The organism is Herbaspirillum sp. CAH-3 (genome assembly GCF_009668275.1).
GTDB classification, from domain to species: Bacteria; Pseudomonadota; Gammaproteobacteria; order Burkholderiales; family Burkholderiaceae_D; genus Herbaspirillum; species Herbaspirillum aquaticum.
Map to the genome: position 1 here is coordinate 169,342 of NZ_VSWE01000009.1, position 102,369 is coordinate 271,710.

General features: G+C 63.7%; 92 protein-coding genes (1 of these 92 only partly in view). 44 read left to right on the forward strand and 48 right to left on the reverse strand.

Annotation, left to right across the window (positions count from 1 at the left end):
* Window positions 1–114, forward strand: partial view of an MFS transporter gene (locus FYB76_RS13350; protein WP_154133938.1) — the 3' end only. It extends 1,089 nt beyond the left edge of the window; the window shows 114 of its 1,203 coding nt (coding positions 1,090–1,203); the start codon falls outside the window, past its left edge; the stop codon is at window positions 112–114.
* A gap of 76 nt (window positions 115–190) precedes the next feature.
* On the opposite strand, the gene FYB76_RS13355 is transcribed toward FYB76_RS13350, so the two are convergent.
* Entirely contained in the window at window positions 191–1,282 is a 1,092-nt protein-coding gene (locus tag FYB76_RS13355; RefSeq protein WP_154133939.1) for a tartrate dehydrogenase, read from the reverse strand.
* 175 nt (window positions 1,283–1,457) lie between these two features.
* Here FYB76_RS13355 and FYB76_RS13360 point away from each other — a divergent pair, with 175 nt between their 5' ends.
* On the forward strand, window positions 1,458–2,438 hold the full coding sequence (locus tag FYB76_RS13360; protein ID WP_154133940.1) for a LysR family transcriptional regulator: 981 nt from the start codon (window positions 1,458–1,460) through the stop codon (window positions 2,436–2,438).
* Between the two features lie 77 nt (window positions 2,439–2,515).
* Here the strand turns inward: FYB76_RS13360 and FYB76_RS13365 are convergent, their stop codons facing one another.
* Window positions 2,516–2,806 carry a nucleotidyltransferase family protein gene (locus FYB76_RS13365; protein ID WP_121045125.1) on the reverse strand — a complete coding sequence of 97 codons (291 nt, stop codon included), beginning with the start codon at window positions 2,804–2,806 and terminating at the stop codon, window positions 2,516–2,518.
* 197 nt (window positions 2,807–3,003) lie between these two features.
* Between FYB76_RS13365 and FYB76_RS13370 the strand changes: the two genes are divergently transcribed.
* The 3 genes from FYB76_RS13370 (at window position 3,004) to FYB76_RS13380 (ending at window position 7,206) form a co-directional block, all read left to right on the forward strand.
* On the forward strand, window positions 3,004–3,786 hold the full coding sequence (locus FYB76_RS13370; protein ID WP_154133941.1) for a GntR family transcriptional regulator: 783 nt from the start codon (window positions 3,004–3,006) through the stop codon (window positions 3,784–3,786).
* Between the two features lie 224 nt (window positions 3,787–4,010).
* Window positions 4,011–5,285, forward strand: coding sequence for an oxalate/formate MFS antiporter (oxlT, locus tag FYB76_RS13375; protein ID WP_154133942.1), 1,275 nt, complete (start codon window positions 4,011–4,013; stop codon window positions 5,283–5,285).
* Window positions 5,286–5,523: 238 nt separating this feature from the next.
* Entirely contained in the window at window positions 5,524–7,206 is a 1,683-nt protein-coding gene (locus tag FYB76_RS13380) for a Na+/H+ antiporter (RefSeq protein ID WP_088754911.1), read from the forward strand.
* A 177-nt stretch (window positions 7,207–7,383) separates the two neighbouring features.
* Here FYB76_RS13380 and FYB76_RS13385 read toward each other — a convergent pair whose 3' ends face one another.
* The 6 genes from FYB76_RS13385 to FYB76_RS13410 all read right to left on the reverse strand — a co-directional run bounded on the left by FYB76_RS13385 (window position 7,384) and on the right by FYB76_RS13410 (window position 12,474).
* Window positions 7,384–7,653 (reverse strand): hypothetical protein, encoded by a 270-nt coding sequence (locus FYB76_RS13385; RefSeq protein ID WP_088754910.1) that lies wholly within the window; start codon window positions 7,651–7,653, stop codon window positions 7,384–7,386.
* 234 nt (window positions 7,654–7,887) lie between these two features.
* Window positions 7,888–8,679 carry a transporter substrate-binding domain-containing protein gene (locus FYB76_RS13390; RefSeq protein WP_154133943.1) on the reverse strand — a complete coding sequence of 264 codons (792 nt, stop codon included), beginning with the start codon at window positions 8,677–8,679 and terminating at the stop codon, window positions 7,888–7,890.
* Between the two features lie 13 nt (window positions 8,680–8,692).
* Complete coding sequence (locus tag FYB76_RS13395; protein ID WP_088754909.1) at window positions 8,693–9,466, reverse strand: ABC transporter permease; 774 nt, start codon at window positions 9,464–9,466, stop codon at window positions 8,693–8,695.
* A gap of 130 nt (window positions 9,467–9,596) precedes the next feature.
* A complete protein-coding gene (locus FYB76_RS13400; protein WP_088754908.1) occupies window positions 9,597–10,598 on the reverse strand; it encodes an ABC transporter substrate-binding protein in 1,002 nt (333 codons plus the stop codon).
* On the reverse strand, window positions 10,595–11,368 hold the full coding sequence (locus tag FYB76_RS13405; protein ID WP_088754907.1) for an ABC transporter ATP-binding protein: 774 nt from the start codon (window positions 11,366–11,368) through the stop codon (window positions 10,595–10,597). Before FYB76_RS13405 ends, FYB76_RS13400 begins: the two co-directional genes overlap by 4 nt.
* Before the next feature lie 215 nt (window positions 11,369–11,583).
* Complete coding sequence (locus FYB76_RS13410) at window positions 11,584–12,474, reverse strand: NAD-dependent epimerase/dehydratase family protein (protein ID WP_370516348.1); 891 nt, start codon at window positions 12,472–12,474, stop codon at window positions 11,584–11,586.
* Window positions 12,475–12,510: 36 nt separating this feature from the next.
* On the opposite strand from FYB76_RS13410, the gene FYB76_RS13415 reads away from it, so the two are divergent.
* From FYB76_RS13415 to FYB76_RS13425, 3 genes are all read left to right on the forward strand, one after another.
* A complete protein-coding gene (locus FYB76_RS13415) occupies window positions 12,511–13,560 on the forward strand; it encodes a CDP-6-deoxy-delta-3,4-glucoseen reductase (RefSeq protein ID WP_154133945.1) in 1,050 nt (349 codons plus the stop codon).
* A gap of 420 nt (window positions 13,561–13,980) precedes the next feature.
* A complete protein-coding gene (locus FYB76_RS13420; protein ID WP_154133946.1) occupies window positions 13,981–15,183 on the forward strand; it encodes an acetylornithine transaminase in 1,203 nt (400 codons plus the stop codon).
* 21 nt (window positions 15,184–15,204) lie between these two features.
* Entirely contained in the window at window positions 15,205–15,744 is a 540-nt protein-coding gene (locus tag FYB76_RS13425; RefSeq protein WP_167386291.1) for a C40 family peptidase, read from the forward strand.
* Here the strand turns inward: FYB76_RS13425 and FYB76_RS13430 are convergent.
* The 5 genes from FYB76_RS13430 to FYB76_RS13450 form a co-directional block, all read right to left on the reverse strand.
* On the reverse strand, window positions 15,732–16,505 hold the full coding sequence (locus tag FYB76_RS13430; protein ID WP_088754903.1) for a FadR/GntR family transcriptional regulator: 774 nt from the start codon (window positions 16,503–16,505) through the stop codon (window positions 15,732–15,734). The two genes, FYB76_RS13425 and FYB76_RS13430, sit on opposite strands and share 13 nt — an antisense overlap.
* 8 nt (window positions 16,506–16,513) lie before the next feature.
* Entirely contained in the window at window positions 16,514–17,575 is a 1,062-nt protein-coding gene (locus FYB76_RS13435) for an Ldh family oxidoreductase (protein WP_154133947.1), read from the reverse strand.
* A 46-nt stretch (window positions 17,576–17,621) separates the two neighbouring features.
* Window positions 17,622–19,118, reverse strand: coding sequence for a tripartite tricarboxylate transporter permease (locus tag FYB76_RS13440; protein WP_154133948.1), 1,497 nt, complete (start codon window positions 19,116–19,118; stop codon window positions 17,622–17,624).
* A gap of 9 nt (window positions 19,119–19,127) precedes the next feature.
* Window positions 19,128–19,661 carry a tripartite tricarboxylate transporter TctB family protein gene (locus FYB76_RS13445; protein ID WP_088754900.1) on the reverse strand — a complete coding sequence of 178 codons (534 nt, stop codon included), beginning with the start codon at window positions 19,659–19,661 and terminating at the stop codon, window positions 19,128–19,130.
* Between the two features lie 128 nt (window positions 19,662–19,789).
* Window positions 19,790–20,773, reverse strand: coding sequence for a tripartite tricarboxylate transporter substrate binding protein (locus FYB76_RS13450; RefSeq protein ID WP_154133949.1), 984 nt, complete (start codon window positions 20,771–20,773; stop codon window positions 19,790–19,792).
* Between the two features lie 701 nt (window positions 20,774–21,474).
* On the opposite strand from FYB76_RS13450, the gene FYB76_RS13455 reads away from it, so the two are divergent.
* From FYB76_RS13455 to FYB76_RS13485, 7 genes are all read left to right on the forward strand, one after another.
* A complete protein-coding gene (locus FYB76_RS13455) occupies window positions 21,475–21,666 on the forward strand; it encodes a hypothetical protein (protein WP_154133950.1) in 192 nt (63 codons plus the stop codon).
* A 142-nt stretch (window positions 21,667–21,808) separates the two neighbouring features.
* Window positions 21,809–23,548: an IlvD/Edd family dehydratase gene (locus FYB76_RS13460; RefSeq protein WP_088754996.1), complete on the forward strand. Its 1,740-nt coding sequence runs from the start codon at window positions 21,809–21,811 to the stop codon at window positions 23,546–23,548.
* Window positions 23,549–23,827: 279 nt separating this feature from the next.
* On the forward strand, window positions 23,828–24,787 hold the full coding sequence (locus FYB76_RS13465) for a C-terminal binding protein (protein WP_088754898.1): 960 nt from the start codon (window positions 23,828–23,830) through the stop codon (window positions 24,785–24,787).
* A gap of 214 nt (window positions 24,788–25,001) precedes the next feature.
* A complete protein-coding gene (locus FYB76_RS13470; RefSeq protein ID WP_088754897.1) occupies window positions 25,002–26,093 on the forward strand; it encodes an ABC transporter ATP-binding protein in 1,092 nt (363 codons plus the stop codon).
* 129 nt (window positions 26,094–26,222) lie between these two features.
* Complete coding sequence (locus FYB76_RS13475) at window positions 26,223–27,554, forward strand: ABC transporter substrate-binding protein (RefSeq protein WP_088754896.1); 1,332 nt, start codon at window positions 26,223–26,225, stop codon at window positions 27,552–27,554.
* A 170-nt stretch (window positions 27,555–27,724) separates the two neighbouring features.
* Entirely contained in the window at window positions 27,725–28,624 is a 900-nt protein-coding gene (locus FYB76_RS13480) for a carbohydrate ABC transporter permease (protein ID WP_039784562.1), read from the forward strand.
* Window positions 28,624–29,505, forward strand: a complete 882-nt coding sequence (locus tag FYB76_RS13485; RefSeq protein ID WP_088754895.1) for a carbohydrate ABC transporter permease — start codon at window positions 28,624–28,626, stop codon at window positions 29,503–29,505. Before FYB76_RS13480 ends, FYB76_RS13485 begins: the two co-directional genes overlap by 1 nt.
* Before the next feature lie 95 nt (window positions 29,506–29,600).
* Here the strand turns inward: FYB76_RS13485 and FYB76_RS13490 are convergent, their stop codons facing one another.
* From FYB76_RS13490 to FYB76_RS13505, 4 genes are all read right to left on the reverse strand, one after another.
* Entirely contained in the window at window positions 29,601–30,926 is a 1,326-nt protein-coding gene (locus FYB76_RS13490) for a cytochrome c (protein ID WP_195724639.1), read from the reverse strand.
* A 14-nt stretch (window positions 30,927–30,940) separates the two neighbouring features.
* Window positions 30,941–32,722 (reverse strand): GMC family oxidoreductase, encoded by a 1,782-nt coding sequence (locus FYB76_RS13495; protein ID WP_088754893.1) that lies wholly within the window; start codon window positions 32,720–32,722, stop codon window positions 30,941–30,943.
* Between the two features lie 2 nt (window positions 32,723–32,724).
* Window positions 32,725–33,447: a gluconate 2-dehydrogenase subunit 3 family protein gene (locus FYB76_RS13500; RefSeq protein WP_034330411.1), complete on the reverse strand. Its 723-nt coding sequence runs from the start codon at window positions 33,445–33,447 to the stop codon at window positions 32,725–32,727.
* Between the two features lie 207 nt (window positions 33,448–33,654).
* On the reverse strand, window positions 33,655–34,422 hold the full coding sequence (locus FYB76_RS13505) for a dienelactone hydrolase family protein (RefSeq protein WP_154133952.1): 768 nt from the start codon (window positions 34,420–34,422) through the stop codon (window positions 33,655–33,657).
* A 359-nt stretch (window positions 34,423–34,781) separates the two neighbouring features.
* Here FYB76_RS13505 and FYB76_RS13510 point away from each other — a divergent pair, with 359 nt between their 5' ends.
* Window positions 34,782–35,903, forward strand: a complete 1,122-nt coding sequence (locus FYB76_RS13510) for a YjgN family protein (RefSeq protein ID WP_154133953.1) — start codon at window positions 34,782–34,784, stop codon at window positions 35,901–35,903.
* Between the two features lie 3 nt (window positions 35,904–35,906).
* Complete coding sequence (locus FYB76_RS13515; protein ID WP_154133954.1) at window positions 35,907–36,902, forward strand: M48 family metallopeptidase; 996 nt, start codon at window positions 35,907–35,909, stop codon at window positions 36,900–36,902.
* A 72-nt stretch (window positions 36,903–36,974) separates the two neighbouring features.
* On the opposite strand, the gene FYB76_RS13520 is transcribed toward FYB76_RS13515, so the two are convergent.
* From FYB76_RS13520 to FYB76_RS13525, 3 genes are all read right to left on the reverse strand, one after another.
* Window positions 36,975–38,216, reverse strand: a complete 1,242-nt coding sequence (locus FYB76_RS13520) for an HD-GYP domain-containing protein (protein ID WP_088754889.1) — start codon at window positions 38,214–38,216, stop codon at window positions 36,975–36,977.
* A 322-nt stretch (window positions 38,217–38,538) separates the two neighbouring features.
* On the reverse strand, window positions 38,539–38,688 hold the full coding sequence (locus tag FYB76_RS26645) for a hypothetical protein (protein ID WP_008330992.1): 150 nt from the start codon (window positions 38,686–38,688) through the stop codon (window positions 38,539–38,541).
* Window positions 38,689–38,895: 207 nt separating this feature from the next.
* Entirely contained in the window at window positions 38,896–39,759 is an 864-nt protein-coding gene (locus tag FYB76_RS13525) for a LysR family transcriptional regulator (RefSeq protein ID WP_088754888.1), read from the reverse strand.
* Between the two features lie 114 nt (window positions 39,760–39,873).
* Between FYB76_RS13525 and bla the strand changes: the two genes are divergently transcribed.
* Complete coding sequence (gene bla, locus FYB76_RS13530) at window positions 39,874–40,773, forward strand: class A beta-lactamase (RefSeq protein ID WP_088754887.1); 900 nt, start codon at window positions 39,874–39,876, stop codon at window positions 40,771–40,773.
* Between the two features lie 14 nt (window positions 40,774–40,787).
* Here the strand turns inward: bla and FYB76_RS13535 are convergent, their stop codons facing one another.
* Window positions 40,788–41,531 (reverse strand): 2-keto-4-pentenoate hydratase, encoded by a 744-nt coding sequence (locus tag FYB76_RS13535; protein ID WP_088754886.1) that lies wholly within the window; start codon window positions 41,529–41,531, stop codon window positions 40,788–40,790.
* Between the two features lie 175 nt (window positions 41,532–41,706).
* Between FYB76_RS13535 and FYB76_RS13540 the strand changes: the two genes are divergently transcribed.
* Both FYB76_RS13540 and FYB76_RS13545 read left to right on the forward strand, forming a co-directional pair.
* Window positions 41,707–42,153 (forward strand): MerR family transcriptional regulator, encoded by a 447-nt coding sequence (locus FYB76_RS13540; protein WP_088754885.1) that lies wholly within the window; start codon window positions 41,707–41,709, stop codon window positions 42,151–42,153.
* Entirely contained in the window at window positions 42,150–43,181 is a 1,032-nt protein-coding gene (locus FYB76_RS13545; RefSeq protein ID WP_154133956.1) for an aldo/keto reductase, read from the forward strand. The genes FYB76_RS13540 and FYB76_RS13545 overlap by 4 nt, the downstream gene beginning before the upstream one ends.
* A gap of 213 nt (window positions 43,182–43,394) precedes the next feature.
* Here the strand turns inward: FYB76_RS13545 and FYB76_RS13550 are convergent, their stop codons facing one another.
* Window positions 43,395–44,579, reverse strand: a complete 1,185-nt coding sequence (locus FYB76_RS13550) for an acetyl-CoA C-acyltransferase (RefSeq protein WP_088754883.1) — start codon at window positions 44,577–44,579, stop codon at window positions 43,395–43,397.
* A 367-nt stretch (window positions 44,580–44,946) separates the two neighbouring features.
* The gene (locus FYB76_RS13555) at window positions 44,947–45,585 is read right to left on the reverse strand and encodes a carbonic anhydrase (protein ID WP_088754882.1); all 639 of its coding nucleotides are present in this window, start codon (window positions 45,583–45,585) and stop codon (window positions 44,947–44,949) included.
* A gap of 299 nt (window positions 45,586–45,884) precedes the next feature.
* On the opposite strand from FYB76_RS13555, the gene FYB76_RS13560 reads away from it, so the two are divergent.
* The 3 genes from FYB76_RS13560 to FYB76_RS13570 are packed head-to-tail and all read left to right on the forward strand — an operon-like array spanning window position 45,885 to window position 47,609.
* Entirely contained in the window at window positions 45,885–46,553 is a 669-nt protein-coding gene (locus FYB76_RS13560; RefSeq protein ID WP_154133957.1) for a CsgG/HfaB family protein, read from the forward strand.
* Between the two features lie 25 nt (window positions 46,554–46,578).
* Window positions 46,579–46,950 carry a DUF4810 domain-containing protein gene (locus FYB76_RS13565; protein ID WP_034338340.1) on the forward strand — a complete coding sequence of 124 codons (372 nt, stop codon included), beginning with the start codon at window positions 46,579–46,581 and terminating at the stop codon, window positions 46,948–46,950.
* Window positions 46,950–47,609, forward strand: coding sequence for a DUF799 domain-containing protein (locus tag FYB76_RS13570; protein ID WP_220407319.1), 660 nt, complete (start codon window positions 46,950–46,952; stop codon window positions 47,607–47,609). Before FYB76_RS13565 ends, FYB76_RS13570 begins: the two co-directional genes overlap by 1 nt.
* Window positions 47,610–47,749: 140 nt before the next feature.
* On the opposite strand, the gene FYB76_RS13575 is transcribed toward FYB76_RS13570, so the two are convergent.
* From FYB76_RS13575 to FYB76_RS13590, 4 genes are all read right to left on the reverse strand, one after another.
* The gene (locus FYB76_RS13575) at window positions 47,750–49,081 is read right to left on the reverse strand and encodes a sigma-54 dependent transcriptional regulator (protein WP_154133959.1); all 1,332 of its coding nucleotides are present in this window, start codon (window positions 49,079–49,081) and stop codon (window positions 47,750–47,752) included.
* Window positions 49,074–50,894 carry an ATP-binding protein gene (locus FYB76_RS13580; protein ID WP_154133960.1) on the reverse strand — a complete coding sequence of 607 codons (1,821 nt, stop codon included), beginning with the start codon at window positions 50,892–50,894 and terminating at the stop codon, window positions 49,074–49,076. The genes FYB76_RS13575 and FYB76_RS13580 overlap by 8 nt, the downstream gene beginning before the upstream one ends.
* Before the next feature lie 108 nt (window positions 50,895–51,002).
* Window positions 51,003–52,394 (reverse strand): MFS family transporter, encoded by a 1,392-nt coding sequence (locus FYB76_RS13585; protein WP_154133961.1) that lies wholly within the window; start codon window positions 52,392–52,394, stop codon window positions 51,003–51,005.
* 423 nt (window positions 52,395–52,817) lie between these two features.
* On the reverse strand, window positions 52,818–55,130 hold the full coding sequence (locus tag FYB76_RS13590; protein WP_088754877.1) for an NADP-dependent malic enzyme: 2,313 nt from the start codon (window positions 55,128–55,130) through the stop codon (window positions 52,818–52,820).
* 402 nt (window positions 55,131–55,532) lie between these two features.
* On the opposite strand from FYB76_RS13590, the gene thiL reads away from it, so the two are divergent.
* From thiL to FYB76_RS13605, 3 genes are all read left to right on the forward strand, one after another.
* Window positions 55,533–56,498, forward strand: a complete 966-nt coding sequence (thiL, locus tag FYB76_RS13595) for a thiamine-phosphate kinase (protein WP_154133962.1) — start codon at window positions 55,533–55,535, stop codon at window positions 56,496–56,498.
* Window positions 56,495–57,040 carry a phosphatidylglycerophosphatase A gene (locus tag FYB76_RS13600; protein ID WP_088754875.1) on the forward strand — a complete coding sequence of 182 codons (546 nt, stop codon included), beginning with the start codon at window positions 56,495–56,497 and terminating at the stop codon, window positions 57,038–57,040. Before thiL ends, FYB76_RS13600 begins: the two co-directional genes overlap by 4 nt.
* Before the next feature lie 139 nt (window positions 57,041–57,179).
* Entirely contained in the window at window positions 57,180–57,662 is a 483-nt protein-coding gene (locus FYB76_RS13605) for a CinA family protein (protein ID WP_088754874.1), read from the forward strand.
* Between the two features lie 73 nt (window positions 57,663–57,735).
* Here FYB76_RS13605 and pyrF read toward each other — a convergent pair whose 3' ends face one another.
* The gene (pyrF, locus tag FYB76_RS13610; protein ID WP_088754873.1) at window positions 57,736–58,554 is read right to left on the reverse strand and encodes an orotidine-5'-phosphate decarboxylase; all 819 of its coding nucleotides are present in this window, start codon (window positions 58,552–58,554) and stop codon (window positions 57,736–57,738) included.
* Window positions 58,555–58,719: 165 nt separating this feature from the next.
* Between pyrF and FYB76_RS13615 the strand changes: the two genes are divergently transcribed.
* The 3 genes from FYB76_RS13615 to FYB76_RS13625 are packed head-to-tail and all read left to right on the forward strand — an operon-like array spanning window position 58,720 to window position 60,727.
* Window positions 58,720–59,313 (forward strand): LemA family protein, encoded by a 594-nt coding sequence (locus FYB76_RS13615; protein ID WP_017453905.1) that lies wholly within the window; start codon window positions 58,720–58,722, stop codon window positions 59,311–59,313.
* 18 nt (window positions 59,314–59,331) lie between these two features.
* Window positions 59,332–60,192 (forward strand): YgcG family protein, encoded by an 861-nt coding sequence (locus FYB76_RS13620; RefSeq protein ID WP_187697652.1) that lies wholly within the window; start codon window positions 59,332–59,334, stop codon window positions 60,190–60,192.
* A 1-nt stretch (window position 60,193) separates the two neighbouring features.
* Window positions 60,194–60,727, forward strand: coding sequence for a TPM domain-containing protein (locus tag FYB76_RS13625; RefSeq protein WP_088754870.1), 534 nt, complete (start codon window positions 60,194–60,196; stop codon window positions 60,725–60,727).
* Window positions 60,728–60,789: 62 nt separating this feature from the next.
* Here the strand turns inward: FYB76_RS13625 and dacB are convergent, their stop codons facing one another.
* Window positions 60,790–62,229 (reverse strand): D-alanyl-D-alanine carboxypeptidase/D-alanyl-D-alanine-endopeptidase, encoded by a 1,440-nt coding sequence (gene dacB / locus FYB76_RS13630; RefSeq protein ID WP_154133963.1) that lies wholly within the window; start codon window positions 62,227–62,229, stop codon window positions 60,790–60,792.
* 392 nt (window positions 62,230–62,621) lie between these two features.
* Here dacB and FYB76_RS13635 point away from each other — a divergent pair, with 392 nt between their 5' ends.
* Window positions 62,622–63,869 (forward strand): diguanylate cyclase, encoded by a 1,248-nt coding sequence (locus FYB76_RS13635; RefSeq protein ID WP_229296964.1) that lies wholly within the window; start codon window positions 62,622–62,624, stop codon window positions 63,867–63,869.
* Between the two features lie 212 nt (window positions 63,870–64,081).
* On the opposite strand, the gene FYB76_RS13640 is transcribed toward FYB76_RS13635, so the two are convergent.
* Window positions 64,082–64,264: a hypothetical protein gene (locus FYB76_RS13640; protein ID WP_006462830.1), complete on the reverse strand. Its 183-nt coding sequence runs from the start codon at window positions 64,262–64,264 to the stop codon at window positions 64,082–64,084.
* A gap of 889 nt (window positions 64,265–65,153) precedes the next feature.
* On the opposite strand from FYB76_RS13640, the gene mgtA reads away from it, so the two are divergent.
* The gene (gene mgtA, locus FYB76_RS13645) at window positions 65,154–67,916 is read left to right on the forward strand and encodes a magnesium-translocating P-type ATPase (protein ID WP_154133964.1); all 2,763 of its coding nucleotides are present in this window, start codon (window positions 65,154–65,156) and stop codon (window positions 67,914–67,916) included.
* 277 nt (window positions 67,917–68,193) lie between these two features.
* A complete protein-coding gene (locus tag FYB76_RS13650) occupies window positions 68,194–68,583 on the forward strand; it encodes a DUF4148 domain-containing protein (protein WP_154133966.1) in 390 nt (129 codons plus the stop codon).
* Between the two features lie 200 nt (window positions 68,584–68,783).
* Here FYB76_RS13650 and FYB76_RS13655 read toward each other — a convergent pair whose 3' ends face one another.
* Window positions 68,784–69,689, reverse strand: coding sequence for a LysR family transcriptional regulator (locus tag FYB76_RS13655; protein ID WP_154133968.1), 906 nt, complete (start codon window positions 69,687–69,689; stop codon window positions 68,784–68,786).
* Window positions 69,690–69,788: 99 nt separating this feature from the next.
* Here FYB76_RS13655 and FYB76_RS13660 point away from each other — a divergent pair, with 99 nt between their 5' ends.
* A complete protein-coding gene (locus FYB76_RS13660) occupies window positions 69,789–70,739 on the forward strand; it encodes an SDR family oxidoreductase (protein ID WP_154133969.1) in 951 nt (316 codons plus the stop codon).
* A gap of 229 nt (window positions 70,740–70,968) precedes the next feature.
* Here the strand turns inward: FYB76_RS13660 and FYB76_RS13665 are convergent, their stop codons facing one another.
* From FYB76_RS13665 to FYB76_RS13720, 12 genes are all read right to left on the reverse strand, one after another.
* On the reverse strand, window positions 70,969–71,955 hold the full coding sequence (locus FYB76_RS13665) for a malate dehydrogenase (RefSeq protein WP_162292101.1): 987 nt from the start codon (window positions 71,953–71,955) through the stop codon (window positions 70,969–70,971).
* Window positions 71,956–72,327: 372 nt separating this feature from the next.
* Complete coding sequence (locus FYB76_RS13670; protein WP_154133970.1) at window positions 72,328–72,828, reverse strand: cupin domain-containing protein; 501 nt, start codon at window positions 72,826–72,828, stop codon at window positions 72,328–72,330.
* Between the two features lie 38 nt (window positions 72,829–72,866).
* Window positions 72,867–73,424, reverse strand: a complete 558-nt coding sequence (locus FYB76_RS13675; RefSeq protein ID WP_154133972.1) for a TetR/AcrR family transcriptional regulator — start codon at window positions 73,422–73,424, stop codon at window positions 72,867–72,869.
* A 9-nt stretch (window positions 73,425–73,433) separates the two neighbouring features.
* Window positions 73,434–73,904: a nuclear transport factor 2 family protein gene (locus tag FYB76_RS13680; RefSeq protein ID WP_008331044.1), complete on the reverse strand. Its 471-nt coding sequence runs from the start codon at window positions 73,902–73,904 to the stop codon at window positions 73,434–73,436.
* Window positions 73,905–74,155: 251 nt separating this feature from the next.
* Entirely contained in the window at window positions 74,156–75,271 is a 1,116-nt protein-coding gene (locus FYB76_RS13685) for a response regulator (RefSeq protein ID WP_370516346.1), read from the reverse strand.
* Window positions 75,268–75,903 (reverse strand): chemotaxis protein CheB, encoded by a 636-nt coding sequence (locus FYB76_RS13690; protein ID WP_088754862.1) that lies wholly within the window; start codon window positions 75,901–75,903, stop codon window positions 75,268–75,270. Before FYB76_RS13690 ends, FYB76_RS13685 begins: the two co-directional genes overlap by 4 nt.
* Window positions 75,900–76,751, reverse strand: coding sequence for a protein-glutamate O-methyltransferase CheR (locus FYB76_RS13695; RefSeq protein WP_088754861.1), 852 nt, complete (start codon window positions 76,749–76,751; stop codon window positions 75,900–75,902). The genes FYB76_RS13690 and FYB76_RS13695 overlap by 4 nt, the downstream gene beginning before the upstream one ends.
* Window positions 76,736–80,224 (reverse strand): response regulator, encoded by a 3,489-nt coding sequence (locus tag FYB76_RS13700; RefSeq protein WP_154134000.1) that lies wholly within the window; start codon window positions 80,222–80,224, stop codon window positions 76,736–76,738. Before FYB76_RS13700 ends, FYB76_RS13695 begins: the two co-directional genes overlap by 16 nt.
* A 276-nt stretch (window positions 80,225–80,500) precedes the next feature.
* Entirely contained in the window at window positions 80,501–81,160 is a 660-nt protein-coding gene (locus FYB76_RS13705; RefSeq protein WP_154133973.1) for a DUF1345 domain-containing protein, read from the reverse strand.
* A gap of 107 nt (window positions 81,161–81,267) precedes the next feature.
* Complete coding sequence (locus FYB76_RS13710; RefSeq protein WP_088754858.1) at window positions 81,268–81,486, reverse strand: hypothetical protein; 219 nt, start codon at window positions 81,484–81,486, stop codon at window positions 81,268–81,270.
* Window positions 81,487–81,592: 106 nt separating this feature from the next.
* A complete protein-coding gene (locus FYB76_RS13715; RefSeq protein WP_154133974.1) occupies window positions 81,593–83,032 on the reverse strand; it encodes a sensor histidine kinase in 1,440 nt (479 codons plus the stop codon).
* A 16-nt stretch (window positions 83,033–83,048) separates the two neighbouring features.
* Window positions 83,049–83,711, reverse strand: coding sequence for a response regulator transcription factor (locus tag FYB76_RS13720; RefSeq protein ID WP_154133976.1), 663 nt, complete (start codon window positions 83,709–83,711; stop codon window positions 83,049–83,051).
* Window positions 83,712–84,076: 365 nt separating this feature from the next.
* On the opposite strand from FYB76_RS13720, the gene FYB76_RS13725 reads away from it, so the two are divergent.
* Window positions 84,077–86,299, forward strand: coding sequence for a TonB-dependent siderophore receptor (locus FYB76_RS13725; RefSeq protein ID WP_154133977.1), 2,223 nt, complete (start codon window positions 84,077–84,079; stop codon window positions 86,297–86,299).
* A gap of 17 nt (window positions 86,300–86,316) precedes the next feature.
* Window positions 86,317–87,003 (forward strand): Fe2+-dependent dioxygenase, encoded by a 687-nt coding sequence (locus tag FYB76_RS13730; RefSeq protein WP_154133978.1) that lies wholly within the window; start codon window positions 86,317–86,319, stop codon window positions 87,001–87,003.
* Between the two features lie 7 nt (window positions 87,004–87,010).
* Here the strand turns inward: FYB76_RS13730 and mdtD are convergent, their stop codons facing one another.
* The 5 genes from mdtD to FYB76_RS13755 form a co-directional block, all read right to left on the reverse strand.
* Window positions 87,011–88,432, reverse strand: coding sequence for a multidrug transporter subunit MdtD (gene mdtD / locus FYB76_RS13735; RefSeq protein WP_154133979.1), 1,422 nt, complete (start codon window positions 88,430–88,432; stop codon window positions 87,011–87,013).
* Between the two features lie 100 nt (window positions 88,433–88,532).
* Entirely contained in the window at window positions 88,533–89,387 is an 855-nt protein-coding gene (locus FYB76_RS13740) for an ABC transporter permease (protein ID WP_121045247.1), read from the reverse strand.
* A gap of 56 nt (window positions 89,388–89,443) precedes the next feature.
* The gene (locus FYB76_RS13745; protein WP_154133980.1) at window positions 89,444–90,271 is read right to left on the reverse strand and encodes an ABC transporter ATP-binding protein; all 828 of its coding nucleotides are present in this window, start codon (window positions 90,269–90,271) and stop codon (window positions 89,444–89,446) included.
* Window positions 90,272–90,396: 125 nt separating this feature from the next.
* Entirely contained in the window at window positions 90,397–91,410 is a 1,014-nt protein-coding gene (locus FYB76_RS13750) for an ABC transporter substrate-binding protein (protein WP_370516347.1), read from the reverse strand.
* 66 nt (window positions 91,411–91,476) lie between these two features.
* Entirely contained in the window at window positions 91,477–92,532 is a 1,056-nt protein-coding gene (locus FYB76_RS13755) for an ABC transporter substrate-binding protein (RefSeq protein ID WP_154133981.1), read from the reverse strand.
* A 158-nt stretch (window positions 92,533–92,690) separates the two neighbouring features.
* Here FYB76_RS13755 and FYB76_RS13760 point away from each other — a divergent pair, with 158 nt between their 5' ends.
* From FYB76_RS13760 to xylB, 9 genes are all read left to right on the forward strand, one after another.
* The gene (locus FYB76_RS13760; RefSeq protein WP_154133983.1) at window positions 92,691–93,362 is read left to right on the forward strand and encodes a response regulator; all 672 of its coding nucleotides are present in this window, start codon (window positions 92,691–92,693) and stop codon (window positions 93,360–93,362) included.
* Window positions 93,355–94,734: a sensor histidine kinase gene (locus FYB76_RS13765; protein ID WP_154133984.1), complete on the forward strand. Its 1,380-nt coding sequence runs from the start codon at window positions 93,355–93,357 to the stop codon at window positions 94,732–94,734. The genes FYB76_RS13760 and FYB76_RS13765 overlap by 8 nt, the downstream gene beginning before the upstream one ends.
* A 208-nt stretch (window positions 94,735–94,942) precedes the next feature.
* Complete coding sequence (locus FYB76_RS13770) at window positions 94,943–96,214, forward strand: sugar ABC transporter substrate-binding protein (protein ID WP_220407287.1); 1,272 nt, start codon at window positions 94,943–94,945, stop codon at window positions 96,212–96,214.
* Window positions 96,215–96,291: 77 nt separating this feature from the next.
* On the forward strand, window positions 96,292–97,170 hold the full coding sequence (locus FYB76_RS13775; protein ID WP_088754845.1) for a carbohydrate ABC transporter permease: 879 nt from the start codon (window positions 96,292–96,294) through the stop codon (window positions 97,168–97,170).
* Window positions 97,158–97,970 carry a carbohydrate ABC transporter permease gene (locus FYB76_RS13780; protein WP_154133986.1) on the forward strand — a complete coding sequence of 271 codons (813 nt, stop codon included), beginning with the start codon at window positions 97,158–97,160 and terminating at the stop codon, window positions 97,968–97,970. Before FYB76_RS13775 ends, FYB76_RS13780 begins: the two co-directional genes overlap by 13 nt.
* A gap of 9 nt (window positions 97,971–97,979) precedes the next feature.
* Window positions 97,980–99,017: an NAD(P)-dependent alcohol dehydrogenase gene (locus tag FYB76_RS13785; protein WP_154133988.1), complete on the forward strand. Its 1,038-nt coding sequence runs from the start codon at window positions 97,980–97,982 to the stop codon at window positions 99,015–99,017.
* Between the two features lie 2 nt (window positions 99,018–99,019).
* A complete protein-coding gene (locus FYB76_RS13790; RefSeq protein ID WP_154133989.1) occupies window positions 99,020–100,240 on the forward strand; it encodes an ABC transporter ATP-binding protein in 1,221 nt (406 codons plus the stop codon).
* Window positions 100,176–101,057 carry an AraC family transcriptional regulator gene (locus tag FYB76_RS13795; RefSeq protein ID WP_088754841.1) on the forward strand — a complete coding sequence of 294 codons (882 nt, stop codon included), beginning with the start codon at window positions 100,176–100,178 and terminating at the stop codon, window positions 101,055–101,057. The genes FYB76_RS13790 and FYB76_RS13795 overlap by 65 nt, the downstream gene beginning before the upstream one ends.
* Before the next feature lie 32 nt (window positions 101,058–101,089).
* Window positions 101,090–102,369: xylulokinase (xylB, locus tag FYB76_RS13800; RefSeq protein ID WP_154133990.1), on the forward strand; the 1,280-nt coding region annotated here is incomplete at its 3' end.

Here is a 102,369-nt window from a genome sequence, read left to right on the forward strand (position 1 = left end):
GGTGGTGCGGCGCTGTCGTCATGGGGCGCGGGTCAGGTGGGCTATCTCGCGGCGGGGATCGCGCTGCTGGCAGTGCTGATGGCTGCCATGGTGGCGAAACTCTCCCCGCGCTGACAGCGCGCCGCTGCGCTCAGCGCCTCAATGAGAAAGGCCGGCATCACGCCGGCCTTTCTCATGCAAGACACATCGCTCAAGCCTCTTGATGCACCCGTGCCGCCTTGGCAACGAAACCGCACACCGCCTCAGTCACCTGCACCGTAGTCGCCTTGCCGCCCAGGTCCCCGGTATGCAGCGCCGGATCGGCCGTGACCGCTTCAATGGCCTGCATCACCTGCGCCGCCGCATCGTGCTCGCCCAGGTGTTCCAGCAGCATCACCACCGACCAGAAAGTGCCGACCGGATTGGCCAGGCCCTTGCCCATGATGTCGAAGGCCGAGCCGTGGATGGGTTCGAACATGGACGGGTAGCGGCGCTCCGGATCGATGTTGCCGGTGGGCGCAATGCCCAGGCTGCCCGCCAGCGCAGCGGCCAGGTCGGAGAGGATGTCGGCATGCAGGTTGGTGGCCACGATGGTGTCCAGCGTGGCGGGACGGTTGACCATGCGCGCCGTGGCGGCGTCGACCAGTTCCTTGTCCCACTTCACGTCCGGGAATTCCCTGGCAACCTGCACCGCGATCTCGTCCCACATCACCATCGCGTGGCGCTGGGCATTGCTCTTGGTGACCACTGTCAACAACTTGCGCGGACGCGACTGCGCCAGCTCGAACGCGAAGCGCATGATGCGCTCGACCCCGGCGCGGGTCATCATCGAGACATCGGTGGCCGCTTCGATGGGATGGCCCTGGTGCACGCGGCCGCCGACACCGGCGTATTCGCCTTCGGAGTTCTCGCGCACGATGACCCAGTTCAGGTCTTCGGCACGGCAGCGTTTGAGCGGCGCATCGATGCCAGGCAGGATGCGCGTGGGCCGCACGTTGGCGTACTGGTCGAAGCCCTGGCAGATCTTCAGGCGCAGGCCCCACAGGGTCACGTGGTCCGGAATGTGCGGATCCCCGGCCGAGCCGAACAGGATGGCGTCCTTGTCGCGCAGGGCATCGAGGCCATCGGCGGGCATCATCACGCCGTGCTGGCGGTAGTAGTCGCCACCCCAGCCGAAGTCTTCGAAGTCGAAGGCCAGGTCGGCACGGGCGGCGGCCAGGGCTTGCAACAACTGGCGGCCCGCAGGAATGACTTCCTTGCCGATGCCGTCGCCGGGGATGGTGGCGATGCGATAGGTTTTCATGTCTCCAGCCTTTCTTGATGAGATGCGGTGTGGGGTCTCGCAAAATGACGGCATGCGCCGCGTCTTTGCATGCAGACTACTTTACCCATACTGAAAGAACAGGAACCGGTGCTAGACTTAAAGCATTCTTAACCTGAATTCAACAATCATTTTTTTGTTTTCCTGGCGAGGTTTCATGCAGGACACCGTTCTTCCCGCCGACCTGCGTTTCTTTTCCGTGCTGGCCATGGCCGGCAGTCTCTCTGCGGCCGGGCGCGAGCTGGGGCTGACCACGGCGGCGGTCAGCAAGCACCTCACGCAGATGGAAGCGCGTGCCGGCGTGCCGCTGGTGAACCGCACCACGCGCCGCATGATGTTGACGCCCGAGGGCGAGCTCTATCTGGAACACGCGCGCCGCATCCTCGACCAGATCGATGAATTGTCCGAACTGCTGGGCAGCTCCAAGCGCCGCCCGGAAGGCCTGCTGCGGGTCAATGCCACGCTGGGGTTCGGGCGCAGCCATGTGGCGCCGGTGATTTCCAAATTCGTCACGCGCCATCCGCAGGTGTCGGTGCAGTTGCAGTTGTCGGTGATGCCGCCGCCGCTGACCGAGGACAGTTTCGATGTCTGCATCCGCTTCGGCGAGCCGCCCGATACCCGGGTGGTAGCGCGGCGGCTGGCGTCCAATGCGCGGCTGCTGTGCGCCTCGCCGGACTATCTCAAGCGCAGGGGCATGCCGCAGACGCCGCATGATCTCTCCAAACACAATTGCGTGGGCATCCGCCAGGGCGATGAGGCTTATGGGGTGTGGAAGCTGTCCTCGGGCAGCGGTGCTTCGCGCAAGACGGAGACGGTCAAGATCCGCGGCAACCTCACCACCAATGATGGCGAGATCGCGGTGAAGTGGGCGCTGGATGGGCACGGCATCCTCATGCGCGCCGAGTGGGATATCCGTAGCTACCTGGAACAGGGGCGGCTGGTGCAGGTGCTGCCGGGATGGCAGACGCCCAATGCGGATATCTTTGCGGTGTATTCGCAGCGCCAGCAGCTGTCGACGCGGGTGCGCAGCTTTGTGGATTTCATTGCGCGTGAGTTGGCCGAACCTTCGCCCAAGCAGCGTATTACTGTACTTGGTGCACGCAGCACCGGCACGTCAAAGCAAAGAGGAAAAACCTGACGTAAGCGCGCCGAAGAAGGAATCAAGCAGCAGAGCCAGCTGCATATGGCCCAGGTAGTCAGTCAAGCGGTTCACGCTCATACAGGTCTGGCCTCCGCGAGCACCTGCGCCCGAAACTTCGGCGGCAGATCGCCCGGGGTCAACAGATCGACATGCAAGCCCAGCAAGGCTTCCAGCTCATCCTGCAGGCCGCCCAGGTCGAACAGCGTCGCCCCCGGCAGCGCATCGACCAGCAGATCGATGTCGCTGCCCTCGCGGTCGGTGCCGTGCAGTACCGAACCGAAGACGCGTGGATTGGCCGTGCGGAAGCGGCTTACCGCTTCGCGCACCGCGCTTCGCTTCATGTCAAGCACAACAGAGGGCCGCATCGGGGATCCTTTCTTTTCAGAACTCGTTGAGATGATATGCAAGGAAGAATAGTGCCTCAAGCACTATTTCTGCATACATCATGCCCTGCCCTGAAGGCGGCCGCTGTTGCGCTGGCAGGATCGTCCGTCTTCCATCCGCCCCCATGCCCGCGTTAAGATAGCCGCCAACCCCGTCCACCCGCCCAGCCACTTCCTTCATGACGCCCAGCCAAGCGCCCGCCGATCTCGCCACCCGCCGTGCCGGCAAGCTCACCGACACGGTCTATGCCAGCCTGCGCGATGACATCTACGCCTTCCGCCTGCTGCCCGGCGACCGCTTTGCCGAGAACGATGTGGCCGAGCGGCTGCAGGTCTCGCGCACGCCGGTGCGCGAGGCGCTCATGCGCCTGCAGAGCGAAGGCCTGGTGCGCGGCCACTTCCGCAATGGCTGGGAAGTGGTGCCGATCGACCTGGCACGCTTTGCCTCCCTCTACGAATTGCGCGAGATGCTGGAGCTGCACGCCGTGCGCAAGCTGTGCTCCCCGCGCATCGCCCCGGCCGTGCGCCAGCAGCTGGTGGCCGAACAAGGCGCGATCTGGCAGTGCGCCCCCAGCGACCGCCTGCCCGACGGGTTGGCCGTGGCGGCCCTGGACGAAGCCTTCCACTGCGCGCTGGTGCAGGCGGCCGGCAACCCCGAGGCCGATACCGTTTACCGCCAGCTGGCCAACCAGCTGCGCATCATGCGGCGCCTGGACTTCGCCTATGGCGACTGCATCGATGACACCTACGCCGAACACCGCGCCATCCTCGACGCCATCGCCCGCAGCGATGCCGCTCTGGCCGGTGAGCTCATCGCACGTCATATCGAAGACAGCCACACCGTGGTCGAACGCCTCACCATCGCCCGCCTCGAACAGGTGCGCGCCGAGTCGGTGCAGCTTGCACCGGTGCCGGGCAACGCACCGGCAGCGACACCCACCCGGCGCAAGCGTTTTGGCTGACGAAGTGAAAGTTTGCGCTTCAATGGCGGGTCGCAGGCCGGTTTTTACCCTCCCCTGGAAGAATTGAACCGATTTTCCTGTGCCGGATTTGCCCCCGGGCAAATGGCACGAAAGCTGCTTTTGTGGCTGGCAGGATTTATGCATACATAAATTCAGTCCAGCGGCATCCTGCCGATCCGGCAAGGCTGGCCGTCCCACTCTGGCTTTCTGTACAGGAGAAACGCATGACCACCCTCACCCAAACCGCCCCCGCGAGCGCGCAGGGCTTGCTGCGCAACCGCTGGTTCCAGCTGTTGATCGGCCTGATCTGCATGATGGCCATCTCCAGTCCGCAATACGTGTGGACCTTGTTCACCAAGCCGCTCACGGCCAAGCTGGGCGTGCCGCTGTCGGAACTGCAGATCACCTTCTCGATGCTGATCGTGCTGCAGACCTTCTTCTCGCCCTTCCAGGGCAGCTTGATCGAGCGCTTCGGCGCGCGCCGCCTGATCGCCATCGGCACCTTCATGTCAGGCCTGTCGTGGGTGCTGGCGGCACAAGCCTCCACCATCGGCATGTTCTACCTGGCCTATGGCCTGGTGGGCGGGCTCGGTACCGGCATCGTCTATGTCGGCGTGGTCGGCCAGATGGTGCGCTGGTTCCCGGACCGCCGCGGCTTTGCGGTGGGCATGGTGGCGGCCGGTTACGGCATGGGCGCGATCCTGACCACCTTCCCGATTTCGGCCTCGCTGGCCAGCGCCGGGCTGGAAACCACGCTCTGGCAATTCGGCCTGGTATTTGCCGTGATCGGCGTGCTGGCCGCGCAGGCCCTGCGCTCGCCTGACGCCAGCCATGCAGCCGCCATGCCGGCGCCGGCCATTGCCGCCAGCAAGCTCGACCTGGCGCCGCGCCAGATGCTGCGTACGCCCCTGTTGTGGCTCATGTTCGTGATGATGACCATGATGTCGACCTCGGGCCTGATGGTGACCTCGCAGATGGCCACCTTCGCGCGTGACTTCGGCGTGGCCAACGTGATGGTGTTCGGACTGGCGGCGCTGCCGCTGGCGCTGACCATCGACCGCCTCACCAATGGCCTGACGCGCCCCTTCTTCGGCTGGATCTCGGACCGCTACGGCCGCGAGAACACCATGTTCTTCGCCTTCGCCCTGGAAGGCGTGGCCATGGCCCTGTGGCTGGCCACGCGCGAGAATGCGGTGCTGTTCGTGCTGCTGTCGGGCATCGTCTTCTTCGGCTGGGGTGAGATCTTCTCGCTCTTCCCCTCCACCTTGACCGATACTTTCGGCACCCGCAACGCCACCGCCAACTATGGCTGGCTCTACATCTCGCAAGGCATCGGCTCGATCTTCGGCGGCCCGCTGGCGGCCATGATGCATGAGAAGACCGGTAGCTGGCATCCGGTCTTCGGGACTGCCATTACGCTGGACATCCTCACCGCCTGCCTGGCGCTGATGGTCTTGAAACCCTGGCGCGCACGCTATCTGGCCAAGGCCGGCAAGTAAGCACCGCCTGCCCTCTCCGCGTTCCCCGATGCCGGCCTTGTGCCGGCATCGTCGTTTTTGCCCGCGCATTCTCCTGATGCAGTGGCACAGGACTGCCACACCGGTGCCGAGCTTGTGCCGCGCAGGTACCGTATACTTGCAAGCTTGTTGCAAGTCATTGCAACGCGCCTGCAACTCCTTGCAGCCCTGCCGGTCTGACCGACCCGCGCCTCATCACAAGAACATCACCTGCTGCCTCATGGAAATCGTCTTCACCGTCCTGATCCTGCTGCTGGCCGTCGCCGTCTCCGGTGTGGTCGCCCGGCTGGCTCCTTTCAAGCTGCCGCTGCCGCTGTTCCAGATCGCCTTGGGTGCGGTGCTGGCCATGCCCATGTTCGGCCTGCGCATCAGCTTCGATCCGGAACTGTTCCTGCTGCTGTTCATCCCGCCGCTGCTCTTCACCGATGGCTGGCGCATGCCCAAGCGCGAGTTCTTCCGCCTGGCGCGCCCTATCCTGGCGCTGGCCCTGGGCCTGGTGATGTTCACGGTGGTGGGCGTGGGTTACTTCATCCACTGGATGATCCCGGTGATCTCGCTGCCCTCGGCCTTCGCGCTGGCGGCGGTGCTCTCGCCCACCGATGCGGTGGCGGTCTCGTCCATTGTCGGCAAGGGCCGGCTGCCGGCCTCGATGCAGCACGTGCTGGAGGGCGAGGCGCTGATGAATGATGCGTCCGGCCTGGTGGCCTTCAAGTTCGCGATCGCAGCCGTCATCACCGGCACCTTCTCGCTGCTGGACGCCAGCATTTCCTTCGTGCTGATCGCCGCCGGCGGCATTGCCGTGGGGCTGATCGTGGCCTGGGGCTTCGGCCTGATCCGCCGCAAGATCATCGAGTGGGCCGGTGACGAGCCGGGCATCCAGGTCGTGCTGCTGTTGCTGATCCCCTTCACGGCCTACATCTTTGCCGAACACTTTGGTTTGTCCGGCATTCTGGCGGCGGTGGCGGCGGGCATGCTGATGCCCTACCTGGAGACGGCCGGTGGCGAATCGGCGGCCACGCGGCTGCAGGGACGCAGCATCATGACCATGCTGGAATTCGTCTTCAACGGCATGTCCTTCCTGCTGCTGGGCCTGCAATTGCCGGGCATCGTCAGCCTGGCCCACGTGGATGCGCAGATGGCAGGCAATGTGCCGGTGTGGCACCTGTTCGTCTACATCCTGGCCATCACGGTGGCGCTGATCGTGCTGCGTTTCGTGTGGGTCTGGATCAACCTGCGCATGCGCCGCTTTGCCTCGGCCCTGCGCGGCCAGAGCGGGCGCAACCGCAAGTTCGACCTGCGGCTCATCAGCATCACGGCGCTTTCCGGGGTGCGCGGAGCCATCACGCTGGCCGGTGTGATGTCGATCCCGCTGCTGCTGAAGGAACATACGCCCTTCCCGGCGCGCGACCTGCTGATCTTCCTGGCCACCGGCGTGATCCTGTGCTCGCTGCTGTTCGGCAGCTTCCTGCTGCCGTGGATGCTCAAGGACCTGCAGCTGGACGCCGAGGTCAAGCGCCGCCGCGCCGAGGAAATGATGGCGCGCCTGCGCCTGTCGGAGGCGGCCGTGCGCACCATCGAGGAGGCGCAGGAACGCATCGGCGTCAATCTCGATGAATCGGATCTGGCGCTGTTGATGGAAGTCAGCGGCAGCCTGCTGGCGACCTATCGCATGCGCATGAATGCCGAGAGTGATTCGGAAGAAACCCAGCGCGCCGCCAACCGCTTCAAGCAGTTCGAGCGTGAACTGCGGCTGGAGGCGATCCGCGCCGAGCGGCTGGAAGTGCACTACCTGCGCGCTGAACAGCGCATCAATGACGAGACTTTCCTGATGCTCATCAACCAGATCGACATGGCAGAGACCTGGTTGCTGGGCTCATTGAATGGGCCGGGGCAGAATCACTGATCCGGGGCGCCTGCCGCCACAGCGACAAAGCCCGCAACGCCCTTGTACCGGGCGTTGCGGGCTTTGTTGAATCCAGGTTAAGAATCCGGAATTGGCCACTCATTGGCCACTCATTGGCCATTCATTGACCATTCATTGACCAATGCGCGGCCGGTTCACCTGGCCGGCAAAACAGAATCAGGCGACCGAATTGACCGTGGTACCGATGATCTCGCCGGTCGCATTGCGCGAAGCCTGCTCGCGGCGATTGCGTTCCTGGCGGGCATTTTCGGCGCGGGTTTCATCGGCCTGGATTTCTTCCAGGCGGCGCTGCTCCGCCTTCAGGGCGGCGGCGGCTTCTTCAGCACGGCGCACGGCCACCGGATCGTTGGCCTTGCCAGTGGTCGGTGCGTTGTTGTTGGGGTCGGAGACGACGCCGTTGACGGCAGAGGAAATGTCCATGGCCATGATGGGCTCCCTTTGAAACGAAGGCTGAGTAATGACAACCGGCGGCAACAGGATGTGCCTGCCAGTGGAATGAATGCCGTCTATGTTACGCCCATTGCCGCGCTCTGCCACAAGGAAAATCCTGAAATGGCGGGATTTTTGTGCGCTCGGAACGAAGCGGCTTGCGCGCCCGTCAAGAAATCGCGCCGGATCGATATCGCCGAGGCAACTTCCTTGCCACGCTGGCAAGAGGCCTCAGTGGCAATCCGGCACGTTCTGGTCGAGATAGACCTCGAAGGCCACGTTGTTGACCCACTTCTTGATGGCCTTGTCCCAGAACGCATCGTTCCATCGCGCGGCCAGTTGCCGTGCGGCGGCCAGGTCGGCCGGATCGTTGCCGCGCACCTGCAGCGCCAGCGCCTGGCGGCTCACCGGCGGCAGCTGGGCGGAGAACTTCTTCCATTCGGGCAGTTTCAGCAGCGCCTTCATGAGCGTGTCGTCATGCACGGCCGCATCGCACTGCCCGATGCGCACGGCCAGCAGGGAATCGGCCGGGGCCGGCATCACTTTCTCGATGGCGGCATAGCGCGCGCTGAGGGTGCCGACATAGGGCGACCCGGCGGAGACGCAGACGGTGCGGCCTTTCATGTCTTCCCATTTGCGGATGGTGGTATCGGTGCGCATGATGGCCATGCCGCCGGCGCTGTAGCCAGTGGGGACCGCAATCACATCGGCCGCGCCCGCCTGGGCCGCATCGATACGCGTGAGCACCACATCAGGACGCACGCCCTTCAGTGCAGCGCGGTCTTGCGTAGTGGGCTGGAGATCGGCCTTGAGCTTCCATTGCGCGGCCAAGTCCTCGGCCGGCACGATGGCGATGTTTTCCGGGGTACGGAATTTCATGCCGCCCTTGTAGACGGGCGGCACGTGGTCCAGCCCGATGCGCACGATGTCACTGCGGCGTGCGTCATCGAGTACGCCGGCCTGCGCAGCCCCCAGGAACAGGCAGGCCGATGCCAGCAAGGTGAAGCGAACGAGGGGGCGCATGGAAGGCATCAGGTCAGACGTACTGGTACTTGAGCAGGCGGTGCTTGAGGTTTTCCAGGATCACCTGGTCGATCAGCGCAGCCAGGATGGCGATGGTGAGGATGTTGGCCATCACGCCGATCATGTCGGCCGTCTCGCCCGAGTAGGCCAGCGTGCGGCCCAGGCCCTTGCCGAAACCGACCAGCATTTCAGCGGAGATCAGCGCGCGCCAGGCATTGCCGAACGCCAGCTGGGCACCGGTGATGAGTTCCGGCATCACCGCCGGCAGGTACACCCGGCGCAGCATGGACAGGCGCGAGGCCCCCATCACGCGGGCCGCCGAGACATGCACCTGCTGCACGCTCTCGGTGGCATTCATGACCGAGAGTGCGGCCGGGAAGAAAGCGGCAATGGCCACCACCACCACGATGGGCAGGTTGCCGAAGCCCATCAGGATCAGGAACAGCGGCACCCAGGCAATCGAGGGAATCGATTGCAGGATCACGATGGCCGACTTCAGCACTTCACGGAAGAAGAACAGCACCGCCCCGATCAGGCCGAAACCGATGCCCAGCACCAGCGCCGAGCCATAGCCCAGGCCCAGGCGATAGAGACTGCCGAAGAGGGCCGTGCGGAAACTGCCGGACTGCACTTCCTCCACCAGCCGCGCGGCCACCTCGGGCACGCCCGGCATCAGGAAGGACGGCAGCGACCAGGCCGCGATCTGCCACATCAAAAGGATGAAGACGATGGCCAGCAGCATGGCCAGTTTCTTGCGGAGTCCGGTAACGCGACGCTGTGAGCTCATAAGGACAGGAAAGACAATGGCCGGACAGGGTCCGGCCAGATTAAAAAACAGGAGGACTACGTTGGCATGACATCCCAAACCGTTCGGGCTGAGTAGGCCCGAACGGGCCGTATCGAAGACGCTCCGGCAGTTACAGCTTGCGGGCGTTCTGCCACGACAGGTCGGTGATGGAATTCACATCGAAGGGCTTGCCGTCGCGGGTCTTGAGCGAACCTTGCGATTGCAGGATATCGGCGATCTCCTGCATGCGGTCCTGGTCTTTCTTGCTGATCTTGGGCGTGAAGGTCTGGCTCTTGATGGCATCGCGGATCACGTCCTCGCGCAGCATCTCGCCATGCTTCAGGGTCTTCAGGGTCGGTTCGGCGATGAAGTAGCCGGCGATCAGCTTGGAGGCTTCGGCAGGCTTCTTCTGCAGCAGGGTGATGGCGTCGCGTTGCGCATCCAGCGACTTCCAGACGGCATCGCGCTTCTTCTTCAGGGTCTCGCCGGAAGTGATGACGACCATGCAGGGGAAGGGCCAGACTTCACCGATTTCATAGACCTGCTTGACCGGCGCGATCAGTTGCGCGATGCGCGCCTGCGGCTCGAACAGGAAGGCCGCATCGACGCGCTTGCCCACCAACGACTGCACCGCCACCTGGGGCGAGACGCCCATGACGTTGACGTCATCGGGCTTCACGCCCGCATCGCGCAGCACCACGCCCTTGAGCACGGTGTCGGCGGTGCTGCCTTCGGCTTGCGAGGCCAGGGTCTTGCCCTTCAGGTCAGCCACCTTGTTGATGCCGGAATCCTCGCGCGCCACCAGGGCGTGATAGCCCAGCTGCGCGCCGCCGACCACCTTCAGGTCCGCCCCCTTGGAGGCCCAGGCCACGGCATTGGAGAAGCCGAACACGCCGCTGTCGAGCTGGCCGCCGACGATGGCCTTGACCAAGTCGGTGCCGGACTTGAATTCGATCAGTTCCACATCCAGGCCGTATTTCTTGTAGAGGCCCGCTTCATAGGCGGCCATGGCCTGGGCATCGTCCATGACGCGCAGGTAGCCGATCTTGAATTTTTCCAGGGCAAAGGCGTTGCCGGAGAAAGCCAGGGCAGCGGCGGTGATGGCCGGTGCCAGGATGCGTGCGAGTTTCATACTCCTACCCCTTCCAGGTTTTTTGCAAATTCGTCCTGCTCGGCGTGGATGCCCAGCAGGCAAAGGATTTCACGGCGGGTGGCCGCGAATTCGGACAGGTCGTGCGTCTTTTCGTGATGCACGAGATTGAATTCCTTCAAGACCTTGGCCGGACGCGGGCTGAACACGAAGATGCGGTCGGCCAGGAACAGCGCCTCATCGACATCGTGCGTCACCAGCACCACGGTCGGGCCCTGCTGGCGGATCAGGTCGCGCAGGGCATCCTGCAGGGTCATGCGGGTGAGCGCGTCGAGCGCACCGAAGGGTTCGTCCAGCAGCAGCGCCTTGGGTTGCGAGATGAAGGCACGCGCCAGGGCCGCGCGCTGGCGCATGCCGCCGGAGACCTGGTGCGGATAATAGTTTTCGAAACCCTTGAGCTTGACGTTCTCCAGCCAGACGCGGGCCTGGTCGGCGGCTTTCTTCTTGTCGACATTCTGGAATTCCAGTGCCAGCGCCACGTTCTGCTGCAGCGTCAGCCATGGGTAGAGCGCGTTTTCCTGGAACATCAGGGTGCGCTCGGGATGCGGTCCGCGGATGGCCTGGCCGTCGGCGGACACGGTGCCGCTGCTGGGCTTTTCCAGGCCGGCGGCCATGTGCAGCAGCGTGGACTTGCCGCAACCGGACGGGCCGACCAGCGCAACCAGCTCACCGGAGGCGATCTCGCGGGTAAATTCCTCGATCACGTGCAGGTCGCCGAAACGCTTGGCGACGGTGTTGAAAGATAGCTTCATGTGGTCCGCGGACGGGCCGCGCGCAAGGGATAGTGGAAGGGGGCCCGATGCAGATCGGTTCATCTGGGCCTCAATCCGCCCAGAACCGGCCGTGCAGCCTCCCCCTTTTAGTCAGGCATGCACTGTACTGAGGCCGGCTATGCAAAACAACTACTTAAAAATCGTATGCTTATTCGTATTTCGAATAAGAAAGGTGGGCAAAACGCATAAAGGCGTCAGCCCTTCGTCAGCCTTTGCTCCCGCCACTGGGCCAACAGGCTCTGCACCTCGGGATAACGCAGCCGCACGCCCAGCTCTTCCTTGATGCGGACATTGTGGAGGCGGCGCGATTCCGACATGAAGGACAGCATCATCGGCGAGACGCTGCGTTCCAGCTCGCTGCGCGGCAGGCGCGGCGGACGCGGCAGGTCGGCAGCATCGGCCACGGCGTCGAAGTAGTCGCCCATCTTGAGGTCGGTATCGTCCACCGCGTGATAGACGCGATTGGGCGCGCCTGCGCGCATCGCGGCCAGACAGATGCGGGCCAGGTCGTCCGCGTGGATGTGATTGGTATGCACGTCCTCCTGCGCCGCCAGGGCCGGCAGGCCCTTGTGCAGGCGCTCCAGCGGCAGGCGGTCGGCGGCGTAGATGCCCGGCACGCGCAGGATGGAGAGCTTGCCGTGGCGGCGCCGGGCCCAGGCGCGCAGGACCGTTTCGGCGTCCACCCGGCGCACCGCGCGGGCGTTCTGCGGACGCACGCGCCGGGTCTCATCGAAACTTGCGCCAGCGCAATCTCCGTAGACACCGGTGGTGCTGACATAAACCAGGCGCGCGCCCTCGGGTAAAATGGCGGCCAAATTGCGAGTGCGGCGGTCGATGCGGCCCTCGGACTGCGGCGGCGCCAGATGCACGATGGTCGGTGCCAGGCGCGCCAGGCAGCCCAGGGTCAAGGGCGCGTCCAGGTCGGCCACGATGGGAATGGCCCCGGCGGCGCGCAGTTCGGCGCGGCGCTCGGGGTTGCTGGTCACGGCCAGTACGCGGTAGCGCGGCAGCAGCAGCGGCACCAGCCGCAGGCCAACATCGCCGCAGCCCAGGATCAGTACGCGGGGCAGGCCCAGTTTTTTCACGGTGTTCAATCCAAATTTATCCAGAAGCAGAATTGTATGAGTTTCCAAGTCACAGTCCAGCCCAGCGGTCGCCAATTCTCCTGCGACGCCAGCGAATCCATCCTCACCGCCGCCATCCGCGCCGGTGTCGGCCTGCCCTACGGCTGCAAGAACGGCGCCTGCGGCTCCTGCAAGGGCAAGCTGGTGTCGGGCCAGGTCGAGCACGGCCCGCACCAGGTGCGCGCCCTCTCGGAGCACGAACAGCAACTGGGCCATGCCCTGTTCTGCGTGGCCAAGCCGCACAGCGACGTCACCATCGAGGCGCGCGAAGTGGCCGGCGTGGGCGAGATCCCGGTGCGCAAGCTGCCGGTGCGGGTGGCCAAGCTGGACAAGGTGGCCGACGACGTCATCATCCTCTCGCTGCAATTGCCGGCCAATGACCGCCTGCAGTACAAGGCCGGCCAGTACGTGGAATTCCTGCTGCGCGACGGCAAGCGCCGCAGCTACAGCATGGCCACCGCCCCGCACAAGGATGAGCACATGAGCCTGCACATCCGCCATCTGCCGGGCGGTCTCTTCACCGACCAGGTCTTCACTACCCTGAAGGAACGCGACATCCTGCGCATCGAAGGCCCGCTGGGCACCTTCTTCCTGCGCGAGGACTCCGACAAGCCCATCATCCTCCTGGCCTCGGGCACCGGCTTTGCGCCCATCAAGGCCATCGTCGAGCAACTGGAACATGCCGGCTCCAAGCGTCCGGTCACCCTGTACTGGGGCGGCCGCCGCCCGCAGGACCTGTACATGAACGCCCTGTGCCAGCAGTGGGAACAGGACCTGCCCAACTTCAAGTACGTGCCGGTGGTCTCCAACGCCCAGGCCGAGGACAACTGGAGCGGCCGCACCGGCTTCGTCCACCGCGCCGTGATGGAAGACTTCCCCGACCTCTCGGGCCACCAGGTCTATGCCTGTGGCGCACCGGTCGTGGTGGAATCGGCACAGCGCGATTTCAGCGCCCAGTGCGGCCTGCCGGAAGACGAGTTCTATGCGGATTCCTTCACTTCCGAAGCCGACCTGGCCAAGGCCGTGTCGGACAGCCCGGCCGCCTGACGGGCCCCCTGCGGGCGCCGGTGCTGTCATGCCGGCGTCACGCAGATTTGCGAAGATGCCGCGCAAGCCTGATGCCGCGCGGCCCGGCGAGATGCGATGAAATTGCAACGGTGGCCCGCCCGATGCGCCTGCCAGCGGCTGCGGCGGGAAATTTCTTTTTGACGCTCTGCGCAAAACGTCCTAAACTTCACCGCATGATCGCCAACGCCACATTCTTACGACGCCGCAGCCAACCTGAGAAAGGTTTGCTGCTGCGCGCGTGAAGTGAAACGAATCGCGAAGCCACAGGCAAACCCTGTGGCTTTTTTTTATTCGCCATTTTGGGTCTGTCGTGCGCCTGCCGCCTAGCGCTTAGTGCTCATGTGTCAGCAACGGTCTGCACCACCCTCCCAACCACCCTATTCTTGCAGGAGCCTCTCGATGCAATTGAACCAGTCCGACACCAACAAGCTGATGTATGTCACCAACCGCCCCGAGCTGGTCTTCACGGAAGGCCACGGCATGTGGCTGACCGACCATAACGGCAAGCGCTATCTCGACTACCTGCAAGGCTGGGCGGTGAACACCCTGGGCCATTCGCCGCAATGTATCGCCGACGCGCTCAACGCCCAGAGCAAGAAGCTGATCAACCCGTCGCCGGCCTTCTACAACGCGCCCTCGATGGAACTGGCCGAGCTGCTGACGGCCAACTCGGTGTTCGACCGCGTGTTCTTCGCCAACAGCGGTGCCGAAGCCAACGAAGGCGCCATCAAGCTGGCCCGCAAGTGGGGCAAGAAGAACCCGGCCGCCGATGGCTCCTCGCGCTTCGAGATCATCACCTTCAAGCACAGCTTCCACGGCCGTACCCTGGCCACCATGTCGGCCAGCGGCAAGGATGGCTGGGACACCATGTTCGCCCCGCAGGTACCGGGCTTCCCCAAGGCCATCCTGAACGACCTGGCCAGCGTCGAAGCGCTGATCGGCAGCCACACCGTGGCCGTGATGCTGGAGCCGGTACAGGGCGAAGGCGGCGTCATCCCGGCGACCAAGGAATTCATGCAAGGCCTGCGCCGCCTGACCAAGGAAAAGAACCTGCTGCTGATCGTCGATGAAGTCCAGGCCGGCATGGGCCGCACCGGCCAGCTGTTCGCCTACCAGCACTCCGGCATCGAACCGGACATCATGACCCTGGCCAAGGGCATCGGCGGCGGCGTGCCGCTGGCCGCCCTGCTGGCGCGTGAAGAAATCGCCTGCTTCGAAGCCGGCGAACAGGGCGGCACCTACAACGGCAACCCGCTGATGACCGCCGTGGGCGTGGCCGTGATCAAGGAACTGTTGAAGCCCGGCTTCATGGAATCGGTGCGCGAGCGCGGCCAGTACCTGCGCCAGCGTTCCCTGGAAATCTCCGAGAAGTATGGCTTTGAAGGCGAGCGTGGCGAAGGCCTGCTGCGCGCCCTGCAACTGGGCAGCGACATCGGCCCGCAGATCGTCGAAGCCGCACGCAACCTGGAACCGGTGGGCCTGCTGCTGAACTCGCCGCGCCCCAACCTGCTGCGTTTCATGCCGGCCCTGAACGTGACCAAGGAAGAGATCGACCAGATGTTCTCCATGCTGGAAGACGTCCTGGCCAAGATCGGGAAGTAAGCGATGACGGGGCGCGCAAGGATGGCATTGACGCACGGGGCCGCTGTGCCCTCTTCCCGCTCGGCGCTGGCCGCAGTGTGTGCGGCACTGGTACTGGCCGCCTGCGGCACGACGCCGACCGCGCCCCCCATCGCCCGGCTGCCCGGTGCCCCGCAATCGCAGGCACCGGCGCTGCCGGCCACCGACAATGGCAATGAAGTGGCGCTCTATGCGCTCTCGCTGATCGATACCGGCTACCGCTTCGGCGGCAAGAATCCGTCGGCCGGTCTCGATTGCAGCGGCATGGTCAGCTACATCTTCGGCCAGGCCGCCAATTACCGCATCGCTGGCAGTGCCGCCGATATCGCCCGCCAGGGCCGCCAGATCGATCCTTCCCAATTGCGCGCGGGCGACCTGGTGTTCTTCAATACCCAGAACCGTCCCTTCTCGCACGTGGGCATCTATCTCGGCGATGGCCGCTTCGTGCATGCGCCCTCCACCAATGGCAAGGTGCACATCACGCGCATGGACAATCCCTATTTCTCGCGCCGCTTCGAAATGGCGCGCACCTACTTCAACTGAAGCGACGTCTTGCGGGCGGGCCGTTTGCGCGGCGCGCTCTCCTGTTGCTGGCGGTTGCCGTATTCCCGGATCAGGTTGGCGCTGTAGCGCGTGAAGGCGATATCCATGTGTCGCCGCATGGCTGCACGCGCCTGCTCGGGATTGCGTTCGCGCAGCGCCTGCATGATGAGGCCGTGTTCCTCGATGGCTTCCTGCCACACGCGAGTGCCGTCAAAGTGGCTGTGCAGGCGCTCGAACAGCGGCCCCAGGCGGGCATCGAAGAGCTGCGTGACCAATCCGACCAGCACGCTGTTGCCGGTGGCTTCGGCCAGGCGGATGTGGAAGAGGCGGTCGGCTTCCAGCGGATCGATGCCCGCCTCCGTATGCGCGATCATGAGGGCATAGGCTTCCTCCACGGCGGCAATCTGCTGCTTGCTGCCATGCTGGACGGCGGCATAGGCCACTTCGCCTTCGATCATTTCGCGCGCACGCAGCAGTTCCAGTGGTCCTTCCTCGCCCGACAGGTCGTGCCGCAGTTCACGCTGCATGGGCGGCGCGCAGACATAGATGCCCGAGCCCATGCGTACTTCGATATAGCCCTCCACCTCCAGCGCGATGAGCGCTTCGCGCAGCGAAGGCCGGCTCACGCCCAGCTGCACCGACAGTTCACGCTCGGACGGCAGGCGTGAGCCGACGGCGAACTCTCCTTCCACGATCAGCTTGCGCAACTGGTCGCTGATCTGCCGGTACAAGCGCTGCGGTTCGATCGCTTCGATGGGCATGGTGGTCCTCAGCCGAGGGTCGCGGGAAACTCCAGATCGTAGGCGGCACCGGCCTCGCGCAGCATGGGCGCAATGGTCGGGTGCAAGGCCACGCCTTGCGCCAGCTGCTCGGCGCGGCGCTGCATGCCACGGTCGCCGGGCATGCGCACCTGGCCCACGCCGGGGCGCGGAGGATTGCTGCGGCAGGCCTGGGCGATGTGATCCATCTGGCGCTTGAAGTCCTGCTCGCCGCCGAAGGCCGAGGGATCATAGAGCGACATGAACACCGTCGCCCCCCAGCCCGCTGCCGGATCGGCACGCCCGAAACCGGACAGGCCTCCGGTCAGCGCCTCGATCAGCACCGCCAGGCCGAAGCCCTTGTGCCCTGCCGAGAGCCCGCCCAACGGCAGGATGGTGCCCGGTGGCGTGGCCGCGAGCACGGCCGGGTCGCGGCTGGGATGGCCGGCGCCATCGATGAGCCATTCTTCCTCGAACTGCTTGCCGGCCTTGTGCAGCCGGTTGCTCATGCCGTTGGTGGTGATGGAGGCCGAGATGTCGACCAGGAAGGGCGTGCCGGAAGTGGGAATGCCGGCCGCAATCGGATTGGGCGTAAACACCGCCTGCGTCCCACCAAAGGGCGCCACGCTCTGCACTGCCGGGTCCGAGCTGGCCAGGATCATCATGAAGCCCTCTTGCGTGGCACGCAGCAGATAGGCGGCCAGGCAGGCGATGTGATGGCTGTGGTGAATGGTCAGTGAAGCGGTGCCATAGTCGCGCGCCTTGGGGATCAAGGCATCGATGCCCTGGTGCACCAGCCACGGGCCGGGCAGGCGGCGGCCATCCCAGGCCAGCGCGGCGGCACGCTCCGAGAGCACCTCGGGCTGGCCGCTCTTGGCCATGCTGCCCTTTTCCAGTTCCTTGACGTAGGGGGCCAGCAGGGCCAGGCCGTGCGTGTCGTGGCCCAGCAGGTCGCCGTCGACCAGGGTGGCGGCGACGCTGTCGGCCTTGGCGGCCTCGAGGCCTGCGCGCTGCAACAGGGTGGAGCCGAACTGACGCAGGGCGTCAGCGGAGAAACGTTCGGGCATTGCCATGGAAGCACCTTTCCTTGCTTGAATCATCGATTGAATTCTTTTCACCTCAGGCCAGGGCCAGCGGCTTCCTGCGCACCAGCTTGAGCACCAGCGGCAGCAACCACAGCAGCAGCGTGATCACGCCCAGCGTCCCGGCGATGGGGCGCTCGAAGAAGGCCAGGAACTGGCCGTCGGACTTGATCATCGAGGTCACGAAATGTTCTTCCAGCATCCCGCCCAGGACCACGCCCAATACCGCCGGCGCCACCGGGAAACCGTTCTCTTCCATCACGTAGGCCAGCAGGCCGAACACCAGCATGATGCCCACGTCGGTGACGCTGTTGTTGGTCGCATAGGAGCCGACCACGCAGAACAGCAGGATCAGGGGCATCAAGATGCCGCGCGGGATGGAGAGGATGCGCTTGGCCATCTTGATGCACCAGAAGCCCAGCGGCAGCATCAGCAGGTTGGCGAGGATGAAGACCAGGAAGATGGCATACATCGACACCGGGTTGTCGACGAAGATCATCGGCCCCGGATTGAGGTTCTTCATGTAGAGCACGCCGATGACGATGGCGGTGATCGAATCCCCCGGGATGCCGAACACCAGCGCCGGAATCCAGGCCCCGGCCAGCGCCGAATTGTTGGCCGCACCCGATTCGACGATGCCTTCCGGATGGCCGGTGCCGAATTTCTCGGGCTCCTTGGACATCTTCTTGCTCATCGCATAGGACATCCAGGCCGCGATGTCAGCGCCCGCGCCGGGCAGCGCACCGACCAGGGTCCCGAGGACGCTGCCGCGCAAGACCGATTTCGGATACTTGACCATCAGCCCCCACATGCCCTTGAAGACGTTGCCGACGCGGCTTTCCGCGACCTTCATGGTGAAGTCGCGCGAGACCGCGAAGCGCAGCACTTCGGACATGGCGAACATGCCGACCATCAGCGGCACCAGCGATACCCCGCCCAGCAGGTCGGGCTGGTCGAAGGTGAAGCGGGGCGCACCGGCCGGGTTGCCCATGCCGATGGAGGCGATGAACATGCCCAGGAACAGCGAGACGAAGCCCTTCAAGGGATTGTCGGAGGCGATGAAGATGGCGCAGGTCAGGCCCAGCAGCACCAGCCAGAAATATTCGAAGGAGGAGAATTTCAGCGCCAGCTCGGCCAGCGCCGGTGCCGAGAAAATCAGGACCAAGGTACCGAACAAGCCGCCGATGACCGAGAACACCAGGCTGGCACCGAGCGCAATCTCGCCCTGCCCTTTCATGGTCATGGCATAGGCTTCGTCGGTATAGGCAGCCGATGAGGGCGTGCCGGGAATGCGCAGCAGGCAGCCGGGAATGTCGCCCGAGAAGATCGCCATGGCCGTAGCCGAGACCATGGCCGCGATGGCCGGTACCGGCGGCATGAAGAAGGTCACCGGCACCAGCAGTGCTACCGCCATGGTCGCGGACAGGCCGGGCACCGCCCCCATGAAGAGGCCGAAGATGGAGGAACCGAGGATCACCGCCAGCACGTAGGGATCAAACACCATCGCCAGTGCGGCATAGAGGTTAGCAAGCATGTCGTCTCCTTACCAGGCCAGGGGCGTGAGGATGCCCCAGGGCAGGGGCACCTTGAGCAGTTTGTAGAAGATGGTGTGGATCAGCAGCGCACTGGCCAGGGCCACCGGCAGTGCCACCATCACGCGGGTGCGGAAAGTCAGGAACAGCACCAGCAGCAGCACGAAGGCCGTCGGCAGGAATCCCAGGGGTTCCGAAACCCGGATGTAGAACACCAGTGACAGCGGAATCAGCAGGAAGGCCAACACCGCACGGCCGCTGCGGAACCAGTCAGGCAGCGTGAACCAGCGCGCATCCTGGTCATCGGCGCCGATGGTGGCAATGCGCGAGCCGGGCGCACTGCGCGCAGCCCGCGCCTGCTGCAAACCGCGCAGGCCACGCAACACCAGCAGCACGGCGCAGATCATCAATCCGCCGGCCAGCGCCTGCGGAAACACATTGGGCCCGATATCCTGCCCCATCGCAGGCAGGCGGGAAGAAGCGATCCAGAGCACCACCGCAAGGACAGCGATCAGCAGCCCGGACAAGGCATCATTGATTTTCATGGAACGGTCCCGAAACGAAGAGCACGGTGAAGGGAGCAAGGCAGGCGCATCGACATGCCGTCAATGCGCCCGCTCCAGGGCAGTTGGCAGCCAGTTAGCCGCCCTGTCGGCAGCCTGCTTCCGGCTGCTTACCGGGCCATGCCCAGGGTCTTGAGGATGGCGCCCATGTCCTCGTCGCTCTTGTCCATGAACTTGCCGAACTCGGCGGCATCGGCATACTGGGTACCGAAGCCGCGTCCGCTCATGAAGTCCTTGTATTCCTTGCTGTCGTAGATCTTCTTGAGGCTGGCCGAGAGCTTGCCCTGCACATCGGCCGGCAAGCCCTTGGGCCCGACGATGCCGCGCCAGGCGCCATTGGTCCAGCTGCTGCCGGTCAGGCTCTTGAGCGTGGGCACCTTGGGATAGAGCGCCGCCGGCTCATTGGCCATGATCACCAATGGCGTGGCCTTGCCGGCGTCGATCAGCGAACGCGCTTCCGGCAGCGAGGCTGCGACGATGTCCACCCCACCCGCAGCCAGGTCCACCATGGCCGGCGCAGCGCCGTTGGAGGGCACGAAGCGCACCGCATTGGGCGCCACCTTGAGGTCGTTCAACATGCCGGCCAGGCCCAGGTGCCAGATGCCGCCCTGCCCGGTGCCGGACGCCTTGAGCTTGCCGGGATTGGCCTTGATGGCCTTGAGCAGGTCGTCGAAGTTCTTGTAGGGCGAATCGTTGCTCACGGTCAGCGCGGCCGGGTCGAAGTTCATCAGCGCCAGAGGCGTGAGGTCACGCGGGGTCAGCTTGGTCAGGCCCTGGTGGTGCATCATCGAAATCTCCACCGTGGCGATGCCGATGGTGTAGCCATCCGGCGTGGCACTGGCGATGGCCTGGTGGCCCACCGCACCATTGCCGCCGGTGCGATTGACCACGTTGACCGGCTGGCCCAGGTCCTTCTCCAGCAAGGCGCCGATGATGCGGGCGGTGGCATCGGTACCGCCGCCGGCGCCCCAGGGCACGATCAGCGTGACCGGACGTTCGGGCCAGGCGGCAAAGGCCGCCGGGGCGGCCAGGACGGTGCAGGCCGCGCTGGCGGCCAGGATGGTCTTGAACAAGGTTCTGCGGGTCAACTGCATGGTCTCCTCCGTTGTCGTCTGCGGCTTATTGCGCGCAATGGGGTGCGGCTAACGTTTTGGCAAAGGACTTTCGTTACCGCTTCTCTGACCTGCGGGGAGCGCCGGAGTGATTGGCCATGCGGAAGGGATCCCCCCCGCTGGTCTCCTGTGTTGTCTCTGTTGCGCAGGTCTCATGCCTTGCTGCTTGTTCTTGTAATCCGGACCGGGCCGGTGACGCTGCATCATGCTGCTGGCCGCGCCCCCGCTTTGGGATGAGTCGCGCAGAGGTCATGTGGTCTGACCAGCGGAGGCTAGAATTTCACATCACCCAAGCAGTGTCAAGGATGAATCGAATGGATCAAAAAAATTCATCCTTGGTGCCATGCAACATTAATAGCCCGTCGCAAACCCTTGCCGGCTCTGGCTTTCAGGCTGGCAGTGTGTTTTACTGCATGTTGCAGCGGCGACGTAAAAAGCCAGCCGCACCATGCTGACAAAAAGCTTTCTCGCGATCTGGTATTACCACTTGACCAAACAAATCCGGCTGCAATAGACTCGCAGCCAATTACACAAGTCACGTCGCTTCTACGTGCCATGCCACCGTCGGGGACGGGGCAGGCCGCAGGGCAGAACGGACGGCACAGACCCAGCCGCCATGGCACCTGCCGGCGGCTCCAGGCAACGGAGACATCCCATTGGCACATCCAGGCACAGCATCGCATGTGAACCGCAGGACGCCGGCCGGCTGGGCGCAGGCGCGCTGCGCCGCCACCGCCTCCAGCGTGCGTGCGCGCCGTGCCCTGCATCGCTGCTCTGCGTTCGGGTCCCTGCTGGCCTTCCTGCTGATTGATTTTTCCCGCTATTTCTTTGACCAGGGCGACAGTCATCCCGTCGCCGCGCGCGCTTTCGCCTGAGTTTGACAAAGTCCAGGTGCGCGCAGGCAGCAAGCATTGAACGGCACTGCTGGCCACATCCGGCCGGCAGCCCATGGATCGCATGAAGCAGGGCAAGGAATGCAGTGCGCGCTTGCGCACGCACCTTGCCAGGGAAACGACAATGACTGACGACACCAAGAAAAAATCCACCCGCCGCAGCCAGGCCTGGTTTGGCCGCCAGGACCGCGATGGGTTCATCTACCGCTCCTGGGTGAAGAACCGCGGCATCCCGCACGACCAGTTCGATGGCCGTCCGGTGATCGGCATCTGCAATACCTATTCCGAACTGACCCCCTGCAATTCGCACTTCCGCGCCCTGGCCGAACAGGTCAAGATCGGCATCTGGGAAGCCGGCGGTTTCCCGCTGGAGTTCCCGGTGATGTCGCTGGGCGAAACCCTGCTGCGCCCGACCGCCATGCTCTACCGCAACCTGGCCAGCATGGATGTGGAAGAGTCGATCCGCGCCAATCCGCTCGATGGCGTGGTGCTGCTCATGGGCTGCGACAAGACCACGCCGGCGCTGCTGATGGGCGCGGCTTCCGTCGATGTGCCGACCATCGGCGTGTCGGGCGGCCCGATGCTCTCGGGCAAATACCGTGGCCGTGAACTGGGTTCCGGTACGGGCGTGTGGCAGATGTCGGAAGACGTGCGCGCCGGCAAGATGACGCAGGAAGAATTCTTTGAAGCCGAGAGCTGCATGCACCGCTCGCACGGCCACTGCATGACCATGGGCACGGCCTCCACCATGGCCAGCATGGTCGAGGCGCTGGGCGTGGGCCTGCCGCACAACGCCGCCATTCCGGCCGTCGATGCGCGCCGCAACGTGCTGGCACGCAACGCCGGCCGCCGCATCGTGCAGATGGTGGACGAAGACCTGGTGCTCTCCAAGATCCTCACCCGCCAGGCCTTCGAGAACGCCATTCGCGTCAACGCCGCCATCGGCGGCTCCACCAATGCGGTGATCCACCTGCTGGCCATTGCCGGCCGCATCGGCATCAAGCTCGACCTGAAGGATTGGGACGACATCGGCCAGCAACTGCCCTGCCTGCTGGACCTGCAGCCCTCGGGCAAATTCCTGATGGAAGATTTCTACTATGCCGGTGGCCTGCCGGCGGTGATCCGCCAGCTGGAAAGCGTGATCGACAAGACCGCCCTGACCGCCAACGGCAAGACCCTGTGGGAGAACTGCCAGGATGCACCGAACTGGAATCCGGAAGTCATCCGCAGCTTCGACCAGCCCTTCAAGGAAGCGGCCGGCATCGCCATCCTCAAGGGCAACCTGGCCCCGGACGGTGCCGTGATCAAGCCGTCGGCTGCCACCCCTGCCCTGCTCAAGCATCGCGGCCGTGCCGTGGTCTTCGAAAACAGCGACGACCTGCACAAGCGCATCGATGACGAGAACCTGGATGTCGATGAAACCTGCGTGCTGGTGCTCAAGAACTGCGGTCCCAAGGGTTACCCCGGCATGGCCGAAGCGGGCAACATGCCGCTGCCGCCAAAGGTTCTGCGCAAAGGCATCACGGACATGGTGCGTGTCTCGGATGCGCGCATGAGCGGCACTGCCTACGGTACCGTGGTGCTGCACGTCTCGCCGGAAGCGGCCGCCGGCGGTCCGCTGGCGCTGGTGCAGAACGGCGACTTCATCGAACTCGATGTGGAGGCGCGCAAGCTGCACCTGGATGTGTCGGACGAAGAACTGGCGCGCCGCCGTGCGCAGTGGAGCAAGCCCGAATTGCCGCCGCAGATGCAGCGCGGCTGGGTCAAGCTCTACGTCGATCACGTGCAGCAGGCCAACCAGGGCGCGGACCTCGATTTCCTGGTCGGCAAGAGCGGACCTTACGTGCCCAAGGACAATCACTGAACCGGCCTGCCCTTGCCTCCTGCAACGGCGGCAAGGGCAGCAAACATGTTTAAAGCCAAGCGGCCAGACCGAATTCCACCTGCAGCAACGTTTCAAGCATCACAGGCTTCAAAAAAGCAGCATTAAGTAAAAGTTAAGGGTCATTGAAACAGCATTAAATTCATCTTAATACCAGCATCCGTCGTACCCCGGGACCACGGTACAGCCACACAAGCGGCGGCCGTGTTCCAGGAAGTAGTTGCATCAGGTGGACCAAGACAACCATCACGGAGACGAGCAATGAAAGTACTGATTACGGACTACGATTTCCCCGACGTCGACCTGGAGCTTGCGCTCTACAAGGAAGCCGGTGTGGAAGTCGTGACCGCGCAATGCCGCACGGAAGAGGAGGTGATCGCCGCCTCCGCAGGATGCCAGGGCCTCTTGGTGCAATACGCACCGGTGAACGCCAAGGTCTTCGCAGCCCGCCCTGAGATCCGCATCGCCAGCCGCTATGGTGCCGGCTTCGATACCATCAACACGGCCGACGCCGCAGCACACGGCGTGTGGGTCGCCAACTCGCCCGACTATGGCGTGGGCGAAGTGGCCACCCATGCGCTGGCCATGGCACTGGACCTGATCCGCAACATCACCGTCTATGACCGTGCGGTCAAGGCCGGTGAATGGCACTACACCACGGCCGGCATCATTCCGCGCGCCTCCGAGCTGACCATCGGCATCATCGGACTGGGCCGCATCGGCAAGCGCATGGCGCATATCTCGCGCAATCTCTTCAAGCGCGTCATTGCCTATGATCCCTACATCATCGATGGCGACTTCCCTGCTTATGTGGAGCGCGTGAGCCGAGAGGAACTGTTCCGTCAAGCGCATGTGGTGTCGCTGCATACGCCCCTGAACGACGAGACGCGCAACATGATCGATGCCTCGCTGCTCAACCTGCTGCAGCCGCAGAGCTATCTGGTGAACTCCGCTCGCGGCGGCCTCATCCAGATCGACGACCTGCTGGCCGCGCTGGAAAACGGCAAGCTCAAGGGCGCGGCGCTGGATGTGCTGCCGGTGGAGCCGCCGCAGACGGCCTCGGCTATCGTGCAGCATCCACGTGTGCTATTGTCGCCGCACGCGGCCTTCTTCTCGGATGTCGCAGCGCGCGAACTGCGGCGCAAGGCGGCCCAGAACCTGATCGACTGGGACCGCAACGGACGGCCTTCCTATGTCGTCGTCCAAGGCAAGAACCAATAAGTCAAAACAATCCCCCCGACAACGGGGCGCCAACGCAGCACCGCGCCGGCCGCCAGCCGGCGCAGCATCAGTGTAGACAACGAAAAAAAGGAAGACCGGCAGGATCTTCCACGCGTCCCTCCACAGGACGTGCCTGAACAAAGTGCGTTGTGAACGGCTCCGCCTGGAACCGGTTCCGCAGCGTCGATACGAGGATAGACACGAGGAGCATTTGATGGCATCAGTACAGATCCGCGCAGTCAAGAAACAGTTCGGCAGCACCCAGATCATCCGGGGCGTCGACATCGATATCGCCGATGGCGAATTCACCGTCCTGGTCGGTCCGTCCGGCTGCGGCAAGTCGACGCTGCTGCGCATGCTGGCGGGGCTGGAGGAAATCACCGGCGGCGAGATCCTCATCGGCGGCACCGTGGTCAACAACGTCCAGCCCAAGGACCGCGACATCGCCATGGTGTTCCAGAACTACGCGCTCTATCCGCACATGACGGTGCGCGACAACATGGCCTTCTCGCTCACCCTGGCCAAGAAGGACAAGTCCTTCGTCGACGAGCGCGTCAAGAAGGCCGCCGACATCCTCGGCCTGAACCAGCTGCTGGACCGCTATCCGCGCCAGCTCTCGGGCGGCCAGCGCCAGCGTGTGGCGATGGGCCGCGCCATCGTGCGCGATCCACAGGTGTTCCTGTTCGACGAACCGCTCTCCAACCTCGATGCCAAGCTGCGCGTGCAGATGCGCACCGAAATCAAGGAACTGCACCAGCGCTTGAAGACCACCTCCATCTACGTGACCCACGACCAGATCGAAGCCATGACCATGGCTGACCAGATCGTGGTCATGCGCGATGGCCTGGTGGAACAGCGTGGCCGTCCGCTGGACCTGTACGACCATCCGGCCAACCTGTTCGTGGCCGGTTTCATCGGCTCGCCCGCGATGAACTTCATCCCGGCCACGCTGCGCCGAAACGGTGGCGGTGGCGCTGCCGAAGTCGAATTCGCCGATGGCACCCGCGTGCCCGCGCCCTATGGCAGCGCCCTGCAGGGCAATGACGGACAGAAGGTCACCTACGGCGTGCGCCCCGAGCACCTCTCCATCGGTGCGGCCGGGCAAGGCATCGCCACCAAGGTCATCGTGGTCGAACCGACCGGGGCCGATACCGAAGTGTTCTCGCGCTTCGGTGAGACCAGCCTCACCTCGATCTTCCGCGAGCGCCATGATTTCGGCGCGGGCGACGTGATCCACCTGGTTCCTGACCACAGCCGCACGCACCTGTTCGATGCCGAGTCGGGCAAGTCGCTGGCGGCCCGCTGATCCACCGCACCATCACTGCAGTAACCCAAGCACCACCCGTAGCGCAGCATCACAAGAAAAAGAGTCCATCCGCAAGAACAGCCGTTCGAAAGCGGTCCAATTCGACTTTCAACCGAAGGAGTAGGAGACATGAGCAAGCTGACACGACGCGAATTCCTGGTCACCAGCGCTGCTGCCGCAGCCGCTTCCAGCATGGGCGTGAACGCCTTTGCCGCAGGCCCCGGCGCGGCGGGTGCCGACAGCATCAAGTACCCCATTGAACAGGGCGCGACCTTGCGCATCCTGCGCTGGAAGCGTTTCGTCCAGGGCGATGAAGACCTGTGGAACGCCAACGTCAAGAAATTCACCGAACTGACCGGCGTGGCCGTACGTACCGACAGCGAAGGCTGGGAAGACGTGCGCCCGAAGTCGGCCGTGGCCGCCAACGTGGGCAGTGGTCCGGACATCGTGCTGGGCTGGTTCGACGATCCGCAGCAGTACCCGACCAAGCTGGTCGACATGACCGACCTGGCCGATTCGCTGGGCAAGCGCTATGGCGGCTGGTACGACGTCTGCCGCAAGTACGGCACCAAGGACGGCAAGTGGATCGCGCTGCCGCTGGGCGTGATCGGCAATGCCCTGGTCTATCGCGAAAGCCAGATCAAGGCGGCCGGCTTCGATGCCATTCCCAAGGACACGGCCGGCTTCCTCAAGCTGTGCCAGGCACTGAAGGCCAAGGACACCCCGGTCGGCTTCGCCCTGGGCAAGGCCGTCGGTGATGCCAACAACTGGGCGCACTGGCTGCTGTGGTCGCATGGCGGCAAGCTGGTCGACAAGAACGGCCAGGTCGCCATCAACTCGGCCGAGACCCGTGCCGCGCTGGAATACGCCAAGCAGCTCTATGCCACCTTCGTGCCCGGCACCCTGTCGTGGCAGGATCCGTCCAACAACAAGGCCTACCTGGATGGCCAGATCAGCCTGACGGCCAACGGCATCTCGGTGTATTACGCCGCCAAGAATTCGCCCGATCCCAAGCTGCAGGACATCGCCAAGGACACCCAGCACGCGCACTTCCCGGTCGGCCCGGCCGGCAAGCCCACCGAGCTGATGCAGATCACGCAGATGATGGTGTTCAAGCACACCAAGTTCCCCAATGCGGCCAAGGCCTTCGTGCAATTCATGTTCGAGCCGGACCAGTACAACCCGTGGATGAAGGCCTCCATCGGCTACGTCAGCCAGCCGCTGAAGGCCTACGAGAAAAACCCGGTCTGGACCGACGACCCGAAGGCCACCGTGTATCGCGACTCGGCCTCGCTGATGCTGGACCATGGCCACGAAGGCCCGCTGGGACAAGCCTCGGCGGCCTGCATGGCGGACTACGTGGTGGTGGACATGGTGGCCGAGGCTGCCTCGGGCGCCAAGACCGTGCAGCAGGCCATCGACCGTGCGGCCGAACGCGCCAAGCGGTACTACAAGACCTGATGGCATCAGCCTGAACGTCAGCAAGGCGGCTCCGGGTTCCCTCGGGACAGCGGGCAAAGGGGCAGGTTGTCAGGGCCTGCCGACCCGGTACCGCCGCGCTGGCGCATCGCGACGCGTCACTACAGTACTGGCCGCAAGCCTGGCTTGCGGCCCTTTCATCGAGGCACATCATGCTATCCCGATTCCTGAACAACCGTAACGTACTGGGCATGCTGTTCATGGCCCCGGCCGTGATCCTGCTGGTGGTGTTCCTGACCTACCCGCTGGGCCTGGGCATCTGGCTGGGCTTCACCGATACCAAGATCGGCGGCGAAGGCAGCTTCATCGGCCTGGACAACTACACTTACCTGGCCGGCGATTCGCTGGCGCAGCTGTCGCTGTTCAATACCGTGTTCTACACGGTCAGCGCCAGCATCCTGAAATTCGCACTGGGCCTGTGGCTGGCCATCCTGCTCAACAAGAACGTGCCGCTGAAGACCTTCTTCCGCGCCATCGTGCTGTTGCCCTGGATCGTGCCGACCGCACTGTCGGCCCTGGCCTTCTGGTGGCTGTATGACGCGCAGTTCTCCGTCATCAGCTGGGCCCTGCACAAGATGGGCCTGATCGACCGCTACATCGACTTCCTGGGCGACCCGTGGAATGCGCGCTGGTCCACCGTCTTTGCCAACGTCTGGCGCGGCATTCCCTTCGTGGCGATCTCCCTGCTGGCGGGCCTGCAGACGATCTCGCCGTCGCTCTATGAAGCGGCTGCCATTGACGGTGCCACACCCTGGCAGCAGTTCCGCCATGTGACGCTGCCCTTGCTCACGCCCATCATCGCGGTGGTGATGACCTTCTCGGTGCTGTTCACCTTCACCGACTTCCAGCTGATCTATGTGCTCACCCGTGGCGGTCCGCTCAACGCGACCCACCTGATGGCCACGCTCTCCTTCCAGCGCGCCATTCCGGGCGGTGCCCTGGGTGAAGGCGCGGCACTGGCAACCTACATGATTCCCTTCCTGCTGGCAGCGATCATGTTCTCGTATTTCGGCCTGCAACGTCGCGGCTGGCAACAAGGAGGTGACAAATAATGGCCAAGAAAAAAGACGACCAGCAGGAAACCCAGGGTATGGATTTCCTGCAATCGACACCGCGCCGCTGGGTGACGATCTACATTCCGCTGCTGATCTTCCTGTTCGTGCTGCTGTTCCCGTTCTACTGGATGGTGATCACGGCCTTCAAACCGGACAATGAATTGCTCTCGCAGACCGGCAACCCCTTCTGGGTGATTGCCCCGACGCTGGCGCACTTCAAGAAGCTGCTGTTCCAGACCCAGTATCCGGCCTGGCTGCTCAACACGGTGATCGTCTCGGTGGTGTCGACCTTCGCCTCGCTGGCGGCCAGCGTCTTCGCCGCCTACGCGATCGAACGCCTGCGCTTCCAGGGCTCCAAGCAGGTCGGGCTGGGCATTTTCCTGGCCTACCTGATCCCGCCTTCGATCCTGTTCATTCCGCTGGCGGCAATCGTGTTCAAGCTGGGGCTGTTCGATACGCGCTGGGCGCTGATCCTGACCTATCCAACCTTCCTGATCCCGTTCTGCACCTGGTTGCTGATGGGTTACTTCCGCTCGATTCCCTATGAGCTGGAAGAGTGCGCGCTCATCGATGGCGCCACCCGCTGGGAGATCCTGGTCAAGATCATCCTGCCGCTGGCGGTGCCGGGCCTGATCTCGGCGGGCATCTTTGCCTTCACGCTGTCGTGGAACGAGTTCATCTATGCGCTGACCTTCATCTCCTCCTCCGAGGTAAAGACGGTGCCGGTGGGGATCGTCACCGAGCTGGTGGAAGGCGACGTCTACCACTGGGGCGCACTGATGGCCGGGGCGCTGCTGGGCTCGCTGCCGGTGGCGGTGGTGTATTCCTTCTTCGTGGAGTATTACGTGTCGGGGATGACGGGCGCGGTGAAGGAATAAAGCTTCACCCTGCATCCTGTGCGGCAAAGAGAAAGCCCGGCGTTCGCAAGAACGCCGGGCTTTTCTTTACAGCGGTGCAGCAGGCCGACTAGCGCTTACTGCTTGGCCAGCGGCGCACTGCCCGCCTCCACCGTCTTCTTCTCCGGCAGCTGCTTGCGCACCTTGGCCACATCGGACGCGTTCACCGACGACGCCTGGTTGCCCCAGCTGCTGCGGATGAAGGTGACGACATCGGCCACTTCCTGGTCCGACAGGCGGCTGGCAAAGCCCGGCATCGCGAATTGCGTCGGGGCCTTGTGGGTCCAGGGCATTTCGGCGCCTTCCAGCACGATGCGGATCAGCGAAGCCGGATTCTCGGCATTGACCGTCGGTGACAAGGCCAGGGTCGGGAAGGTTTCTTCATAGCCCTTGCCGCTGCTGCGGTGGCAGGCCGCGCAGTTGTTCAGGAACGCCATGGCGCCCGGGCTCTGGTCGCTGCCTTTGCGCAAGGCCTGGTGGGTCTTGTCGTCATAGGCCAGGGCTGGCGTGCCTTCCTTCACCGCCTTCAAGGACTTCAGGTACTTGGCCATGGCCGAGAGATCTTCCCCGGTCATGTACTGGGTACTGTTGGCCACCACATCGGCCATGCCGCCAAAGGCAGCGGAATGGCTGTTGCGGCCGGTCTTGAGGAAGGCCACGATGTCGGCCTCGCTCCAGTTGCCCAGGCCATCGCGGGCGTCACCGCGCAGGTTGTTGGCCAGGTAGCCGTCGATCACGCCACCCGAGAGGAACTGGCTGCTGTCATTGGACAGCGCCTTCTCCTGCATGCCCACGCCGCGCGGGGTATGGCAGGCGCCACAGTGACCCAGGCCTTCGACCAGGTATTGGCCACGCACCAGGGGACTGTTGTCCTCCGGTCCATCGGCCGCCACTGCCGGTGCGAACACCTTGCGCCACACCGACAGCGGCCAGCGCATCGACAAGGGCCAGGTGATGTCCACACCGCGATTGGGTGCGGGATCGGCCTGTACGCCCTGCATGAAGTAGGCATAGAGCGCCTTCACGTCAGCCGGCTTGACCTTGGCGTAGGAAGGATACGGCATGGCCGGATAGAGCGACGCGCCATCCTTGCGGATGCCGTGACGCAGCGCCCGGTCGAAATCCTCTTCGCTGTAGCTGCCGATGCCGTGTTCCTTGTCCGGCGTGATGTTGGAGGAATACACCGTGCCGATGGGCGTGGCAATGGCCAGGCCACCGGCAAAGGGCTTGCCGCCCTTGGCCGTGTGGCAGGCCACGCAGTCCCCGGCCTTGGCCAGGTACTCGCCACGCTGCACCAGTTGCTGGTCGGCCGAGGGTGCGGCGGCATTGGTCTGCGCTGCTGCGGTGAAGGCGGACAGCGACATGACAGCCGCACAGGCGGCGATGAAATAATGCTTGATCATGATGGTCGTCATCCTTATGCCTGCACCAGCGGGCCGGGGTTTTTCAGATACTGCTCACGGATGGCCTTGGCGGAGTGATACGCCAGCGCCGTGACCAGCCCGGTCGGGTTGTAGCCCATGTTCTGCGGGAAGGCGCAAGCGCCGTAGACGAACACGTTGGGCACATCCCAGCTTTGCAGGTACTTGTTGACCACGCTGTTCTTGGGCGTCGTGCCCATGATGGCGCCTCCGGTCAGGTGGGTCGATTGATAGACCCGCGTATCCCAGGATGATCCGGTCTTGCGCACGGCCTTGACGACCTTCTCCGGATTCATGGCCTGGCCGACCTTCTCCATCTGGCCGGCGATGTAGGTCAGCATCTTGCCTTCGTTCTCCTTCCAGTTCAGGGTCATGCGCAAAAGCGGCTGGCCATTGGCATCCTTGTAGGTCGGATCCAGCGACAGGTAGCAATCGCGATAGGCCATCACCGAACCGGACATGCCGATGGTGAGCGTGCGCTGGTAGGCATCCTGCACGCTGGCCTTCCACTCGGAACCCCAGCTGGGGACCTTCTCGCCCGGCATGGTGCCGGCCTGCTTGATGGGACGGCCGCCATAGCGCACGTGGCGAATCGAGGCACCGCCGATGAAGCCCAGCGGACCGTGGTCGAACTGGTCGGCGTTGAGGTCGTCCATGCCCACGCCACCGGCACCGGTGCCGATGAAGGGATTGAACTGCGTGCCCTTGGGCATGACCACGTTGATGCCGCCGTTGTACTGGTAGGCGAAGTTCTTGCCCACCACACCTTCACCAGTCACCGGGTCATAGGGCTTGCCGATGCCCGAGAGCAGCAGCAGGCGCACATTGTGGGTCTGGAAGGCGGTCAGCAGGACCAGGTCGGCCGGCTGCTCGACTTCGCGACCCTGGGCGTCGATGTAGGTGACGCCGGTGGCACGCTTGCCGGAGGCATCCAGGTTGACCTTGATGACCTGGGCCTTGGTGCGCACCTCGAAGTTCTTGCGCTTCAGGAGCACCGGCAGGATGGTGGTCTGCGGCGACGCCTTGGAATACATGTAGCAGCCGTAGTTTTCACAGAAGCCGCAGTAGTTGCAGGGACCGATGCGCACGCCATACGGATTGGTGAAGGGCTGCGAGGCATTGGCCGCAGGTGCCGGATAGGGATGGTAGCCGACATCGCGCATGGCCTTCTCGACCAGCGAGGCGCTGTACTGGTATTGCAGCGGCGGGGTCGGGAATTCATCGCTGCGCTCGCCTTCCAGGGGATTGCCGCCGGCGACGATCTTGCCCTTGAGATTGCCGGCCTTGCCGGAAACCGCCATGACCTTTTCCGAGAAATCGTAGAAGGGTTCCAGTTCCTTGTAGGTCACGCCATGGTCCTGGATGGTCATGTCCTCGGGAATGAATTTCTTGCCGTATTTCTGCTCGTGGTGCGTGCGCATTTCCAGCTCTTCGGGCAGGTTGCGGTACATCATGCCGTTCCAGTGGAAACCGGCACCGCCCACGCCATCGCCCAGCAGGAAGGAACCATGCTGGCGGTAAGGCACGGCCACGTCGGAGAGCGTATGACGAATCGTCACGGTCTCGCGCGAGAGGTCCTGGAACAGCGCGCCGCGCACCGAGTATTTCAGTTCATCGACCGCCTTCGGATACGGCGTGTCGGTGTTGGTGTCACGCATGTCGCCACGCTCCAGCGCCAGTACGTTCAGGCCGGCTTCGGTGAGCTCCATGCCCATGATCGAGCCGGTCCAGCCCAGGCCCACCATCACTACATCCACTTTGTCTTTTTTGATAGCCATGATCAGCCCTTCTCTCCCAGAATCGACACAGGGCCGTATGGATACTTGACGTTGTACTGGTCCACCCAGTCGGCGTAATCGGCGCGTGCACCGGGGAAACCGACCATCTTCCAGCCGCCCATCTTCTGGTTGCCGCCGTACATCGGATCGGCGAAATAGCCCTCCTTGGTGTTGCCCAGCATGAAGCTGAAGAAGGTCTTGGCGGGCACGGTATCGAAAGCGATCTTGCCGCCTTCCATCATCTTGAGCACGTCGAGCTGCTTGGCCTTGTCGAGTTCGGCGAAGACCTTGCCGTGGTTCTTGCTGCACCAGTCATTGCAGGCGGCGATGCCCTGGCGGTAGATGTCGCGCGGGACCAGCGAGAGCTGGTAGCCCAGTTCGGGCACGCTGTCCGGATGGAAGGGGCCTTGCATGTACCACAGCTTGCCGGCGCCATAGGGCGTTTCCATCTGGCGGTCGATGAACTCGGGTACGCCGGTTTCCAGCGCGCCGGCACCGTACTGGTCCGAGGGAATGAGGTGATCGACGGCGGCGTTGAGGAAGGCCCATTCGGGCGCAGTGAAGTAGGTCGGTGTGTAGGCGCGGGGCTTGCCCGGCTCGCTGCTGTCGGCCATTGCCGGCTGGCTGACCGCTACGGTGGTGGCGCCGCCTAGCGTGGTCGCGGCTGGGACGATGGCCAACACCTGGCGCAGGAAGCGCCGCCTGGGCTCTTTATCTTGTGACATGAGTATCCTTTGGACGTGGATTTTTGACGAGGGAATGGCTGGACGCTGGCGCGAAACGCAAAAGGTGAATGAACGCACCCCTGCGTGCCGGATGGACGCCGTCTCTTGTTGTTGTGGTGAAGCTCCCTGCGCAGCAGCTGCGGGCACCGCCGCGCAGGGGTGAAAATCAGCCCGGCAGGGCAAGCCTTCCTGCCCTGCCGGCCGCCGTCATGCCAGCACTTCGCCGAAGAAGGCCTGCAGTGCTGCGGCCGCACGCTCGGCCGTCTGGCGGTGGTAGAAGAAGCCGGGATGGTTGGCATCCGGATCGGTGAAGGAGTGGCCGGCCTGGCCATAGTTGACCAGTTGCCAGTCGACCTTGAGGGCGCTCATCTCGTCGATGAAGCCATTGACCTGATCGCGCGGCACCGACGGGTCCTGCACGCCGTGCAGCACCAGGACCGCGCCCTTGACCTTGCTCTCGCCCGGGGCCGGGGTATCGAGCGCGCCGTGCAGCGAGACCGTGCCGCGCACATCGGCACCATCACGCGCCAGTTCCAGCGCAGCGGTGCCACCGAAGCAGAAACCGCTGGCGCCCAGCTTGCCGGCGTCGAGCTTGACGAAGGTCTGCTCGCGCAAGACCTTGAGCACGCCGTGCATGCGCTTGCGCAGTTCGGCGCGATCCTGCTTCAGCGGGATGATGGCTGCCAGGGCTTGGTCCGGATTGGTCGGGCGCAGGGTCTTGCCGAACACGTCGGCCACCAGGATGGCATGGCCGGCACCGATGGTGGTGGCGGCGATTTCCAGCGCCTGCTGGCGCAGACCGAAGTAGTTGGGGACGGTCAATACGCCTGACACCGGCGGCTGTGCCTTGTTGTAGAGCAGGACGCTTTCGTAATCGATGCCATCGGCGCTGTGGGCGATGGTCTCGATGCCGAGCTCGGTGGCGGGGATGCCGAACTTCTCGGCAATGGCGGCGGTGTTCCAGGACGTGGACATGGAGGCTCCTTTGGTTGGCAAACGCCGCCCGGGTGGAGGCCGGGCGGCGTTCAGGAAACTTGTGTTTGGCGCGAACAGAAAATGAACAATACGGGTCATCAATCCGGCAGAACTGCGCCGTTTCCAGCTCAGCCATGCCTTTTTCTTGACCGCATGTGGGCAGCAATGTTCGCACAAACAGTGCATTTCTGCAGGAGGTCAGACCAGTGAACCTCGAATAAATGCGAGGCCCATCCATACAAAACCCATACAAGCCGCATGGTGATAAGCGGCAACTTGACTTTTACTTGCGAGCAATGGATTCTTGCCCGACCCCATCGGCAGACCTCTTCCTAACAACGACCAACACAAGAGCTTCCATGAACGATCATCCTGACCTGTCCGACTCCCCTGAGCCCTCCCCTTCGATTCCGGCTGCCGGAAGCAATTTCGCCACCGTCCTGCGGGATTCGGCCGACCACAGTGCACCGCAGGCGTTTTCCTTCAGCGGTCGCGGTTCCGAATATTTCCGCATCTGGATCGTCAACCTGCTGCTCTCCGTCGTCACCCTGGGCATCTATTCGGCCTGGGCCAAGGTGCGCCGGCTGCGCTACTTCTACGACAACACCTCGGTGGCCGGCGCCAGCTTCGACTATCACGGCAATCCCATCGCCATCCTCAAGGGACGCATCCTGGCCGTCGTATTGCTGGTGGCCTACCACGTGGCCGGCTCCATCAACATCCTGCTGGGCGTCATCGCCGCGCTGGCCCTGATGCTGGCCAGCCCCTGGCTGATCTGGCGCAGCCTGCAGTTCAAGCTCTACAACACCAGCTATCGCGGCATCCGTTTCGGTTTTCGCGGCAGCTTCGGCGGCGCCTTCAAGAACTTCCTGCTGTGGCCCATGATCGCGGGCATCAGCGTGGGCCTGCTGATGCCGATGGCGGCGCAGCGCTTCAAGCGCTTCCAGCACAATGAGGCGCGCTTCGGTGCCACCCACTTCTCCTTCCACGGTTCGGTGGGCGCGTTCTACCTGGCCTTCGCGGCCGGTATCGGCGGCTGGATCGCCGGCTCGGTACTCATCGTCATCGGCTTCGGTGGCGTGGCAATGTTCCAGTCAATGCAGTCGGGCGCGGGCTCGATCGCCGCGTTCGGGCTGATGATATTGGCGCTCTACGCCTGGTCCTTCCTGATCATTCCGCTGTGGCTCACGCTGCTGCAGAACCTGGTGTGGAACAACACCCGCCTGGGCGAGCATCGCTTCGAGAGCCGCATGCGCTGGGGCCGCACCGCCATCATCCTGCTCACCAACGTGCTGGGCATTGCGTTCACGTTGGGCCTGTTCACCCCCTTCGCGCAGATCCGCATGATGCGTTACCGCATCGAGTCGGTCACGCTGCTGCCGGCGGGCAGCCTGGATGACTTCATCGCTTCCAGCGAGTCGCCCGGCTCGGCCACCGGCGAAGGCCTGGGCGACCTGCTCGACTTCGATCTCTCGATGTAAGCCATGACGGTCTCGGCTTCCTACTACGACGGCAAGACCTCAAGGTGTCATCTGGTGACGCTGAGCGTCACCGATGGCGTGGCCCAGGTGCGCGGCGAGGTCGAGCGCGATTGCCCGATTGCCCAGCTGCGCGTATCCGAGCGCCTGAACCGGGCAGCGCGCAAGGTCAGCTTCCCTGACGGGGCCTATCTGGAAATCATTGATGCGGCGGCCTTCAGCAGCTTGCTGCGCGAGACTGGCCACCGTGATTCACTGGTGGTGAGGCTGCAGCAAAGCTGGCGCCATGCACTGGCGGCCTGCGCTGCGCTGGTTGCGGTGGTGGTACTGAGCTACCTGTACCTGCTGCCACTGGCCGCGCAAGGCATCACCGCCCTGCTCCCGGTCTCGGTGGATCGCCAGGTGGGGCAAGGTACGCTGGATTTCCTTGACCAGCACGTGCTGGCCCCCAGCCAGCTCGACGACCAGCGCGCCCGCGCCATCACGTCGCGCTTTCGCGCCCTGGCCACACCGCTGGCCGATGTGCCCGACTTCCAGCTCGTGTTCCGCAAGAGCCGCATCGGCCCCAACGCCTTCGCCCTGCCTTCGGGGCAGATCGTGGTCACGGATGACATCGTGCAGTTGCTGGACGACGATGATGCCCTCATGGGCGTGCTGGCCCATGAACTGGGCCATGTGCACCGGCGCCACCTGATGCGGCGCCTGATCCAGAGTTCGGCCATTGCGGCTGCGGCCACGCTGCTTTTTGGCGATGTCTCGGCGGTGCTGGCCAACATCCCGACGGTCTTGCTGGACCTGAAGTATTCGCGCGACATCGAACGCGAGGCCGATGATTACGCCATCGCCATGTTCAAGGCCAATGGACTGCCACGCCAGAAGCTGGCGCTGGTGTTCGAGAAGCTGGAAGACATGGGCAAGGGCAAAGACAGTCCGGCTGCGCGCTACCTCTCCAGCCATCCGGCCAATGAGGAACGCATCGCGCACATCCTCGGCGCTCGCTGAGGATCTTCATTGACAACAAAAACCCCGGGCGCTCGCGCGCACCGGGTTGCTGGTCCTTCATCAAGCGTGCGGCTATGGTGCCGGGACGCCCGCGCTGTCACTGCCCTCCACCAGCGCCTTGAGCGAATCGAGCACCAGTCCGTTGCTGCGAATCCAGTCCTGTCCGCTGCGCTCGCTGATGACATCCTCCTGGTCAGGTGAAGAAAGGTCGATGATCTCGCTCTCCAGCGCCTCGATCGACAGCGTGGTGGTGAAGGCTTTGACGACCGGCTTGGTCAGGTCCTTGTGGTTCTGGCGGATGACCAGGGCGGTACGGCCCGAGCGCAGCTTGACGATGGAGCCGATGGGATAGATGCCCAGCGTCTTGACGAAGGTCAGGAAGATGGGACGGTCGAAGTGCCCGTTCCAGCTGGCCATCCGGGCCAGCGATTCGGCCGGGTCCCAGGCGGTCTTGTAGCTGCGATCGGAGGTGATGGCGTCATACACGTCGCACACTGCCGCCATGCGGGAATACAGGTCGATCTGGTTGCCCTGCTGGCGCCCCGGGTAGCCGCTGCCATCGATCTTCTCATGGTGGTGCAGGCAGACGTCCAGCACATAGTCGGGCACGCCGGCAAAGCCGCTGAGGTATTCGTAGCCCAGTACCGGGTGGCGCTGGATGATGCGGAATTCCTGGTCGGTCAGCTTGCCGGGCTTGTTGAGCACCTCCAGCGGAATGAAGGCCTTGCCCACATCATGCAGGTAGCCGGCCAGGCCGGCTTCCTTGCAGGCGGTGTTGTCCATGCCCAGCGTGCGCGCCAGCGCCACCATCATGGTGCACACCGCAATCGAGTGCAGGTAGGTATATTCATCGGCACGCTTCAAGCGGATGATGCTGAGCAGGGCATTCGAATTGCGGGTGACGGAGGCAGCGATTTCCTCCACCAGGTCCTGGCATCGTTCGACGTCCAGGGTCTTGCCCAGGCGGGCTTGCTTGAACATCAGCTGGGTCGACTCCTTGGCGCTCTCGTAGAGCCGCAAGGCTTCACCCAGTTCTTGGCGGTATTCTTCCTCGGGGGTGATGGGAGCCGCCGGTGCCACGGCAACCGGCTCAACGCCTTCTTCGACCTGGCTGGCGGCAATGACATCGCGGCCCAGCGAGATGTCGATCCAGCAGAACTCGAAGCCGGCACTGCGCGCGCGGCTCACATCGGCCGCGTGTTCGATCAGGAATTTGCTGCGCCAAAAGGGGTTCTCGATCCATGGGCCGTCGAAGCCTGAAAAATACATGCCCACGGCCAATTCGTTGACGCTGATTTTTTTGAGTTGTGTCATCTGAGCCTGAGAGAAGTTGCTTCTGCGGGATGCCCCGCTTGCTGCTCGCAACTTTCCGCAGGGACAGCTGCGGGAGCGTATTACCCGACACTCCGACTGTATAACAACTTCGCCCGGCTGATTAGCAGGAAATTCCTGATCACACTCATTAACAAAACCGCATAATCCGACGCCCCACGATGGAATCGGTAGTCATGCAGGGATGGCGCGGTCCAAACGCCTGGCACGCCAGGGCGCACGGCCGGGCAAAGAAAAACCCGGGGCGCTGGCGCGGCCCGGGTTGGCAGTTGATGCAGGCTTGACGGGTCAGTGACCCGGGACCTCAGTGACGCTGCTCATCCTGCGACATGCTCGACAAGCCCGAATACAGGCTGCAGCAATGCGGCGCACCGCGGTGCGATCCGGTATCGAGCTCACTGGAGTCATTGAGGAAATCGACCAGCTTGCGATAGAGTTGTGCGAAGTAGCGCATGACTTACCCCCTTTCACTGTTGACTGATGGCAGGCATCCGAAGACGCTCTGACAGTGCCGCTCTGTCCATGGTCTCGATTCACACGGCCGGCACGAACCGTATAAATTGTTTATATCATTTATTCTATGTGCATGCAGGCCGGACGTCTATCAGGATTTCTCTGACATCGCTGTGCTTGTTGCGCGTAATCATCACTTCAGCCACACCTACGTGCAGTCCGCCTGCACCTTCAGCCATGCCCGGAAAGCCGCCATGGCAGCGGTTTGCGGGCGCGACTTCAAGCGCGTGAGCCAGTAGGCCCCCAGCACGATACGCTGGTTGAAGGGGCAGGCCAGGCGTCCCTGCCGCAGTTCGCGCTCGAACATCATCACCGGCAGCAGGGCCACACCGGCCTCCTGTGCAGCGGCCTCGGCCAGTGCCAGGGAGGAATCGAACACGAAACCGCGCAATGGCGGACAAGGCAGGCCGGCCGCTGCAAACCAGCGGCGCCATTCATCGCTGCGATAGGAACGCAGCAGCGTCTCCGCCCCCAGGTCGGCCGGCGTGCGCAGGCGCGCGGCGATGTCGGGTGCACACATCGGCGCCAGGGGTGTATCGAACAGACGTTCAGCCTCGGTGCCATGCCATGCACCATCGCCAAAACGGATCGCATAATCCAGACCCTCACCGGCCAGGTCGACCCGGTTGTTGTTGGTGAGCAGGCGCAGGTCCACGAACGGATGCTGCTGCTGGAATTCACGCAGGCGCGGCATCAGCCAGCCCACCGCGAATGTCCCGACGACGCCCACGGTAAGCACCTCGCGGCGGCGGCCATCTTCGAACTGGGCCAGTACATCGGCGATGCGTCCGAAGGATTGCGCCACCACCGGCAGCAGCGCCAGCCCTTCATCGGTGAGGGCCAGGCCGCGCGGCAGGCGTCGGAACAGCGCCACCCCCAGGCGCTGCTCCAGGTTCTTGACCTGCATGCTCACGGCGGTCTGGGTCACGCTCAATTCCTCGGCGGCGCGTGTGAAGGAGAGATGGCGGGCCGAAACTTCGAAGGCGCGCAAGGCATTCAGGGGCAGGTACACGGAGACTCCAGGCATCAGTTTTTCTTGGGCTTGCATCCAATTATCGTGAATTGTGGCCGCATCGGCTACTGCCTATCATGCAGCCCTGTTGTCACCATTCATCGAGGAGAAAGCATGACCGGAAGACGCCATTTCCTGTCCCTGGCGGCGCTGGCCGGCGCCGGGCTGATCAGCCGCAGCTGGGCAGCCGATAGCACCAGGACAAGTAAAACTGAGGACTCATCCACACTGACCGCCCCCCTGTCGCGACTGGAAGCCGATATCGGCGGGCGTCTCGGGGTATCCCTGGTGGATACCGCCGGCGGACGTCACTGGGGCTATCGCGCCGATGAGCGTTTCCCCATGTGCAGTACCTTCAAGTTCCTGGCGGCTGCGGCGGTGCTGCGCCGTGTGGATCAAGGCCGGGAGCAGCTGGAGCGCCGCATCGTCTATCGCCAGCAGGACCTGGTCCCCTACTCGCCCACCACGGGCAAGCACACCGGTGGCGAAGGCTTGTCGGTGGCGCAGTTGTGCGAGGCAGCGGTCACCCTGTCGGACAACACGGCCGCCAACCTGATGCTGGCCAGCATGGACGGCCCCGCCGGACTGACACGCTATATCCGCACACTGGGCGACGAGCTGACCCGCCTGGATCGCAATGAGCCCACGCTCAACGAGGCCACGCCGGGCGATCCGCGCGACACCACGACCCCGGCCGCGATGACGGCCGACCTGCGCCAGCTGGTGCTGGGCAACGCGCTCACGCCGGCCTCACGCCAGCAGCTGACCCAATGGCTGGTGGCCAACCAGACCGGGGACAAGCGCGTGCGCGCCGGTCTTCCCAAGAACTGGAAGGTCGGCGACAAGACGGGGACGGGGCGTTTGGGCACGGCCAACGATGTGGGCGTGGTGTGGACAGACAAGGGGGCGCCGCTGCTGTTTGCGGTCTATCTCACCGAAAACGCCGCCACCGATGCGCGGCGCGATGCGGTGCATGCGGAAGTCGGCCGCCTGATCGGCCAGCTCATGGCCTAGGCAGTGGCTGGGGCTTAGCCTGCAAAGCTGAACGAGACGGCACCGATTCCCTCCAGCGCAGCCTCGATCTGCCGCCCTGCTCGCGCCAGTTGCAGGCCGGTGCAGGAGCCGGTGGTGATGACCTGCCCCTGTCGCCAGGGCTGGCCGCGGCGCGCGCAATGCAGCGCCAGCCAGCCCAGCATGGGCCACAGGTCAGCCGGATTGCCGCCCAGGGTGCGCGTAATTTCCTGGCCGTCGATGTGCAGGCTGGCGGCGACCTGGCGCAGCGAGAGCGTGGCCGGCAGCGGCTGCGCAGTCCCGATGATCAAGGCGCCATGGCTTTGCAGGTCGGCCATGCCGGCCCAGGGATTGGTGCACGGGGGATGACCCAGGCGTGTCTCCACCACTTCGATGGCCGGCAGGATGGCATCGAAGACCGTGCGCAGCGCCGCTTCATCCGGCACCTGCTGGCCGGGATCGTAGTCCCGCCCCACCCGCAATGCCAACTCCACTTCCAGGCCCCGCATGCGCCATTGAGGACCATGCAGTTCGGCCCCCGACGCCACCACGCCCGAGGCGGGCAAGGGCGCACAACCGGGCAGGCTGCCATCGCCCTTGCTGCCGACTTTCCAACCGCCGACCGGGCCGAGGCGGCGCAATTGCGCATCCTGCACGGCATAGGCGGTGTCGGCGTCGCCTACGGCCAGGCGGCGCCAGTCCAGCGCCAGGCCGCTGTGGCGGGCATCGAGCAGAAGTTGTGTGGCGGCATCGATGTGCATGCGGAAAATCTCCGGGACGAAAATATTGGCAGCGCGCATTGTACTGGCTCGATCGCCGCTCGCCCACCTGCAGCGCGACAATGAACTCGCCTGCACCAGCGCACTCCCACACAGGCGCCGATAATGGCAGGCAGCGCTTGACTTAGAGCGCACTCCAACTTCTAGACTGGCTGCCATGACCACTTCCCTGACCATTGCCCAAGCGGCCGAAGCCACTGGCTTGTCGGTGCATACCCTGCGTTACTACGAACGCATCGGCCTGCTCGATCCGGTGGAACGGCGTGACAACCGCCATCGCCGCTACACCCAGGAAGACCTGAACTGGATCGACTTCCTGAAGAAGCTCAAGGCGACCGGCCTGCCGGTGCGTGCCATGCTGCACTATGCCGAGCTGCGCCGCGAGGGCAATACCCTGGAAAGCGTCATTGAACGCAAGGCCATGCTGCAAGCGCATACGCTTTGCGTCCAACACACCCTGGCCGAGCTGCAGGAGAACCTGGCAGTCCTGCAGCGCAAGCTGGTCCTGTACGACGAACTGGAGCAAGCGGCTCGCGCTGCGGGTGCCCGTGCACCACGCAACAGCGCGCCCACGCCTCCCACCCCCGAAAGGATGGCACCATGACCGAACCCCTCACCACCCACCTGCAACCGGATTCGCACGTCGGCACCCGCCGCCTGGGCAGCAACGGCCCGCTGGTCTCGGCCATCGGCCTGGGCTGCATGGGCATGAGCGATTTCTACGCGCAGCGCGACGACGCCGAATCGCTGGCCACCATTGACCGCGCCCTGGAGCTGGGCATCAACCTGCTCGACACGGCCGACATGTATGGCCCCTACACCAATGAAGAACTGATCGGCCGCGCCATCCGGGGCCGCCGCGACAAATTCTTCATCGCCACCAAGTTCGGCATCCGGCGTGACCCAGGCAATCCGACCGCACGCGGCGTGGACGGCAGCCCGGCCTACATCCGCCAGGCGGTCGAAGGCAGCCTCAAGCGCCTGGGCATCGAGACCATCGACCTCTACTACCAGCACCGCATCGACCCGAATACGCCCATCGAGGCCACCATGGGCGTGCTGGCCGACCTGGTCGACGCTGGCAAGATCCGCTACATCGGCTTGTCCGAGGCCTCGTCGGCGACGCTGGAACGGGCCCACCGGGTGCATCCGGTGACGGCACTGCAGAGCGAATATTCCCTGTGGACCCGCGATCCGGAAGCCGATGTGCTGGCCACCTGCCGCGCACTGGGCATCGGCTTCGTGGCCTACAGCCCGCTGGGCCGGGGTTTCCTGACCGGCGCGCTGCAGCGCTTCGAGGATCTGGCCGAGGATGATTTCCGGCGCACCAATCCGCGCTTCCAGGGCGAGAATTTCGCCCGCAACCTGCGGCTGGTGGAAGAAGTGAAGAAAATGGCAGCCCATCACGGCTGCACGCCCAGCCAGCTGGCACTGGCCTGGGTGATGGCGCAGGACCCGCACATCGTGCCCATCCCCGGCACCAAACGCCGCCGCTACCTGGAAGAAAACGCGGGCGCATTCTCAGTGAAGCTTTCTTCCGCAGACCTGCTGGCCCTGGATACGGTCTTCCCGCGCGGGGCGGCAGCGGGCGAGCGATACGCCGAGGTCGGCATGGCTACGCTGAACCGCTGAATCGCTGAACTGCCCGGGATACGAGGGCAGATGCATGGTCGCGCTGGTCCCGGAAAATGCCCTCCCCCGCACGCTGGTTCGAGCAAGCCGGGGATTCATCGCTGTCGCAATGGGCAAGCGCCCGGCGGGGGCGCCGCTATTCGGAAAATGGCAGTGGCCAGGGATTCGCGCATGCGGGGCTCGGGTGAGCAAAGCACCCGAGCCGGCCGCCGGTCAGTGCAAGGCTTCCAGGCACAAGGCGATGCCCTGGCCCCCGCCGATGCACAGCGAAACCACCGCGCGCCGCTGGCCAGTACGCTGCAGGGCATGCGCCGCCTTGGTGATGAGGATGGCACCGGTGGCGCCGATCGGGTGCCCGTGGGCAATCGCGCCGCCATCGATGTTGAGGCGCTCGCCGGGGATGGCAAGCTCGCGCTGGACTGCCAGCGCAATGGCGGCGAAGGCCTCGTTGATCTCGAAGCGATCCACTTGCCCGAGCGTCCATTGGGCACGTCCCAGCGCCTGGCGGATCGCCGGCACCGGACCGAGACCGAACATGCCCGGTTCCACGCCCGACACCCCGGCCGAACGCACGGCGACCAGGGCTTGCAGGCCCAGCTCATCGGCCGTCTGGCGGGTACAGACGATCATCGCGGCCGCCGCCGCATTGATGCCCGGCGCATTGCCGGCCGTGATGCTGCCGTCCTTGCGGAAGGCCGGTTTGAGGCGTGCCAGCGATTCCACGGTGGTATCCGGCCGCACCGACTCATCCTGGTCGAAGCGGCGCTCGCCACCCTTGCCGGCCAAGGTGAGCGGCACAATCTCGCGCGCGAAGAAACCGCTGCGCTGGGCCGCCGCGAATCGCTGCTGGCTTTGTACCGCATAGCTGTCCTGCTGGTCACGGCTCAGGCCGAATTGCGTGGCCAGGTCTTCGGTATGCCAGCCGGAATGCTTGCCGGAGAAGGCATCGTTGAGACCATCGCTGAGGATGGCATCGATCACGGCACCATCGCCCATGCGCATGCCGGCACGCGCGCCGGGCAGCAGGTACGGGGCGCGCTCCATGTTCTCCATGCCGCCGGCGATGACCACGCTGGCCAATCCCGCCCTGATCTCGGCCAGCGCCGAGACCACCGCCTGCGCGCCCGAACCGCAGACGCGATTGATCGCCATGGCCGGCGTCTCGACCGGCAGACCACCCTTGATGGCAGCCTGGCGCGCCGGATTCATGGCGTTGCCGGCCTGGATCACGTTGCCCATGATGACCGCATCCACTCGCTCGGGCGCGATGCGGGTCTGCTGCAAGACGGCACCGATGGCGTGCGCGCCCAAGGCGACGGCAGGTACGTCCTTCAGGCTGCCGTTGAAACTGCCAATGGCGGTGCGCAGCGGCGAACAAATCACGATTTCCTGTTGCATGACCGGACTCTTTCTTCAAAAAATGACAATCATCAGGGGCAATCGACCGCTGGACCGGCAGTCGACAGTTAACTTTCATAATGCAAGTAAGGGTATCGTATCACCCAGGCGGGTGCTTCGCATCTCGTAGTTTTGCGGTCGCCGGGGGCCGCTTTCCCGGTGCCAGCGAGAACGCCCTGCGCATCGGCGGCAAGACGTTGCGCCCGTGGCATCTGTCGGAGGGGAAAAGGAATGCTGCTGCGCCCTTCGGCTTGCCATTGCCCCCCAGGGGGCAGGCAAGCGCTCGGGCGAGGTATTTCAGGCGGGGCTGGGGAGGTCGGACGCTTGACCGCTGCGCCTCAGGGGCGCGCGATGTGAACCATGTGGATCAATCGTCGCTGCGGGCCGCCGGATGCTGCGCCAGCGGCACGAAGGTATTGGTGGCCGTGTCGTGCGCCAGGATGGAGCCACTCTCGATGTCATAGACCCAGCCATGCAGTGCCAGCCGGCCCTGCGCCAGGGCCACCGCGACCGAAGGATGGGTGCGGATGTTGTTCAGTTGCGCAATCACGTTCTCGCGCACCATGCCATCGATGCGGTCCTTTTCGGTTTCATGATGGCGCGTTTCGTTGATCATGCGCGCCGCATCGGTGTGGTGCAGCCAGTTGCGCACGGCCGGCATGTGGTCCAGGCAGGCGCAGGTGGCCACCGCCGTCATGGCGCCGCAATCGGAGTGGCCGCAAATGACGATGTCCGACACCTTCAGCTGGGCTACCGCATATTCCACCGTGGCGCTCACGCCGCCCGGCTCGGGGCCGAAGGAAGGCACGATGTTGCCCGCATTGCGGATGACGAACAGGTCGCCCGGTTCGCGCTGGGTCACCAGCTCGGGCACCATGCGGCTGTCGGAACAGGAGATGAACAGGGTCGTGGGCGTCTGGCCGTTGGCCAGGCTCTTGAACAGTTCTTTACGGGAAGGAAAGACGTCCTGCTGGAAACGCAGGAAGCCGTTGATGATGTCGCGCATGAGGGGAAGGCCTTGATTCTTGATGAAGAGGGACGCCAAGCGTCCGGTGAGGCGGATGATACCACCAGCAAACAGGCTGACCGGCGGCAGGTCGTTATAAGCGTAATAACGAATGACCGCTCCGCGTTAAATTTCATCAAGAAATAGCGATTTTTCTACCGCTTAAACTCTTGTCGACTGATAAAATTGCCGTCTCGAAACTTTCCAGTGCGCAAGGCACGGCACTTTCGAGAGCGTCAGCATCGATCGAAGGGCATTTGGGTTGCCCTTGTCGACATCAACAATTCGGGGAAACAACTATGTTTAGCAGGTATGTCACAGCCGTGGCTGCGGTCGCCATGGTCACGGCGCTGGGGGGATGCGCCACGGAAAATTCACGCAGTCTGCCAGTAGCCCAGGTGGCCAGTGCGCAGCAGCCGTATCAGGGGCCGCGCAGTCCCATCGCCGTCGGCAAGTTCGACAACCGTTCCAGCTATCTGCGCGGCATCTTCTCGGATGGCGTGGACCGCCTGGGCGGCCAGGCCAAGACCATCCTGATCACGCATCTGCAGCAGAGCAATCGCTTCTCGGTCATGGACCGCGACAACATGGGCGAGCTGGCCCAGGAAGCCAAGCTGAACAAGCAGGCCCAGTCCCTCAAGGGCGCCAATTACGTCGTCACCGGCGATGTCACCGAGTTCGGCCGCAAGGAAACCGGCGACCGCCAGCTGTTCGGCATCCTCGGACGCGGCAAGTCGCAGGTGGCCTATGCCAAGGTAGCCCTGAACATCGTGGATGTGAACACCTCGCAGGTGGTGTACTCGTCGCAAGGCGCGGGTGAATACAGCCTGGACAACCGTGAGATCGTCGGTTTCGGCGGTACCGCCAGCTATGACTCCACGCTCAATGGCAAGGTGCTCGACCTGGCCATCCGTGAAGCCGTGCAGAACCTCGTTGCCGGTATCGATTCCGGTGCATGGAAGCCCTGATCCCCCTTCACGAACGAGACCGACCATGATGAACAAGAAACTCGCTGCCGGGTTCGCCCTCGGCCTGGCGCTGGCCCTTTCCGGCTGCGCCAATCACCAGCAGAAATCCCTCTATGGCTGGGGCAATTACCAGGACCAGCTGTACGAACACTTCAAGACCGAAGGCAACGGCAATGCCGCCGAGATCGCCGCGCTTGAAGAGAACCTGCAGAAGATGCGCGCCAACAACGACGCCGTGCCCCCCGGCTACCATGCCCACCTGGGCATGCTGTACGCCTCCATCGGCAAGGAAGACCAGCTGATCCAGGAGCTGCAGACCGAGAAGACGCTGTTTCCGGAATCGGCACCTTACATGGACTTCCTGATGCGCAACTACAAGAAGGGATTGAGCAAATGATGCTGAACAAATTCAAGGCGCTGGGCGCCGTGCTGCTGGCGCTGCTGGCTTCGGGCTGCGCTACCCAGCAAAAGCCGTATGACTATGCCGAGTTCAAGGCGGCGCGTCCGGCCTCGATCCTGGTCCTGCCGCCGATGAACAGTTCTTCCGAAGTCATCGCCCCCTACGGCATGCTGGCGCAGGCCACGCTGCCGCTGGCCGAATCGGGCTACTACGTGATCCCGGTCTCGCTGGCCAGCGAGACCTTCAAGCAGAACGGCTTGGCCAACGCGGCTGACATCCACGAGGTGCCGGTCAAGAAGCTGCGTGACATTTTCGGTGCCGACGCCGCGCTGTACATCAACGTGACCGACTATGGCACTTCCTACAAGGTGATCCAGAGCGATACGGTCGTCGCTGCCGACGCCAAGCTGGTCGACCTGCGCTCGGGCAAGACCCTGTGGCAGGGTTCGGCGCGCGCCTCCGACGCAGAACAGCGCCAGAACCAGAACAATGGCCTGCTGGGCGTACTGCTCTCGGCCGTGGTCAACCAGATCATCAGCACCACCACCGACGCCAGCTACAAGATGGCCAGCGTCACCAGCAATCGCCTGCTGCGTGCCGGTGGCAACAACGGCTTGCTGTACGGTCCGCGTTCGCCGCAATACCAGAAGGACTGAGCAGGACCGCTTGCAGTGCTTGCCCGTGCAAGCGCTGCTGAATCGCTCAACGCCGCTGCGGATCATCACCGCAGCGGCGTTTTCTTTTCATCTGCGCACAGGCTCGCCTGAGGAAAGCACACGCACATGCAGCCAGGCCCTCAAGCGCCGGCCAACTGATATTTGCGGATCTTGTCGTAGAGCGTCTTCTTCGGAATGCCCAGCCGGTCGGCTGCCTGAGCGACGCTGCCTTCACTGTCCTTCAAAGCGGCTGCAATCAGGCCTGCCTCGAACTGTTCTACCTGTTCAGGAAGGGACTGCGACAGGGATACCGGCGCACCGGCGGCAGTGATCTGCTCCACGCCCAGCACCCAGCGATCCGCAAAATTGCGCAGTTCGCGCACATTGCCCGGCCATTCACGTTGCTGCCACTGCTGCATCTGGGCCGCCGTCCACGGCGGCGGCTCGCGCCGGTAGCGTATCGATGCCGCCTGGCAGAAATGCGCCAGCAACAGCGGGATATCGCTGCTGCGCTGGTTCAGGGCAGGCAGGTCGATGGAGACCACGCCGATGCGGTAATACAGGTCTTCGCGGAATTGTCCTTCGGCCGACAGCTTGAGCAGGTCAGCCTTGCTGGCCGCCACCACGCGGCAATCGATGGCGACCGATTCATTTCCGCCCAGCCGTTCCAGGCGCCGCTCCTGCAGCACGCGCAACAGCTTGACCTGCAGGGCCAGCGGCATGCTTTCGATTTCATCAAGGAAAAGCGTACCGCCGTTCGCATATTCCAGCTTGCCGATGCGGCGCTTCTGGGCGCCGGTGAAGGCACCCGCTTCATGGCCGAAGATCTCGCTCTCGAAGACCGTCTCCGGCAAGGCCCCGCAGTTCAGGGCCACGAACGGCCCCTTGCGGCCGCTGGCAGCGTGCAGTTGGCGCGCCACCACTTCCTTGCCGCTGCCGGTCTGCCCGTTGATCAGCACATCCACATCGGCCGGCCCCAGGCTGCGGATCAGGGTACGGACGCGCTCGATGGCCGGCGACTGGCCCACCAGCGGCGGCAGCTCGGGATCATGCGCCCAGGCTTCGCGCAGGCGGCGGTTTTCCAGCACCAGGCTGCGCTTTTCCTGGGCCCGCAAGGCGATCTCCAGCAGGCTGTCCGAGCCGAACGGCTTCTCCACGAAATCGTAGGCGCCCGCGCGCATGGCCTCGACCGCCATGCTGACGTCGCCATGGCCGGTGACCACGATCACCGGCAGATCCGGATCGATGCGCATGACATGGGCCAGCACCTGCAAACCCGACCAGCCCGGCAGACGCACGTCGGTCACCAGAACGCCAGGGAAATCCCGGTTCAGCAGCGGCATGGCCTCTTCGGCACTGGCGCAGGCGGTCACCGTAAAACCTTCCAGCTCCAGGGCCTGGGCCGTGGCGCGGCGGACCGCTTGTTCATCTTCGATCAGCAAGGCGCTGGGGGTAGCGGCGGGTTTATCCATCAGATCCATTCTCCGTCTTCAACAGCGGCAGGCGCACCACGAATTCAGCGCCGCCCTGCTCATGATTATGTGCGCTCAACTGGCCATTCATGGCCTGGACGATGGACGAGGATATCGCCAACCCCAGGCCCAGTCCCTTGCTCGACGACTTGGTCGTGAAGAAGGGCTCGAACAGGTGCGGCGCCACCTCATCGGCGATGCCCGCACCGGAGTCCCGGATGCGCAGCACCGCCTGCTGACGCTCTGCATCGACCTCCAGCACCACGCAGACGCACTGCTGCGGCGCCTCTTCCACCGCATCGAGCGCATTGCGCAAGAGATTGACGATGACCTGTTCGGTACGCACCGCATCACCGGTCACATGTACTGGCCCAGGCATGGTGATGCGGGCTTCCACACCCTGCTTTTCGAAGTCGCTGGAGAGCAGCCGTACCGAAGCCTCCACCGCCTGGCGCAGGTCGACCGCCGCCACCGCTTCACCACTCTTGCGGGCAAAGCCCTTCAGTTGGCCGATGATCTTGCCCATGCTGGCACTGGCATGGCTGATGTGTTCCAGGTTTTCGGCCACCTGCGCCGCCTGCCCGCGTGCCAGAAACTTCACCGAGTTGTCGGCGAAGGCGCGAATGGCCGCCAGCGGCTGGTTCAGTTCATGCGTCATCCCGGCCGCCATCTGGCCCAGCATGGCCAGCTTGCCGGCCTGCACCAGTTCATCCTGGGTGGTGCGCAACAGGCTCTCGGTCTGCTGCAGTTTGGCGTACTTGGCGGCGATGGCCTGGTTGGCGGCGGTCAGTTCTTCGGTGCGCTGGGCGATTTTCTGCTCCAGTTCCTCGGCGGCGCGGCGCAAGGCGTTGCGCGACGCCAGCCGTTCCTGCAGGCGACGCCGGTGCTGGTACCAGGCCAGCAGCGAAATGGCCAGCGCCACCATGAAGAGCGCGGCCGCCATCGCCGAGAGCATGGCTGAACGCTGCATGCGCGCCTGCGAGGGGAACAGCATCAACTGCCATCCCAGCCGCCCTACCGGCCGTGACACGTGGGTGCCGAAGCCGCGCTGCAGGGCCGGCGGCAAGGTCGAGACCGGCGTGATGGGCAGGTCCGCATATTGATGCGTGCCTTCCAGCTCGCGCTGCACCGGCGCGCTCAGGGCTTGCAGGCTGTGGTACTTCCATTCGGGCCGGTTGCTGAGGAACACCACCCCGCCGGCATCGGTGAGCGTGATCGGATCGCTGCTGCTGCGCCAGGTATGTTCGAACTCGGCCAGGTCCACCTTGACCACCATCACGCCAATGGGCAGGTCGCCCTCGGCCTGGTCCTGGCGGCGATAGATGGGCTGGGCGATGAAATAGCCCGGTTCGCTGGAAATGTTGCCGATGCCGTAGAAGCGCCCTGCCCTTCCCAGGATCGCCTCGCGAAAATAAGGCCGGAAACCGAAGTCACGGCCGACATAACTGAATTCTTCATCCCAGTTGCTCGAAGCCAGCGTCACCCCCTGGCGGTTGAGCATGAAGATATTGACCGCGCGCGACTGCTGCTGGATGGTCTTGAACGCGCGATTGAGGCGATCCACCGACAACGCATCCTCGGGATGCTGCAAGACCTGCCGCACATCGGACTGGAAGCCCAGGGCAAAGGGCAAGGCTTCATATTTCTGCAGGATCGATTCCAGGTCCAGCGCCGCGATCTGCAACTGGGCGGCGGCCTGGTTGCGTTGATCGCTCTCGGCCCGGCCCAGCGCGATGCGATAGGTCAGCCCGCAGACCACCAGGGTGGCGGCCAGGAACAGGGTCAGGATCAGCAGGTTTCGTCGCGCGCGCATGAAGGATAGGGTCAAATGCAGCGCGGCGCCCCGCAGGGCGCCGCGTTGGAGGCGTCATGATAACGCGCCGCGCGCCACCGCAGGCAGCGGCGCGCGGGCAAAGGGCGATCAGGCAGGCTTGTGCAGCTTGCCGGCAGCGGCATCGGCCTCGCCGTGTTCATCGTCCGGGTTCATGGCGACATCGCCCTTGAGGTGGCCGTCACGCTGCGGATCCGGCATGCGCAGGCTGATGATCAGCGCCACCAGGCACAGTGCGCTCACATACCAGTAGAAGGCCGATTCCACGCCCGCCGACTTCAGCGACAGCGCCACGAATTCGGCCGAACCACCGAAGATGGCGTTACCGACCGCATACGACAGGCCCACACCCAGCGCACGCACTTCAGGCGGGAACATCTCGGCCTTGATCAGGCCGCTGATGGAGGTATAGAAGCTGACGATGGTCAAGGCCAGGATGGCCAGCGCCATGGCCACGCCGGGGCTGCTGACGTCCTTGAGGAAATGCAGGATCGGGAAGGTGCCCACCATGCCGAAGAAGGCGAAGCACAGCATGGAATTGCGGCGGCCGATCTTGTCGGAGATGGCACCGAAGATCGGTTGCAGAATCATGTAGACGAACAGCGCGCCGGTCATGACGCCATTGGCGACCTTGGGATCCATGCCGGCGGTGTTGACCAGGTATTTCTGCATGTAGGTGGTGAAGGTGTAGAACATCAGCGAGCCGCCGGCGGTGAAGCCCACCACGTTCAGGAAGGCGCGCTTGTGCTGCAGCAAGCCCTTGAGGGTACCGGCTTCCTTCTTCTTGCGGGCACCGGCCGAAGAGGTCTCGGCCAGCGAACTGCGCAGGTACATCGCCACCAGCGCACCGACCGCGCCGAGCACGAAGGGAATGCGCCAGCCCCAGGCCATCAGCTCGGCCTTGGTCAGCCACTGCTGCATGGCGAACAGCACCAGCACGGCCAGCAACTGGCCGCCGATCAGGGTCACGTACTGGAAGGAGGCGAAGAAGCCGCGGCGGCCATTGGGCGCCACTTCACTCATGTAGGTGGCCGAGGTGCCATATTCACCGCCCACCGACAGGCCCTGGAACAGGCGTGCCAGCAGCAGCAGCGCCGGCGCCCAGGCACCGATGGTGGCGTAGGTCGGCAGCACGGCCACGGCCAGCGAGCCGCCGCACATCATCAGGACCGAGATCAGCATGGAGGTCTTGCGGCCGTGCTTGTCGGCGATGCGGCCGAACAGCCAGCCGCCGATGGGACGCATCAGGAAACCGGCGGCAAACACGCCGGCCGTGTTCAGCAACTGGCTGGTGGCGTCACCCTTGGGGAAGAAGGCCGGTGCGAAGTAGATCGCACAGAAGGAATAGACATAGAAGTCGAACCATTCCACCAGGTTGCCGGAGGAGGCGCCGAGGATGGCGAAGATGCGCTTGCGGTATTCGGTGGCGCTCAAGGGCGTGCTGGTGGTGCTGGGCGCGCTGCTTTGCGGGGTGACACTCATGGAGATCTCCTGTGTTGGCCGCAGGCCTGTCCGAAAGACGCGACGTGCGGCGGGTCATCTTGCTTTGATTGAACCGGAACAAGGCATAACGCAGAGGCCAGCGGGACCAGGCGCGTGAAGACGATGCGGGGAGCGCATCAGGTGTCTGTCTCCGTGTTTGCTTTTTTGTTTTGATCTTCATATTGCAGGCTTCGTGCCAGCACGAAAAGTTCGGCAATGAGATCGCAAGCCATTGATTACAAAGGGTTTTATCAAAAACAGAGAAAAACAAGCCGCCCACCCGGTGCGGATTCCCGGAATGCTGCTGCGCGGCATGTCCGGGAATCCAGCCACGCGCGCAATGAAAAACGGCGCATGTCTTTCGACATGCGCCGCTCTCAAGGTCTTGCGGTCTACGGTCTTACGGTCCGACCGAGGCTGCGATCAGCGTTCGGACAAGGCATCCATGACGCACAGGGCCGTCATGTTGATGATGCGGCGCACCGTCGCCGACGGGGTCAGGATATGAACCGGCTTGGCGCAACCCAGCAGGATGGGGCCGATGGCCACGCCGTTGCCCGATGCGGTCTTGAGCAGGTTGTAGGCGATGTTGGCGGCATCGATGTTGGGCATGACCAGCAGGTTGGCATCACCCTTCAACGGCGAATCCGGGATCACCGCATTCAACAGCTTGGAATCGAGCGCGGTATCGCCGTGCATTTCGCCATCGACTTCCAGGTCCGGCGCGATTTCGCGCAGGATGCCCAGGGCTTCGCGCATCTTGCGGGCCGATTCGCTGTTGCTGGAACCGAAGTTCGAGTGCGACAGCAGCGCAGCACGCGGATGCAGGCCGAAACGGCGCATTTCTTCAGCGGCCAGCATGGTGATCTCGGCCAGTTCGCGGGCGTTGGGATTTTCGTTGACGTGGGTGTCCACCATCACCAGCTGGCGATTGGGCAGGATCACCGCATTCATCGCGGCATACACGTTCACGCCTTCGCGCTTGCCCAGCACCTGGTCGATGTAGTGCAGGTGCAGCTGGGTGGTGCCGTAGGTGCCGCAGATCATGCCATCGGCATCGCCCTTGTGGATGGCCATGGAACCGATGAGGGTATGGCGGCGGCGCATTTCCAGCTTGGCGTACTGCTCGGTGACACCCTTGCGGCGCGACATCTCCAGGAAGCTCTGCCAGTAATCGCGGTAGCGGTTGTCGAAGTTGGGGTTGATGACCTCGAAGTCGGTGCCGGCACGCAGGCGCAGGCCGAACTTCTTGATGCGCTGTTCCAGCACTTCCGGACGGCCCACCAGGATGGGCTTGGCCAGGTTTTCATCGACGATCACCTGGACCGCACGCAGCACGCGCTCTTCTTCGCCTTCGGCGTAGACGATGCGCTTCTTGGCCTCGGCAGCCTTCTTGGCGACCTGGAAGATCGGGCGCATGAAGGTACCGCTGTGGTAGACGAACTGTTCCAGCTTCTCGATGTAGGCATCCATGTCCTGGATCGGACGGGCGGCCACACCGGAGCTTTCGGCAGCACGCGCCACGGCCGGCGCGATCTTGATCATCAGGCGCGGGTCGAAGGGCTTGGGAATGATGTATTCCGGGCCGAAGGACAGGTTGGCGATCCCATAGGTCGAGGCCACGATATCGGACTGCTCGGCCTGGGCCAGCTCGGCGATGGCGTGGACGGTGGCGATCTCCATCTCGCGGGTGATGGTGGTGGCACCCGAATCGAGCGCGCCGCGGAAGATGTAGGGGAAGCACAGCACGTTGTTGACCTGGTTCGGATAATCCGAACGGCCGGTGGCGATGATGGCGTCGTCACGCACGGCCATCACTTCTTCCGGCAGGATTTCCGGGGTCGGGTTGGCCAGGGCCAGCACCAGCGGACGGGCGGCCATCTGCTTGACCATCTCGGGCTTCAACACGCCGGCGGCGGACAGGCCCAGGAAGATGTCGGCATCCGGGATCACTTCGGCCAGGGTACGGGCGTCGGTTTCACGGGCGAAACGCTCCTTGTCCGGATCCATCAGTTCCTTGCGGCCCTTGTAGACCACGCCGGCCAGGTCGGTGACGAAGATGTTTTCGATGGGGAAGCCGAGGTCGACGATCAGGTCCAGGCAGGCCAGCGCCGCCGCGCCCGCGCCGGAGACCACCAGCTTGACGTTCTTGATGTCCTTGCCCACGACCTTCAGGCCGTTGAGGATGGCGGCGCCGACGATGATGGCGGTACCGTGCTGGTCATCGTGGAAGACCGGGATCTTCATCTTCTCGCGCAGCTTGCGCTCGATGTAGAAGCATTCCGGCGCCTTGATGTCTTCCAGGTTGATGCCGCCGAAGGTCGGCTCCAGGGCCGCGATGACGTCGATCAGCTTGTCCGGGTCGGTTTCATTGATTTCGATGTCGAAGACGTCGATGCCAGCGAACTTCTTGAACAGCACGCCCTTGCCTTCCATGACCGGCTTGGACGCCAGCGCACCGATGTTGCCCAGGCCCAGCACGGCGGTACCGTTGGTGATCACGGCCACCAGGTTGCCACGGGCGGTGTAGCGGAAGGCGTTGAGCGGGTCGGCGACGATTTCTTCGCAGGCCGCAGCCACGCCCGGAGAATACGCGAGGGAGAGATCACGCTGGTTGGTCAGCAGCTTGGTGGGCGTGACCGCGATCTTGCCCGGGGTCGGAAACTCGTGGTAATCCAGCGCTGCCTGACGAAGTTGCTGACGCACTTCTTCTTTCTTACTGATCATCGAATCCATACTCTGTATTCTCTAGTTGACTTGCGAAGGGGGTCGATTCTAGCAGAGGTCGGCCCTCAATCATAGGCCGCAGGGCTCATGCTGCTCCGCGCAAAGCCTTCTCCGGACTGGCTTTGCGGCCTGTCGACCCAAACCCGTGATGACCGCGAACATGGCATTTCCGGGGCCAGATGACGACCAGTTGCCGCCTGATGTGCGCAGTTGCGCGCAGCTTGATTTCCCGCACGAGAGGCTGACACTGCCCTTGCATATCCGGTATTGGGGAAAACCCCTATCCCTTCACCATGGGCTCGCGCACCCTGCCCTGGCGCGGCATCCGGGCAGTTTGCGCTGCATCGCAACATGCGCCGTCGCCGGGATATTGTGCGCCTGAAGCCGTGACGGATTGGTTACAATCGCGCCATGCTTTCCGAATTCGAACTCATTGCGCGCTATTTCAGCCGCCCGCCCGCTCCCGACAGCCGCACGGCCCTGGGTGTGGGGGACGACTGCGCGCTGATGACACCGGCCCCGGGGATGCAGCTGGCCATTTCCAGCGACATGCTGGTGGCTGGCCGCCACTTCTTCCCGGATGCCGATCCCCTGCTGCTGGGCCACAAGTGCCTGGCCGTCAATCTCTCCGACCTGGCCGCCATGGGCGCCCAGCCGATTGCCTTCACGCTGGCCCTGGCCTTGCCGGAAGCGCGCGCCGACTGGCTGGCACCGTTCTCGCAGGGCATGCTGGCGCTGGCCGATGCCCATGGCTGCGAGCTCATCGGCGGCGACACCACCAAAGGACCGCTGACCATCAGCATCACGGTCTTCGGCGAAGTGCCGCCGCAACAGGCGCTGCGCCGCGATGCTGCCCGCGCCGGGGATGACATCTGGGTGTCCGGCACGCTGGGCGATGCGCGCCTGGCGCTGGCCGGCTACCGCCAGGAATTCGACATCAACACCGAAGAACTGCAGCTGGCCGCCCCGCGCATGCATGCGCCCACCCCGCGCGTGGCGCTGGGCCTGGCCCTGCGTGGCATTGCCCATGCCGCCATCGACATCTCCGATGGCCTGGCGGGCGACCTCGGCCACATCCTCGACCGGTCCCGCGTGGGGGCGACGCTGGACGTGGACGCCCTGCCGCCCGGCCCGGCCTTGCAGCAGCGCGACCTGCACCTGCGCCGCCGCTTTACCTTGTCCGGCGGCGACGATTACGAACTGTGCTTCACTGCCCCGGCACGCCAGCGCGAGGCTGTCCTCAAGGCCGCCCAGTCCGCTGGAACCACCGTCACCCGCATCGGCCAGATCGATGCGCAAGCCGGATTGCGGCTGCTCGATGCCGCCGGTGAACCGCTGCAGGACACGCCGGATTCCTTCGATCATTTCCGTTCATGAACCAAGCTTCTTCGCCCTTCCCGCCGCCGCCTTCGGCCTCGCCCCGCAAACGCAAGCCGACCCCGCACTTCATGCTGGCCCATCCGGCGCACTGGATCGCCCAGGGCTTCGGCAGCGGCCTCTCGCCCATCATGCCGGGCACGGCCGGAACGCTCTTTGCGTGGCTATCCTATGCGGTGCTGTCCACACGCTGGCCGCATGTCTTCACGGCGGCGAACTGGCTGGTGATCATTGCGGCCGGCTTCATCATCGGCATCTGGGCCTGTCACCGCACGGGGCAGGCGCTCAATTCGCCCGATGACGGCAGCATGGTGTGGGATGAAATCATCGCCTTCTGGCTGGTGCTGGTGCTGGTCATGCCGGCCAGCCTGAAGACGCAGTTTGCGGCCTTCCTGGTGTTCCGCTTCTTCGACATGGTCAAACCGCCCCCGATCGCCTGGTTCGACCGCCGCTTCAAGGGCGGTTTCGGCGTGATGTGGGATGACATCGTGGCAGCCTTCTATACGCTGCTGGTGTTTGCGTTCTGGCGCACTTATTGGTAACCGGAAGTGAACAATCGGGGCTTGTCCGATACAACATTCCCCGACATCGGAGTATCCTAGTCCACGCACTTCGTTGATCAACCGACCGCAGCGCGCCCACCTCCCGGCGCCGACTGCGGCACAGCCGAGGATGACACTCATGGACAGCACCCTGGACCTGGCCACCCGCGTGGGCCACACCCTCAAAGCCAAAGGCCTGCTCCTGGCCACTGCAGAATCCTGTACCGGTGGCGGCATCGCCCATGCCATCACTGAAATCGCCGGATCCTCGGAATGGTTTGATTGCGGTTTCGTGACCTATTCGAACGCCTCCAAGAACGAATTGCTGGACATCTCCGAAGCCCTGATCGCCCAGCATGGCGCGGTCAGCGAGGAAATCGCCGGTGCCATGGCCGAAGGGGCGGTGGCCAACAGCAGTTCGGATGTGGCCGTCTCCACCACCGGCATCGCCGGCCCCGGCGGCGCGGTGCCGGGCAAGCCGGTCGGCACCGTCTGCTTCGGCTGGCGCGTGGGCGACAAGACCTATACGGAGCGCCTGGTCTTCAAGGGCGACCGCCAGCAGGTGCGGGCCCAGACGGTGGAACATTCACTCAAGGGCCTGCTGAAGCTTTTGGCAGACTGACGCGGCGAATATGAAGAAAAAGGCGGCGCTCCCATGGAGTCGCCGCCTTTTTCTTCATCTGTGCTTGCGCAGCTCAGCGGAAGCGGTTGATCGCGTCCCGCGTCTCGATGGCCACCCGGCGCGCCGCAGCGGCGAAATCTTCGCCGGCTTCGGGCTTGGCGTAGAGGATGGCACGTGAAGAATTGATCATCATGCCCGTACCCGAGGCCGTCTTGCCGGCCTTGACCGTGGCTTCCACATCGCCACCCTGGGCCCCCACGCCCGGCACCAGCAGCGGCATGTCGCCGATGATGGCGCGCACCTGGGCCAGCTCGTGCGGGAAGGTGGCACCGACCACCAGGCCGCACTGGCCGTTGGTATTCCACTTCTCGGCGACCAGGCGCGCCACGTGCTGGTACAGCGGCTTGCCATCGACTTCCAGGAATTGCAGGTCGGAACCGCCGGCATTGGAGGTACGGCACAGCACGATCACGCCGCGATCCTTCCATTCCAGGTAAGGCGAGACCGAGTCCCAGCCCATGTAGGGGCTGACCGTGACGACGTCGGCGTCATAGCGTTCGAAGGCTTCGCGGGCATACTGTTCGGCGGTGGCGCCGATGTCACCGCGCTTGGCATCGAGCACCAGCGGGATCTCGGGGTAGTTGGTGCGCAGGTAGGCGCAGATGCGCTCCAGTTGCTCTTCCGCACCGAGGGCAGCGAAATAGGCGATCTGCGGCTTGAAGGCACAGGCGGCTTCGGCGGTGGCATCGATGATGGCGCGGCAGAATTCGAAGATCGCGTCCGGCTTGCCCTGCAGCTCGGCGGGGAATTTCTTGAGGTCGGGGTCCAGGCCGACGCACAGCAGGGAATTGCGCGAAGTCCACGCAGCGTTGAGTTTCTCGATGAATGTCACGGTGGTGCCTTTAACTGAAAGATGCGCTATTGTAGCGCGCCGGCCTGTCCAGACCTCGATTTTTGACTGATGTTCAGGGTTTTTCGCGGAACATCGGGCACTTCAGCAGGTTTGCATGGTCTCATGCGCTCTCTTTGCTTCACTTTTTGCTACGAGGAAAACAACATGAAAAAACTCTTCGCCTGGCTGGCCATCGCCATCACCGCCCTCACCCTCTCCGGCTGCGGCTACAACGAATTCCAGGCCAAGGATGAAGCCACCAAGGCCGCCTGGGGCGAAGTGGTCAACCAGTACCAGCGCCGCGCCGACCTGATCCCGAACCTGGTCAACACCGTCAAGGGCTATGCCTCGCACGAGAAGGACACCCTGGAAGCCGTTACCCGCGCCCGTGCTGCGGCCACCAGCTTCCAGATCACCCCGGAAGTGCTCAACGATCCCAAGGCCTTTGCCAAATTCCAGGAAGTACAGGGGCAATTGTCGTCGGCGCTGTCGCGCCTGATGGCGGTCTCCGAGAACTATCCGCAGTTGAAGGCCGACACCAGCTTCCGCGACCTGCAATCCCAGCTGGAAGGGACTGAAAACCGCATCACCGTGGCCCGTCAGCGCTATATCGCCGCTGTGAAGGATTACAACATCCTGGCGCGCAGCTTCCCCACCAACATCACGGCCAAGCTGTTCAGCTATGAAGTCAAACCTTCGTTTACGGTAGAAAACGAAAAAGCCATCTCGACCGCGCCCACGGTCAACTTTGGCAAGTAAGCGCCCGCCCCATTGGCCATGCGCAAACTGCTCCTGACCTGCTGGCTGCTGGCGTGGATCGCGCTGGCCGGACCGGCTCGTGCCGATGACGGCCTGGTGCCGGTACCGCCGCTGACGGCCCACGTCGTCGACCAGATCCACCTGCTGCAGCCGCAGCAGCGCCAGGCCCTCGACGGCGTTCTGGCCGACATCGAACAGCGCACCGGCAGCCAGATCGGCGTGCTGCTGATGTCCTCCACCGCACCTGAAGCCATCGAGCAATACAGCATCCGCGTGGCCGAAGCGTGGAAGCTGGGCCGCAAGGGCGTGGATGATGGCGTGATCCTGATCGTCGCCAAGGACAACCCAAAATCCCTGCGCCGCCTGCGCATCGAAGCCGGGCGTGGCGTACAGGGCAGCCTCACCGATGCGCAATCCAAGCGCATCCTGGAAGACGTGATCGCCCCGCATTTCCGCCAGAACGATTTCTATGGCGGCCTGGCGGCGGGCGTGACGGCCATCACCACCCTGCTGGAACAGGAAAAGCTGCCACCGGCCAAACGATCCTCCGGCGCAGTACAGAGCGACGATGGCGCAGGCTGGATCACGCTGGTGGTGATCGGTCTGTTCCTGGTGGTGTTCTTCACGGTATTGCTCAAGTCGCGCCGCAGCAACCGCAATGCGCTCAACAACAATGACTGGGGACGCGGCGGCAGCACGACCGCCGGGGTCATCATCGGCAGCCTGGTCGATGAGGCCTTGCGCCAGGCCAGTTCCGGCCGGGGCGGTTCGCGATCGGGTGGCGGCGGATTCGGTGGTGGATTTGGCGGTTCGTCCGGTGGCGGCTTCTCCGGCGGTGGCGGTACATTCGATGGCGGCGGCGCCTCGGGAGACTGGTGACATGGCGCACAACAATGCATCCCCTTCCCTGTTTGCGCGCCTGCTGCGCCACCTGCGCATGACGCGTGCGGCGGCACGGCGCATCTTTCCCTCTTCCACCCTCAAGGCGATCCAGGCCAGCATCGGTGAAGGAGAACGGCAGCACCGTGCGCAAGTGCGCGTGATCGTCGAAGCCGCGCTGACGCTGGGCGCAGTGCGGCGAGGTGAAAGCGCCCGCCAGCGCGCGCACGAGCTGTTTTCGCACTACCGCATCTGGGATACCGAGGAAAACTGCGGCGTGCTGGTCTACCTCAACCTGGCCGACCGCAAGGTCGAAATCGTCGCCGATCGCGGCATCAATGCGCGTGTCACGCGGGAGCAATGGCAACAGGTGTGCAGGCAGATGACTGCCGGGTATGCCGCTGGCCACTACGAGGCCAGCACCCTGCAGGCATTGGCCAGCCTGCATGCGATCCTGGCGAAGGCCTTGCCGCGCGCCCCGGATGGCGCCGGCGACCTGCACAACGAACTCTCCGACAAACCCCTGCTACTTTGATGCGATGTGAACAGGCCCTAGTGGGTGGCGGCGGCTGCGATTGAAGCCGCCCGCTGCTCAACTCAACCGTTCTCGTACACCCACTGCAACAAGGCATCCTGCGCCTGCTGCCCATTGGGCGCAGCAGCGTGATTGATCAGGAACACCACCACATAGGTCTTGCCCGAGGCCGCCTGCACATAGCCCGCAATCGAACGCACGTCATTGAGCGTGCCCGTCTTGATATGCGCCTGCCCCGCCACGCTTTGCGTCTTCAGGCGACGGCGCATGGTGCCGTCGTAACCCACCAGCGGCAGTGAAGATACGAACTCCGGCATCAGCGGCGAACGATAAGCCTGCACCAGCACGCTCGCCAGCAGCGCCGGCGTAACGCGCTCCACGCGGGAAAGACCGGCGCCGTTCTCGATGGCCAGGCCATTGGTATCGATGCCCTTGTCATTGAGCCAGCCACGCACCGCGCGCGCGGCATTGACGGTGTCCCCGGGCTGGCCGGTCATCTCCGCCCCCAGCGTGAGCAGCACCTGGCGCGCCATCACGTTGTTGCTGTACTTGTTGATGTCGCGGATGACTTCCGGCAACGGTGGCGACTGCACTTCCACCATCAGCCGTGCCGAAGGCGTGACCTGTCCGTTGAGTACGCGTCCGGCAAAACTGCCGCCGAGGTCGGCCCACATCTGTGCAAAACTCGCGCCTACATACTGCACATTATTCATGCGGTAAGGATGGACATACCACACACGCGGCCCGCAATCGGCGCTGTAACTGCCGGTGAAACTGACGGCGTTGGGGTCGTTGTTCATCTTCAGCTTGCCCTGCCAGTCACCGCAGGGTTCCTGCGACAGGCGCGGCGGCGTGAGGGTGACACCGGCCATGGGCGGATCCATGCTCACATTGACCACGCCATTGGCCGCATCCGGTTCAAACCGGAAAGCCTGGGTGCGGTAATTCATCAGCAGCGCATCGGGACCGGCGTTGTAGGGCTTCTGCGGATCCCCATCGAACTGCGAGGGGTCATAGCTGGACTCCGCAAAATAAGTGCGGTCCAGCACCAGGTTGCCGCGAATATCCTTGATGCCGCGTGCGCGCAACTGGCGCAGGAACAGCCAGAAATTCTCCAGCACCAGCTTGGGATCGCCCCCGCCCTTGAGGATCAGGTCGCCATTGAGCACGCCCCCGGAGAGCGTGCCGTCGATATAGGCCTGGGTCTTCCAGGTATAGGTCGGACCGAGGATCTCCAGGGCCGCATCGGTGGTCACCAGCTTCATCACGGAAGCGGGATTGAAAGGCTGCGCGGTATTGTTGGCCGCCAGCATGCGCTTGCCGCTTTCGGCATCGACCACCACCACCCCCGTGTTCTGCTGCGGGATATGGGCCACCCGCAGCGCGCCGACCACGGCCGGCGGCAGGCCCTGCGCGCAGACGGCACTGCTGGCCAGGAGCGAAACGATGAACGAAGAAAAACCAAACCGGTGACACTGCAGGAGGCGGGGAAAGCGGAGCATGATTCAGACTGGAATGAGGAGCAGGCATTATAGGGGATGCATGGCAGGCCGCTGGCGCGCCCGGTGCGGCCCGCCGTCAGAGGACATCGGCGCGTCACCTTGCCATGCGACACTAGGGCCTGTTCTGGACAGGCCCTGAAGGCTTTACACCTGCCGTTTGCAACAGGGAAGATGCACAAGCCCGGCCTGCCAATGACCAATGCCAGCAGGAAACGGTTCCCCGTGCGCGACCGACCGGGGTCAAGGCAAGGGCAGGCCAGGCTTGCGAAGAGCCGCCGGAAGGCGTTACGCTGCGTGACCGATAATCATGCTTGCCATGTAACCAGCACGTACCATCCGCCTGACCGGCGCGGTCGCCCTGGCAGCACCTGCGGTCCCGACGAAAGAAAAACATGAACATGTCATCCCCCTCCAACCCCGATTGTTCACCCGCGCCCCCGGCCCCTTCAGGGTGGCCGCGCCTGCGGCGCCTGCTGCTCAATCTCGTCGATCCGCTGGCCCTGTATCGCCCGCGGGCAACCGGTACGGTTGAGGCCGCTACAGCCGCACTGGCCGGCAAGGGCGTGCGCTTCGTGCAGCGTATCTACCGCCTGCGGGTGATCGGCCTGGGTGTGGGATTTTTCTGCGTCGCGGCCGGCTTCCTGCAACATCCCGTGCCGTGGCCGCTGTGGCTGCTGCTGGTGGCGCATGGCTACGTATGGCCCCACGTCGCCCGCCATTGGGCGCTGCGCAGCGTCATTCCCTATCGCGCCGAGCGGCGCAACCTGGTCATCGATGCCGCCTTCGGCGGCTTCTGGATCGCGGCCCTGCAGGGCAACCTGGTGCCCAGCGCGGTCATCATCTCGATGCTGTCCATGGATAACATAGCCGCCGGCGGCCTGCGCCTGTTCCTGCGCGGGCTCTATGCCAGCATCCTTGCCTGCGCACTGGGATGGTGGCTGCTGGGGGCGCACTTCCTGCCCCAGTCGGACCTGACCACCATCCTCGCCTGCCTGCCCATGATGGCGCTCTATCCCTTGGCGCTGGGGCAATCCACCTACCTGATGTCGAAGAAACTGGCAGAGCGCTCACGCCAGTTCGAGATCGTCAGCCAGCTCGATGGCCTCACCCTGCTCTTCAACCGACGCTACTGGGAAAGCCTGCTGATGGAAGAATTCGAACGCCGCCATCGCCAGCCATCGGGACAGACCCAGACCTTCCTGCTGTTGCTGGACCTGGACTACTTCAAGAGCATCAACGATACCTGGGGCCACCTGGTCGGTGACGAAGTGCTGCGCAACTTCGCGCGCCTGCTGCGTTCAAGGCTGCGCGAACAGGACTGGATCGGGCGCTACGGGGGAGAAGAATTCGGGGTGATCCTGCGGGACATGCACCCCACCGACGCGCTGGCGCTGGCGCAGGGCCTGGTCGACGCGGCGCGCCTGCACGATGATATAAACAATTTATATGGCTGCACCGTCAGCGGAGGACTGGTGCCCTTCTCGCCCGACATGGAGGCCCATTTCGTCTGGCTGCAACGGGCCGACCATGCCATGTACTGTGCCAAGGAAAGCGGACGGGACCGGCTGGTGGTCTGGCATCCCGGGCTCGAACGCGCGGCCGGCTCGCCCAATCAACCGCCGCCGCCCTGCTGCGTCTGAACTGGCGCCGATGAACCGACGAATACGATGGACGCAAAAAAGGCCGATGTTTTCGGGGCCGCCACGAGACCACTGTGAAAACATCGACCTAGGGAAATCAAGGCGGGGCGATCGGCATGACGGAATGATAGGCGTACTTCCCTAAAAAAATGCCTGCGCCGATGCCCCGGCCACTGCCGCAACGAGCGGCAAAGCGGGCCGCAGAAAGCCCGCTAAATTAGCACTGGCAGTGCTTCCAGTACTAAAAGGGCGAGCAATGCGCCGAAGACCGCGCCCACTGCTCTCAAACTGGTACGGACCATCCTTGAGGCCACCGGAACCTCCCCGCATAGCAACAAACCCGCCAGCGCCATGGGAATGAAGAACATCAGGTTGTTCATGATGAGGTTGGGCATGATGCGTCTCCTGGTCGAGTTTATTGGTTTTGCGCGGGGCTGCTGCGCGTACTCTGTTGGGGCTTGCCTCGTATTGAGTATAGGCCGTACACCATGGAAGACAAGGCGCTGCGCACGAGAATCGGTGCTGCAGAGCAGCGTCCAGGGCTGCAAAAATCAGCTTCCTGATCCCCACTCTGAAGCAGAAAGCTTCCATTCCGGCTTGTTGCAGATGCACAAATTTTCGGCAACGGGGGCGGATTTGCCTTGACCCTGTTTTCCGCGCGGGCGTAGAATTCGCCCGTTCTCATTTTTTGGAGTCCCTCTCATGGGCACTTGTTCGGGTGACAGTTGTTGCCGGTTAATTCCGGGTTAAGCCTCAGCAAGGATTTCAGCAGGACTTCATCCTGTCGTCATCTTGCACCAGGCAGATGACGGCAATTCATGTCGGCAGCGCGCGGTCTTTGCAGATCGGGTTTTCAGCAGCGCCGCTGACAACGACATTCCCTCACAACGACAGATCGACGATCGACCGCCGCAGACACGGCGTCAGAACGCAGCTGCATCGCGACCGCATTGCCCGCTCCTTCGAGCCGGCAACCGGCCGGCCTGATGCCGCGCGCGCCATGGCGCAACGCCTTCCGCATGGCCAGCCGCCATGCGGCTGCACGTCTGCTCGCGCCTTCAGGCGCCGATGACAGGGTCTCCGCTCAACCAGGCGGAGGCTGCAATGCGACTGACACATCCATCATGAATACGCGAAGACCCAGCGCGCCGCGTCCGGCCGCCCGTCTTTCGCGGGGGCCGTCCACACGGCGCTGACCCCGATGCCGGCCTGCCCTGCTGCAGGCCGACGCGATGCAAACCGCTTCGTCCACGGGACGAGGCCCAACAAGAAAAGAAGCACGCCATGAATCTGAACCTGCTGAAAGAAACCTTTGTCAGCTTCATCCGCGCACGCGGTATGGACCGTCACTTCCGCCGCCTGGGCATGGACATGTTCCGCAGCGCCCCGGTGACCAAGGAAGTCCCGCCAACCCTGGCCGAGCAATTGAGCGAAGCCTCCCGCAGCCAAGCCCAGGCGCTGCTGCAGCGCCTGCAGTCGCGCCCCGATGGCCTGACCGAAGCGGAAGCCGATGCCATCCGTGAACACAGCGGCCCCAACGAAGTCGAGCACGAGAAGCCGCTGACCTGGTATGTCCACCTGTGGCACTGCTACAAGAACCCGTTCAACCTGCTGCTGACCCTGCTGGCCGCGGTCTCCTTCTACACCGAGGACATGAAGGCCGCCATCGTCATCGGTACCATGGTGGTGGTCTCGACCTTGCTGCGCTTCGTGCAGGAAGCGCGTTCCAACACCGCCGCCGACAAGCTCAAGGCCATGGTCAGCAACACCGCCACCGTGATGCGCCACGACCAGGTCGAAGAGATCGCCGCCGAAGCGCAGCGTTACTTCGACGTGCTGCTGCACCCCAAGGGCGCGCGCCGCGTCGAAGTGCCCATCCACCAGCTGGTACCGGGCGACATCGTGCTGCTCTCGGCGGGCGACATGATCCCCGCCGACCTGCGCCTCTTGGCCGCCAAGGACCTGTTCGTCAGCCAGGCCGCGATGACCGGCGAATCGCTGCCGGTGGAAAAATTCGTCACCCCCAGCAACCTCAACACCAGCAGCCCGCTGGAGCTGGACAACCTCTGCTTCATGGGCACCAACGTGGTCAGCGGCTCGGCCACGGGCGTGGTGCTGACCACCGGCAAGCGCACCTATTTTGGCGCGCTGGCTGAGCGCGTCACCGCCACCGACCGCACGCCCACAGCCTTCCAGGCGGGCGTCAACAAGGTCAGCTGGCTGCTGATCCGCTTCATGCTGGTGATGACGCCGGTGGTGTTCTTCATCAATGGTTTCACCAAGGGCGATTGGGTCGAAGCTTTCCTGTTCGGCCTTTCCGTGGCCGTGGGCCTGACGCCCGAGATGCTGCCCATGATCGTGACCTCGACCCTGGCCAAGGGCGCGGTGGCGCTGTCGCGCAAGAAGGTGATCGTCAAGCGGCTCGATGCGATCCAGAACTTCGGTGCCATGGACGTGCTGTGCACCGACAAGACCGGCACGCTCACGCAGGACAAGATTTTCCTGGAACGTCATACCGACATCCACGGCGCACCCGACGACGAAGTGCTGCAATACGCCTACCTGAACAGTTATTACCAGACCGGCCTGAAGAACCTGCTGGACGTGGCCGTGCTGGAGCACGCCGAACTGCAACGTGAAATGTCCATCGCCTCGGCCTATCGCAAGGTCGACGAAATTCCCTTCGACTTCCAGCGCCGCCGCATGTCGGTGGTGGTGTCCGAGCGCGAGGATCACCATGAGCTGATCTGCAAGGGTGCGGTCGAGGAAATCGTCTCGGTGTGCTCGCGCGCCCGCGTCAACGGCGAAGTGGTGCCGCTGACCCCGGCCCTGCTGGACGAGATCCGCGCCACCACCGGCAGCCTCAACGCCGAAGGCCTGCGCGTGGTCGGTGTGGCCGCCAAGGACCTGCCGCCGACCAAGGAGGTCTATAGCCTCGCGGACGAATCGGACCTGGTGCTGATCGGTTACATCGCCTTCCTCGATCCGCCCAAGGAATCGACCGCCCCTGCCCTGGCCGCCTTGCGTGCCCATGGCGTGAAGGTCAAGATCCTGACCGGCGACAACGAACTGGTCACCGCCAAGATCTGCCGCGAGGTCGGGCTGGAGGTCAAGGGCATGCTGCTGGGTTCGTATGTCGAGAAGATGAGCGATGCCGAATTGTCCGAAGCGGTGGAAACGGTGACCGTCTTCGCCAAGCTCTCGCCAGCGCACAAGGAACGCATCGTGCGCGTGCTGCATGACCGTGGCCATGTGGTCGGCTTCATGGGGGATGGCATCAATGATGCGCCGGCCCTGCGTGCGGCCGACATCGGCATCTCGGTCGATACGGCCGTGGATATCGCCAAGGAAGCGGCGGACCTGATCCTGCTGGAGAAGAGCCTGATGGTGCTGGAAGAAGGCGTGCTGGAAGGCCGCAAGACCTTCGCCAACATGCTGAAATACATCAAGATGACGGCCAGTTCCAACTTCGGCAATGTCTTCTCGGTCCTGATCGCCAGTGCCTTCCTGCCTTTCCTGCCGATGCTGCCCTTGCATCTGCTGGTGCAGAACCTGCTGTATGACGTCTCGCAGATCTCGATTCCCTTCGACAATGTCGACAAGGAATTCCTGGAAAAGCCGCAGCGCTGGGATGCCGGTGATATCGGCCGCTTCATGGTCTTCTTCGGCCCGATCAGCTCGATCTTCGACATCACGACCTTTGCGCTGATGTGGTTTGTCTTCGGCGCCAGCTCGCCGGAACATCAAACCCTGTTCCAGTCCGGCTGGTTCATCGAAGGGCTGCTGTCGCAGACGCTGATCGTGCACATGATCCGCACGCGCCGCATCCCCTTCTTCCAGAGCCGCGCCTCGTGGCCGCTGATGGGGATGACGCTGGTCATCATGGCCATCGGCATTGCGATCCCGATGACGCCGCTGGCGCATTACTTCAAGCTGGAGGCGCTGCCGCTGTCTTACTTCCCGTGGCTGGTGGCCATCCTGGTCGCTTATGCGGTGCTGATCCAGGCGATGAAGGGGTGGTATGCCAAGCGGTATGGGTGGCAGTAACCCAGCGCCTTGGTGCTGCAATGAAGATGCCTGCTCCACGGAGCAGGCATTTTTTTCAAGCGGCCATTTTGGCGAAGCCAAGCTGCTGCCGACACTTCCCCGTAAATTATTTCTTCTTATGAAATAGTCATTTTCGATATATCGAGTTTATTCATCGAAATCGAAATAATAAACTGCAATGGTCGCCCGATATCGCTCCGATGCCGGTGTGACAGGTGCCCTGCCTTGCTGACACAGCACTGCAGGTCCGCAGAAGAAATCAACTCATGAGGAAAAAATGAAGTCGTTCAAGCTATTCGCTTTCACTGCAATCATCTGCGCTAACGGCTGCCTGTTGACGGCCGCAGCGCACGCGCAGGAAACACCCGTCCAGGGAAAGACACGCGCAGAGGTGATCCAGGAACTGAAGGATGCCGAGGCCGCGGGATTGGTGAGCCGAGGGGATGTCGATTATCCGATCCTGCCTGAATTTGTATCCACCAAGACCCGTGGCCAGGTCATTGAAGAGTTGAAGCAAGCACGCGCACAAGGCCTCCTGAACATCAATGATGTGGACTATCCTCCTACGCCTGCACCTTCCTACAACAAGACACGTGAAGAAGTAAAAGCCGAATTGCTGCAAGCCCAGCGACGCGGCGACCTCAACGAACTGTACCGCGGCTACTGATCACCACAGCCCCCTTCCGCCTGCCTGCTGGTTGCGCCCTCCCCTGTCGCCCTTGGCCCGCACACTGGAGTCACTGAACCGAGAACGTCTGTTCGGCATGCGACCGCAGCATCAGGCGGATGGCGCGTCATTGCCCGACGATCCCGGCGGCGCAGCCATATCGGCCATGCATGCCTTGTCGCAGAAAGCCCGGGGGCGCATCAGCCACCCCGTATATACGCGCCCAATCCCGCCACCAACGCCGCAAAGGTCACCGCGCAACGCGGACTGGCGCGCAGATCCTCATGCATGGCGATCCAGGTTTCCATCTTGACCGAGAATTTCCTGGGCAGCAGGTGCACCAGCGCCTCTTCCCTGGCCGCCACGCCCACCTGGCAAATCCCGATACCGAAGCCCGCACGAATGGCCGCCAGTTGCGCCAGGTCACTATCGGCCCGAAACGCAAGGCCGGCGCGCGTGAGCCAGGGGAATTGCTCCAGCATCTTGCGCACGTAGGCGTTCTCCTGATCGAAGCCGATGAGCGCATGGCCGGCCAGCGCGGCAATCGAATGCGGCACCCCGTGCGCAGCCAGGTAGCGCTGGTGCGCATGCAATCCGACTTCGATGTTGCCCAGCCGCCTGGCCACCAGCGCATCCTGGGCCGGCTTGAACATGCGCACGGCAATATCGGCCTCGCGCTGCAACAGGTCATCGGCCCGGTTTGACATCACCAGCTCGATGCACAGCCCCGGATGACGATGCTTGAGTTCGGCCAGGATGGGCGGCAGCACTTCCACGCTGATGACCTCGCTGGCGGTCAGCCTCACCGTGCCCCGCACTTCCCTGCCATGGCTGCTGGCGACCCGCCGCAGCGCGGCCGAGGTGGCCGCAATGCCGGCCGCATAAGGCTTCAATTCCAGCGCCGCATCCGTGGGTGAAAACCCATCAAAGGAACGTACGAAGAGTTTGAGCCCCAGTGCTGCTTCCAGTTGCTCGATGTGGCGGCCGACGGTGGGTTGCGTCAGGCCCATCTCGCGCCCCGCCGCCGAGAGCGATCCCGTTTCCAGGACCTTGAGGAAACTGCGGTACCACTCCCAGTTGGGTTCGATGTCGGCCGGGGTATTCATTTATGTATAGGCGCTAGGCTTATTTATGCAATTTTCATTTATACCGCAATTTTGCATACTGGGGATGTTCGCACTCACACCCTCACGCAGGAGAACCCCATGTCCAGGATTGCCCTCTTCGGCGCCGCCGGCGCCATCGGCCAAAGCATCGCCTCTGCCATCCGTGCCCAAGGGCAGCCCTACCGCGTGGTCGGGCGCAATGAAACCAGCTTGCGCCAGGCCTTCGGCGCCGATCCCCTGGCCGAGATCATCACCTGGGATCCCGCTTCCCCGGCCTCGGTCGAAGCGGCGGCGCACGGCATCGATACGCTGATCTACCTGGTGGGCGTGCACTACACGCAGTTCGAACTGCATCCGGAACTGATGCGCAAGACCCTGGCCGGTGCCATCCGCGCGGGCGTCAAGCAGATCCTCCTCATCGGTACGGTGTACCCCTACGGTCTGCCGCAGTCCTCGCCGATACGCGAAGACCATCCGCGCAAGCCCCATACCTTCAAGGGCCGCATGCGCAAGGCGCAGGAAGACCTGCTGATGCAAGCGCATGAGGAAGGCCACCTCCGTGCAGCCGTATTGCGCCTGCCGGATTTCTACGGCCCTGGCGTCGAAGCCAGTTTCCTGCATGGCGCGATCAAGGCCGCAGCCCAGGGCGGCACAGCCGACCTGATCGGGCCGCTAGACCGTCCGCACGAGTTCGTCTTCGTGCCCGATGTCGGGCCGGTAGTGGCCAGGCTGGTCAGCACGCCTGCCGCCTTCGGCAAGGTGTGGCACCTGGCCGGTGCCGGCGTGACGACACAGAAGGCCCTGGTTGCGGAAATGGAACGCCAGACCGGACGCAAGCTGAAAAAACGCGTGGCAGGCAAGACCATGCTGCGGCTGATCGGACTCTTCCATCCGATGATGCGCGAGCTGGTGGAGATGCACTATCTGCAGACGCAGCCAGTGATCATGGATGATACGGCGCTACAGCAATTGATCGGGCCGATCAGGAAGACGCCTTATGGTGAGGGGATAAGGATGGCGCTGCAAGCCCAGGGCGGGAGGCGCTCCTGAGCGGGCGACAAGGCCGCACGACTTGATCGCTGGCTGAGCTTGAGCGCGCACCGACGCCATCGCGGGACGCCCCCCCTTGGATGCCGATAGCGAACGTCTCAAGCATGGCCTGCTTGCGCGACCATCAGCCACCATTCTCACCTTGCCGTGCGTCAGCAAGTCGGCGGCTTGCGAATCGCACGGCATCAAGGCGTTTTTTGGTGACCGGAAGCGGGAAGGACAGAACAGTTCAGCTCTGCAGCAGGTGGCGGATGGCGTCACGCTCTTCCAGCAACTCATTGACGGCACCCTGCAGGCGTTCGCTCGCGAATGTATCGATGGACAGACCATTGACGCGTTCGATACGGCCGTCCTCGCAACGGACGGGCACGCCAAAAAAGATCCCTTCCGGAATCCCGTAATCGCCATTTGAGGGCAGGCTCATCGATACCCAACGCCCCTGGCTGCCGCACACCCAATCGCGCATGTGATCCACCGCAGCACTGGCGGCCGATGCCGCCGATGACTTGCCGCGCGCCTCGATGACCGCACTGCCACGCTGCGCCACCTGGGGGATGAAGATCTCGCGGTTCCATTGCTCGTCCTGGATTCTCAGCGGTGCCGGCTCTCCTCGAACCAACGCGAAACGGTAATCGGCATACATGGTGGGCGAATGATTACCCCACACTACCACCTGCTCCAGGCTGTCCACCGGCTCACCCAAGCGCTTGGCCAGCATGGCGCGGGCGCGGTTATGGTCCAGCCGCATCATCGCGCTGAAACAGGACGGGTCGAGATTGGGCGCGGCGCTCATCGCGATGAGGGCGTTCGTATTGGCCGGGTTGCCCACCACGAGCACCTTCACCGTGCGGCTGGCAACTGCATTGAGTGCACGCCCCTGACGCACGAAGATGTCGGCATTGGCGGCCAGCAGGTCTCGTCGCTCCATGCCCTTCTGACGCGGCTGCGCGCCCACCAGAATCGCATAGTCGACCTGAGCGAAGGCCTGCTCGGCATCGTCGGTACAGACTACGTCGCGCAGCAGCGGAAAGGCGCAGTCCTGCAGTTCCATTTCCACGCCGCGCAGCGCGGCCTGAGCCGCCGGGACATCCAGCAGCCGCAAGCTGACGGGTTGGTCGTGGCCGAGCATGTCGCCGTTGGCGATGCGAAAGACCAGGGAATATCCGATTTGACCGGCGGCGCCAGTGACGGCGATGTGCTTGATAGGTTTCATGATGGGACCCGTTCAATGTGGATGGACTTGCGGTGCGACCTCTCGTGGGCCACACCGTGAGGCCACTCTACGCAAAGAGAACAAAGCTGTAAAACAACTTAATTTTGTTATATCGATCAATAAATCAGGTAGATCAATTTTGCAGTGCCTCTTGACGGCGCCCGCGCATGACCACGTTGGGCTATGTGCATAACCCGCCGGCACCGGTCTGGGTTATCTGATTTTTATATAGCTTTATCCACTGGCACGTCTATTCCCGATCAGGAGCTCCGAATGCAAAAACGCCCGCGATATGCAGGCGCTTTCTTGGAAAGACGAGTTCCGCTTCCGGCCGTCAGCCGACTTCCGTGGCACTTCTGTCGATGAACACCATAGTCACTTCCGCGCCAACCGTTCAATCAGTTCTTTGTGCTGCGACCAGTCTTCCAGCAGCTGATCTGCCTGCGCGATTTCAAACGCATCAAATTCGAAGCCCGGCGCCACCGTGCACCCGACCAGGCTATAGCCCTCCCGAACCGTGCACTCGGCCGCAAACCAGGCGCCTGCCGGGACCAGCGCCTGGAAATGGGCGCCCTCATGCTCCAGCGCATTGCCCAGGCACAAGGTCTGAAGCTCCCCCTGCGGCAGCAGGACATGGACGTGCAGGGGGTCGCCTTCATAGAAGTGCCACATCTCTTCCGAATCGATCCGGTGCCAGGTTGACCGGTCCCCGCCAGCAAGCAGGTAATAGATGGCGGTCGCCGCCGAGCGGCCGGCACCGCCCGATGCGCGCGCTACACGCTCCAGGCTGCGATGGGTCTCCCGAAAGAAACCGCCCTCCGGATGGGGTTCAAGATTGAGGTGTGAAATCAATTCTTCGAGGCGATGTCGGGACATGTTCTGGGTGTTGGACGGGTTGAAGGGGAATATCAATATCAGCTTAAAAGCCGTTTCTCAAACCGCTTCAACGTCTCTGCAAACACATCGGTGCTATCCAGCGCACGCGCCAGCACCAGCGCCCCCTGTATTCCCCCCACCACTTCCTCGGCCAAGGCACGCGCTTCCTTGGGCTTGCGCCCGGTGCGCACCAGCGCCGAGGCCAGCGCCTCGATCCAGGCGGCAAAGTAATCGCGCACCATCACCGCAAAGCGGTCGCGCTCATTGCCCAGCGCGAAGACACCCACCAGGCAAACCCGCTGCCCCGACAGGAAATAGCGGCTCACATCGGCGAACATGGCCTTGATGCCCGCGACCGCATCGTCGCTGTCGTTCAACGGATCAAACACATGCCGCCTGAACCACGCATCCACGTGGCCCAGCACGGCCTCGGCCATCTCTTCTTTGCCACCAGGGAAAAAGTGATAGATGCTGCCCTTGCCCAGCTTGGTCCCTTCGCTGATGCGCGCCAGGCTCGCCCCCTCGAAACCGTAGGTGCGAAACACCTCCGCCAGCAAGGGGATCACATCGTCTTTTTCCGCAATGACTCTAGCCATTCATTTTCCTCAGATACCGAAATCGCTCAGCCCGGGATGATCGGCCGGGCGTGGGCCGCTATTGTCCCACAGGAATTTGCGTTCTTCCGGCTTGATCGGATGCTCGTTGATGCAGGCGTGACGATGATGCATCAGGCCGTTCTCGTCGAATTCCCAGTTCTCATTGCCGTAGGCGCGATACCACTGGCCGGAATCGTCATGGTACTCGTAGGCGAAACGCACCGCGATACGCGCACCGTCAAAGGCCCACAGCTCCTTGACCAGGCGGTAATCCAGCTCGCGCGTCCATTTGCGCTTGAGCAGGGCGGTGATGGCTTCGCGACCTTGAGCGAACTCGGCACGATTGCGCCACCAGCTGTCTTCGGTATAGGCAAGCGCGACCTTTTCGGCATCGCGGGTGTTCCAGCCGTTTTCGGCCAGACGGACCTTTTCGATGGCGGTTTCACGGGTGAACGGCGGAAGAGGCGGACGGATCGACATGGTTATTCTCCTTGAATGTACCGTTCAACACACAATGTACTGTTCGGTACAGACAATATAGACCGATCAACTTTGATTCGCAAGCATTTTTTTCTTGCCATGTCGCATTGGCGACACCTGCTTCGTGAGGCTTTCGGCCAAGCCTGGCCACTGCTGCCAACGCGCAGCAACGCCCGCAGCAATGAAAAAGGCCTGCTCCGTGGAGCAGGCCTTCATCTCATGCAGTGGCGATCAGCGGGATTGCGCGTTGCTCAGCGCCGCGGCAACCTCACCGTCACCATCGTCTGCACCTGGTCATCCGACGTCATGGTGATCGAGCCGCCATGCGCCTTGACGATCTGCTGCGCGATGAACAGTCCGAGGCCCAGCCCTTCCTTGCGGCCGATTTCGCCTCCGCCACGGAAGGGATCGAAGATCACCGGCAGCAAGGCCGCCGGGATCACCCCGCGATTGGCGATGGTCATGACCACTTCCTGCTCGCCGCGGCCATCGATGCCGATGCACACCGGGCTGCCCGCCACGCCGTGCTGCAAGGCGTTGCCCAGCAGGTTGGCTGCCACCTGAGCCAGGCGGTCGCCGTCCCAATAGCCGTTGTCATCGCCTTCGATGCGGCGCTCCACGACGCTGCCCGGATAAGTGGTCTGGTATTCCTGTACCACCCGTTCGGTAATCTCGCCCAGGCAGGCACTGGCACGGGCCAGCGGGATGCCGCCGGCCAGGCGCGCGCGCGCCAGGTCGAGCATGTTCTCGATCAGCTTGGCCATGCGTTTGCCGCCATTGAGGATCTGCTGCGAGGCCTTCTGCGCCACCTCTTCCTTGTAGGTCCGCTGCAGCAGGGTCGCCGCCATCACCACCGAACTCAAGGGATTGCGCAGGTCGTGGCCGAGGATGGCCACGAACATCTCGTTCATGCGCAGGGTTTCGGTGCGCTCCTGCAACTCCAGCGCCAGCAACTGCTTCTGGCGATACAACTGGAAGAACACCTCGGCCTTGTTGCGCAGGATGTGCGGTTCGATGGGCTTGTAGAGGAAGTCCACGGCACCGCTCTCATAGCCCTTGAACAGGCGGCGCTCATCGCGTACGCCGGCCGTGACGAAAATCAGCGGCACGTTGCGGGTACGCTCGCTGCCGCGGATCAGCTCGGCCAGCTCGAAGCCATCCATGTCCGGCATCTGCACGTCCAGGAAGGCCAGCGCCACCTCGTGCTGCAACAGCAGTTCAAGCGCTTCCAGGCCCGAGCGCGCCAGCAGCAGTTCGACATCGTCCCGCTGCAGCAGGGCAGAGAGGGCCAACAAGTTTTCGTCGAGATCATCGACCAGCAGGAATTTCACCCGCGGCAGGTCTCTGTCTTTGTATTTTTCTGTCACCTGCGTTCCTTTTCCTGGTCATTCCCCGATACGCCCAGGGTGCGCAGCAGATCGGCGATCTGCGGGAGCGTGAGCACATAATCGATTTGTCCGAGTGCCAATGCCTGTGCCGGCATGTAAGGCACCTGCGCCTGTTGCGGACTTTGTACCACGGTCACGCCACCGGCGCGCGCAATGGCCTGCAATCCGGCCGCGCCATCATGATTGCCACCGGTGAGCACGATGCCCAGCAAGCGCTCGCGGTAGACATCCGCGGCCGACTCGAACAGCACATCAATGGCCGGGCGCGAAAAATTCACCAGTTCATCATTGGACATGGCCAGCACCGGCCCTTGGTCGCTGCGGTCCACCAGCAGATGATAATCCGGCGGCGCAAAATAGATCACGCCGGGCTGGGCCGGGTCCTTGTCCTGCGCTTCCACGACAGGCTGGCCACAGCGGTCAGCAAAGATGGTTGCCAGCAAGCTGGGCCGCTCACGCGGGATGTGCAGCACCACCATGGTCGCCACCTGCGCACCACGGCGCAGCGCCGGCAGGATCTCCGACAAGGCTTCCACGCCACCGGCAGAGGCTCCGATGACGATCGCATCGATGGCTCGGCCACCCAGGGCCGGCAGCGGGACGGGACTCACAGCTCCCCCTTCTTCTGGAAGATGCGGTCTTCCCGCACCACTTCATCGAAGGCCGGACCGTGCGTGGAAAAGCGCATCGACTCCTTCGAACCCAGTCCCAAGAAACCCTTGCGGACCAGCGATTCGCGGAACAGGCCTAGCGCGCGTTCCTGCAAATGGCGGTTGAAATAGATCAGCACGTTGCGGCAGGACACCAGGTGCATCTCGGCAAAGACACTGTCGGTGGCCAGGCTGTGGTCGGAAAAGACCACGTTCTTGCGCAGCGACTTGTCGAAGACGACGGCACCGTACGCGGCCGTATAGTAATCCGAAAGCGAGGTCTTGGCCCCGGATTTCTGGTGGTTGCTGGTAAAACCGGGGATACGGTCGAGCTCGTAGACGCCGGCCTCGGCCTTCTTCAGCGCGGCCTGGTTGATGTCGGTGGCGTAAATGATGCTGCGCTCGAGCAAGCCTTCCTCGCGCAGCAGGATCGCCAGCGAATAGACTTCCTCGCCGCTGCTGCAGCCGGCCACCCAGATCTTCAAGGAAGGATAGGTGCGCAGGAGCGGAATGACCCTCTCCCGCAGCGAGAGAAAATAGCTGGGATCGCGGAACATCTCGCTGACCTGCACGGTGAGGTAATCCATGAGCGCCGGAAACACGGTCGCATCATGCAGCACCTTGTCCTGCAATTGCGACAGCGTCTCGCAGCCGAAGCGGATCATGGCCGTGGCCAGGCGGCGCTTCAGCGAAGCGCCGGCATAGCCGCGAAAGTCGCAGTGATATTTGAGGTAGATGGCGTCGAGCAACAATTGCATCTCGATATCGAAATGCTGGTTGGCCAACGCCTGGTTTATTTCGGCATCCATACACGTACCAGGGACAGCAGTTTTTCCACATCCAAGGGCTTGGCGATGTAATCGTTGGCACCGGCGGCCAGGCATTTCTCCTGGTCATCCTTCATGGCCTTGGCGGTCAGGGCGATGATGGGCAGGCGCTTCCAGATGGCTTGCTTGCGGATCTCGCGCATGGCAGTCAGGCCATCCATCTCCGGCATCATGATGTCCATCAGCACCAGGTCGATCGGCGCACCAGGCTGCTCCTGGCTGCGCTGCAGGGCGTCCAGGGCTTCACGGCCGTTGCGGGCGATGTCGACCTTCATGCCCTTGGGTTCCAGCACCGAGGATAGCGCAAAGATGTTGCGCACATCATCTTCCACCACCAGGATGCGGCGGCCTTCGAAGACCGTTTCGCGGTCGCGCGCCACCTTGAGCATGCGCTGGCTCTCCGGCGGCAGTGTCGTTTCCACCTGGTGCAGGAAGAGCGTCACTTCATCGAGCAGGCGTTCCGGCGAGCGCGCATCCTTGATGATGATGGAGCGCGAGAAGCGGCGCAGGTGCTGCTCTTCCTCGGCCGACAGCGAGCGGCCGGTATAGACGATCACCGGCGGGAAGGCTACGTGTTCCTGCTCGGCCATCTTCTCCAGCAACTGGTAGCCGGACAGGTCGGGCAGGTTCAGGTCCATCACCATGCAATCGAAGGTGGTCTCGCGCAGGCGGGCCAGCGCATCGGTGGCGGTGCGTACGCCGACCAGGTTGATGTTCTCGCCGGCCAGCAACTGGCGGATGCTGTCGAGCTGGCGCGCATCGTCTTCCACCACCAGCACGTGGCGCAGGCCCTGCAGGAACTTGGCTTCGAGCTTGCGGATGGCGCCGACCAGTTCCTCGCGCTGCACCGGCTTCAATGCGTAGCCGATGGCACCGCGCTCCAGCGCCTCGTGCGAGTAATCGGCCACCGACACCACGTGCACCGGGATGTGGCGCGTCTTGGGATTGCGCTTGATCTGGTCCAGCACGCCCAGCCCGGAGAAGTCGGGCAGGTTCATGTCCATCAGGATGGCACTGGGGCGATACATCTCGGCCGCCGACACGCCTTCATTGGCCGAATGCGTGACCACGCACTGGAAGCCCATCTCGTGCGCCAGGTCGCGCAGGATCATGGCGAAGGCGGTGTCATCCTCGATCACCAGGATCAGGCGGGAGGACGATTCGATGCGGTGACGATCATCATCGATGGCGATGTCCTGCAGTTTTGCCGGCGCGCCCGGCACCACCTGCGGAGCGGGAATGCGCACATCAGGCGCGGTCGCCACTTGTGCCGCCTGCAGAGTCGCAGCCGCCGCCGAAGGGGCGGCCACGGCCGCAGGCGTGCGCATGACGGCCTGCTCGCCACTGTAGACCTGCGGCAGCGAGAGCGTGAAGATGCTGCCCTCGCCCACCCGGCTCTGCACCTGGATGTCGCCGCCCAGCAGATGCGCCAGGTCGCGCGAGATCGACAGGCCCAGCCCGGTGCCGCCGTACTTGCGATGCGTGCTGCCATCGGCCTGGCGGAAGGCTTCGAAGATGAACTGGTGCTGGTCGGCGCCGATGCCGATGCCGGTATCGCGCACGGCGAAGGCGATGCGGCCACCGGCATCCGCATAGATGCGCAGGCTGACCTCGCCCTTCTCGGTGAACTTGATGGCGTTGGAGAGCAGGTTCTTCAAGATCTGGCCCAGGCGCTGCATGTCCGTTTCCATGCGCTGCGGCACGCCCGGATCGACCTCGACCTTGAAGCCCAGGCCCTTCTGCTGGGCCGTCATGGCGAAGCTGGCCTTGAGCTCCTCGGCCATCTTGCTGACCACGAAGGATTCGGAAACGATATCGAGCTTGCCCGCTTCCATCTTCGAGAGGTCGAGGATGTCATTGATCAGGGCCAGCAAGTCGTTGCCCGCAGAGGAAATGGTCTGCGCGAATCGCACCTGCTCGTCGGACAGGTTGCCCTGCTTGTTGTCGGCCAGCAGCTTGGCCAGGATCAGGGTGGAGTTCAGCGGCGTGCGCAGCTCGTGGCTCATGTTGGCCAGGAACTCGCTCTTGTACTGGTTGGCGCGTTCCAGCTCGGTGGCCTTTTCCACCAGCACCACCTGGGTCTTGGCCAGGTCATCCTTCTGCATTTCCAGCATTTGCGTTTGCTCTTCGAGCTGGGCATTGGTCTCTTCCAGCTCGGCCTGCTGGGTTTCCAGGCGCAGTTGCGATGCCTTCAAGGCCTGGCCCTGCTCTTCCAGCTCTTCATTGTTGACGCGCAGTTCTTCCTGCTGGGCCTGCAATTCCTCGGACTGGCGCTGGGTTTCTTCCAGCAGTTCTTCCAGGCGGGTGCGATCCTTGGAAGAGCGCACCGCAATGGCGACCTGGTCCGACAGGCGTGCCAGCAGTTCCTCTTCCTCCGGCCGTACCTGGCGCAAGAAGCCGAGTTCGAACACCGCCTGCACCACGCCATCGGCGGAGGCCGGCACGATCATCAGCTCGCGCGGCGCATGGCGGCCGACGGCGGAGGACACGGTGAGATAGCGTTCCGGCACTTCCTTGATGTGCATGGCGCGATTGAGTTTGGCGGCCTGGCCCAGCAAGCCCTGGCCATCGCGCAGATGCGGAGGCTGGACACTCTCATCCTCTTCCAGTGCATAGGCGGCGAAACGCTCGAAGTCGCCACTGTCGGTGCGCAGGTAGATGGCGCCGACTTGCGCATTCAGGTAGGCCGTCAGGAAAGCCAAAGTATTCTCGCCCAGCGTCCCCAGGCGCTGCTCGCCCTGCAGGCGCTCGGCCAGGCCCATCTGGCCGTTGCGGATCCAGGTCTGCTTTTCACGGGCGCGATAATCGCGCGAGGTGGTCATGGCCGCGGCAATGATGAGCACCAGCAGCAAGCCCGAGCCGCCCCAGGCCACGGCGGTGGAAAACACCACGGCGTCGCGCCAGTCCGACTGGCGGCTGGCCAGCAGGTCGCGTTCCTGTTCTTCCATGTCGCGGGTGAGCACGCGCACGCGGTCCATGAACATCTTGCCGCGATCGGATTGCACTACCGCCAATGCGCCCGCCGTATCGCCATTGCGGCGGCGGCTGACGGTCTCGGCCAGTTCTTCAAGTTTGTCGGCGACCACGCGCTCGATCTGCGACAGGCGCTGCAACTGGTCGGGATTGTCGGAGAGCAGCTCGCGCAGCTTGGCGATCTCGCCGGGCAGCGCGGCACGCGCCTGGTTGTAAGGGCTCAGATAGGACTCGGTGCCCGTGAGCAGGAAGCCGCGCTGGCTGGTCTCGGCATCCTTGAGCGTGGAGACCAGTACCTGCAGCTGCTCGCGCACCTTCATGGTGTGCGACACCGCATTGGCGGCCTCGCCGCGGCTGACCGAGGCTTCCCAGGTAAACAGGGCAATGAGCACCACCGCCAGGATGGCGACCGAAAAACCGATCAGCGGCCCCAGGGGCAGCGGTGGTCCGGAAAAGGCGCCCTTGCCCTGGCGCTTCAACATGGCAATACGTTCTTCAGCTTGGCTGGAATAAACCCGCACGGTGCGCTCCGTTGTTCGAATCGTTGGTCGAGCTCTGGGGGTTCTGTGTGTGGCTGTGTCCCCCTCCCCTTGGTCTTGCCTCCGGGAAAGCCGTGGATTATACGGGCGGCTCCCGGTTTGCGCAGAGCACCGATGACGGCGGGCTCAAGCCGCTGGCACCTGCCTCCGGACTCGGCTAGGACAAAGCGCTGACAGTTCGGTTCCGCAGCGCTGTCATCCTGGCTCTGACACTCGCTTTCAGCTCCCCGCCAGGCCGGCCGCGATATTGATGGACAGGCCGATGATGGCCGCATTGAAGACGAAGCAGATCAGCGAATGGGCCAGCACCGACTTGCGCGCTGCGCGCGAGGCTACGCCCACGTCGGAGGTCTGCACGGCCACGCTGATGGTGAAGGAGAAATACAGGAAATCCCAGTAGCCGGGATTGCGGATGCCATCCGGGAAGCGCAGCGGCAGGGCGTCAGGGTCGTCGTCATCGGCATAGAAGAGGCGCGCGTAATGCAGCGTGAAGATGGTGCCGATCAAGGCCCACGAACCGAACACGGTAGAGGCCGTGAAGGCATAGCGCAAGAGCCGGCCGCCCTCGTCGTGATGGCTGCTGCCGCCCAGTTCCAGCAGGATGGCCAGCAAGCTCGCAATGGCCGCCACGCAGACCATCACCAGCACTACGTGAGCGCTTTCATCTTCGGTCTCGGCCAGGCGCTTGACGGCCTTGGCATCGGCCCGCAGCATCATCACCCACAGGCTCAGCAAATAGAACCAGAGGCCGGCATTCCAGCCGATGAGGCTGCGGCCGATCCAGGTGCTGGCAGGGATGAGGACGGAGGCGGCGGTCCCGATGCCGATGCCGATGAGCAAACGCGGGTGGACCTGGACGATGTGGCGGGCGACGGACATTGTTCTTGTTGATGTTGTGAGTCTTCTGAAAGGGCGCCATCACACTGCACGCCCAGGATGGGCAGGACATTAGCACGCCCTGCCCGCGCCCGCCAGCCACGCGCGCTTCAGAATTCGTGCTCCTTCAGCGCACGCTGCGCGCGTTCGCGGGCACTGGCCAGGGCTTCTTCCTCGGTCGGGAAGAGGCCTACCGGAATGTAGGTTTCCGCAATCTCGGGTTCGCGCGCAAGGCGCACGAAGACTTGCGCCTCGAAGCCTTCATCGGGTTTTTCCACCGCGTCGTAGCGGGCGATATGGGTACCACTTTGCAGGACCTTGTCCGTCATGCTGCCTCCTGTGTCGTTCACGATGAAGCCCGTTTGACACAGGGGCAGGCATGAGGTTCTGCACAAGCGCGATGCCGTGCGGCAAGTGCAGCCGTGGCCGCAGGCGTCAGGCTGCCAGCGGGAAGCGCACCGTGAAGATGGTGCCCTGCCCCTCTTCCTTGCAATCGACCGTGATGACTCCACCATGGTCATGCGCGATCTCGCGCACGATGGCCAGTCCCAGGCCGCTGCCGGCGATCTTGTCGTTGGCGCGGTAATAGCGGTCGAAGATGAGCTCGCGATGCTCGGGGGCAATGCCGGGACCGGAGTCTTCCACCGACAGCACGGTGGCGCCCTCTTCTTCGAGGCAGCGCACCGTCACCGTCCCGTGCTGCGGCGAATAGCGCACCGCATTGTCGATGAGGTTGTCGATCAGGTCGGCGAGCAGGAAACGGTCGCCGCGCAGGCGCGCCGGCTGCAGGTCAAAGCCGAGGTCGATCTGCTTCTTGTCGGCCTCTTCGATGAAGTGCTGCACCGACTCCTCCACCAGCTTGTGCAGCGAGAGTTCCTCCAGCTTGCGGCTTTCAAACAGGCCAGGTTCCGAGCGCGCCAGCGCGAGCAACTGCCGGCTCTGGCGGATCATGCGTTCCACCGAGGAATTCATCATCGCCAGCGAGCGGGCCGTATCGGGCTGGTCCTGGTGCTTGTCGTGCAGCAGTTCCAGCTGCAGCTTCAGGCCCGTCAAGGGCGTGCGCAACTGATGGGCCACGTCGGCCATGAAATTCTGCTGCGCCTGTTCGCCCTTGCTGATGCGGGCCATCAGTTCGTTCATGGCCACGATCAGGGGCTGCAGCTCCACCGGCGCACCGATGCCGTCGATGGCGCCGAGCTTGCCGTGGCCGCGCTGTTCCAGGTTGCGCTGCAGGCTCTTCAGGGGACGCAGGCCACGCCGCACGGCGATGAGCACCACCGACAGCGAACCGAAGGTCAGCGCCCCGTCCAGCAGCAGGAAGGACAGCAGGATCGTGTAGTGCGCGCGGTCGCGCTTGCGGATGGTTTCGGCCACGGCCACCGAGATCACGCCGTTCTTGACCCGCACCTGCATGGCTGAAATACGCACCGGTTCGCCGCGCATCTCGCCGTCATAGTTGAAGGGCCGGTCGAATATCTCGGTCTCGGGCAATTGCGGGAATCCCTTGTCGCCGACCAGGATCTCCCCCTGCGTATTGCGCACGGCAAAGAAGGTGGTGTCGGAATGATTGCTGCGCAGGATCTGCTCGGCCTGCTGGGTCAGCTCGGCGGTGGTGCGCTCCTGGCGATGCCGCACCTGGGCATACAGGCCCCAGGTGGAATCCATCAGGTTCTGGTCGAAGGCGTGCTGGGCCGGCAGCCAGGCCAGCCAGTAGGTCAGGCCGGCCCCCACCAGGTTCAGCAGCAGCAGCGGCGCGATCAGCCACTTGAGCAGGTCGCGCCGGATGCTGGCGTGGGTGACGGCTGGCGGTGTGGCAGGCGCAGCAGTGCCGGCACTGGCCGCGCTGTTGGCCGGCTGCTGGTTGATGACCGTCATGATGCGGCCTGCCGGCTCAGGTCTCGCTCTTTTCGAGCATGTAGCCGAAGCCGCGGATGGTGCGGATCACCACGCCCGAATCGGCGATCTTGAGGCGGATGCGCGAGACGTAGACCTCCACCGCATTGATCGTGAAATCCTCGCCCCAGGGCAGGACGGCATCGATGATCTGCTGCTTGGAGACCACGCGCGAGGCGTGTTGCATCAGGTATTCCAGCACCGTCCATTCACGCAGCGACAGTTCGATCTTGCGGCCATCGATGTCGGCGCGCTTGGTGGCGTTGTCCAGCGACAGGCCACCCACGGTCAGCTGCGCAGGCTGCGGCGCACTGCGGCGGATCAGCGCCTTGATGCGGGCCACCAGTTCGGGCGTAGCAAAGGGCTTGACCAGGTAGTCATCGGCGCCCAGTTCCAGCCCGTGCACGCGGTCGGGAATGGTGTCGCGTGCGGTCAGCAGCAGCACCGGGGTGTTGTTGCCGTTGGCGCGCATGCGGCGCAGGACTTCGAAACCGTCGATGCCGGGCAGGCCGATGTCGAGCACCAGCACGGCGGCATTGAAACGCTGCGACAGCGCATCGTTGCCGTTGTTGACGGTATGCACGGTGAAGCCGTGCGAATTGAGTACCCGCGACAGACCGTCGGTGAGTACCGGGTCGTCTTCGACCAGCAGAACATTCATAGGGGACTTCTTGGAAAATAAACAGCGCAAAAACTCTGCGTGACGCTGCATCGTATTGCAGCCCAGGCCATGCTGCAAATCAGGCGGTCCCCCAGGCGGGGCGCGGCACGGCCAGAGTGTTTCTTTTTTGTCACACTCAGCTCTGCGTCAGGCAAATGACAGCATTTTGTCAGGCTCCAGCCTTACTCTTGCCAGCCATACGAATGAGAATCCAAATCATTAGCATGCAATAAAAACTGGTCACCAGCCAGCCAAACGGACTTCCTTGTTGCCATTGAAGGACGGAGTAGCCAGCCATTCGAGCCGCTCCTGCGCAAGCGGGATCGGCTCATCGTTTCCTACTCCACTTCACTGAAAACAAGAACATGAACCGTCTCACGCCGATTGCCGCCGCATTGGTCGCCACCTTTGCCGCTCCCCTCTCCGTCCACGCACAGCAGGCCTCTGCGCCCAACGCCACCGCAGCCACCGGCAGCCAGCTCGCCCCGGTCACGGTGGAAGGCCGCCGCGATGATTTCGCCAGTACCGGCACGGCCATCACCAAGCTGCCGGCCGACCTGCACGACGTCGCGCAATCGGTGACGGTGGTCAACAAGGCGCAGATGCAGTCGCAAGGCGTGAGTTCGCTGGCCGATGCGCTGCGCAACGTCTCCGGCATCACGCTGGGCGGTGCCGAAGGCGGCCAGATCGGCAACAACATCAACCTCAACGGTTTCTCGGCGCGGACCGACATCTATCTCGACGGCTTCCGCGACCGTGGCCAGTACTACCGCGACACCTTCGCCATCGAGGAAGTGGAAGTCCTGATGGGCCCGTCCTCGATGCTCTTCGGCCGCGGTTCGACCGGCGGCATCATCAACCAGGTCAGCAAGAAGGCCAACCTCAAGGCCGCCACCGAAATCTCCGGTTCGGTCACCACCAATGGCCTGGTGCGCAGCACGGTCGACGTCAACCGTCCGCTGTCGGATACCTCGGCCCTGCGCATCGAGGCCATGGCCCAGAACGGCGCGGCCAGCACGCGCAATCAGACCGATGTGCAAGACTTCGGCCTGGCCGGCTCCTATGTCTGGGGCATCGGCACTTCCACCGAGATCACGCTCTCGGCCCTGCTGCAGCACAACCAGGACCAGCCCGACTACGGCCTGCCGCCGCTCAACGGCCACCCCGTCAATGTCGACCGCAACACCGCCTATGGTTTGAACAGCGACCGCACCATCCAGGATGTGGCCGCGTTCAACGCCGGCATCAAGCACAAAATCGCCCCCGACGTCACACTGCGCAACCAGACCCAGTTCAACTACGTGCACACCAATGCCGTGGAGACTGCGCCCAATACCATCGGTACGGTCTCTTCAAGCGGCTTCACGGCGCTCACCAATGCGGCCAGCAGCCTGCCGCTGTCCAGCCTCTTCGTGCGCGGCCAGAGCCATGACCGCAACATCAACGACTACTCCATCTTCAACCAGACCGAACTGGCCGCCAAGTTCAGCACCGGCAGCGTCAAGCACGATGCGCTGGTGGGTGTGGAAGTTGGTCACGACGGTTACGACAACCAGAATTACTACCGCAACGGCAGCTGCAACGGCCGCTCGCTCAACGCAACCGGCGCCACCACCGGCTACATGGATTGCGTGAGCCTGGTCAATCCTTCCTACAGCGCGGCCGGCAGCAGCGTGGCCGATACCGCAGGCAACCGCGCCGGCGGCAGTGCCAACACCATCGCCGCCTATGTCGGCGACACCATCGAGCTGGTGCCGCAATTCAAGCTGGTGGGTGGCCTGCGCTATGACCGCTATGTGGCCAGCATCAGCAACTCGATCAACTCGGGCAATACCAGCGGCTCCACCGCGCTGGGCTATGCGCAGCAGAGCGTGAACTTCGTGAGCGTGCGTTCGGGCGCGATCTGGCAGCCCAGCACGGCGCAGTCGTATTACGTTTCCTACGGCACTTCCTTCAATCCCTCGCTGGAGCAATTGACCGGCACCGCCGGCCAGCAGAACCTGGACCCGGAAAAGAACCGTTCCTATGAACTGGGCGGCAAGTGGGATGTGGCCGAAGGCCTGGCGCTGACTGCCGCCGGCTTCCAGATCACCAAGGAAAATGCACGCAGCCAGGTCGCCACCGGGGTCTACGCGCTGGCCGGTACGGTGCGCGTCAACGGCGCGCGTGCGGGCGCAACCGGCCGCATCACCCGCGACTGGCAGATCGCCGCCAACTACACCTACCTGGATGCCAAGGTGGTCGGCGGTGCCGTGGCCGATACCTCGGTCGGCAAGATCCCGGTCAACACGCCCAAGCACACCTTCACCACCTGGACGACCTATGACCTGGCACCGCACTGGCAGGTCGGCGGCGGCGCCACCTACATGTCGCAGCGCTATGCCAATGCCACCAACACGGTGCAGGTCGGCGGCTACACCCGTTACGACGCGATGCTGGCCTACACCACCAAGGCCTACGACATCCGCCTGAACCTCTACAACCTGACCGACAAGATGTATTACGATGCGCTGATCCAATCCGACGGCGGCCGTTCGGTCCCGGGTTCGGGCCGTACCGCCCTGCTGTCGCTGACCTATCGCATGTAAGGAAAGAGGACGCGCCCATGCTCATCACCATCCCCCAGCTGCTGGACCCGCAAGCCCTGCAGACCGTTCGCAGCCTGCTGGACCATGCAGGACCGGCCTGGGTGGATGGGCGCGTGACGGCGGGCTACCAGGGCGCGCCTGTGAAATACAACCAGCAGATCGACGAACAGTCCGACGTCGCCCTGCAATGCCAGCGCATCATCGTCTCCGCCTTGGAGCGGCATCCGCGCTTCATCAGCGCGGCGCTGCCCAACCTGATCTATCCGCCCATGTTCAATCGCTATGGCGAAGGCATGACCTTCGGCGCCCATGTCGATGGCAGCGTGCGCATCCATCCGCACAGCGGACGCAAGCTGCGTACCGATGTCTCGGCCACGCTGTTTTTGGCCGATCCGGAAGACTACGATGGCGGCGAACTGCAGATCGATGACAGTTACGGCATGCACAGCGTCAAGCTGGCCGCGGGCGACATGGTGCTCTATCCGGCCACCAGCCTGCATACGGTCACGCGGGTCACGCGCGGCGTGCGGGTGGGCTGCTTCTTCTGGGTGCAGAGCCTGGTGCGCGACGATGGCCAGCGCCAGATGCTGTTCGACATGGACAACGCCATCCAGCGCCTGAACCAGACCGATGCCGATGCGCTCGCACGGCGCACCCTGGTAGGCTGCTATCACAACCTCCTGCGCCAGTGGAGCGAAACCTGAGCCGCGCTCAGCTGAAGTAACGCGGATCCATCTTGCGGAACACCCAGGCCGAGACCAGGGTGATGAGCCCCACGATCACGAAGGTGATCTGGAAGCTGGCATTGGTGGCGATGCCCGCCTCGCTCTTGAAGACGTTGACCATGGTGCCGCCGATGGTCACGCCCAGGCCGATGGCCAGCATCTGCACCATCGAGAAGAGACTGTTGCCGCTGCCCGCATCTTCCTTGCGCAAGCCCTTGAGCGTGACGCTGTTCATGGCCGCAAACTGCATCGAATTGGACGCCCCGAACACCGCCAGCTGCACGATGGACGCCGCCAGCGGCCAACCCGGCGTGATCAGCGCGAACGATACGATGGACATCCCGACGATGGCGGTATTGACCAGCAGGAAGCGGTCATAGCCAAAGCGCTTGACCAGCGGCGCGATCCACGGTTTGGCAATGGTGCCGGCAATGGCGGCCGGCAGCAGCAGCATGCCTGCGTGCAGCGGTGAATAGCCCAGCCGCACCTGCAACAGCAGCGGCAACAGGAACGGCACTGCCGAGGAACCGATACGGCAGACCAGATTACCTGCCAGTCCGATGCTGAAATTGGGTTCCCCGAACAGACCGAGCCGGAACAGTGGGCGCGGATGAACGGACGCATGGCGCCAGTAGACCAGTACAGTTGCTGCTGCCACAGCAGACAGTGCGAGGCTCCAGCCAGTACGGTGGGTATCGAAAGGCACGTCCAGCGCCAGCGAGAAGGCCACCATGCAAGCGGACAGCAAGGTACAGCCGAATAAATCAAAACGGGGTGTACCGGTAAGGCTGTCATCGGGCAGGAAGTACAGTACGGCCCCCATCCCCAGTACACCTACAGGAAGGTTGATCAGGAAGATCCAGTGCCAGGACAGGCTCTCTACCAGCCACCCGCCCAGTACAGGACCGACCACCGGACCGAGCTGCCCGGCAATCGAGATCGAGGCCAGTGCTGCGATGTATTGCGCGCCCGGCACTGCCCGCAGCACGGCCAGGCGTCCGACCGGCAGCAACATGGAGCCACCCAGCCCCTGGATGACGCGCGCGGCCAGCAGCAGTGGCAGGGTCGGTGCCATGGCACACAGCGCCGAGCCCAGCGCGAACAGCAGGATCGCCGCGAAATACACGCGGCGCGTGCCGAAGCGGTCGGCCAGCCAGCCCGAGGCGGGGGTGAGCGATGCCATCGTCAGCGTGTAGGCCACCACCACCGGATGCATGTTCAGCACCGGCTCGCCCAGGCTGCGTGCCATGGCGGGCAAGGCGGTGTTGACGATGGTGGTGTCCAGCGTCTGCATGAAAAAGCCGGAGGCGACGATCCACAGCAGGGCGCGCTGGGTCACGGGATCGTTGAGGGAGGGTGAGGCAGATGCAGCGGTGTCACTCGGACGAGGCGGCTGGTTGGCGGACATGACGGAAGGGAAGTGGAAACGCGCGGATCAAAACACGGCGGGGACACGTTGCCGTATCCCCGATTGCTGCGCCACATTTTACGCCCTCAGGCGTTTGTCTTCAGAAGGCCTGCGGACGCCACTTCAGCAGGCGCCGTTCCAGCGCATGCAGCAGCCAGTCCGCCGCCAGCGCCACCACGGCCAGCACGATCATGGCCGCGAACACACCGCTGGCATTGAAAGCCCCTTGGGCAGTGGAGATCAGCAGGCCGATGCCCTGCTTGGAACCGAGGAATTCACCGACCACCGCCCCCACCAGCGCAAACCCGAAGCTCACATGCAGGCTGGCCAGGATCCACGACAGCGCCGAGGGGATCACCACCGCCATGGTCACCTGGCGCGGCGAGGCGCCGAGGATCTGGGCGTTGGCAATCATGTAGCGGTCGGCTTCCCGCACGCCCTGGAAGGCATTGGCGAAGACCACGAAGAACACCATCACCACCGCCAGCGCCACTTTGGAGGCCATGCCCAGGCCAAAGGCGATGACGAAGATGGAGCCCAGCACCACGCGCGGGATCGAATTGGCGATCTGGATGTAGAGGCTGAAGACATCCGAGAGCAGCTTGTTGCGCCCGAGGATGATGCCGGCGATGACCCCGGCTACCGAGCCGATCAAAAATCCCAGCACGGTTTCTTCGAGGGTCACCAGGACCTGGGTCCAGAGCGGGCCCTGGGAGGTGCCCTCGACCATCCACTCGACGATCTGCGCCACGATGGCCGACGGTTGCGAGAAGAAGAAGGGATCGATCCAGCCGAGACGCGCGCCGCCTTCCCAGCCGCCCAGCACGATCACCAGGATGGCGATGCGCAGGCCGATGACCAGTTGTTTTCGTGCGCGGATCTTGCGCCGGGCCTCGGCTTCGACGCCGGCGATATCCATCGTCGCGGCGCTGTGGCTGGCTTGTGCTTGTGTCATGGGAGTCCCCTGTATTTCAGAATTGGATAGGCGATGTGGCTGCACGGCATGGCGACTCAGGCAATATGCACTTCCTCGCGCAAATCGGCCCAGATGCGCCGCGAAATATCGATGAAGCGCTGCTCGTAGCGCACCTCCTCCATCACGCGCGGACGCGGCAGGTCGATCGGGTAGACGCTCTTCAAGGTGGCCGGGCGGGCGGTAAGCACATAGACCTTGTCGGCCAGCGCAATGGCCTCCTCCAGGTCATGGGTGACGAACACCACCGAGCCCGAATGCGCCGACCACAGGCGCAGCAGTTCATCCTGCATCAGGGTGCGGGTCTGCATGTCCAGCGCAGAAAAGGGTTCGTCCATCAGCAGAATCTCGGGGCTGTTGATGAAAGTCTGGGCCAGCGCCACGCGCTTGCGCATGCCGCCGGAAAGCTGGTGCGGATAATGGTCGCCGAACTTGTCCAGGCCCACGCGGCGGATCCATTCGTCGGCCAGCGCATGGGCCTGCTCCCGGGACTGGCCCCGGAACATGGGGCCGGCCGCCACGTTGTCGCGCACGCTGCGCCAGGGAAAGACCGCATCGTTCTGGAACACGAATCCGATACGCGGATCGATGCCGTTGACCGGCTGTCCCATCACCCGCACCTCCCCCAGCGTCGGCTTGAGCAGGCCGGTGATGAGCGAAAGCGTGGTCGACTTGCCGCAGCCGGTGGGGCCGACCACGGCCACGAATTCGCCGCGCGCCACGCTCATGGAAAAATCGCGCAGGGCCACCGTGGCCCGGCCATCGGCCGTGATGAAGCGGCAGCTCACATTGCGCAATTCAATGGCCGGCGTGGCCTGGGCGGCCTGGCCGACGGGGGTGAAGGCCTGCTGGTTGATGGCGTTCATCGTGGGGCTCTTTCGTGGCTTGGGGTTGAATTCGGGTTGAACGCGCCCCTGACGCGCTGCCGCGCATCATGGCGTATATCGTTTATATAATTTTCGGGAAGACTGGCCCGCAGCCAGTCCCCGCCTCATTTCACGGCGTTGACGAATTCATCCGTGTAGGTCTTGGACAAGTCCACATGCTTGCCCTTGACGTTGGGATTGAAGCCCGACAGTACCGACAGCACCGTTTCCGGCCCGCCCTTGGGCATCTTGCCGTCCTGCGAATACATGGGCAGCGAATTGGTCAGGGCCTGTATATACAGCGCCTTGTTGCTGCCGTAGTAGTCCTTGGGCATCTTCTCGGCGATCTGCTCGGCGCTGTGCGTGTTGATGAACCTGAGCGTCTTGACGAAGGCGCGCGCCAGCTTCTGCGCTTCCTCCTTGTGGCTGTTGAGCCAGCTGCGCTGTACATACACGCTGGAGGCCGGGTACAGCCCGCCGAGCGCCTTGACAGTTCCCTCCACGGTGCGCATGTCCACCAGCACCTGGGCGTCGCAGGTCTTGAGCAGGAGTGACGCGGTCGGTTCGGTGGTCATGCCGGCGTCGATGCGGCCCTGCTTCATGGCGGCGATGAAGGTATTGTCCGCGCCCACCGGCAGCACCGAGAATTGCTTGGAGCTGATGCCGTGGCGCGAGGCCAGGTATTGCGTCAGGAAGTTGGTGGACGAACCCAGCCCGGTCACGCCCAGGGTCTTGCCCTTGGCATCGGCCATGCTCTGGAAGTGCGGCGCGGCCTTGGTGGAGACCAGTTCCACTTCGCCCGGCACCTGTCCCAGGATGGTGATGGCTGTGATTTCCTTGCCCTTGGTCTGCAGGTCGATGGCGTGATCATAGAAGCCCACGACGGCCTGCACCGCACCGGCCAGCAGTTCGTTCTCGGCATCGACCCCGGCCGGCTGCGACTGCAGCTCCACGTCCAGGCCCTCTTCCTTGAAGTAGCCCAGTTGTTCGGCCAGCTTGGCGGGCAGGTAGACCATCTTGTTGATGCCGCCCACCATGATGGTGACCTTGGCCGCAGCCATGGAGGGGATCGGCAAGGCGGCCAGTACGGTGCCGGCAACGGCCAGCGAGAGCAGGCCACGGCGGAGGTTTTTGTTCACGTCAGCTCCTGGAAATCGATGCGAAAGCCCGTGGATTCTACGGTGCCTTCATATCAGCGGCAAAATTCACTTTACCGCGTCGACAAACTCGTTGGTGTAGGTCTTGGCAAGGTCGATGTTCTTGCCCTTGATGTTGGGGTTGAATCCGGCCATCACCTTCAATACCTGTTCCGGCCCGCCGGCAGGCATCTTGCCATCGGGCGAATACATGGGCAGCGAAGCCTTGAGCGCCTGCACGTAGATGGCCTTGTTGCCGCCGTAGTAGTCCTTGGGCATCTTCTCGGCCACTTCTTCGGCCGAATGGGTCTGGATGTATTTCAGGGTCTTGACGAAGGCGCGCGCCAGCTTCTGCGCGTCGGCCTTGTGGCTCATCATCCAGGAGCGATGCACATAGAGGCTGGAAGCCGGATACAGTCCGCCCAGCGCGGCCTTGGTGCCTTCCACGCTGCTCATGTCGACCAGGACCTTGGCCGCACCCGAGGCCAGCAGGATGGAGGTGGTCGGCTCGGTGGTCCAGGCCACGTCCACGCGCTTCTGCTTCATGGCGGCGATCAAGGTATTGCCGGCGCCGACCGGCAGGATGGAGTAATCGCCCGCCTTGAGGCCGGCGCGGCTGGCCAGGTATTGCGCCAGGAAGCTGGAGGACGAACCCAGCCCGGTCACGCCCAGGGTCTTGCCCTTGAGGTCGGCCATGCTGCGCACGGTGTCGGCCAGGTCGGCGCGCACCATCTCCATGCCGCCCGGCACCAGCAGCAGCTGGGTGATGGACGTGACTTCCTTGCCCTTGCTCTGCAGGTCGATGGAGTGATCGTAGTAACCGACCACGGCCTGCACGGCCCCGGCCAGCAATTCATTCTCGGCATCGACCCCGGCCGGCTGCGACTGCAGCTCCACATCCAGGCCTTCTTCCTTGAAGTAGCCCAGGCTCTCGGCCAGCTTGGGCGGCAGATAGATGAGCTTGTTGATGCCGCCGACCATGATGATGATCTTGTCGGCTGCATGGGCTTGCGGGGCTGCCAGGCCCAGGGCGCAGGCAGCGATGGCGGTGGCGCCCAGGGCCAGCAGGCGGCGGCGCAGGGGCTGTGTTCCGAGGGGCGGGAACACGCGCAGGTCGTGACGCATTATGATTGTCTCCATATTTTGGTTGGATGGTCTGTCGCCATCTCTTGTAGACTGCGGGCCTATTCTAAGAAGCCGAAACCTTCATCCAGCTTTCCAAATTCCGGCTTTCTGCTTTGCAGCGCAACAAAAAAGAACCTCCAGAAACACGAGACCATCGCATGAAATTGCTCCTGATCGAAGACAATCCCCAGCTCGCCCACTGGCTGGAGCAGATCCTCAAGGAACACAAGTTCAAGGTCGATATCGCCGCCGATGGCGAGATCGCCGACCAGGTCCTGCGCGACGAGAACTACGACGTCGTGCTGCTGGACCTGATGCTGCCCAAGCTGCACGGCAAGAACGTGCTGCGCCGCCTGCGCGAGCGCCACAACGGCGTGCCGGTGATGATCCTCACCGCCAGCGGCTCCATCGATGAAAAGGTCGAATGCCTCGGCGCCGGCGCCGACGATTACTTGGTCAAACCCTTCGAGATCCGCGAACTGGTGGCCCGCATCAAGGTGCTGGTGCGCCGCCAGACGCCCGACAAGGCCGCCGAGATCCATTGCGGCGACCTGGTCTATGACAGCAACACGCGCCAGTTCGCCGTGGCCGGCGCGACGCTGGCGCTCCCGGCGCGCGAGCATGACGTGCTGGAAGTGCTGATGTTGAAACAAGGCAAGACGGTCTCCAAGACTGCGCTCATGAAGGGGGTCTTCAGCCTTTCCGAAGAACCGAGCGCGGACGCCATCGAGATCTACATCTCGCGCCTGCGCAAGAAGCTGGAGCAGTCGAGCGCGGCCATCATGACCCTGCGCGGCCTGGGCTATCTGCTCAAGCAGAAAGATGATTGACAGCCTGCGCCTGCGGCTGCTGTGGTGGCTGCTGATCCCGATGGCGGTCTACGTGGGCCTGTCCACCGGCGATGCGTATGACAATGCCGTCTCCAGCGCCACCCTGGTGCAGGACCGTGCGCTGCTGGCCTCGGCCCGCATGATGGCCGGCCAGGTCGGCTGGAGCGATGGCGCGCCGGTGGTCTCGATCCCGCCTGCGGCGCTGGAACTGTTCGCTTCGCCGGCGCAGGATGCGGTGTATTACCAGGTTCGGATGGATGACGAGACACTCCTGGCCGGACGTCCCGATTTCCCCGCCGAGCCTGACTTTGCGGCGCTCTATCCGGTCTATACCACGACCACCTTCGAGGGCAAGCCGCTGCGCGTGGTCAGCTATATCCGCGCGCTGTTCGATGAAGGCACGCTGCGCATGGTGGCCGTTTCGGTGGGCCAGACCATGCAGGGACGGCAGGAGATGATCGACGACCAGTGGCACGCCTCGCTGCGGCGCCAGATCGTGCTGCTGCTGCTGGCCATCAGCCTGGTGGTGCTGGGCCTGACGATGGAATTGCGCCCGCTGCTGGCGCTCAAGGACGAACTGGCCACGCGCGAGCCGGATTCGCTCACGCCGCTGCGTGCCGGCGGCTTGCAGCAGGAATTGCGGCCCATCGTGGAGGCCATCAACCAGTACATCTTCCGCCTCAATGCGCAAGTGACGGTGCAGAAGCGCTTCGTGGCCGATGCCGCGCACCAGTTGCGCACGCCCCTTGCCGTGATCGATTCGCAGATCCAGTTCGCCCGCCAGCTGGACGATCCGGCGCGGGTCAAGCAGGTGCTGGCCTCCTTGCAGGAAGGCAGCCGCAGCATGACCGACCTGACCAACAAGCTGCTGCTGCTCTCCCAGGCCGAAGCCTCCAACAGCAGCGCCTTCCCGCGCGCGCCGGTGGACCTGCTGGCGGTGGCCGCCATGGTGCTGGAGGAACTGGCCGGACTGGCGCTCAAGAAGGGCATCGACCTGGGGCTGGAGACCACGCTGGAGAGCGCCATGGTCAACGGCAACGAGGCGCAGCTGATGGGCTTGCTGATGAACCTGATCGACAATGCCCTGCGCTATACGCCCGAGGGCGGCAAGGTCACCGTGGGACTGGAGAAGAAGCGCAACCAGGTCATCATCACCGTGACCGACAATGGCCCCGGCATCCCGGCCGAGGTGCGCGAGCGCGTCTTCGAACGGTTCTATCGCAATGCCGCGCCGGATCAGCCGGGCTCCGGCCTGGGACTGGCCATCGTGCGCGAGATCGTGCAGGCCTCCCAGGGCGCAATCCGGCTCGACGCGCCGGCCCGGGGCAGCGGCCTGGTGGCTACGGTGAGCCTGCCGGCGCTGGCGAGCTGACACCCCTCTTTCCCATGCAGCGGTAATACAAAAACGCGCCGCCGCCACAACAAACGATCAAAAAGTATCAGCCCGCTGCACGCTTTTGGCGTGGAGCGGCGCGCCCTGCCCTCGTACTCTTGCTCCTGCCTGTGAAGGCAAAGGGTGCTTGCGACTCCCCCCGCATCTGCGCCCGACCTGAACGATAAAAAATACCAGGAGACAAACCGTGAACAAGATCTGCTTGGGCGCCGCGTGCGCCGTCCTTGGCGCTGCCCTGCCCTTGGTGGCATCGGCGCAGTCCTGCAATGTCCCCGTGCTGAAGGTGCTGGCGCAGAAGAGCCTGGGCCTGACGGTGATGGAAAAATCGCTGGCCGATTACCAGAAGCGCACCGGCACCCGCGTGGAGATCAGCTACTTCGGCGAGAACGACCGGCGCGCCAAGTCGCGCCTGGATGCTTCCACCAAGGCCGGTTCCTACCAGGTGTATTACGTCGATGAGGCCAACGTGGCCGAGTTCGCCTCGGCGGGCTGGATCGTACCGCTGCTGAAGTATTTCCCCAAGGAGGCCGACTATGACGACTTCCTGCCCGGCCGCCGGGCGGTGGCCAGCTACAAGGACGTGGCGTATTTCGCCCCGCTGATCGGCGGTTCCGATTTCCTCTTCTATCGCCGCGACCTGCTGGAAAAAGCGGGCCTGCCGGTCCCGCGCACGCTGGACGAACTGGTGGCCGACATCAAGAAACTGCATTCGCCGCCCGGCGTCTATGGCTGGGTGGCGCGCGGCCAGCGCGGCTCGGGCATGAACGTGTGGCGCTGGGCGCCCTTCATGCTGGCCCAGGGCGGCCAGTGGACCGACAAGAACAACCAGCCGGCCTTCAATTCACCGGCCGCCGTCAAGGCCACGCAGCTCTATGCGGAACTGTTCAAGTACGGTCCCCCGGGCGCAGCCACCTATGACTGGAGCAATGCGCTGGAAGCTTTCCGCTCGGGCAAGGTGGCTTTCATGATCGAGTCCACGCCCTTCGCCGACTGGATGGAGGACAGCAGCAAATCCAGTGTGGCCGACAAGGTCGGCTATGCCCGCCCGCCGGCACCGCTGCCCTCGGCCGCCTACGGCCACGGCCTGGCCATCTCCGCCATCGGGGCCAAGGACGAGTGCACGCGCCAGGCGGCCGGCAAGTTCATCGCCTTTGCCACCGGCAAGGAGCAGGAACAGGCACGCCTGCGCGAGAAGGTCTTCAGCGACTACAACCGCACCAGCACCATCCAGAGCGATTACTTCCAGAAAAACGTCAAGCCGCAGATCCTGGCAGGCCTGAAGGACACCACCCCGGTCTCCAAGCTGACCATCTGGCCCAGCCCGCAGTGGCCGGACATCGGCGACAACCTGGGCGTGGCGCTGGAAGAAGTCTTCACCGGCACCCAGAAGGATATTCCCCGCGCCCTGGACGAAGCCGCCCAGTATGCGCAGGACGCGATGGAACACGCGCGTAAATAATTTCCTTCATTCAATCGCGTCAAACGATGTAGCCGCCCTGTTCCCTCGCCGGGACGGGGCGGACTCCGGAGTCCTGCATGTTCAATCGTGGAAAGACCTCGCTGCCCTACCTGTTCCTCGGCCCGTCGCTCCTGGTGATGCTGGTACTGGGGCTGGTGCCGACGGTGGCGGCGATCAACCTGGCACTGAAGAACCGCGTGCTGCGCTATCCCGACAGCGACTACGTCTGGTTGCGCAATATCGAGCGGCTGATGTCGGACCGGCGCTTCCTCAACGCCATCGAAGTCTCGGCGATCTGGGAAGTGGTCACCGTGCTGGGCGCGGTGGTGGCCGGCATCCTCATCGCCATTTACCTGTTTGAGAACGTCCACGGCAAATGGCGGCAAGCCATGTGCGTCTTGCTGATCACGCCGGTGCTGCTGCCGCGCGTGTCGGCCGCCTTCATCTGGAAGTTCATGTATTCGCCGCTGACCGGCATCCTGGGCTGGCTGCTGGGGCTGGTGGGCATCCATGACACGGCCTTCCTATCAGACCCGCTGCTGGCGCTCTATGCGGTGGCGGCCGTGGATATCTGGCAGTGGGGATTGTTCTTCGCCGTGATCGTCCTGAAGCTGCTGGAAACCCTGCCGCCCGAACCGCTGGAAGCGGCGCGGCTGGATCATGCCCGCACCTGGCAGGTGTATGCCTACATCGCCCTGCCGATGTTGAAGGCCCCGCTCATCAGCCTGGTCTTCATCAAGATGGTGGAGTCGCTGCGCTCCTTCGACCTGATCTACGTGATGACCAAGGGCGGGCCCGGTGTGGCCACCGAAACGCTGGACATGTATGCCTATGCGCAAGGCATCGGGCTCTCCGGCAAGGTCTCGTATGCCTCCACCATGGCGGTGCTGATGATGGTGGCTACCACGCTGATCTTTACCCTGATCTGGAAACGGGTGAGCAAATGGGAAGACTGATCACACGCTGCGCCGTCTGGGGCGTGGGCATCCTGCTGGTACTGGTGGCGGTGTTTCCGCTGCTGTGGGCGCTGCTCAATTCCTTGAAGACCTTGCTGGACATCGTCACGCCCACGCCGCGTTTCCTCTTCACGCCGACGCTGGAGAACTATCGCCAGGTCATCGGCAGTCCTGAGGTGCTGGTGGGCCTGACCAACAGTGCCGTCATCGTCGGCAGCGCCGTGCTGCTGGGGACGCTCATGGGCGTGCCGGCAGCCTACGTGATTGCGCGCTACCACGTGCCGGGCAAGCGCGACATCCAGTTCTTCCTGCTCTCGCTGCGCTTCCTGCCGCCGGTGGCGGTGGCCATTCCGCTCATCGCGATCTGGGTCGACCTGGGGCTGTATGACACGCGCTTCTCCATGATCGTGACTTACCTGCTGACCACGCTCTCCACCATTACCTGGCTATCGATCCCCGTGTTCCAGCGCATGCCGCGCGAGATCGAGGAAGCCGCCACCCTCGATGGCTACGGCCCCTACGCGGTGTTCTGGAAGATCGCCCTGCCCAACTGCGCCGGCACCTTGCTGGGCGGGATCATCTTCAGCTTCGTGCTGGTGTGGAACGAACTGATGATCTCCCTGGCGCTGACCTCGTCCAACAGCGCCACGCTGCCGGTGGTGGCCTCGGCCTTTACTTCCATGGGGCAGGAAGTGCCGTGGGGCGTGATCAACGCGTCCACCGTCCTGCTGGCGCTGCCGCCCCTGATCTTTGTCGGCGTCTTGAGCCGGCTGTTGAATTCCATCCTCACCGGAAAATAAGGAGATCCCATGCAAGCCCTCGTACTCGAAGCCACGCGTGAACTGGCCCTGCGCGACATCGACCTGCCGCAGGACCTGGGTGCCCAGGATGTGCGCATCCGCATCCACACCGTCGGCATCTGCGGCAGCGACCTGCACTACTACACCCACGGCCGCATCGGTCCCTTCAAGGTGGAAGCACCCATGGTGCTGGGGCACGAGGCCTCGGGCACCATCATCGAAGTCGGCAGCGCCGTCACGCAACTCAAGGTCGGCGACCGCGTCTGCATGGAGCCGGGCATCCCGCGCCTGGATTCACCGGCCACGCTGCGCGGCCTGTACAACCTCGATCCCTCGGTGCGCTTCTGGGCCACGCCGCCCATCCACGGTTGCCTCACCGGCAGCGTGGTGCATCCGGCAGCGTTCACCTATCGACTGCCGGACAATGTCAGCTTTGCCGAAGGGGCCATCGTCGAACCCTTGTCCATCGGCCTGCAGGCCGCCACCAAGGCGCGCATGAAGCCGGGGGATACGGCCGTGGTGATCGGCGCCGGGACCATCGGCGCCATGACTGCACTGGCCGCCCTGGCCGGGGGCGCGGCGCGCGTGATCCTGGCCGATGTGGTGGCGGAGAAGCTGGCCCATTTCGCCAGCAATCCCGCCGTCATCACGGTGGACGTGACGCAGCAGCACTTGAGCGCGGTGGTGCAAGAAGTCACCGAGGGCTGGGGGGCCGATGTGGTGTTTGAGGCCTCGGGCCATGCCGGCGTCTACCAGACGCTGCTGGACCTGGTCTGTCCCGGTGGCTGCGCGGTGCTGGTGGGCATGCCCCCCGAGCCGGTGGCGCTGGACGTGGTGACCATGCAGACCAAGGAAGTGCGGCTGGAATCGGTCTTCCGCTATGCCAACATTTTCCCGCGTGCACTGGCGCTGCTGAGCTCGGGAATGATCGATGTGAAGCCTTTCATTTCACGCAGCTTCCCCTTCTCGCAGGGGATCGAGGCCTTCAAAGAAGCCGCGCGCGGCCTGCCGCAGGATGTGAAGATCCAGATCGAGATGGAAGGCTGACCATGGCCGACATCCACTGCCAGGGCTTGTCCAAGCACTACGCCGGTGGCCCGCCGGTATTGCATCCGCTGGACCTCACCATCGGTGACGGCGAATTCGTGGTCCTGCTGGGCCCCTCGGGCTGCGGCAAATCGACCATGCTGCGCATGATCGCCGGCCTCGAAGAGATCAGCGGCGGCAGCCTCTCCATCGGCGGCAAGGTCGTCAATGACCTGCCCGCGCGGGATCGCAACGTGGCCATGGTGTTCCAGAACTACGCGCTCTATCCGCACATGAACGTGTATGACAATATCGCCTTCGGCCTGCGCCGCCTGAAGCGCCCGGCCGACGAAATCGACCGCCGTGTGCGGGAGGTGGCGGCGATGTTGAATCTCGATGCCCTGCTCGAGCGCAAGCCGCGCGCCATGTCCGGCGGCCAGCAGCAGCGCGCGGCGATTGCGCGCGCCATCATCAAGACGCCGTCGGTGTTCCTGTTCGATGAACCGCTCTCCAACCTCGATGCCAAGCTGCGCGCGCAATTGCGCGGCGACATCAAGCGCCTGCACCAGCGCCTGCGGACCACCACCGTCTACGTTACCCACGACCAGCTGGAAGCCATGACCCTGGCTGACCGCGTCATCCTCATGCAAGGTGGGCAGATCGTGCAGGCGGGCTCGCCAGCCGAACTCTATCGTTATCCGCGCACGCTCTTTGCGGCGGGATTCATCGGCACGCCCGCCATGAACTTCCTCGATGGCGTGGTCGAACGGGATGGCGCAACGCTCTCCGTGCGCTGCGAAGACCAGCGCTGGATCCTGCAAGATGAAAGGTTTTCACGCCTGATGCCGGGAATGTCGGTAAAGTTGGCGGTGCGTCCTGACTATGTCCGCCTGGCCGGCGAGCAGGACGCCGCCCACAGCCTGACCTGCACGGTCAATGTGGAACTGGTGGAGATCCTGGGTGCCGATGCCCTGCTCACCACCCGCTGGGGCGCACAGACGCTGACTGCCCTGGTGAGCGCGCAGCACCTGCCGCAGGCGGGACAGCGCCTGCACCTGGCCTTCGATCAGCACGCGTTGCACGTGTTCGATGTACAAAGCGGAGAGAACCTGTCGCTGCCGCCCGCCGCCTTCGCGGCCCGCGGCCATGATGACGGCCCGCATGGCAAGGAGACAAAGCATGAGTCCGGATCTGGAGCTGGTCCATACCCGCCAGGACGAATCGTTCAGGGCGTGGGTGCATGACTACCCGCACACGGTGGCCAAGTGGCATTTTCATCCTGAATACGAAGTCCACGTCATCACCGCATCCAGCGGCAAGTTTTTCGTGGGCGATTTCATCGGCGACTTCGGTCCCGGCAACCTGGTGCTGACCGGTCCCAACCTGCCGCACAACTGGGTCAGCAACCTGGGCGCGGGCGAACACGTGGGCGCGCGCGACCTGGTACTGCAATTTTCGCGGCCCTTTGCCGACCGCATGCTGGGCGCCATCCCGGAGCTCTCGCCCTTGCAGGATCTGCTGGAGGGCGCGGCGCGCGGCCTGCAATTTCCTGATGCATTGGGCAGGTCGATCATCCCGCTGATGCAGGACCTGGCACAGGCCAGCGGCGCGCGCCGTGTGGTACTGATGATGAGCGTGCTGGAGCAGCTGGCTTCCTGCCGCGAACGCAAGCCCCTGGCCGGACCGGGTTACGACCTGGATGCCCAGCGCCACATGTCCTCCACCATCAACCAGGTGCTGTCCTGCATCCGCCAGAACCTGGGCGGCAACCTGCGCGAGAGTGATGTAGCCGAACTGGCGGGCATGAGCGTGAGCAGCTTTACGCGTTTCTTCAAGCGGCATACGGGCTGCACCTTCATCCAGTACCAGAACGGATTGCGCCTGAACGAGGCCTGCGAATTGCTGATGTGCACCGAATTGAGCGTCACCGAGGTGTGCTACCGGGTCGGGTTCAACAATCTTTCCAATTTCAATCGCCAGTTCCTGGCCCACAAGGGCATGCCGCCCTCGCGCTTTCGCGCGCTGCACCGGCTCAACGACGAAGTCCGGGCGGTCGCGTAGCGCCTCTCCACTTGCACGCAAAGGAAAATGATTTGAGCTATCTCGGCATCGACCTCGGCACTTCCGAAGTCAAGCTCGTCCTCACCGACGACGACTCCCGCGTCATCGCCACCAGCAGCGCCCGCCTGCGGGTGGACAACCCGCATCCGCTGTGGTCCGAACAGGCACCGCAGGCCTGGTGGAACGCCACGCTCGACGCCATCGCCGCGTTGCGCGCCGAGGCCCCGCAGGCTTTCCAGGCCCTGCGCGGCATCGGCATCTCCGGTCAGATGCATGGCGCCACCCTGCTGGATCGCAACCGCAATGTATTGCGCCCGGCCATCCTGTGGAACGACATGCGCGCCCATGCGGAATGCGTGGAACTGGAAGCGCTGGTGCCGGATGCGCCCGCCATCACCGGCAATCGGGCCATGCCGGGCTTCACGGCACCCAAACTGCTGTGGCTGTCGAAATACGAACCGGCGGTCTACCGCGCCATCGACAAAGTCTTGTTGCCCAAGGATTACCTGGGCTGGAAACTGACGGGAGAATTCGTCTCCGAGATGTCGGACGCGGCTGGCACGCTGTGGCTGGATGTGGCGCGGCGCGACTGGTCCGACCGCATGCTGGCGGCCACCGGGCTGGATCGCAGCCACATGCCGCGTTTGGTGGAAGGCAGTGACGTGGCCGGCCAGCTGCGTGAGGAGTTGCGGCGCGAATGGGGCATCAGCGGCCCCGTGGTGGTGGCCGGTGGTGCCGGGGACAATGCGGCCAGCGCGGTGGGCATCGGCGTGATCCAGGCGGGCGATGCGTTCCTGTCGCTGGGCAGTTCGGGCGTCTTGTTCGCCGCCACGGCGCGGCATGCCCCCAATCCGCAGCAAGGTGTGCATGCGTTCTGCCACTGCCTGCCTGGTCAATGGCACCAGATGAGCGTGATCCTGTCGGCAGCAGCCAGCCTGCATTGGCTCTCCGGCGTGACGGCGCGGCCGGTGGCGGAGCTGGTGGCGGGGGCGGAGCGACTGACGGCGACGCAGCAGGCACAGGCGCCCTTGTTCCTGCCGTATCTCAATGGCGAGCGCACGCCGCACAATGATGCGACGGCAAAGGGCGTGCTGTTCGGCATGACGCCCGCGCATGAGACTGCGCATCTGGCCTATGCGGTGATGGAGGGCGTGGCCTTTGCGATGGCCGATGGCTATGCGGCCTTGCAGGCTGCGGGCACTATGCTGGAGAGTGCGGCTTTTGTGGGGGGAGGGTCGCGTAGTGCGTTCTGGGGAGAGTTGTGTGCGACCGCCTTGGGGATTCCTCTGCGACGGCATGCCGGGGCGGAAGT

What these genes read in the sequence shown, in the direction of transcription:
- FYB76_RS13400 (WP_088754908.1), bottom strand. Translation starts at nt 10,598, where the DNA reads ATGAAACTCGCACGCATCCTGGCACCGGCCATCACCGCCGCTGCCCTG.
- FYB76_RS13425 (WP_167386291.1), top strand. Translation starts at nt 15,205, where the DNA reads ATGGCATTGACGCACGGGGCCGCTGTGCCCTCTTCCCGCTCGGCGCTG.
- FYB76_RS13695 (WP_088754861.1), bottom strand. Translation starts at nt 76,751, where the DNA reads ATGGATGCCGAAATAAACCAGGCGTTGGCCAACCAGCATTTCGATATC.
- FYB76_RS13390 (WP_154133943.1), bottom strand. Translation starts at nt 8,679, where the DNA reads ATGCGCCCCCTCGTTCGCTTCACCTTGCTGGCATCGGCCTGCCTGTTC.
- FYB76_RS13490 (WP_195724639.1), bottom strand. Translation starts at nt 30,926, where the DNA reads ATGATCAAGCATTATTTCATCGCCGCCTGTGCGGCTGTCATGTCGCTG.
- FYB76_RS13755 (WP_154133981.1), bottom strand. Translation starts at nt 92,532, where the DNA reads ATGCGTCACGACCTGCGCGTGTTCCCGCCCCTCGGAACACAGCCCCTG.
- FYB76_RS13710 (WP_088754858.1), bottom strand. Translation starts at nt 81,486, where the DNA reads ATGACGGACAAGGTCCTGCAAAGTGGTACCCATATCGCCCGCTACGAC.
- FYB76_RS13625 (WP_088754870.1), top strand. Translation starts at nt 60,194, where the DNA reads ATGGCGCACAACAATGCATCCCCTTCCCTGTTTGCGCGCCTGCTGCGC.
- FYB76_RS13415 (WP_154133945.1), top strand. Translation starts at nt 12,511, where the DNA reads ATGAGTTTCCAAGTCACAGTCCAGCCCAGCGGTCGCCAATTCTCCTGC.
- FYB76_RS13540 (WP_088754885.1), top strand. Translation starts at nt 41,707, where the DNA reads ATGACCACTTCCCTGACCATTGCCCAAGCGGCCGAAGCCACTGGCTTG.
- FYB76_RS13700 (WP_154134000.1), bottom strand. Translation starts at nt 80,224, where the DNA reads ATGTTGAAGCGCCAGGGCAAGGGCGCCTTTTCCGGACCACCGCTGCCC.
- FYB76_RS13445 (WP_088754900.1), bottom strand. Translation starts at nt 19,661, where the DNA reads ATGAAAATCAATGATGCCTTGTCCGGGCTGCTGATCGCTGTCCTTGCG.
- mdtD (WP_154133979.1), bottom strand. Translation starts at nt 88,432, where the DNA reads ATGTCCGCCAACCAGCCGCCTCGTCCGAGTGACACCGCTGCATCTGCC.
- FYB76_RS13560 (WP_154133957.1), top strand. Translation starts at nt 45,885, where the DNA reads ATGTTTAGCAGGTATGTCACAGCCGTGGCTGCGGTCGCCATGGTCACG.
- FYB76_RS13460 (WP_088754996.1), top strand. Translation starts at nt 21,809, where the DNA reads ATGACTGACGACACCAAGAAAAAATCCACCCGCCGCAGCCAGGCCTGG.
- FYB76_RS13725 (WP_154133977.1), top strand. Translation starts at nt 84,077, where the DNA reads ATGAACCGTCTCACGCCGATTGCCGCCGCATTGGTCGCCACCTTTGCC.
- FYB76_RS13785 (WP_154133988.1), top strand. Translation starts at nt 97,980, where the DNA reads ATGCAAGCCCTCGTACTCGAAGCCACGCGTGAACTGGCCCTGCGCGAC.
- FYB76_RS13715 (WP_154133974.1), bottom strand. Translation starts at nt 83,032, where the DNA reads ATGACGGTCATCAACCAGCAGCCGGCCAACAGCGCGGCCAGTGCCGGC.
- FYB76_RS13505 (WP_154133952.1), bottom strand. Translation starts at nt 34,422, where the DNA reads ATGTCCACGTCCTGGAACACCGCCGCCATTGCCGAGAAGTTCGGCATC.
- FYB76_RS13620 (WP_187697652.1), top strand. Translation starts at nt 59,332, where the DNA reads ATGCGCAAACTGCTCCTGACCTGCTGGCTGCTGGCGTGGATCGCGCTG.
- FYB76_RS13745 (WP_154133980.1), bottom strand. Translation starts at nt 90,271, where the DNA reads ATGAACGCCATCAACCAGCAGGCCTTCACCCCCGTCGGCCAGGCCGCC.
- FYB76_RS13640 (WP_006462830.1), bottom strand. Translation starts at nt 64,264, where the DNA reads ATGCCCAACCTCATCATGAACAACCTGATGTTCTTCATTCCCATGGCG.
- FYB76_RS13795 (WP_088754841.1), top strand. Translation starts at nt 100,176, where the DNA reads ATGAGTCCGGATCTGGAGCTGGTCCATACCCGCCAGGACGAATCGTTC.
- FYB76_RS13545 (WP_154133956.1), top strand. Translation starts at nt 42,150, where the DNA reads ATGACCGAACCCCTCACCACCCACCTGCAACCGGATTCGCACGTCGGC.
- FYB76_RS13470 (WP_088754897.1), top strand. Translation starts at nt 25,002, where the DNA reads ATGGCATCAGTACAGATCCGCGCAGTCAAGAAACAGTTCGGCAGCACC.
- FYB76_RS13760 (WP_154133983.1), top strand. Translation starts at nt 92,691, where the DNA reads ATGAAATTGCTCCTGATCGAAGACAATCCCCAGCTCGCCCACTGGCTG.
- FYB76_RS13635 (WP_229296964.1), top strand. Translation starts at nt 62,622, where the DNA reads ATGAACATGTCATCCCCCTCCAACCCCGATTGTTCACCCGCGCCCCCG.
- FYB76_RS26645 (WP_008330992.1), bottom strand. Translation starts at nt 38,688, where the DNA reads ATGCGCTACTTCGCACAACTCTATCGCAAGCTGGTCGATTTCCTCAAT.
- FYB76_RS13780 (WP_154133986.1), top strand. Translation starts at nt 97,158, where the DNA reads ATGGGAAGACTGATCACACGCTGCGCCGTCTGGGGCGTGGGCATCCTG.
- FYB76_RS13615 (WP_017453905.1), top strand. Translation starts at nt 58,720, where the DNA reads ATGAAAAAACTCTTCGCCTGGCTGGCCATCGCCATCACCGCCCTCACC.
- FYB76_RS13655 (WP_154133968.1), bottom strand. Translation starts at nt 69,689, where the DNA reads ATGAATACCCCGGCCGACATCGAACCCAACTGGGAGTGGTACCGCAGT.
- FYB76_RS13790 (WP_154133989.1), top strand. Translation starts at nt 99,020, where the DNA reads ATGGCCGACATCCACTGCCAGGGCTTGTCCAAGCACTACGCCGGTGGC.
- FYB76_RS13485 (WP_088754895.1), top strand. Translation starts at nt 28,624, where the DNA reads ATGGCCAAGAAAAAAGACGACCAGCAGGAAACCCAGGGTATGGATTTC.
- FYB76_RS13765 (WP_154133984.1), top strand. Translation starts at nt 93,355, where the DNA reads ATGATTGACAGCCTGCGCCTGCGGCTGCTGTGGTGGCTGCTGATCCCG.
- FYB76_RS13705 (WP_154133973.1), bottom strand. Translation starts at nt 81,160, where the DNA reads ATGTCCGTCGCCCGCCACATCGTCCAGGTCCACCCGCGTTTGCTCATC.
- FYB76_RS13385 (WP_088754910.1), bottom strand. Translation starts at nt 7,653, where the DNA reads ATGGCCATGGACATTTCCTCTGCCGTCAACGGCGTCGTCTCCGACCCC.
- FYB76_RS13575 (WP_154133959.1), bottom strand. Translation starts at nt 49,081, where the DNA reads ATGGATAAACCCGCCGCTACCCCCAGCGCCTTGCTGATCGAAGATGAA.
- FYB76_RS13600 (WP_088754875.1), top strand. Translation starts at nt 56,495, where the DNA reads ATGAACCAAGCTTCTTCGCCCTTCCCGCCGCCGCCTTCGGCCTCGCCC.
- FYB76_RS13370 (WP_154133941.1), top strand. Translation starts at nt 3,004, where the DNA reads ATGACGCCCAGCCAAGCGCCCGCCGATCTCGCCACCCGCCGTGCCGGC.
- FYB76_RS13775 (WP_088754845.1), top strand. Translation starts at nt 96,292, where the DNA reads ATGTTCAATCGTGGAAAGACCTCGCTGCCCTACCTGTTCCTCGGCCCG.
- FYB76_RS13570 (WP_220407319.1), top strand. Translation starts at nt 46,950, where the DNA reads ATGCTGAACAAATTCAAGGCGCTGGGCGCCGTGCTGCTGGCGCTGCTG.
- FYB76_RS13605 (WP_088754874.1), top strand. Translation starts at nt 57,180, where the DNA reads ATGGACAGCACCCTGGACCTGGCCACCCGCGTGGGCCACACCCTCAAA.
- FYB76_RS13510 (WP_154133953.1), top strand. Translation starts at nt 34,782, where the DNA reads ATGAACGATCATCCTGACCTGTCCGACTCCCCTGAGCCCTCCCCTTCG.
- FYB76_RS13500 (WP_034330411.1), bottom strand. Translation starts at nt 33,447, where the DNA reads ATGTCACAAGATAAAGAGCCCAGGCGGCGCTTCCTGCGCCAGGTGTTG.
- FYB76_RS13580 (WP_154133960.1), bottom strand. Translation starts at nt 50,894, where the DNA reads ATGCGCGCGCGACGAAACCTGCTGATCCTGACCCTGTTCCTGGCCGCC.
- oxlT (WP_154133942.1), top strand. Translation starts at nt 4,011, where the DNA reads ATGACCACCCTCACCCAAACCGCCCCCGCGAGCGCGCAGGGCTTGCTG.
- FYB76_RS13480 (WP_039784562.1), top strand. Translation starts at nt 27,725, where the DNA reads ATGCTATCCCGATTCCTGAACAACCGTAACGTACTGGGCATGCTGTTC.
- dacB (WP_154133963.1), bottom strand. Translation starts at nt 62,229, where the DNA reads ATGCTCCGCTTTCCCCGCCTCCTGCAGTGTCACCGGTTTGGTTTTTCT.
- FYB76_RS13535 (WP_088754886.1), bottom strand. Translation starts at nt 41,531, where the DNA reads ATGCACATCGATGCCGCCACACAACTTCTGCTCGATGCCCGCCACAGC.
- FYB76_RS13465 (WP_088754898.1), top strand. Translation starts at nt 23,828, where the DNA reads ATGAAAGTACTGATTACGGACTACGATTTCCCCGACGTCGACCTGGAG.
- FYB76_RS13380 (WP_088754911.1), top strand. Translation starts at nt 5,524, where the DNA reads ATGGAAATCGTCTTCACCGTCCTGATCCTGCTGCTGGCCGTCGCCGTC.
- FYB76_RS13520 (WP_088754889.1), bottom strand. Translation starts at nt 38,216, where the DNA reads ATGACACAACTCAAAAAAATCAGCGTCAACGAATTGGCCGTGGGCATG.
- FYB76_RS13565 (WP_034338340.1), top strand. Translation starts at nt 46,579, where the DNA reads ATGATGAACAAGAAACTCGCTGCCGGGTTCGCCCTCGGCCTGGCGCTG.
- FYB76_RS13650 (WP_154133966.1), top strand. Translation starts at nt 68,194, where the DNA reads ATGAAGTCGTTCAAGCTATTCGCTTTCACTGCAATCATCTGCGCTAAC.
- FYB76_RS13495 (WP_088754893.1), bottom strand. Translation starts at nt 32,722, where the DNA reads ATGGCTATCAAAAAAGACAAAGTGGATGTAGTGATGGTGGGCCTGGGC.
- FYB76_RS13720 (WP_154133976.1), bottom strand. Translation starts at nt 83,711, where the DNA reads ATGAATGTTCTGCTGGTCGAAGACGACCCGGTACTCACCGACGGTCTG.
- FYB76_RS13590 (WP_088754877.1), bottom strand. Translation starts at nt 55,130, where the DNA reads ATGGATTCGATGATCAGTAAGAAAGAAGAAGTGCGTCAGCAACTTCGT.
- FYB76_RS13440 (WP_154133948.1), bottom strand. Translation starts at nt 19,118, where the DNA reads ATGCTTGCTAACCTCTATGCCGCACTGGCGATGGTGTTTGATCCCTAC.
- FYB76_RS13740 (WP_121045247.1), bottom strand. Translation starts at nt 89,387, where the DNA reads ATGACACAAGCACAAGCCAGCCACAGCGCCGCGACGATGGATATCGCC.
- FYB76_RS13670 (WP_154133970.1), bottom strand. Translation starts at nt 72,828, where the DNA reads ATGTCCCGACATCGCCTCGAAGAATTGATTTCACACCTCAATCTTGAA.
- mgtA (WP_154133964.1), top strand. Translation starts at nt 65,154, where the DNA reads ATGAATCTGAACCTGCTGAAAGAAACCTTTGTCAGCTTCATCCGCGCA.
- FYB76_RS13450 (WP_154133949.1), bottom strand. Translation starts at nt 20,773, where the DNA reads ATGCAGTTGACCCGCAGAACCTTGTTCAAGACCATCCTGGCCGCCAGC.
- FYB76_RS13730 (WP_154133978.1), top strand. Translation starts at nt 86,317, where the DNA reads ATGCTCATCACCATCCCCCAGCTGCTGGACCCGCAAGCCCTGCAGACC.
- FYB76_RS13660 (WP_154133969.1), top strand. Translation starts at nt 69,789, where the DNA reads ATGTCCAGGATTGCCCTCTTCGGCGCCGCCGGCGCCATCGGCCAAAGC.
- FYB76_RS13365 (WP_121045125.1), bottom strand. Translation starts at nt 2,806, where the DNA reads ATGCGGCCCTCTGTTGTGCTTGACATGAAGCGAAGCGCGGTGCGCGAA.
- FYB76_RS13355 (WP_154133939.1), bottom strand. Translation starts at nt 1,282, where the DNA reads ATGAAAACCTATCGCATCGCCACCATCCCCGGCGACGGCATCGGCAAG.
- FYB76_RS13555 (WP_088754882.1), bottom strand. Translation starts at nt 45,585, where the DNA reads ATGCGCGACATCATCAACGGCTTCCTGCGTTTCCAGCAGGACGTCTTT.
- FYB76_RS13395 (WP_088754909.1), bottom strand. Translation starts at nt 9,466, where the DNA reads ATGAGCTCACAGCGTCGCGTTACCGGACTCCGCAAGAAACTGGCCATG.
- FYB76_RS13585 (WP_154133961.1), bottom strand. Translation starts at nt 52,394, where the DNA reads ATGAGTGTCACCCCGCAAAGCAGCGCGCCCAGCACCACCAGCACGCCC.
- thiL (WP_154133962.1), top strand. Translation starts at nt 55,533, where the DNA reads ATGCTTTCCGAATTCGAACTCATTGCGCGCTATTTCAGCCGCCCGCCC.
- FYB76_RS13360 (WP_154133940.1), top strand. Translation starts at nt 1,458, where the DNA reads ATGCAGGACACCGTTCTTCCCGCCGACCTGCGTTTCTTTTCCGTGCTG.
- FYB76_RS13420 (WP_154133946.1), top strand. Translation starts at nt 13,981, where the DNA reads ATGCAATTGAACCAGTCCGACACCAACAAGCTGATGTATGTCACCAAC.
- FYB76_RS13680 (WP_008331044.1), bottom strand. Translation starts at nt 73,904, where the DNA reads ATGTCGATCCGTCCGCCTCTTCCGCCGTTCACCCGTGAAACCGCCATC.
- FYB76_RS13550 (WP_088754883.1), bottom strand. Translation starts at nt 44,579, where the DNA reads ATGCAACAGGAAATCGTGATTTGTTCGCCGCTGCGCACCGCCATTGGC.
- FYB76_RS13475 (WP_088754896.1), top strand. Translation starts at nt 26,223, where the DNA reads ATGAGCAAGCTGACACGACGCGAATTCCTGGTCACCAGCGCTGCTGCC.
- FYB76_RS13675 (WP_154133972.1), bottom strand. Translation starts at nt 73,424, where the DNA reads ATGGCTAGAGTCATTGCGGAAAAAGACGATGTGATCCCCTTGCTGGCG.
- FYB76_RS13430 (WP_088754903.1), bottom strand. Translation starts at nt 16,505, where the DNA reads ATGCCCATCGAAGCGATCGAACCGCAGCGCTTGTACCGGCAGATCAGC.
- bla (WP_088754887.1), top strand. Translation starts at nt 39,874, where the DNA reads ATGACCGGAAGACGCCATTTCCTGTCCCTGGCGGCGCTGGCCGGCGCC.
- FYB76_RS13515 (WP_154133954.1), top strand. Translation starts at nt 35,907, where the DNA reads ATGACGGTCTCGGCTTCCTACTACGACGGCAAGACCTCAAGGTGTCAT.
- FYB76_RS13435 (WP_154133947.1), bottom strand. Translation starts at nt 17,575, where the DNA reads ATGGCAATGCCCGAACGTTTCTCCGCTGACGCCCTGCGTCAGTTCGGC.
- FYB76_RS13405 (WP_088754907.1), bottom strand. Translation starts at nt 11,368, where the DNA reads ATGAAGCTATCTTTCAACACCGTCGCCAAGCGTTTCGGCGACCTGCAC.